The 81,597-nt window shown below is 71.6% G+C and carries 56 protein-coding genes, 1 pseudogene and 1 riboswitch; of the genes and pseudogenes, 27 read left to right on the top strand and 30 right to left on the bottom strand.

Annotated elements, in window-relative coordinates; all coding sequences use genetic code 11:
- Nucleotides 1-654 precede the first annotated feature (654 nt).
- From ACFVXE_RS22885 to ACFVXE_RS22905, 5 genes are all read right to left on the bottom strand, one after another.
- Complete coding sequence (locus ACFVXE_RS22885; protein ID WP_389673587.1) at nucleotides 655-1,902, bottom strand: ATP-grasp domain-containing protein; 1,248 nt, start codon at nucleotides 1,900-1,902, stop codon at nucleotides 655-657.
- A 37-nt stretch (nucleotides 1,903-1,939) separates the two neighbouring features.
- Nucleotides 1,940-3,268, bottom strand: coding sequence for an MFS transporter (locus ACFVXE_RS22890; RefSeq protein ID WP_389673588.1), 1,329 nt, complete (start codon nucleotides 3,266-3,268; stop codon nucleotides 1,940-1,942).
- Between the two features lie 72 nt (nucleotides 3,269-3,340).
- Complete coding sequence (locus ACFVXE_RS22895) at nucleotides 3,341-4,591, bottom strand: ATP-grasp domain-containing protein (protein ID WP_389673590.1); 1,251 nt, start codon at nucleotides 4,589-4,591, stop codon at nucleotides 3,341-3,343.
- A 50-nt stretch (nucleotides 4,592-4,641) separates the two neighbouring features.
- Entirely contained in the window at nucleotides 4,642-5,886 is a 1,245-nt protein-coding gene (locus ACFVXE_RS22900) for an acetyl-CoA carboxylase biotin carboxylase subunit family protein (RefSeq protein WP_389673592.1), read from the bottom strand.
- A 49-nt stretch (nucleotides 5,887-5,935) separates the two neighbouring features.
- Nucleotides 5,936-7,714, bottom strand: coding sequence for a hypothetical protein (locus tag ACFVXE_RS22905; protein ID WP_389673593.1), 1,779 nt, complete (start codon nucleotides 7,712-7,714; stop codon nucleotides 5,936-5,938).
- Nucleotides 7,715-8,179: 465 nt separating this feature from the next.
- Between ACFVXE_RS22905 and ACFVXE_RS22910 the strand changes: the two genes are divergently transcribed.
- Entirely contained in the window at nucleotides 8,180-10,291 is a 2,112-nt protein-coding gene (locus tag ACFVXE_RS22910; protein WP_389673595.1) for a SpoIIE family protein phosphatase, read from the top strand.
- Here the strand turns inward: ACFVXE_RS22910 and glyA are convergent.
- Nucleotides 10,261-11,535 (bottom strand): serine hydroxymethyltransferase, encoded by a 1,275-nt coding sequence (gene glyA, locus ACFVXE_RS22915; RefSeq protein ID WP_389673596.1) that lies wholly within the window; start codon nucleotides 11,533-11,535, stop codon nucleotides 10,261-10,263. The genes ACFVXE_RS22910 and glyA overlap by 31 nt on opposite strands.
- 38 nt (nucleotides 11,536-11,573) lie before the next feature.
- Nucleotides 11,574-11,699, bottom strand: a riboswitch (ZMP/ZTP riboswitch).
- A gap of 310 nt (nucleotides 11,700-12,009) precedes the next feature.
- Here glyA and ACFVXE_RS22920 point away from each other — a divergent pair.
- Nucleotides 12,010-13,959 carry a protease pro-enzyme activation domain-containing protein gene (locus ACFVXE_RS22920; RefSeq protein ID WP_389673597.1) on the top strand — a complete coding sequence of 650 codons (1,950 nt, stop codon included), beginning with the start codon at nucleotides 12,010-12,012 and terminating at the stop codon, nucleotides 13,957-13,959.
- A gap of 175 nt (nucleotides 13,960-14,134) precedes the next feature.
- On the top strand, nucleotides 14,135-14,950 hold the full coding sequence (locus tag ACFVXE_RS22925) for a hypothetical protein (RefSeq protein WP_389673599.1): 816 nt from the start codon (nucleotides 14,135-14,137) through the stop codon (nucleotides 14,948-14,950).
- Between the two features lie 92 nt (nucleotides 14,951-15,042).
- Here ACFVXE_RS22925 and ACFVXE_RS22930 read toward each other — a convergent pair whose 3' ends face one another.
- Together ACFVXE_RS22930 and ACFVXE_RS22935 are read right to left on the bottom strand one after the other, a co-directional pair.
- Nucleotides 15,043-17,757, bottom strand: a complete 2,715-nt coding sequence (locus ACFVXE_RS22930) for a SpoIIE family protein phosphatase (RefSeq protein WP_389673600.1) — start codon at nucleotides 17,755-17,757, stop codon at nucleotides 15,043-15,045.
- Nucleotides 17,758-18,078: 321 nt separating this feature from the next.
- Nucleotides 18,079-19,185, bottom strand: a complete 1,107-nt coding sequence (locus tag ACFVXE_RS22935; protein WP_389673602.1) for a Ku protein — start codon at nucleotides 19,183-19,185, stop codon at nucleotides 18,079-18,081.
- 66 nt (nucleotides 19,186-19,251) lie between these two features.
- Between ACFVXE_RS22935 and ligD the strand changes: the two genes are divergently transcribed.
- The 8 genes and pseudogenes from ligD to ACFVXE_RS22975 all read left to right on the top strand — a co-directional run bounded on the left by ligD (nucleotide 19,252) and on the right by ACFVXE_RS22975 (nucleotide 28,422).
- Nucleotides 19,252-20,139, top strand: a complete 888-nt coding sequence (gene ligD, locus ACFVXE_RS22940; protein WP_389673603.1) for a non-homologous end-joining DNA ligase — start codon at nucleotides 19,252-19,254, stop codon at nucleotides 20,137-20,139.
- Between the two features lie 136 nt (nucleotides 20,140-20,275).
- Entirely contained in the window at nucleotides 20,276-22,417 is a 2,142-nt protein-coding gene (locus ACFVXE_RS22945; RefSeq protein ID WP_389673668.1) for a HEAT repeat domain-containing protein, read from the top strand.
- Nucleotides 22,414-22,731, top strand: a complete 318-nt coding sequence (locus ACFVXE_RS22950) for a zinc-ribbon domain-containing protein (RefSeq protein WP_389673605.1) — start codon at nucleotides 22,414-22,416, stop codon at nucleotides 22,729-22,731. Before ACFVXE_RS22945 ends, ACFVXE_RS22950 begins: the two co-directional genes overlap by 4 nt.
- A gap of 112 nt (nucleotides 22,732-22,843) precedes the next feature.
- Nucleotides 22,844-23,605, top strand: coding sequence for a hypothetical protein (locus ACFVXE_RS22955; protein WP_389673606.1), 762 nt, complete (start codon nucleotides 22,844-22,846; stop codon nucleotides 23,603-23,605).
- Nucleotides 23,602-24,927, top strand: a complete 1,326-nt coding sequence (locus tag ACFVXE_RS22960) for an ATP-binding protein (RefSeq protein ID WP_389673607.1) — start codon at nucleotides 23,602-23,604, stop codon at nucleotides 24,925-24,927. The genes ACFVXE_RS22955 and ACFVXE_RS22960 overlap by 4 nt, the downstream gene beginning before the upstream one ends.
- Before the next feature lie 55 nt (nucleotides 24,928-24,982).
- Nucleotides 24,983-26,362, top strand: coding sequence for an FtsW/RodA/SpoVE family cell cycle protein (locus tag ACFVXE_RS22965; protein ID WP_389673609.1), 1,380 nt, complete (start codon nucleotides 24,983-24,985; stop codon nucleotides 26,360-26,362).
- A 34-nt stretch (nucleotides 26,363-26,396) separates the two neighbouring features.
- Nucleotides 26,397-27,851 (top strand): annotated as a pseudogene (locus tag ACFVXE_RS22970) (peptidoglycan D,D-transpeptidase FtsI family protein); the annotation flags it as partial.
- Between the two features lie 91 nt (nucleotides 27,852-27,942).
- Complete coding sequence (locus ACFVXE_RS22975; protein ID WP_389673610.1) at nucleotides 27,943-28,422, top strand: DUF3291 domain-containing protein; 480 nt, start codon at nucleotides 27,943-27,945, stop codon at nucleotides 28,420-28,422.
- Nucleotides 28,423-28,466: 44 nt separating this feature from the next.
- Here the strand turns inward: ACFVXE_RS22975 and ACFVXE_RS22980 are convergent, their stop codons facing one another.
- Nucleotides 28,467-29,585, bottom strand: coding sequence for a ferritin-like domain-containing protein (locus ACFVXE_RS22980; RefSeq protein ID WP_389673611.1), 1,119 nt, complete (start codon nucleotides 29,583-29,585; stop codon nucleotides 28,467-28,469).
- Between the two features lie 178 nt (nucleotides 29,586-29,763).
- Here ACFVXE_RS22980 and ACFVXE_RS22985 point away from each other — a divergent pair, with 178 nt between their 5' ends.
- The 5 genes from ACFVXE_RS22985 to ACFVXE_RS23005 all read left to right on the top strand — a co-directional run bounded on the left by ACFVXE_RS22985 (nucleotide 29,764) and on the right by ACFVXE_RS23005 (nucleotide 35,850).
- Nucleotides 29,764-30,699, top strand: coding sequence for a diiron oxygenase (locus tag ACFVXE_RS22985; protein WP_389673612.1), 936 nt, complete (start codon nucleotides 29,764-29,766; stop codon nucleotides 30,697-30,699).
- Nucleotides 30,700-30,740: 41 nt separating this feature from the next.
- Nucleotides 30,741-31,493: a TetR/AcrR family transcriptional regulator gene (locus ACFVXE_RS22990; protein WP_389673614.1), complete on the top strand. Its 753-nt coding sequence runs from the start codon at nucleotides 30,741-30,743 to the stop codon at nucleotides 31,491-31,493.
- A 33-nt stretch (nucleotides 31,494-31,526) separates the two neighbouring features.
- Nucleotides 31,527-31,793 (top strand): hypothetical protein, encoded by a 267-nt coding sequence (locus ACFVXE_RS22995; protein ID WP_389673616.1) that lies wholly within the window; start codon nucleotides 31,527-31,529, stop codon nucleotides 31,791-31,793.
- A 146-nt stretch (nucleotides 31,794-31,939) separates the two neighbouring features.
- Nucleotides 31,940-34,537, top strand: coding sequence for a PQQ-binding-like beta-propeller repeat protein (locus ACFVXE_RS23000; RefSeq protein ID WP_389673617.1), 2,598 nt, complete (start codon nucleotides 31,940-31,942; stop codon nucleotides 34,535-34,537).
- Nucleotides 34,538-34,683: 146 nt separating this feature from the next.
- Complete coding sequence (locus ACFVXE_RS23005; protein WP_389673619.1) at nucleotides 34,684-35,850, top strand: NlpC/P60 family protein; 1,167 nt, start codon at nucleotides 34,684-34,686, stop codon at nucleotides 35,848-35,850.
- 101 nt (nucleotides 35,851-35,951) lie between these two features.
- Here the strand turns inward: ACFVXE_RS23005 and ACFVXE_RS23010 are convergent, their stop codons facing one another.
- From ACFVXE_RS23010 to ACFVXE_RS23030, 5 genes are all read right to left on the bottom strand, one after another.
- The gene (locus tag ACFVXE_RS23010) at nucleotides 35,952-37,196 is read right to left on the bottom strand and encodes a styrene monooxygenase/indole monooxygenase family protein (protein WP_389673621.1); all 1,245 of its coding nucleotides are present in this window, start codon (nucleotides 37,194-37,196) and stop codon (nucleotides 35,952-35,954) included.
- A 181-nt stretch (nucleotides 37,197-37,377) separates the two neighbouring features.
- Nucleotides 37,378-38,028 carry an ATP/GTP-binding protein gene (locus ACFVXE_RS23015; RefSeq protein WP_389673623.1) on the bottom strand — a complete coding sequence of 217 codons (651 nt, stop codon included), beginning with the start codon at nucleotides 38,026-38,028 and terminating at the stop codon, nucleotides 37,378-37,380.
- Nucleotides 38,009-38,419: a DUF742 domain-containing protein gene (locus ACFVXE_RS23020; RefSeq protein ID WP_389673625.1), complete on the bottom strand. Its 411-nt coding sequence runs from the start codon at nucleotides 38,417-38,419 to the stop codon at nucleotides 38,009-38,011. The genes ACFVXE_RS23015 and ACFVXE_RS23020 overlap by 20 nt, the downstream gene beginning before the upstream one ends.
- On the bottom strand, nucleotides 38,419-38,898 hold the full coding sequence (locus ACFVXE_RS23025) for a roadblock/LC7 domain-containing protein (RefSeq protein WP_389673626.1): 480 nt from the start codon (nucleotides 38,896-38,898) through the stop codon (nucleotides 38,419-38,421). Before ACFVXE_RS23025 ends, ACFVXE_RS23020 begins: the two co-directional genes overlap by 1 nt.
- Nucleotides 38,895-41,798 carry a nitrate- and nitrite sensing domain-containing protein gene (locus ACFVXE_RS23030; RefSeq protein WP_389673628.1) on the bottom strand — a complete coding sequence of 968 codons (2,904 nt, stop codon included), beginning with the start codon at nucleotides 41,796-41,798 and terminating at the stop codon, nucleotides 38,895-38,897. The genes ACFVXE_RS23025 and ACFVXE_RS23030 overlap by 4 nt, the downstream gene beginning before the upstream one ends.
- A 364-nt stretch (nucleotides 41,799-42,162) precedes the next feature.
- On the opposite strand from ACFVXE_RS23030, the gene ACFVXE_RS23035 reads away from it, so the two are divergent.
- On the top strand, nucleotides 42,163-42,948 hold the full coding sequence (locus ACFVXE_RS23035) for a protein phosphatase 2C domain-containing protein (protein WP_389673630.1): 786 nt from the start codon (nucleotides 42,163-42,165) through the stop codon (nucleotides 42,946-42,948).
- 61 nt (nucleotides 42,949-43,009) lie between these two features.
- Here the strand turns inward: ACFVXE_RS23035 and ACFVXE_RS23040 are convergent, their stop codons facing one another.
- Nucleotides 43,010-43,492 (bottom strand): MarR family winged helix-turn-helix transcriptional regulator, encoded by a 483-nt coding sequence (locus tag ACFVXE_RS23040; protein ID WP_389673670.1) that lies wholly within the window; start codon nucleotides 43,490-43,492, stop codon nucleotides 43,010-43,012.
- Between the two features lie 241 nt (nucleotides 43,493-43,733).
- On the opposite strand from ACFVXE_RS23040, the gene ACFVXE_RS23045 reads away from it, so the two are divergent.
- Together ACFVXE_RS23045 and ACFVXE_RS23050 are read left to right on the top strand one after the other, a co-directional pair.
- On the top strand, nucleotides 43,734-44,579 hold the full coding sequence (locus ACFVXE_RS23045; protein ID WP_389673632.1) for a lysozyme: 846 nt from the start codon (nucleotides 43,734-43,736) through the stop codon (nucleotides 44,577-44,579).
- A gap of 193 nt (nucleotides 44,580-44,772) precedes the next feature.
- A complete protein-coding gene (locus ACFVXE_RS23050) occupies nucleotides 44,773-45,525 on the top strand; it encodes a polysaccharide deacetylase family protein (RefSeq protein WP_389673634.1) in 753 nt (250 codons plus the stop codon).
- 113 nt (nucleotides 45,526-45,638) lie between these two features.
- Here the strand turns inward: ACFVXE_RS23050 and lon are convergent, their stop codons facing one another.
- Entirely contained in the window at nucleotides 45,639-48,059 is a 2,421-nt protein-coding gene (gene lon, locus ACFVXE_RS23055) for an endopeptidase La (protein WP_389673635.1), read from the bottom strand.
- Between the two features lie 161 nt (nucleotides 48,060-48,220).
- On the opposite strand from lon, the gene ACFVXE_RS23060 reads away from it, so the two are divergent.
- From ACFVXE_RS23060 to ACFVXE_RS23080, 5 genes are all read left to right on the top strand, one after another.
- Nucleotides 48,221-49,042 (top strand): nucleotidyltransferase, encoded by an 822-nt coding sequence (locus tag ACFVXE_RS23060; RefSeq protein ID WP_389673637.1) that lies wholly within the window; start codon nucleotides 48,221-48,223, stop codon nucleotides 49,040-49,042.
- Between the two features lie 348 nt (nucleotides 49,043-49,390).
- Nucleotides 49,391-50,083, top strand: a complete 693-nt coding sequence (locus ACFVXE_RS23065; RefSeq protein ID WP_389673639.1) for a spermidine synthase — start codon at nucleotides 49,391-49,393, stop codon at nucleotides 50,081-50,083.
- A 236-nt stretch (nucleotides 50,084-50,319) separates the two neighbouring features.
- The gene (locus ACFVXE_RS23070; RefSeq protein ID WP_389673640.1) at nucleotides 50,320-51,057 is read left to right on the top strand and encodes a response regulator transcription factor; all 738 of its coding nucleotides are present in this window, start codon (nucleotides 50,320-50,322) and stop codon (nucleotides 51,055-51,057) included.
- Nucleotides 51,054-52,130 (top strand): ATP-binding protein, encoded by a 1,077-nt coding sequence (locus ACFVXE_RS23075; protein ID WP_389673642.1) that lies wholly within the window; start codon nucleotides 51,054-51,056, stop codon nucleotides 52,128-52,130. Before ACFVXE_RS23070 ends, ACFVXE_RS23075 begins: the two co-directional genes overlap by 4 nt.
- Before the next feature lie 259 nt (nucleotides 52,131-52,389).
- Nucleotides 52,390-56,208 carry a multifunctional oxoglutarate decarboxylase/oxoglutarate dehydrogenase thiamine pyrophosphate-binding subunit/dihydrolipoyllysine-residue succinyltransferase subunit gene (locus tag ACFVXE_RS23080; RefSeq protein ID WP_389673644.1) on the top strand — a complete coding sequence of 1,273 codons (3,819 nt, stop codon included), beginning with the start codon at nucleotides 52,390-52,392 and terminating at the stop codon, nucleotides 56,206-56,208.
- A gap of 93 nt (nucleotides 56,209-56,301) precedes the next feature.
- On the opposite strand, the gene fxsT (ACFVXE_RS23085) is transcribed toward ACFVXE_RS23080, so the two are convergent.
- From fxsT (ACFVXE_RS23085) to ACFVXE_RS23145, 13 genes are all read right to left on the bottom strand, one after another.
- Nucleotides 56,302-59,313: an FxSxx-COOH system tetratricopeptide repeat protein gene (gene fxsT, locus ACFVXE_RS23085; protein WP_389673671.1), complete on the bottom strand. Its 3,012-nt coding sequence runs from the start codon at nucleotides 59,311-59,313 to the stop codon at nucleotides 56,302-56,304.
- Nucleotides 59,314-59,977: 664 nt separating this feature from the next.
- Nucleotides 59,978-61,333 carry a CHAT domain-containing protein gene (locus ACFVXE_RS23090; RefSeq protein ID WP_389673645.1) on the bottom strand — a complete coding sequence of 452 codons (1,356 nt, stop codon included), beginning with the start codon at nucleotides 61,331-61,333 and terminating at the stop codon, nucleotides 59,978-59,980.
- Nucleotides 61,323-63,218 (bottom strand): hypothetical protein, encoded by a 1,896-nt coding sequence (locus ACFVXE_RS23095; protein ID WP_389673647.1) that lies wholly within the window; start codon nucleotides 63,216-63,218, stop codon nucleotides 61,323-61,325. The genes ACFVXE_RS23090 and ACFVXE_RS23095 overlap by 11 nt, the downstream gene beginning before the upstream one ends.
- A gap of 7 nt (nucleotides 63,219-63,225) precedes the next feature.
- A complete protein-coding gene (locus ACFVXE_RS23100) occupies nucleotides 63,226-64,167 on the bottom strand; it encodes an AAA family ATPase (RefSeq protein ID WP_389673648.1) in 942 nt (313 codons plus the stop codon).
- Nucleotides 64,164-64,574 carry a CU044_2847 family protein gene (locus tag ACFVXE_RS23105; protein ID WP_389673649.1) on the bottom strand — a complete coding sequence of 137 codons (411 nt, stop codon included), beginning with the start codon at nucleotides 64,572-64,574 and terminating at the stop codon, nucleotides 64,164-64,166. The genes ACFVXE_RS23100 and ACFVXE_RS23105 overlap by 4 nt, the downstream gene beginning before the upstream one ends.
- Before the next feature lie 84 nt (nucleotides 64,575-64,658).
- Nucleotides 64,659-67,652, bottom strand: coding sequence for an FxSxx-COOH system tetratricopeptide repeat protein (fxsT, locus tag ACFVXE_RS23110; protein ID WP_389673651.1), 2,994 nt, complete (start codon nucleotides 67,650-67,652; stop codon nucleotides 64,659-64,661).
- Between the two features lie 92 nt (nucleotides 67,653-67,744).
- Complete coding sequence (locus ACFVXE_RS23115) at nucleotides 67,745-69,142, bottom strand: aKG-HExxH-type peptide beta-hydroxylase (protein ID WP_389673653.1); 1,398 nt, start codon at nucleotides 69,140-69,142, stop codon at nucleotides 67,745-67,747.
- Nucleotides 69,139-70,296 (bottom strand): FxsB family cyclophane-forming radical SAM/SPASM peptide maturase, encoded by a 1,158-nt coding sequence (locus ACFVXE_RS23120; protein WP_389673655.1) that lies wholly within the window; start codon nucleotides 70,294-70,296, stop codon nucleotides 69,139-69,141. The genes ACFVXE_RS23115 and ACFVXE_RS23120 overlap by 4 nt, the downstream gene beginning before the upstream one ends.
- Before the next feature lie 256 nt (nucleotides 70,297-70,552).
- Nucleotides 70,553-70,765, bottom strand: coding sequence for an FxSxx-COOH cyclophane-containing RiPP peptide (gene fxsA, locus ACFVXE_RS23125; RefSeq protein WP_389673657.1), 213 nt, complete (start codon nucleotides 70,763-70,765; stop codon nucleotides 70,553-70,555).
- Between the two features lie 165 nt (nucleotides 70,766-70,930).
- Nucleotides 70,931-74,386 (bottom strand): SAV_2336 N-terminal domain-related protein, encoded by a 3,456-nt coding sequence (locus ACFVXE_RS23130; RefSeq protein ID WP_389673658.1) that lies wholly within the window; start codon nucleotides 74,384-74,386, stop codon nucleotides 70,931-70,933.
- A 7-nt stretch (nucleotides 74,387-74,393) separates the two neighbouring features.
- A complete protein-coding gene (locus ACFVXE_RS23135; protein ID WP_389673660.1) occupies nucleotides 74,394-75,443 on the bottom strand; it encodes an AAA family ATPase in 1,050 nt (349 codons plus the stop codon).
- 115 nt (nucleotides 75,444-75,558) lie between these two features.
- A complete protein-coding gene (locus ACFVXE_RS23140; protein WP_389673672.1) occupies nucleotides 75,559-77,586 on the bottom strand; it encodes a trypsin-like peptidase domain-containing protein in 2,028 nt (675 codons plus the stop codon).
- A gap of 56 nt (nucleotides 77,587-77,642) precedes the next feature.
- The gene (locus ACFVXE_RS23145; RefSeq protein WP_389673662.1) at nucleotides 77,643-78,239 is read right to left on the bottom strand and encodes a CU044_2847 family protein; all 597 of its coding nucleotides are present in this window, start codon (nucleotides 78,237-78,239) and stop codon (nucleotides 77,643-77,645) included.
- A 196-nt stretch (nucleotides 78,240-78,435) separates the two neighbouring features.
- Between ACFVXE_RS23145 and ACFVXE_RS23150 the strand changes: the two genes are divergently transcribed.
- Nucleotides 78,436-78,621, top strand: a complete 186-nt coding sequence (locus ACFVXE_RS23150; RefSeq protein ID WP_007266501.1) for a DUF6104 family protein — start codon at nucleotides 78,436-78,438, stop codon at nucleotides 78,619-78,621.
- 8 nt (nucleotides 78,622-78,629) lie between these two features.
- Here ACFVXE_RS23150 and ACFVXE_RS23155 read toward each other — a convergent pair whose 3' ends face one another.
- A complete protein-coding gene (locus ACFVXE_RS23155; protein WP_389673663.1) occupies nucleotides 78,630-79,511 on the bottom strand; it encodes a hypothetical protein in 882 nt (293 codons plus the stop codon).
- A 156-nt stretch (nucleotides 79,512-79,667) separates the two neighbouring features.
- Here ACFVXE_RS23155 and ACFVXE_RS23160 point away from each other — a divergent pair, with 156 nt between their 5' ends.
- Complete coding sequence (locus ACFVXE_RS23160) at nucleotides 79,668-80,525, top strand: DUF4097 domain-containing protein (protein ID WP_389673665.1); 858 nt, start codon at nucleotides 79,668-79,670, stop codon at nucleotides 80,523-80,525.
- 1 nt (nucleotide 80,526) lies between these two features.
- Nucleotides 80,527-81,537, top strand: coding sequence for a helix-turn-helix transcriptional regulator (locus ACFVXE_RS23165; protein ID WP_389673666.1), 1,011 nt, complete (start codon nucleotides 80,527-80,529; stop codon nucleotides 81,535-81,537).
- The last annotated feature ends 60 nt before the right edge of the window (nucleotides 81,538-81,597 follow it).

Here is an 81,597-nt window from a genome sequence, read left to right on the forward strand (position 1 = left end):
CCGCCGGGGGTCAATACAGACCGTACCCATTTATCACGCCGCTCACCCGGCTGTGTCCGGAGTACTTCGGGGCGCACCCAGTCTCACTGGGTCCGACCCTCTGTCGTTGTGTGTCACTGATCGCGAGTGAGTGGCGGGTGGCTCTTCAGGTCAGGTCGCGGATCACTCGCCGTTCTCCCCCCGCGCTCGGCGGCGAAGAGCCGGCTGCCCTCGGCCGTGCCGAACTCCTCGATGCGGGAGCGGACCGTGGCGACCGGGTTCTGTTGATCTTCTGTCTGGTCGCTGCGGTCGGCGGCAGTTGGGTCGCACTGGACGTTCGCGGTTCCGCGACAGCGATAACCCGGCGTCAGGAGCGGCAGGCCGCGCTGCGAGCGCCGGCGCAGGGCCAACTCGCCCAGATCGGTACCGTGCCCACCGCGTTCTTCCGCTGGATGGGGGCGCTCGTCGGGTTGTGCGGCGGCCTCGGTGCGGTGTGTGCGGTGGTGTTGCTGATCACCGTCGTCCGACTTCGCACGAACGACTGCGCCCGGGGCCCCGCCGCATCACTCACCTCGCGACGGGGCCGCTGCGTCTGCCGGCGAGCGGGACCGGGTGCGGCGCGCCCGCGGGGCTGCGACGGGGCGCGAGCCGGTGCCGCCGGGGCGCGCTCCCCGGCTATTCGACGCGGGGGCGGGCGAGCTCCGCGGCCAGGTCCAGAGCCTGCTGGACGTCGTCGAACTCCGGTGCGCGCACCAGCGCGCTGCCCAGTTCGCAGCTCCCCGCGTCCCCCGGCGGAAGGACGATCCTGTCGCCGATCCGGTGAGCGAACGCGAAGTGCTCGAGCCCGCCGATCTGCAGGACGTCGTTGAGGCCTTCGAAGCCCTGGAAGACGCCCTCGACGGGGCTGATGATGCTCCGGCTGCCGAAGTGGGCCCGGGAACGGTGCTCCAGGTCCGGCTTGTCGCCGGAGGTGAGCCGGACGAGGTTCTCGTGGAAGGGAACGCCGGTGCTGCCGGGCACCAGGTGCGAGGTGATGTAACCGCCACCGGGGCGGGCGGCGATCTCCAGCAGTTTCGCCGTGCCGTCCTCGAGCACCCGGCATTCGAGGTGGAAGCCGCACCAGTCGAGGCCGACGGCCCGGGTGACCTCGTGGGTCAGCGCGTGGACGGCTTCGACCGCGGGGCCGGGCAGCGCACTGGGGTGGATCTCCTGGTACTCGACGTAGTACGGGAAGGAAACCTGCTTGTCGGTGATTCCCGCGATGTACGTCGTGCCGTCATGGACGAATCCCTCGACGCTGTGCTCGGTACCGCCCAGCCTCTCCTCGTAGACGAACTCGCCCGGGTAGTCCGCGAAGATGGAGGCGACGCTGGGCAGGGTGAGCGCGGTGGCCTGCGCGAACAGCTCGGCGAGATCGGTTTCCGGCTCGACCTGGAGGATGGAGCGGCTACCGCTGCCCCCGGCAGGCTTGAGGACCGCCGGCGCACCGATCTCCTGACGCGCCTGCGTCAACTGCTCCAGCGTCGTCACGAGACGGAACCGGGGGATGAGGTCGGGGCGTGATGCCAGCGCCATGCGCATGGAGTGCTTGTTGCGCGCCTTGTGGGCGGCCTCGACAGGGACCCCGCGCCAACCGCACTTCTCGGAGAGCGCGGCGGCCAGCTCCACCCCGCCGTCGGTCCAGGCCAGCGCCCCGCCGGCCCCGGTGCGCTGAGCGAGACGCAGGCCGGCCTCCAGTGCCTCCTCCCGGTTCGAGAGACTGATCTTCTCGAAATCATGGATGAGGTCCTGCTGGATCCCCGGCGCACGGGAGCCGAGGAGCGCGACCCGGTATCCGGCGTTACGGGCTGCCATCAGGGCGCGGTTCGCCTCATGGGGCCCTCGCCGGGTACCGACGTAGATCACGGTGGGCTGTGATGCCATGGCGGAGTTTCTCTCCTTGTCAGGGGTTGGATCGGGTTCAGTCGGAAGCGGGGACGGCGGGCCGGGTCAGGGCGGGCACCGGCTTCCGCGTCGCGCGGGCAGCGCCCAGGCTCATGCCTCCCGCGCCCGCGGTGAAGAGTGCTCCCAGCAGGCCCCAGCCGGCGGCACCCAGGGGGAACAGGACGCCGAGGACCAGTGCGGGGCCGAGCAGACCGTGCGCGGTGACGCTCGTGGTGAAGGCGCCCAGGTAGCGTGCGTAGGCCTGGGGCGGAGCCATCGCGTCGGAGAGGTACCAGGACGCGGCGGCGTGCAGGTTCTCCCCCACGGTCAGCAGCACCACGGCGGCGCCGACCAGAAAGATGCCGGCGGGCGCCGCCGGCCCGCCGGCGAGGGCGAAGAGCAGGCAGGCCGCGCAGAGCGCCGCGGCCGCGGTCCAGAGCAGGCCCAGGGCCAGGGTCCGCCCGAGGTCCAGGGAGGAGATCCAGACCTGGGCGAGCACGGTGAGCGCCGTATTGGCGGCGAGCAGGGCGGGCACCGCCCCCAGCGGGATCTCAGGGTGGTGGACGACCCAGACGGGCAGGAGCACGACCAGGACCGTGTCGTGAAGGCACATCAGCGCGTTCCCCGCCGTCAGCGCCATGAAGGGCATGCTGCGGAACGGGGACGGTACGCGCGGCAAGGGGGAATCCGGTGTTCCCGGCCCGCCCTCCTTCTCGCTCCGCGTCTCCCGCGTATCCGTCCGCCCGTGGACGTCCCGGCCGGGCGCCCGCGCCATCGTCAGGGCCCGGTTGGAGCACCAGGCCGTGATCAGGAAGGTCAGGCCGTTGGCGAGGAACAGCAGCTGGATCAGTTCCCTGCTGTGGACGGCCACCACGGAGGCCGCGACGAGCGTGCCCGCCGTGTATCCGATGTTGCGCAGCGCCCGGATCGCCGCCATGGTCCTGTTGCGGTCCTTCACCCCGACGACCTGGCGTACCGCCGCCTGGGTGAGCGGGGAGCAGCCCCGGTCGAAGACCGTCGCCAGACAGGTGACCACGAGGTACCCGGTGAATCCGTCGACCACCGTGTAGAGCCCGTAGGAAACGCCGCGCAGGACCAGCAGGGACAGATAGACGGGGCGGACCCCGACGCGGTCGGCCAGCCTCCCGCCGGGCGCACTGCTCAGCAGTCCGAGGCAGCCCGCAACGGCCAGCGCGAGGGCCACCTGGGCGGGGGTGATACCGACGGTGCCGACGAAATAGAGCGTCGCCACAGCCAGGAACAGGCCGGAGCCGAACGCGTCGAGGAAGGATCCCGCAGCCAGCGTCCGGCCGGCGGCGCTGTGCGGCAGCAGCCGTTCCGAAAGCTTGCGGACAGTGGTGTTCATGGCGGCCGTTCTTCGGGCGGGATGTTCGCGGAGGTCCGGGAGGAGGCGTGGCACCGGGGGCAGTCCTGCCGATCAGGCAGGCTCGACCTCGACGGAGTCCCGGAACCAGACCGCGAGTGCGCGCAGCCGTCGGTCGACCTCGGCGGCGCTGTCCCCGGAGACCACGACGCGGCCTGCGCGCGCGTTGATGTCCCGGCCGGTGTCGGCCATCACATCGCCGGTTCCCACCTTCATCTCGACGATCTCCACGCCGGGCCGCTCCCGGATCTCCTCCACCGAAGGCATGCTGGTCACCCGTCCGGCCACGGCAGGAAGGTGCAGCCACCCGAAGGTGCGCTCGTCCCGCGTGGCCGCGGCCACCGCCGTGGGGATCGCGAGGACGGCCCGCGCCCACTCGTCGTACAGGTCCACGCCGTACTTCAGCCGCACGACCGTGTCGACCCGTGCACCGCCGACGCGGCCGGCGCACTCGCCGAAGACGAGTCCCTCCTCCTGCTCGAACACTTCCAGATGGAAGACGCCGTCGTGGTGGCCGAGGGCCCGGAGGGACCGGTCGGCGATGTCCGCCACCGCCGTGTGGAGTGCGGCGTGCGTGTCGCGGTCGAGCACGGTCGAGCCGACGAGCCCTCCGGTCCGGAAGTCCACCACGTTGTTGAGGTAGCGGGAGACGCTGATCATCTGCAGCTCCCCGTCACGGACGACTCCGTCGACATGGAGCTCACCTCCCGGGACGAACGACTCGACCAGCCACGGCCCCGGGTCCTCGGCCCCGCCCTGGAGCCGCGCGGCCTCCTCGGCCGTCCGTACGACCGTGGTGCGGCGGGAACCGGCCTCGTCGAAGGGCTTGACCACGTACGGCAGGGGGAAGGGGACCTGGGCCAGATCGGCCATCCGTTCCACGAAGTACGCCTGTGCCACGCGGATCCCGGCCCTGCGGACGAGCTGCTTCTGGACGAACTTGTCGCGCAGCGCCAGGGCCCGGGGCATCGGCCAGGACCGGCAGCCGAGCGCCTCGCCCACCGCGGAGGCGGTCACGACGGGGAACTCGTCCGCCGTGCAGACGACCGCGCCCGGTGCCAGGGACACCCCCTCTCGCGCCAGTGCCCCGACCACCTCTGCGGCATCGGTCACCGAAGCCGCCGTCACGATCCGGTCGGCCGTTCCGGCCTTCTCGGCAGCGGCCAGGTCCGCGGGCTCGCAGACGCAGATGACGCGCGCACCGTGTTCCACGAGGGCCGTCAGGACCTCGGTGGGCTTCCACCCGAGCACCACAACCGGGTCTTCGTGGTGCTGGTCGCCGCGGAACGGCTGGGTTGCTGTCATCGCTGTGGCTCCGTTGTCGGGCAGGCGGGATACGTTCGGGAGAGCGGCGCTCACGGGACGGGGCCGACCGTCGTCGCCTGCCCGAACCATTGCGCGAGGGAGTGCAGGTCCGCGGTCACGCTCGTGTCGTCGGCACCCCGGATCAGCACGCGCGCCGCCCTCAGGTGGGAACTGACCGTCAGGTCGCCCACGACGTCACCGACGTTGACGTCCAGTTCGGCGTGCAGGACACCGGGGCGGGCCGCCAGCTCCTCGTGGGTGGGCGCGGCGGTGACCCGGCCCGACGGGACCGTCAGATGGATGTAGCCCACGCTGTCACCCGTGTCGGGCTCCTTCTCTGCGACCGCGGTGGGGAGGCCGAGGACGGCGCGGGCCCACTCGTCGTAGATGTCCGTACCGAACCGGTGCCGGAGCATCTCGTCGGTGAGTCCGCCGCCGACCCGCCCGCCGCATTCGCTGAAGACGACGCGGTCCCGGTCGACGAAGACCTCCATGTGGAAGACCCCGTCCTCGAACCCGAGCGCCTCGAGCGCGCGGGCGGCCAGGCCGCCTATCCGGCCGTACAGCTCCGGGTGGGCTCCGGGAGCCAGTGCCGCCGCCCCGACCAGGGCGCCGTCGTGGATGTGGATGAGGTTGTGCAGGTAGCGCGCCACGGACATGAAGAGCAGCGTCCCGTCGCGGACCACCCCGTCGACCTGCATCTCGGTGCCGTCGATGAACTCCTCGACGAGCCAGGGCACCGCCGGCCCCTGCTCCGTCAGCTGCTTCGCCAGCCTGCTCGCCTCCGCGGGGGTGTCGACCCGGTAGGTGTCCGCGCTGCCCGCGCCGCTGAGCGGCTTCACGACGACCGGGCCGTCGGCGGCCACGTCAGCCAGGTCGCCGGTGTGGGCGCAGACGCTGCTGGACGCGACCGGGAGCCGCGCGGCGCGGACGGCCGCCTTCTGCACCGCCTTGTCGCGCAGCGCCAGAGCCGTCCGGTGCGGAATGGCCGAGTTTCCGGCGGGCGCGCCCAGGAGTGCCGCCGTGAGCACCGTCAGCTCCTGCGGACTGCACACCACATCGAAGTCTGCGGCGGATTCGTCGTGTCGCGCCAGTACGGCGGCGACGTCCTCCACCCGGGTGGGATCGGCCGCGACCAGGGTCCTGCCCAGGCCGAGGCTACGGCACTTGGCCGCCTCGCCGGGCGTGACCACACTCGTCACCACGGCTCCATGGCGCGCCAGCGCCCGGATCGCCTTGGCCTTCCAGCCGACCACCAGGACCCGTCGGCCTGCTTCTGCTTCAAGGGAGGGCATTTCCTCGGTACCAACTCTCAGCTGTTCTCTGTCCCGGACAGGCGGACGACTACACGGACGGGGCGGCCGCCCCGGCGGGGCCGGTCTCCGGCGTCACCTGGTAGCGGGCCTGGTACCAGCGATTGCCGAAGTCGGAGACGACGAGGCCGGCCGAGGACGTCTCGAGCTCGCGGGCGTGTGCCTGGTACAGGCTCTGCAGGACCCGGGCGACGGCGATCGCGGCCCGCAGGTCGGTGAGGTCGTACGGGTCACCGTCCGAGCGCATCAGCCGGAAATCGTGGATCCCGGCACGGGTCGCCCCGGCGAGGACCAGCGGCAGCGGCACCCGTATCGCGTGCCGTACGCCGTTCGCCACATGGCCCTGATGATGGTGGGAGGTCCACTCGGTGATGTCCGGCATGGACGGCGGGAAGAACCAGTCACGGTCCTCGAACAGTTCGCCCGGCCCCGCGACGGGTGGCATGAAGTGCCATCCGTTCCACCTCATCCTGGCGGCGATCGCCCGGACGACCTGGACCAGACTCTCCGGGTCGGCCGAGAAACGGTCGACGAATTCCGCCGACGGTACGACGCAGCAGTAGTAGTCGCTGGTCTTCCACTTACCGGGTGCCGGATCGCCCTGTGCCAGCAGGCGCCCGAGGAGGCCCACGTCCTTCGGCCCGCGGGACATCCCGACGTGGGAGCGCGTGGCGGACGTGGCGGCGGCGACGAGCTCGTGCAGCAGTTCCTCGAAACGGGTGGAGAATCCGCTGTCCGCGGGCTCGTGCAGGCCCGCGATGTGCGGAGCCCAGGCAGCGGCGAGAGCGGTGGGGTCCCCCACGCCGTCCAGTTGCGCGCCTGTCAGGTAGGGCCGGAGCAGCCGGGAGAAGGAGTCCGGGAGATCGGCTGCGCCCACCGGTGTGTCGAGAAGCCGCTCCTCCTTGTTGATCGTCATCCCCTGGATGACGCGGTAGACCGGCACACCGCTCGCCATGGCCGACTCCCGGGCACCGCACGAGATCGCGGCCAGGGACCAGAGCCGCTCGATCTCGGGCAGCCCTTCGACGCTCTCCGGGACCTCCTGGGAATATGCCTGAATTCTGCCGCGAATGAAGGATTCCAACCGCGCCGTCGACAATTGCGTTCCGCTGAACTCCTCGGTACGGGAAGGCGTGCCGGAAGCAATGAGAATGCTCATCAGGGTCAGGAACGTGCAGTCCTCGTCCGACCATTCCAGGAGCGGTGTGCCTTCCAGGACATTGAGAAGGCATTTTTCGGAATCGACTCCGACCGACTTCCCGACAAGATTGCTCGCCTTGCCGAGGTTCGTGTAGTGGCGGTCACCTACATGGACGACCATGGGGCCGACGTGGCGGAAGGTGTGGCGCAGCTTGCGAATCAGGTCGAGGGCGCGGTCGGCCCCCTCGGCCACGAGCCATTTCTTGACCGCTTCACGACTCGCCAGGCTGGTGTACCGCCGATGGGTGAACTCGTCGTCGAGGTCGGCGGGCCTGTTGCCGTGCCAGTCCACGTTGCCGACGAAGACCGCACCGTCGGGGGTCTGTTCGCCGGCGACGACGAGACGCAGCCGGCCGGTCGAGGTGATCAGCATGTGGTCACCGATCCCCCGCTGGGCCACCGTGCAGTGCACCGTCGCCCCCGCCGCCTCGGCCGACTCCAGAAGGAATCGCTCCTCGGCCGTGAGCGCGTCCATCCCCAGCCCCTCGGGAAAGCGCCCCCCGAGTGTGGCGACATGCCGGGCGGCTGCCGCGACGAGCGTGAGGGAATCGGCCTCTTCGGCGCAACGCGCGAGCAGGTCGGAAAAGCGTTCGGTACGCAAGATCGCCATTACTGAGCCCCCATGGCACAGACGCCATGCAATGGGCCGGCGCCGGTATGTCCGTCATCGGCACACAGCGCTGGATGCCAGTTACACCGGGGTTCGATCCGCGAAGAGATGAAATCTCTGGATGATCATGAACCTCCGGTGATCGGGAGGTTATCAGGAAGTTAACGACACAACAACGGTCACTTCAATTCATGACAATTGCAATAATGAGTCCGTACTGCCTATTTCTGCACAGTGGCCAATTATGGCTATTTGACACCCTTGCAGGGGTCGTTCCGCACCGATTCAGGAAACCGGACGGCGACCGGGGACGGCCCGTGGGCACCGGACACGGCAGCGGTGGAGTGCTGGGTCCCCACTTCGGAGGGACGATGGAGGGGCTGCGGTGGGACGAGAGGAGCGGTGCGCGGGGCCGACGCGGCCACGAAGCCGCTGTCGTGCGGGCAAGCGGAAGGGGTGCCGGGGATGAGTACGACCGACGCGTTCCGGGCCGGGCCGGGCCGGACGGGTGAGGCCCCCGCGCCGAGCGGACTGCTGGACGTGCTGAGCCTGGCCGCGGTGGTGCTCGACGACACCGGCCGGATCCTGTTCTGGAGCCCGCAGGCCGAGGAGCTGTTCGGTTACTCCCCCGAAGAGGCGCTGGGCCGGTTCGCGGCCCGTCTGCTCGTCGACGAAGAGCACCTGGAGACGGTGATCGAGCTGTTCGCCCATGTGATGGAGAGCGGGGAGCGCTGGGCGGGTACCTTCCCGATCCGGCACCGGGACGGCAGCACCCGGCTGGTGGAATTCCGCAACATGCGGCTGCAGGACGAAAGGGGCGGCCGCTACGCGCTGGGCATCGCCACGGACCAGGGGACGCTGCGGCGCGTGGAGCGGGATCTGGCGCTGTCCATGCGGCTGGTCTCCCAGTCCCCGATCGGCCTGGGGGTCATGAACACCGAGCTGCGGTACGTGCTGGCCAACCCGGTGCTGGCGGGCATAGGCGGTCCGCCCGCCGCCGAGCAGGTCGGGCGTGCCGTCAGCGAGGCGCCCCCCTTCCGGCACGAGGAGTCCATCGAGTCGGACATGCGCCAGGTGCTGGCCACCGGTGTGCCGCTGCTGGACCGCTTCGTCGTCGGCCGGATCCCGGGCGACAAGCAGGACCATGCCTGGTCGGTGTCGTTCTACCGGCTGGAGGATCCCGCCGGGCGGGTGCTCGGGCTGGCAACCTCGGTGGTGGACGTCACCGAGCAGCACCGGGCGGCCGCCGACGCCGCCCGGGCGCGGCGCCGGCTGGCCCTGGTGGCGGACGCCTCCGTACGGATCGGTACCACCCTCGACCTGGAACAGACCGCCCGAGAACTGGCCGAGATCTGTGTACCGGCGATGGCCGACGTGGTCACGGTCGATGTCCTCGACAGCGTTCTGCACGACCAGCGGAGCACCACGGCCGACACCGGCCCGGCACGGTTCCGGGCGCTGGCGGTGGTGTCGGCCTACCCCACCAAGGCGACCCAGGCCGTCGATCCCACCGGCAGCCTCGCCCAGTACGACGCCGACCGTCTGATCACCCAGTGCGTCAACTTCCGCCGGGCGGTCCTCAAGGCCGACGTGACCGGCCAGGACCTGCGCCGCGTCGCCCGGGACGACAACTGCGCGGGGCTGCTGGCCGCGGCCGGGGTCCACTCCTACCTCGCGGTCCCGCTGATCGCCCGTGGCGAGGTGATCGGCGCCGTGGGCCTGATGCGCGCCGACAATCCGAGGCCCTTCGACGACGACGACGTGGTCCTGGTCGGGGAGCTGGCTGCCCGCGCGGCGGTGTGCGTCGACAACGCGCGCCTGTTCCAGAGCCAGCGGCACGCCGCCCTGACGCTCCAGCGCAGCCTGCTGCCCCAGCGGCCGGCCGACCGGCTGGGCCTTGAGATCGCCCACCGCTACCAGCCCGCCGACGCCACCAGTGAGATCGGCGGCGACTGGTTCGACGTCATCCCGCTGGCCGACGACAAGACCGCCCTGGTCATCGGTGACGTCATGGGCAGCGGCATCGACGCCGCCGCCGCCATGGGCCAGCTGCGCACCGCCACCCGCACACTGACCCAGCTCGACCTCGATCCGGCCGACGTCCTGCACTATCTCGACCGGGGCACCGCCGGCATCGAACACACCTTCGCCACCTGCGCCTACGCCGTGTTCGATCCCCACACCGGCATGTGCGACATCTCGCTGGCCGGGCATCTGCCGCCGGTGCTCATGCGGCCGGACCGCACCCCGGAGCTGCTCGACCTGCCCACCGGCGCGCCGCTCGGCGTGGGCGGGGTGCCGTTCGGTACCACCCGCCTCGCCCTGGACCGTGGTGATCAGCTGGTCCTGTACACCGATGGCCTGGTCGAAACCCGCGACCAGGCCATCGACGATCGGCTGGATCTCCTGCTGTCCCTGCTCGCGGGTCCGCACCGCGACCTGGAGGAGACCTGCGACCTGCTCCTGCGGGCGCTGCGCCGGCCCGGCGACCACGATGACGTGGCGCTGCTCATCGCCCGGCTGCCCGCAGCGGGGCCCGACGGCGCTCAGCCCACCGGCAGCCCCGGCGCCGGGTAGCCGCTCATCAGGTCCTGCACGTCGGCGCGCACCTTGGTGACCGTCTCCTCGTCGCCGGTGCGCGCCGCCTCCACCACCCGGTCGATCCACTCCGCGACCGTGCCCATCGCGGATGCGGGGATGCCGCGCGAGGTCAGGGCCGGGGTGCCGATGCGGATGCCGGACGGGTCGAAGGGCTTACGGGGGTCGTACGGGACGGCGTTGTAATTGACGACGATCCCGGCCCGGTCCAGGGCCTTCGCCGCGATCTTGCCGGGCACGTCCTTGCCGGTGAGGTCGATCAGCAGGAGGTGGTTGTCCGTGCCGCCGGAGACCAGGTCGAAACCGCGGGACGCCAACTCCTCGCCCAGGACGCGGGCGTTGGTGACGACCTGATGGGCGTAGACCCCGAAATCGGCGGTCGCGGCCTCCTTGAGGGCCACCGCGATCGCTGCCGTCGTGTGGTTGTGCGGGCCGCCCTGGAGACCGGGGAAGACCGCGCGGTCGATGGCGCGGGCGTGCTCCGCACGGCTCAGCAGCATCGCGCCGCGCGGGCCGCGCAGGGTCTTGTGGGTGGTGGTCGAGACCACGTCGGCGTACGGGGCGGGTGAGGGGTGGGCGCCGCCCGCGACCAGGCCGGCGATGTGGGCGATGTCGGCGACCAGTACCGCGCCGACCTCGCGGGCGATGTCGGCGAAGCCGGCGAAGTCGATCGTCCGGGGCACCGCGGTGCCGCCGCAGAAGATCACCTTCGGACGCTCGGCAAGGGCCAGGTCGCGCACCTCGTCCAGGTCGATCCGGCCGGTGTCGCGCCGGACGCCGTACCGCACGCCGCGGAACCAGGTCCCGGTCGCGGACACCCCCCAGCCGTGTGTGAGGTGACCGCCCATCGGCAGCGACATGCCGAGCACGGTCTCGCCGGGCCGCAGGAACGCCAGGTAGACGGCGAGGTTGGCGGGTGAACCGGAGTACGGCTGCACATTGGCGTGTTCCATGCCGAACAGGGACATGGCCCGTTCGACGGCCACCGTCTCCACCTGGTCGATGATCTGCTGGCCCTCGTAGTACCGCTTGCCGGGGTAGCCCTCGGAGTACTTGTTCTGGAGCACCGTGCCGGAGGCCTCCAGCACGGCCGCGGAGACGTAGTTCTCACTGGGGATCAGGCGCAGGGTGTCGGCCTGGAGCTGCTCCTCGGCGGATACGAGGGCCGCGATCTCCGGATCGGTGACGGTGAGTGCGGGCCGGCGGTTCTCGGACGGCGTCATGGGATCCTCCCGGGTCTGGCGCATTGCTGCGGCGTGGACCCGGATGCCCAGGCGGACGGCTCTCCGGCGGTGACGCCTCCGGGCAGGCCCGGAGTGTGCCGCTTCCTCGTGGTCGGTTCCACGGAGCACCCCTGCCGGGATACGCGCCAGTCGCGGCACCGCGCAGTCTACGGACCGAGGTGGTCCGACACGCGCTCATCGGCTCCTCGGCGGGTCCGCCGTCGACGCCCGGTCCGGTCGGTCCGCGTCCGCGGGCCCCGCTCGATGACCGGATTCCGTGGCTCCGCCGACCGGTTCCGGTGCACGCATTCCAACCTATCTCGCCCCTAACTGCCCATCTCTCGCCACCTCTTGACAGTTTCTTGGTGAATGCATGCCCCTTACGTAAAGGGTTCCTCGCCAGAGTGGCGGCTTACATGTGCACATCATCCGGCACATGCTCCACACGCGAAGAACCACATCGCAGGGGGTTACATGAGAACCAGTCGCGCCAGGCGTCGCGCCGGGCTGAGCATGGCAGCGACACTGCCGCTGCTCGCCGGTGCACTCGCCCTCGGCATACCGTCGGCCAGCGCGGACTCCGCGCCCGGGGGCCGCGACGCGCTGCAGGGCACCAAGCCGGTCTGGGCCACCGCCAAGGCGGACCAGGGCGCCACCGCCGACAGCAGCAAGGTGAGTGTCCGCGTCCATCTCGCCGGCCGGGACGCCAAGGGGCTGGCCGCGTACGCCGCAGCCGTCTCGGACCCGGAGTCCTCCTCGTACGGGAAGTATCTGAGCGCCGGGGAGGCGCAGGCCCGGTTCGGGGCGACCCAACAGCAGATCGACCAGGTCAGCCAGTGGCTGAAGTCGAACGGGCTGACCGTCACCGGTGCCAACCAGCACTACGTCTCCGCCACCGGCGATGTCGCCGCGGCCGAGAAGACGTTCAGCACCCAGCTGCGCAACTACCGCAAGGGCAGCCGGACCTACCGCGCACCGTCCTCCACCGCCTCCGTCCCGGCCGGGCTGAGCGAGGCCGTCCTCGCCGTCTCCGGCCTGGACAACGCGCCGCGCAAGTCGAGCCACGACGAGACGCTGCCGCCGCCGGACGCGGTGTTCCGCAACTCCGGCCCCTTCTCCTCGTACTACGGTTCCAAGACCGCCTCGGCGCTGCCGAGCGCCTACGGGGCCAAGGTGCCGTACGCGGTCAAGGGCTACACCGGCAAGCAGCTGCGCGCCGCGTACGGTGCGGGCAGCTGGACCGGCAAGGGCGTGACCGTCGCCATCACCGACGCGTACGCCTCGCCGACCATCGCGAAGGACGCCTCCGAGTACGCCAAGCGCAACGGCGACGCCCCGTACGGGCGCGGGCAGCTCCGCCAGGTGCTGCCGGACGACTACACGCAGACCGAGGAGTGCGGGGCCTCCGGCTGGTACGGCGAGGAGACCCTCGACGTCGAGGCCGTGCACGCGGTGGCACCCGCCGCCGACATCGTGTACGTGGGTGGCGCCTCCTGCTTCGACGCCGACCTGCTGGACTCGCTCAACAAGGTCGTCGACCACCGGCTCGCCGACATCGTCTCCAACTCCTGGGGCGACGTCGAGGCCAATGAGACCCCGGACGTCGCAGCCGCGTACGACCAGGTCTTCAAGATGGGCGCGGTCGAGGGCATCGGCTTCTACTACTCGTCCGGCGACGCGGGTGACAACGTCGCGTCCACCGGCACGAAGCAGATCGACGTCCCGTCCAACTCCGCCTGGGTGACATCGGTCGGCGGCACCTCGCTGGCCGTCGGCAAGCACGACGCGTACCAGTGGGAGACCGGCTGGGGCACGCTGAAGGCGAACCTCGCCGACGACGGGAAGAGCTGGACCGGCTTCCCCGGCGCGTACACCTCCGGCGCCGGCGGCGGCACCAGCTCCACGGTGAAGCAGCCGTTCTACCAGCACGGTGTCGTCCCGGACTCGCTCGCACAGGCGAACGGCAGGACCCGGATGCGTACCGCCCCGGACATCGCGGCGGTCGCGGACCCGAACACCGGCTTCCTGGTCGGCCAGACCCAGACGCTGCCCGACGGTTCGCTGGGCTACGACGAGTACCGCATCGGTGGTACGTCACTGGCGGCGCCGGTCATCGCGGGCGTCCAGGCGCTCGCGCAGCAGGCGCAGCACGGCCGGCCGCTCGGCTTCGCCAACCCGGCGATCTACGCACGGTACGGCTCGAAGACGTACCACGACGTCACCGACCACCCGCTGGGTGTGGGCCGTGATCTCGCGGTCGCCCGGATCGACTTCGCCAACGGCTTCGACTCGGCGGACGGCGTACTGACGTCGGTGCGGAGCCTGGGCAAGGACGCCTCGCTCACGGCGGTGAAGGGGTACGACGACGTGACGGGTGTCGGGACTCCGGCGGCCGGTTACGTGGACTCGTACCGCGGGCGCTGACCCACGGGCCCGATGTGACGACTGCCCCGGGGCCGCGGCCCCGGGGCAGTCTCGCGTCCACGGGCGGCCACCCCGCCCGGGCGCGGCGATCATGCGCTGATACTCTTCCGCCCCCGCCTGACCGCGCCACGCGCCGTCGGGCGGTTCCGTATTCCACGTACGCGAAGAGGGATGCATGAACGCAGGCAGAAGAACCGGCACCGTGGCCGCGCTGGTGGGGGCCCTGGCCCTCTCGGCGCTCACCGTCTCCCCCGCGGAGGCCGCGGACACCGGTATCACCGTGTCGAAGGTGGTCGTCAACAAGGGCCGGCCCGTCGTGGTGGGCACCTCGGACGAGAAGACCCCGTCCGTCAGCTTCCGGATCACCCTGCCCTCCGGGTACAGCACCGCCGATCCGTTCGCGTACGACGCGAGCCCCTTCCTGTACCACGGCACCACCGCCGCCAAGGGGGCGGACGGCGGCGGCCTCTACATGGGGGGCTACACCTGCTTCGAGGACGGTGCCAGGGCGGCCGACTGCGTGGGCGAGCTCACCATCGACCCGCGGTACGACCTCGACTCGAACAGCGACGCCACCACCTGGAAGATCGGTGTGGCGGCCCGCCTGTTCAAGTCCGACGGCGGGCTCAAGGCCGAGGAGTACACGACGGCTTCCGGCAGCGTCCAGGTCAGGCGGTGGGGCAAGGTCACCGTGAACGCGTCACCGGAGCCGGTGACGAAGGGGAAGACGCTCACCGTGACCGGCAGTCTGACCCGCGCGGACTGGGTGAAGCACAAGTACACCGGCTTCGGCAGCCAGTCGGCCGAGCTCCAGTTCCGCAAGAAGGACAGCTCGGTCTACACCACCGTCAAGACGGTGAAGTCCGGATCTACGGGCGCCCTGAAGACCACGGTCACGGCGTCCGCCGACGGCTACTGGCGCTGGACCTTCGCCGGGACCTCCACCACCGGCTCCGCGACCGCCGCGGGCGACTTCGTCGACGTGCGCTGACCTCGGTGCGGGTGCCGTGCCGGCCGTTCGTCCGGGGCGGTACCCGCACGGCACCCGGCGGCGCAGCCCGGCCACGACCGGGGGCGTGTCGTTCAGGACGGCAGGCGCGGGTCCGCGCCCTCGGCGCCCGGGGCCGGTCCGGGCAGTGGCTGCTGCGCCCAGATGACCTTGCCCTCCGGGGTGTACCTGGTGCCCCAGTGCTCGGAGATCTGGGAGACGAGGAACAGCCCCCGGCCTCCCTCGTCCGTCGCGGCCGCGTAACTCAGATGGGGTGAGGTGCTGCTGCCGTCGGACACTTCGCAGATCAGGCTGCGGTCCCGCAGCAGACGCACCCGGACCGGCGGGGACGCGTACCGGATGGCGTTGGTGATCAGCTCGCTGAGAATCAGCTCGGTGGTGAACCCCAGCTCCGACAGGTCCCAGTCGTCGAGCTTCGCCACGACAGCGGCCCGGATCCCGGCCACGGCGACGGGGTCGAGCGGCACGTCCCATTCGGCGATCTGGTCGGCGGTGAGCGCGCGGGTGCGGGCGACGAGCAGCGCCACGTCGTCCGTGGCCTCGGCGGGGAGCAGCGCGTCGAGCACCGCCCGGCAGTGTTCCTCCGGCGACCGGCCCGGATGGGCCAGGGCCCGGCGCAGCAACTCCATCCCCACGTCGATGTCCCTGGTGCGGTCCTCGATCAGCCCGTCGGTGTAGAGGACCAGCTGGGATCCGACGGCCAGATCCAGTTCGGCGGTCTTGAACGGCATGCCGCCGAGCCCCAGCGGCGGTCCGGCAGGGAGCTCGGGGAAGTCCACGCTGCCGTCGGGGTGGACCAGCGCGGGCAGATGGTGCCCGGCGCGGGCCATGGTGCAGTGCCGGGAGACGGGGTCGTAGATCGCGTACAGGCAGGTGGCCCCCACGACCCCCACACCGCCCTCCGCGGTGCCTTCCTCGTTGTCGATGCGGTCGACCAGGTCGTCGAGGTGGCCGAGGAGCTCGTCGGGCGGAAGGTCGAGCGTGGAGAAGTTGTGCACCGCGGTGCGCAGTCGCCCCATGGTGGCCGCGGCGTGCAGACCGTGGCCGACGACATCACCGACGACCAGCGCGACGCGGTTTCCCGACAGCGGGATGACGTCGAACCAGTCGCCGCTGACTCCGGACTGTGCGGGCAGATAGCGGTGGGCGACGTCCAGCGCGTTCTGTTCGGGCAGGGCGCGCGGCAGCAGGCTGCGCTGCAACATCACGGCCAGGGCGTGCTCGCGGGTGTAGCGGCGTGCGTTGTCGATGCTGACCGCGGCACGGGCGACCAGCTCCTCGGCGAGCGACCTGTCGTCCTCGTCGAACGCCCCGGCCTCCCGCAGGCGCCAGAAGTTGGCGAGGCCCAGCACCACGCCCCGCGCCTGCAGCGGCGTCGTGAGGAGCGAGTGGATCCCGTACGCGACGACGTTGCCCGTCCGTTCGGGGTCCTGGGCGTGCCAGCCGGGCGCGGCGGACAGGTCGGGCACCACCACCGACCGGCCGGTGACGAATCCGCGGGCCTGGGGCGTGGAGGGAAGGAACGAGATGAGCCTGCCGCGCGGGTAGAGGGGGTGGTCGTCCCGGATGCCGCTGACAGCGGTGCGGCGCATGTCGGCAGCGGTGCCGGTCGGCTCCTCACCGAGCAGGACGGGGGTCGCGAGGTCGACCGTGACGAAGTCCGCGAAACGGGGGACGGCCATCTCGGCCAGCTCCTCGGCCGTGCGTGTCACGTCCAGGGTGGTGCCGATGCCCATCCCGGCGTCGTACAGCAGCCTGAGACGTTCGTTGACCGTTTCCATCTTCCCGGAGAGCGCCAGGAGCTGGGTGGAGTCGCGCATGGTCGCCACCGTTCCCAGGTGGCTTCCGTCGTTGTCCGTGCGCCGCTGGTTGACCACCAGCATCCGGTCCCCCGCCAGGTACACCTCGTCCGTGGCCTCACGGCCGGAGGTGAGCAGTTCGGCCGTGGCCGCGTCGAGGCCCACCAGTTCTCCGACGGGGCGGCCCAGGGCGTCGGGCGGCAGGTCGAGGAGCCGTTCCGCCTCGTCGTTGGCCAGCAGCAGCCGCCCGTCGTGCCCGACGATGAGCACCCCCTCGCGGACGGCGTGCAGCACCGCGTCGTGGTGTTCGTACATACGGGTCATCTGGGCGGGATCGAGCCCGTGGGTCTGCCTCCGCAGCCGCCTGGCCACCAGTGCGGCCCCGCCCGTGGCCAGGACGAGTGCGGCGGCGCCACTGACGAAGATGACCGTCAGCTGCCTCTCCACCCCGTTGGAGACGCTCTTGACCTTGAGCCCGGCTGCCACCAGGCCCACCACCGGGCCGCTGTGCTCGTTGACGGGGACCACCGCCTGGACTTCCTGGCCCAGGGGTCCGTGGACGCTCTCCACATGGACATGACCCGCCAGCGAGGGTTGGATGTTGCCGACGAACTTCTCTCCGATGCGGCTCGGAAGGGGGTGGGTGTAGCGAATGCCGTTGGTGTCCATCACCACGATGAAGTCGACGCCGGCCAGCCTGCGCGCCTCTTCGGTGAGCGGCTGCAGCACCTTTGTCGGATCGGGTGATTTGAGCGCCGCCACGATCCCCGGGGAGTGCGCGAACGCCTCCGCCGCCGCCACCGAGCGGCGCTCCGCCTCCCGCTCGCCGTCGTGCAGCGACTGGAGGACCAGCGCCAGGACCGCGCCCGCCACCAGCAGGACGATGACCACCGCCTGCAGGAGAAATACCTGCCCGGCTACGCTTCGCGGACCCCTGCCGCTCAGGGACCGAACCGATCTGTTCCGGGATCGGTCGGAATGGTCAGCCATGGCGACATTTCTAACGCTTTCTAGTGATGTATGCCCGTTGAGTCATTCCGCGTCCGATCACCGTCGTCCCGCCGTTTCCGGCCTCGGCTCCGCCCGGACGCATGCGGTCGGTCTCTACGGGGAGTAGGCGCCACTCCCGTAAGGCGGACGCCGAGATGTCCCTCGGGCCTCTTCCCTCAATCGTGCGCCACAAGGGGGGACAGCGCCCGTTGACGACGGGGAGGTCGCACACCGCGCGAGGACGGTCCTCCCGGCCCCCGCCATCGGGTGGTGGCCTCCGCCCGCCCGCGGTGCGGACCCCGGCTCGGCCGGCCGCCGCGGTCAGGCCGAGGCGCGCTTCCGAGGGGCCGCCTTCTTGGCAGCCGGCTTCGCGCCCGCCGACGACTTCGCCGCCTTCGACGCCCCCTTCGACGCCGTCTTCTTGGCGGCCGGCTTCGGGGTCGACCGCGCGGCGGTCTTCCTGGCGGGTGCCCTGCCCGGTGTGGTCTTCTTCGCGGCGGCCTTCCGGCCCGTCCCCTTTCCCGCGGCGACCGGGGCGGCCTTCTTCTTCGCTCCTGTCCCGCCGCTCTTCTTGCGCCCGGCGAGTGAGGTCACCTTGGCGACCGGGGCATCCGCCTTCTCCTTCGCGGCCGTCTCCGCCTCCTCCTCACCGCGGGCCTTCTTCGCCGCCCTGACACTGTTCTCCAGCGCCGCAAGCAGGTCGATCACCTTGCCGCCGCCGGCGTCCTGGGCCGTCGCCGGCTCCAGTACCTCGCCGGAGGCCTTGGACGCGATGAGCGCCTCGACCGCCTCCCGGTAGTCGTCGTGGAGCGTGTCCATGTCGACCTCGCCCAGCGTGGCCATCAGCGCGTCGGCAAGGTCGAGTTCGGCGTCGCGCACCGTGACGTCGGCCTCCGGGGCCACGCCGTCCGTGGCGCGGATCTCGTCGGGCCACAGCAGGCCGTGCATCGCGATCACGTCGTCGACCACGCGCAGCATGCCGAGCCTCTCGCGGCCCCGCAGCGCGTACTTGGCGACGGCGACCTTCCGGCTCCGTTTCAGGGCCTCGCGCAGCAGGGTGTACGGCTTGGCCGCGGGGACCCCGTTGGCGGAGAGGTAGTAGGCCGTGTCCATCTGGAGCGGATCGATCTCGTCGGCGGGCACGAAGGCGACGATCTCGATCGTCTTCGCGGTCGGGAGCGGGAGCGAGCCGAGGTCCTCGTCGGTGATGGGGATGATCGAGCCGTCCGCCTCCTCGTACCCCTTGCCGATCTCGGCGGCCGTCACCTCCTGCTCGTCGAGTTCACAGACCTTCCGGTAGCGGATCCGGCCGCCGTCGGCGAGGTGGATCTGACGGAAGGAGATCGAGTGGTTCTCGGTGGCGTTGACCAGCTTGATCGGGATGCTGACCAGCCCGAAGGAGATCGCACCGTTCCATATGGACCTCACCGTTCACCCCTGCCCGTAGATGGCGTCATATCCCGGTTGATCCAGGATTCATGTGATTCTTATCGTATGACGCCGATCACAGAGGTGGAGGGGCGGCGCCTGGCGCTCAGCAATCTCGACAAGGTGCTGTATCCGGCCACGGGAACCACCAAGGGGGAGGTCCTGCACTACTACGCGGCCACGGCTGCCGGGCCGTTGCTCACCCATCTGCGCAACCGGCCGGTGTCCTTCCTGCGCTATCCGGACGGGCCGGACGGGCAGCTGTTCTTCACCAAGAACCCACCGCCCGGCACCCCGTCCTGGGTCGAGATCGCCGAGGTGCCGCGGCACCCGGCGCAGCCGGCCGGACAGGTCCTCGTGCAGGATCTGGCCACGCTGATGTGGGCGGCGAACCTGGTGGTGGAGTTCCACACGCCGCAGTGGCAGGCCGCTGCGCCGGGGGTCGCCGACCGGATGGTGTTCGATCTCGATCCCGGGGCCCCGGCGACCGTCGTGGAGTGCTGCGCCGTGGCGTCCTGGCTGCGTGAGCGGCTGGCGGCGGACGGGCTGGCCGCCTGCGGGAAGACCTCGGGGTCGAAGGGTCTGCATGTCCTCGTTCCGCTGGAGCCGACCCCCTCCGATCGGGTGTCGGCGTACGCGAAACGGCTGGCGGTGGAGGCGGAGCACGATCTTCCGGGGCTGGTGGTGCACCGGATGACGCGGGCGCTGCGGCCGGGAAAGGTGTTCGTCGACTTCAGCCAGAACGCGGCGGCGAAGACGACGGCCGCGCCGTACACGCTGCGCGCCAGGAGCGAGCCGGCCGTGTCCGCGCCCGTCACCTGGACGGAGGTCGAGGAGTGCCGGACCCCTGCCGGGCTGCACTTCCTGGCCGGTGACATGGCGGGGAGGCTGGAGCGGTACGGAGATCTGCTCGGACCGCTGACCGACCCGGACCGGGCGCGGCCGCTGCCCTGATCCGCCGCACATGCGCATGCATTCGGCCGTTGTCATGCCTGCGAGCAAAAGGCGGCATGTGGGCGGGCGGATTGTCGGAGCGGTGGTGCACACTCGGCCCAGAACACAACGCGTGGATGCGTGGGGAGGCGATGACGTGTTCGCGGGGATCGACGAGGTCGACTGGGCCTCGATGGAGCATGCCTACGGGCCTGCCGATGATGTGCCGGGACTGCTGCGGGGGCTGGCGTCCGCCGACCCGGCGGAGCGCGAGAGCGCGCTGGACGGCATGTACGGAGCGGTCCACCACCAGGGCGATGTGTACGACTGCACGCTCGCCTGCATCCCGTTCCTCCTCGAACTGGTGGTGGATCCGGAGGTGCAGGACCGCGGCGGCCTGGTCGAGCTGCTCACCAGCATCGGCGGCTTCGACCTGGACGAGGAGGAGATCGACGAGGAGGACGTCGAGGGCGCCGCGAACTACGCGATGGCGGCCGCCGCCGTCACCGCCGGCGCCGGGGTGTTCTTCGAACTGGTCGCCGACGAGGACCCGGGGGTCCGGCTCGCCGTGCCGATGGCGCTGGCCACGCTGCACCGCCACCCGGTGCGGGTCCTCGCCCTGCTGCGGGAGCGGCTGCCGGTGGAGCCGGACGAGGAGGTGCGGCTCGCTCTGGTGGAGGCGGCGGGGCGGGTCGCGCTGCGGCACCGTCCGCTGGCCGGCCGGGCGGCCCAGTGGCTGAGCCGCCTCGCCGCGGACCCCCGCTCCCCGGGACTGCGGCTGGCCGCCCTCGCCCAGCTGGCCCGGTGCGCCCCGGACGCGCTGCCGGGCGATGTCGTACGGGTGGTGGCGGGGCTGCTCGGCGAGCTGCGCCCGGCACCGGACGTGGTGGCCGGCGGACCGGATCCGGTGGAGGCCGCGGATCCGGTGGAGGACCCCGGTGGTCCGGGCGAGCCCGCCGAGGAGCGGGGCGCGCCGGTGACCCTGGTGGGGCAGGTGCGGGCGCTGTCCGCGCCGGATTCCGCCGGGCGCACGGCTCCCTGGACGGCGGACCTGCTGCGGACGCTGCACGTCGGGCTCGACGACCGGGTGACCGATCGCACGGCACTGCTGACCGATCAGCTGCGCAGCCCGGACCGTCGGCAGCGCATCGACGCCGTGCGGATGAGCAGCGGACTGATACGGGCCTGGCGGGGCTCGTACGAGGAGCTGGTCCACCTCGTGGGTGTCCAGCTCGCCGACCCGGAACCGCGGCTGGCCGAGGCGGCCTCGCATGTGCTGGAGGAGCTGTTCGGACTGGCCGCACCGGCTGCGGACGCGCTGGCGGCGCGGGTGGCGGCGGATCCCGGGTCCTGGGTGAAGGAGTGGGCGAGCGGGCCGGCGGGGCTCGGCAGTGCGGTGAAGGCGCTGGCCAGGCTGGGTGACGCCAGGGCCCTTCCCGCGCTGGCCGCCGCGCTGGAACGGGCCGAGGTGCCGCACGACGTGGGTTTCGCCATCGGCCATCTGGGGGCGGCAGCGGCGCCGCTCGCCGGTGTGCTGCGCCGCGGCCTCGGCCGGCTCGATCTCGACGAGGGGGTGTACGACCGGGCGAACCCGCTGCTCGGCGGAGTGACGGCGCTGCGGGCGGGCGAGGCGGCGCCGGAGGTGCTTCGGGTGCTGCGAGGGGCGCCGGAGTACCGCGGGGAGTGGCTGCGGACGTCGGCGCTCCGGGCGCTCGGCTCGTTCGGACCCGCGGCGCGGTGCGCCGTCCCGGAGCTCCGGTCGCTGATGAGGAGCCGCCCCGGCACCCCGGCGGCGACGGAGGCGGCGCGGGCGCTGTGGGCGGTCGAGGGGGATGCCGAGGCCGTGCTGCCGGTGCTGATCGAGGGGATGCGGTCGGAGCACGTGCACGAACAGCGGCCGGCGGTCTGCGCGCTGGGCAGGCTGGGGGCGCGGGCGGCGGCGGTGGCGCCCGCGCTGCGGGCGCTGCTGCACCACGACGAGCTGTGGCTGCGGGTGGAGGCGGCGATCGCGCTGTGGGAGGTGTCCGGGCGGACCGAGGAGTCCGTACCGGTCATGCTGGCGGCGTGGGAGAAGAACCGTCATGTCAGGGTCCGGGTGGCGGAATGCCTGGCGCAGATGGGTGTTGCTGGTGCAGGGTCGGATGCGGCACGCGCACTGCGCGCCGAACTCGCCTCCGTCCGCCGTCACAACGCGATGGACGGCGGGTACGGCAGCCACGACACACACGAGGACGAAAAGCTGCTGGCGCTCTGCCGGCAGGCGCTCACGGGAACAACGGGGAAGGGGCCCACGACATGATCATTTTTGGTACGCGAGGCTATCTGTACCAACTGGCCGTTCTGACACTGGTCTGCGGCTGGTGCGGCAACCCGGCCGCGCACACACTGCGGAAGCGGGTCACGAAGTTCACGCTGTTCTTCGTGCCGCTGTTCCCCTTCTCCACGAAGTACGCGACCCAGTGCACGTTCTGCGGCGGCGAGCAGAAGATCCCGAAGGAGCAGGCCGACCAGCTGCTCGCGCAGCACGTGGCGTCGCAGGACGGAAACCCGTTCGGGCAGGCGCAGCAGCAGCCGGGCTTCGCCCAGGACGGTCAGAACCCGTACCAGCGCTGAGCAGTCACACGTTCACGCGGCAAAAGAGACATAGCGCGCTTCCTTCCGAATAGGGTCTACGGGTCACGGGTCGGCGGACCCGTGGGCCGGACGTCCGGGAAGGGAGGGAGCCGTGGGCCCGCATCGCCGGGTGACACGCCGCGCGACGGTGGCCCTGGCGGCCGGCGTCGGCGCCGCGCTGCTGGCCGGCTGCGGCACCGGCGGCGGACTTCGGAGCGCGGGGAGAGCCCCGTCCGCCGTCGGACCCGCCCGCCTGTGGCCGCAGCTGCCGCCCGCCTCCGCCGCTCCGTACGACTACGGCGAGGGCGCGACGGCGCGCATCCCCGGGATCGAGGTCCCGCACGACGATGTGCGCGAGGTCGATCCGGTCGCCGTGGTGCAGGCCGGCCTGAAGGCCACCACCAGCCGGTCCAGCGGCACGGACGAACTGCCCGCCGGCACGGTACGGAAGATCACCGCGTGCCGTACCGCGCCCGCCGGATGCCCCGTGCTGCGGCCGTACTTCCGTGATCTGACGGGTGACGGCAGGGATGACATGGTGCTCGGCATCCGGCGGAGCGACGGGCGGCTCTCCGTGCGGGTCTACATGGCGGACGGCGGCGCGCTGACCCGGATCATGGCCGTCTCGGACGCGGTGATCAGCGTGGAACTGGCCGGGCCGGACGTGATCATGCGGGTGCCGTCGGCCATCGCGGGATACGAGTACCGGACGGCCTGGTCCTGGGACGGCCGGCAGCGCGCGATGCTGCCGGCGCAGGACGAGATCCTACGGATGATCCCGCACCCGGAGCTGAGCGCCCGGCCCAGCGCGGACGCCACGGCGCGGCCGAGCACGGTGCCGTCGTCGGCCGCCGCCTCCGCGGGGCGGCGATGACGGAACGGCGGCGGCTGCGGCCGCCCTCGTGGACGGCGACGCTCACCTGGAAGTCGGCGGTGTTCATCACCGTGATGTGCTGTGCGCTCGCCGCACTGCTGGGCGCACTGGTGCACACCGCGGTGACCCGGCAGACCGTCGGCGAGGCCCGCGGCAAGGCGCTCTCCCGGCTCGCCGCAGCGACCGTGGCGTACGAGGCGGGCGAAGCGCTCCCGCCCGGTTCCGGTATCGATCCGCCCGGGCTGCCCGCGTCGCTGCGCGCCCTGGCCGTCGGCGGGCGGCGGGGCACGCTCCTCGCCGCCCGGGACGGGCGTCCGGCGATGTGGGCCGCGGCCCCGGCCGAGGGCCGCGCGCTGGCCACCTCGGTCGACTACAGCCAGAGCGCCCGCACGATCAACGGCCTCGACCGGGCGATCGTCGGCTCGTCCCTGCTGGCGATCGGCGCCACGCTGCTGGTCGGCGCGTTCGCCGTCACCCGGGTCACCCGGCGGCTCCACCAGACCGCCCGGGTGGCCCGCCGGATCAGTGCGGGCGATCTCGACGCCCGGGTCGACGACCCCCGTAGCGCCGACCCTTCGCGACCGCCGGACGAGGTGGCGACCGTCGCCGTGGCGCTGGACACGATGGCGTCCACCCTCCAGCGCAAGCTGCTGGCCGAGCAGCGTTTCACCGCCGATGTGGCGCACGAGCTGCGCACGCCGCTGACCGGCCTCTCGGCCGCCGCTGAACTGCTGCCGCCGGGACGCCCGGCCGAGCTGGTGCGGGACCGGGTCCGGGCGATGCGGGCGCTGACCGAGGATCTGCTGGAGATCTCCCGGCTCGACGCCCGTACGGAGCGGGTCGACCTCGCGGTGCACGAACTGGTGCCGCTGGCCGTGCGGGTGGTGCGTGCGTCGGGGACGCGGACCGCGATCCGCGTCGTGGGCTCGCAGGACGGCGGCGGGGCGGGCAGCGTACGGGTCGAGACCGACCGGCGGCGGCTGGAGCGGGTCCTGGGCAATCTGATCGCCAACGCGCACCGGCACGGCCGCCCGCCCGTGGTCCTGACGGTCGACGGGCCGGTGGTGACCGTGCGCGATCACGGGCCCGGCTTCCCGGAGTACCTGCTGGCCGGCGGCCCGCAGCGGTTCCGCACCGAGGCCGGCGGCAAGGGCCACGGGCTCGGACTGACCATCGCCGCCGGGCAGTCGGCGGCCATCGGCGCCGAGCTCGTCCTCGGCAACGCGGAGGACGGCGGGGCGGTTGCGCGCCTGACGCTCCCCGAGTACGTACAGCTCCGCGAGGACGAACCGCCCGGCGGCGACCACCCCGAAGTGACATAGCGGAAAAGAAGTGACGTAAGGGAAATAACGCCCGCCTCTTGCTACGTTGCGTGGCATGACCGCAACGAGGACGGACGCGCCCCCGCCGGAGCTACGCCTGCCCAGGCGGCGCGGAGTCGAGCTCGCCCTCCTCGTCGGGGCGGTCCTCATCTCCGTCTACGGCTACGCGGCCGTCGGCCTCGCCCGCAACGACGCGGTCCCGCCCGACGTCGCCGGTTACGGCGCGGGCCTCGGGCTGCTCGCCCTCCTCGCTCATCTGGCCGTCCGCTTCCGCGCCCCGTACGCCGATCCGCTGCTGCTCCCGATCGCCGTCCTGCTCAACGGTCTCGGCCTGGTCCTGATCTACCGGCTCGACCTGGAGACCCCGAAGGACCAGGCCGCACCCACCCAACTGATCTGGTCGACGCTCGGGGTCGCGTTCTTCGCCCTGGTCGTCGTCTTCCTCCGTGACCACCGGTTGCTCCAGCGGTACGCGTATCTCTCGGTCGCCGCCGCCCTCGTCCTGATGATCGTGCCGATCTTCTTCCCCGCGGTGAACGGCGCCAAGATCTGGATCCGGGTCGGCGGATTCTCCTTCCAGCCGGGCGAGTTCGCCAAGATCCTGCTCGCCGTGTTCTTCGCCGCCTACCTCGCTGCGAACCGCAACGCCCTGGCCTACACCGGCCGCAAGGTCTGGAGGCTCCAGCTCCCCACCGGCCGCGTCCTCGGGCCGATCGTGGCGATCTGGCTGATCAGCGTCGGTGTGCTGGTCCTGGAGCGCGATCTCGGCACCTCACTGCTCTTCTTCGGACTCTTCGTGATCATGCTGTACGTGGCCACCGGCCGGACCGGCTGGATCGCGGTGGGGCTGCTGCTCGCCGCGGTCGGCGCGTTCGTCGTCGGCTCCTTCGAACCGCATGTGCACAGCCGGGTGCAGGACTGGCTCGATCCGTTCGCCACCATCGACGCCGGCCAGGGGCCGAGCCAGCTCGCCCAGTCACTGTTCGCGTTCGCCGCCGGCGGCATGCTCGGCACCGGACTCGGCCTCGGACACTCGATCCTCATCGGCTTCGCCGCCAAGTCGGACTTCATCCTGGCCACGGCGGGCGAGGAGCTCGGGCTGTCCGGGCTGACCGCGGTCTTCCTGCTGTACGCGCTGCTGGTCGCCCGGGGCTACCGGGCCGGTCTCGCCCTGCGCGACCCCTTCGGGCGGCTGCTGTCGATCGGTCTCGCCTCGATCCTGGCCCTGCAGGTGTTCGTGATCGCGGGCGGCGTGATGGGGCTGATCCCGCTGACGGGCATGGCGATGCCGTTCCTCGCCCAGGGCGGGTCGTCCGTCGTCACCAACTGGATCATCGTGGCGTTGCTCATCCGGGTCAGCGACCTCGCCCGCAGACCCCACCCCGACCAGGTGGAGACCGGGGTCGTCGCACCGATCGTGGAGGACCGGCCGTGACCGTGTACACGCCGAACACCGCGGAGGGTGCGCGGTGATCCCTTACATCCGGCGGGCCGCCGCGTTCTGCCTGCTGCTGCTCATCGCACTGCTGCTGAACGCCGCCCGCATCCAGGTCTTCATGGCGGACGAGCTGAACGACAACCCCGCCAACCGCCGCAGCACCATCACCCGTTACGGACAGCCGCGCGGGAACATCCTGGTCGGCAGGGAGTCCGTCACCGGCTCCAGGAACACCGGCGGGCAGCTCACGTACGAACGCACGTACACCGATGGCCCGCTGTACGCTCCGGTCACCGGCTACGCCTCACAGACATACGGCACGACGCTGATCGAGAACGCCGAGGACGACATCCTCTCCGGCACCGATCCACTGCTCGCCCCGCTGCCGCTGTGGAACGAGATCACCCGCAGCCAGCAGCCCGGCGGCAATGTCGTCACGACCATCAAGGACTCGATGCAGCGGGCCGCGTACGACGGGCTCGGCGGGCGCCGTGGTGCGGTCGCCGCCGTCGAACCGTCCACCGGCAAGATCCTGGCGCTGGTCTCGACCCCCTCGTACGACCCCGAACGACTCTCCGGCACCGGCTCGTCGGTCACCGACGCCTGGCGGCAGCTCACCACGGCGAAGAGCCAGCCGATGCTCAACCGGGCCATCCGGCAGACCTACCCGCCCGGCTCGACCTTCAAGATCGTCACGGCGGCGGCGGCGCTCGACACGGGCGTGGTCGAGGATCCCGACGCCGGGACCGACACCCCGTCGCCGTACGTGCTCCCCGGAACCAGCACCACACTCCCCAACGAGGCGACCGGCTGCGAGCAGGCGTCGCTCGCCGAGGCGATCCGGGTCTCCTGCAACACCGTGATGGCCCATCTGGGGGTACAGGTGGGGCTGGACGGGATGGTGACGGCGGCGGAGAAGTTCGGCTTCGACGACACCGGCCTGAGAATTCCGTCCGGGGTGGCCAAGAGCAATTTTGACACCGACATGAGCAAGGACCAGCTGGCCCTTTCGTCCATCGGCCAGTTCAACACGACGGCGACCCCGCTGCAGATGGCCATGGTGGCATCGGCCGTGGCGAACGGCGGTGACCTCGAATACCCGTATCTGGTCGACCGCACGACCACCAGGGGCGGCGCCACCGTCCATCAGAACAGCACCCGCCTGTACCACCGGGCGATGAGCCCGCAAACGGCGATGCGACTGCAGCAGATGATGGTCGACGTCGTGGAGCGGGGCACCGGCTCCAACGCCGCGATCGACGGGGTGACGGTCGGCGGCAAGACCGGCACCGCCCAGCACGGGATCGACAACTCCGGCACGCCGTACGCCTGGTTCATCTGCTGGGCGCAGGTGCCGGGCTCCGGGCGGCCGGCCGTCGCGGTCGCCGTGGTCGTCGAGGACGCCGAGGCGCGCCGCGGGGACATCAGCGGTGGCGGCAGCGCCGCGCCGATCGCCCGGGCGGTGATGGAGGCGGCGCTGCGGGAGCGAGCACCCGGAGCCGGCAGTTCCGGATCCGGCGCGTCTCGCGGACCGGAAGGGCCCGTGCGGCACGGGACGCCCTGATTACTGTTCGGCCATGGCATCCATCACGCCGCGGCCCGGCCACGAGCTCGCACAGGTGAACATCGCACGGCTCAGATTCCCGCTCGATTCACCGGAGTTGAAGGAGTTCGTCGACGCGCTGGATCCGGTCAACGCGGTCGCGGACCGGGCTGCCGGTTTCGTCTGGCGACTGCAGAGCGAGAGCGGGAACGCCACCGACGTACCCATTCTCGGGGACTCCTGGCTGATCGTGAACATGTCGGTGTGGCGTGACACGGACGCGCTGACGGCCTTCATGTACCAGGGCCGGCACCGCGAGCTCCTCGCCCGGCGCCGCGAGTGGTTCGAGCGCGTCGAGGAGGCGATGACCGTGTTGTGGTGGGTGCCCGCCGGGCAGCGCCCGACAGTGCGTGACGCCGAGGAGCGCCTGCTCCACCTGCGCGAACACGGCTCCACGGAGCGGGCGTTCACCCTGCGCACCGGTTTCCCGGCGCCCGCCCCGGCCGTCGACTGAGCCATCGGTCGGCGGCGGCCCGGCACGGTCGCCGCCCGCGGCGGTCAGGCCGCGCCGTCCACCGCCGCACCGTCGGATATCGCGTCCTCGACCTCCGCGACACGGGCCTGCTCCTCCGCCGCGAACCGGTCCCGGTCCAGCTGCTCGGCGATCTCCTCGTCCTGGGCCATCAGGAGGTCCAGGCTGGAGTCGCCGAGCTCGAAGACGCCCATGTCGACATAGGCCTTCTGGAGCCGCTCGCCCCACAGTCCGATGTCCTTGACGCACGGCACGATCCGGCTGAACAGCAGCTTGCGGAAGAGCTGCAGGTACTCCGAGTGCTCGGAGAGCTCCTTGGCCTCCTGCTTGCCGATGCCGAAGTTCTCCAGCACCTCGACACCGCTGAGCCGGTCCCGCATGAGGTAGCAGCCCTCGATGACGAACTCCTCGCGTTCGCGCAGTTCGGCGTCGCTCAGCTGCTTGTAGTAGTCGCGCAGTGCCATCCGCCCGAAGGCGACGTGGCGGGCCTCGTCCTGCATGACGTAGGCGAGGATCTGCTTGGGCAGCGGCTTGGTCGTGGTGTCGCGGATCATGCCGAACGCGGCCAGCGCCAGTCCCTCGATCAGGACCTGCATGCCCAGGTAGGGCATGTCCCAGCGGGAGTCGCGCAGGGTGTCACCCAGCAGCCCCTGCAGGTTGTCGTTGATCGGGTAGAGCATCTGCACCTTCTCGTGCAGGAACCGGCCGTATATCTCCGCGTGCCGGGCCTCGTCCATGGTCTGGGTGGCGGAGTAGAACTTCGCGTCCAGGTCGGGGACGGACTCCACGATCCGGGCGGCGCAGACCATGGCGCCCTGCTCGCCGTGGAGGAATTGGCTGAACTGCCAGGAGGTGTAGTGCTTGCGCAGCTCCCCCCGGTTCTTCTCGGTCATCCTGGCCCAGTGCGGGGTGCCGTACAGCGTGAGCGCCTCGTCCGGGGTGCCCAGCGGGTCGGCGGGGTCGACCTCCAGTCCCCAGTCGATGCGCTTGTTGCCGTCCCACTGCTTGTCCTTGCCCTTCTGGTAGAGGGCGAGAAGGCGTTCGCGGCCGTCGTCGTAGTCCCAGCTGAAGCGGGCCGCGCCGGAGGCGGGCACCTGCCACAGGGGCGTGTCGGGGGCGGTGGTGTAGAGGTCGTGTGTCGACACGGACGGCTCCTTCGCCTCGCATGCTCGGACAAATTCCGCTGCGGTTGCGTCAGTTGGCAGGTTCACACGTTGGTAGACGCCGGGTCAACAAGTCACGCGTGAGGGATTGACGGCCTTGCTGACAAGGAGTCTCATAAGGAGTGACCGCCGGTAACTCATGTGTGAAGGGCGCCCAGTCATGACGACAGTGACCGAACGCGACGTGCAGGTGCTCCGCGACGCACTCGGCCCGCTCCGGGACCGTGAGCAGATCGCCGAGCGCCTTCTGGAGTCCTCGGCCAAGCACTCCTTCGATCCGGACACCGAGCTCGACTGGGACTCCGCGATCGAGGACGGCAAGTGGTTCTGGCCGCCCGAGCTCGTCTCCCTCTACGACACCCCGCTGTGGCGGAAGATGTCGCAGGAGCAGCAGATGGACCTGGCCCGGCACGAGGCGGCGTCGCTCGCCTCGCTCGGCATCTGGTTCGAGATCATCCTGATGCAGCTGCTGGTCCGGCACATCTACGACAAGCCGGTGACCAGCAACCACGTCCGCTACGCACTCACCGAGATAGCCGACGAATGCCGGCACTCGATGATGTTCGGCCGCATGATCCAGTGGGGGCAGGCGCCCAACTATCCCGTACCGCGCGTCTATCACAACCTGGCACGCGTGCTGAAGACCGTTTCCACCACGCCCGGTTCGTTCGCCGCGACCCTGCTCGGCGAGGAGATCCTGGACTGGATGCAGCGGCTGACCTTCCCGGACGAGCGCGTCCAGACCCTGGTGCGCGGAGTGACCCGGATCCACGTGGTCGAGGAGGCACGGCACGTCCGCTACGCCCGTGAGGAACTGCGTCGCCAGATGGTCACCTCGCCGCGCTGGGAGCGCGAGCTGACCCGGGTGAGCTGCGGGGAGGCGGCGCGTGTCTTCTCCGTCTGCTTCGTCAACCCCCAGGTGTACGAGAACGTCGGCCTGGACCGCCGCGAGGCCGTCGCCCAGGTCAGGGCGAGCGGTCACCGGACGGAGGTCATGCAGTCGGGCGCGAAACGGCTGACGGACTTCCTCGACGACATCGGTGTGCTGAACGGGGTGGGACGCAGGCTGTGGAAGAGCTCGGGCCTGCTGGCCTGAGCCCGCTCCCGCTGCGCGGCGGACGGCTTACGCTTCGTGACATGACCCCTGCCGCCGCAGCCCCGCCGACCCGCGCGTACCGAAGGCTCAGCGTCGAGGAGCGCCGCAGGCAGCTCCTCGCCGCGGCCCTCACCCTCTTCGCGCACCGGGCGCCCGACGAGGTCTCGCTCGACGAGGTCGCGGCGATCGCCGGCGTCTCCCGCCCGCTGGTCTACCGCTACTTCCCCGGCGGGCGGCAGCAGTTGTACGAAGCGGCTCTGCGGTCCGCCGCCGACGAGCTCAAGCTCTGCTTCGCCGAGCCGCCCGAGGGCCCGCCCACGGAACGGGTGACGCGGGTGGTCGGCCGCTATCTCGCCTTCGTCGACCAGCACGACACCGGGTTCAGCGCGCTGCTGCGCGGCGGCAGCGTCGCCGAGACGTCCCGGACGACTGCGATCGTCGACGAGGTGAGACGGGCGGCGGCCGATCAGATCCTGCTGCATCTGGGGCGGAGCGAGGCCTGTCCGCCCGGCCCCCGGCTGCGGATGATGGTGCGGACCTGGATCGCGGCCGTCGAGGCGGCTTCCCTGATCTGGCTGGACGAGGAGAAGCAGCCTTCCGTGGACGAGTTGCGCGGCTGGCTGGTCGACCAGCTGACAGCCCTGCTCGCGGCCACCGCGGCGACGGACGAGGAGACGGCGGCCGTGGTGGCGGAGCTGCTGCCGCTGGAGACCGCGGCCGGTCCGGCCGGAGCCCTCGCGGCGCGGCTGATCCCGGTGGTCGCCGGGGCGGTCCACCTGCTGCCGCCGGACTGAGCCCCCGGACACGCCCTGGGTCAGACTGGGGGTGTGAGAAGCGAGAACACCACCTTCAGGGGCGGCCCGCTGGACGGGCGGGTACTGCCCGTCCTGGTCGGCGCGACCGGCCACCCGCCCAAGTGGTACGAGGTCCCGGTACCGGCCGCGGACGGCGGACCGGCGACCGTGCACGCCTACCGGCGGGTCCCGGCCGGATACTCCAAGCGGCTGGGTGTGCAGCGCGGCTGGGCGTACGAGTACGCCCCCGAGGGCCGAGAGCGGCACACTCCCAAGTGGCCCTGGTCGAAACCGAGCTGACGGCGCAGCGGCCGGCCCGGCGGGTCGGCCGGATCAGGAGTTCCGGAAGATGCGCGCGCCCGGCGCTGCGACACCGCGCCCCGATTGCCGGACCCTCTAGGATCGTCGGATCCATGGTCACGAGAACGGTCACAAGGGGGTGCGCCATGGAGGCGCTGCGTCAGGACGATCCACGCCGCTTCGGTCCGTACACCGTGGTGGCGCGGTTCCGTGAGACGGCCAGCGCCGTGCAGTACCTCGCGCACGACGCAGCACTTGACGGCGCCCCGGACGGCGCAGTCGTGATCACCGCCGCCCGGCCCGGACTCGCCGCGCTGCCGGTCTTCCGCCGCCGCTTCGGGGCGGAGGTACGCACCGCGGACCGGCTGGCGGGAGGCTGGGTCCAGCCGCAGCTCGCCACCCGCACGGACGACGGGGAGCTGTGGACGGCCGCGGCGTACGTGCCGGCGCTGACGCTCGCCGAGGCGATCGACGCCACGGGGCCGCTCCCCGAACGTGCCGTCCGGATACTGGGCGCGGGCATCGCCGAGACCCTCTCCCGGGTGCACGCCACCGGCGCCGTACTGGAGGGGCTGGCACCGCGTACGGTGCTGCTGGCCGCGGACGGACCGCGGCTGGCCGCCTTCGGCCCGCTGGGCGCGGCGGCCGCCGCGGAGGCCGGACCGGGCGGACAGCTGTCCGTGCGGCTCGGCTATCTGACCCCGGAACAGGTCGAGGGCGAGACCGCGGGGCCGGCCTCCGACCTCTTCGTACTGGGCCTGCTGCTGGCGTACGCGGCGACCGGCACGACCCCGCTCGCCGACGGTCCGGCGGCGGAGGCGGCCGAACGGATCGCCCGTGCGGACCCCGAACTGGGCGCCGTTCCGGAAGGGCTGCGCGATCTCATCGCCCGCTGTCTGGCCAAGGACCCGGCCGGGCGGCCGAGCTCGGGGACGGTGGCGGCGGAGCTGGCTCTGGAAGGGGCGGCGGCGCTCGCGAAGGGCGGCTGGCTGCCCGAGCCGCTGACCAAGGCGCTCACGGAACAGGCCTCCCGGGTAAGGGAGTCGGTGTCCGGCGGGCCGGCCGCTCCCCCACCGGACGGCCCCGCCGACGCGGTCCCCCGCTCGGCCCTCGCCGGTCCTTCCGACGCGAAGCCGGCCATCCCCGCCCCCGGCATCCCCACCCCGGGCCACGGCCACGACACCGGCGACACCGGCGACACCGGCGAGGACACCCGGACCACCCGGATCGGGAGCGTCGGCAGCCCCCGCTCCCCGGAGCCCGACCGCCCGACCACCCAGCTGTCCATCCCGCGCGAGCGGACCGGTCCCCCCGACCGTCTGCCCGCCGTCCTGCCGCCGGTGGCGCCGCTCGTGCCGCGCCCGCTCCCTGCCCCCGCGGCAGCGGCCCCCGCCCCGCCGCCGCCCCCGGCGCCCCCCTCCCCCGTTCTCGACCGCCGCACCCTGCTGTTCGGCGCCGCCGCCGGGGTGGCCGGACTGGTCGTCGGCGGCGGCGGTGTGCTCGCCCTCGGCTCCGTCGGCTCCGACGCCTCGGACGACAGCAAGTCCCCCCCGGCCCCCAGCCGGCCCACCGTGGCCGGGCTGCCGCCGCGGCCACGCTGGGTGTACACGCACCCCGCCGCCGAGCCCGCGCCGCTCACCACCGCCCTCTGGAACGGCCGGCTGCTCGTCCTGACCAGTGCGACCGGGGCGTTCGGGGTCGATCTGCGGACCGGCCGCCGCCTCTGGGAGTGCCGGGACGCGGCCGGCGGGCAGGCGGCGATGGCGGCCGGCGACGCGTTCTGCTTCGTCGCCGGGCCGTCCGAGTTCCTCTGGCTGTCGCCGAAGGACGGGCAGGTCGCCCACCGGGTGGCGTACGAGGACCAGTTCGCGGACGCGCCGCGGCTGACGGTGTCCGACGTCATCGGCCGGTCCGGGGCCACCGTCTGGTTCACCGGCTCGCACAAGGTCACCGTGAAGGCGAAGAAGCCGAAGAAGGGCAAGAAGCGCGGGAAGGACACCGAGGCCGTCCTCTCGCACCTGTTCGCCTACGACATCGTGCGACGCAAGGAGCTGTGGCGGACCTCCGTACCCACCGGACGTGAATCGACAGCGCCCGCCTACCAGTTGATTGCCGTCCAGCCGGACACCCTGGTCGTGCGCCAGAAGAGCGCGACGCTCACCCCGGGCGACGTCAAGGCCGCGAAGGGCAGGGCGGTCTTCCGCGGCTTCGACCTCGGCAGCGGGAAGGCCTCGTGGACCAAGTCGTTCGGCGCCGTCGGCCCGGACGGGGCGGCCGTCGGTGACGGCCAGGGAGTCCTGTACGCGGCGGCGGGCGACACCCTCCAGTCGTTCGACCTGCCCGCGGGCAAGCCGAAGTGGACACTGAACGGCGCCCCGGGGGCCGCGTACGGAACACCGGTCCCGGCCGGTGCGCTGCTGCACACCAGCAACCGGAACCAGGAGGTGGGCGCGGTCGAGCGCGCATCGGGGAAGCTGCGCTGGCGGCGGTCGACGGAGGCGGTGCCCGGCGGATCGGCTCCCGCCGTCACGGTGAGTGCCACCGGTTCGACCCTGCTGGCGGCCGGAGCCGCGCAGGTCACCGCGTTCGCCGCGGCGGACGGACGACGGCTGTGGAAGTTCGTGGACATCGGGGTGCAGGACCCGAAGGGGGCCACGGTCACCGCCCCGTACCGGGTCCTGGCGTCCGGGAGGAGCGCCGTGGTCCAGCGCGACCGGATCTTCTACGCGTTCCCCGTGGAATGACCCGGGCCCGGCCCCGCCTTCCGGGCTAATCCGGCCGCCGAAACGCCGCGGGGTTCTTGCATCGCCCGCCCCCGAGTGACCGTATGGACGCGTCGCGCTCACTCATGGGGCAGTCGCACGATCGCCCCGCCACTGGAGGTGATCCCGTGCCGTCCACGGTTCTGCGCTCCGTATGCGCAGCGACGCTCGCCGCGGTCGTTGTCGCCTCACCCGCCGTCGCCGCCCCCGCGGCTCCGGCCGCTCCCGGCGCTTCGGGCACCGCCCGCGGGCCACGTGCCACGAAGACCGTCTCCGAGCTGTTGACCGAACTCAAGAAGCTGTACCAGCAGGCCGAGGAGGCCAGCGAGGCGTACAACGGGACGGCTTCGGAGCTGAAGAAGCGGAACACCGAGGCCAAGAAGCTCGCCGCGGCACTCGGCGGGGCCAGGGCCGCGCTGGCACGCAGCCGCGACGACGCGGGGCGGCTGGCCCGCGAGCAGTACCAGGGCCGGTCCGACTTCTCCTCGTACGTACAGCTGCTGCTGTCCAGCGATCCGGAGCACGCCCTGGACCAGGGGTACGTGATCCGGCGGGTGGCGGCCGGACGGGCCACGACCCTGAAGCGGCTCACCGGCGCCGAGAAGCGCGCCCACGAGCTGGCCACCGCGTCCCGCAAGGTGCTCGGGAAGCAGCGGGCGCTGACCGCGCGGAAGAAGAAGGACCGCGACAAGGTGCGCGCGCGGCTGAAGAAGGTGGAGACGCTGCTGGCCACCCTCACCGCCCAGCGGATCGCCGAGCTGGCCCGGCTGGAGCGGCAGCGCGCGGAGAAGGCCCAGGAAGTACTGGTCGCCTCGGGTGCCCTGGCCGGGTCCCGTCGCCCGTCGCAGGAGGGCGACGAGGCGGTCCGGTACGCGATCCGGCAGCTCGGCAAGCCGTATGTGTGGGGCGCCGAGGGGCCCGGTTCCTTCGACTGCTCCGGGCTCACCTCGCAGGCGTGGGCCAGCGCGGGCCGCACCATTCCGCGTACCTCGCAGGAACAGTGGCGGCAGCTGCCGAGGGTGTCCGTGAGCTCACTGCGCCCGGGCGATCTGGTGATCTACTTCCCGAAGGCCACCCATGTGGCCCTGTACATCGGCAACGGCCTGGTGGTGCAGGCGCCCCGCCCGGGCTCCCAGGTGAAGATCTCGCCGGTGGCGTCCAATCCGCTGCTGGGCGCCGTACGGCCGGATCCGGCGAACGCGCCGCTGCGTACGTACGACCCCCCGGAGCTGCCCAAGGGCGCGTCGGACGGCGCGGACACCGGGTACAGCTCCGTGTCCGCGCCGGGCGGCTAGCCGCACCCGACGCCCCCGTACACACGTCAGCCGGGCCGCGCCCCGTCGCTCTCCTGACGGAACCGGCCCGGCTGTCGTGTCCGTCCGGGCGTCGTGGAGGGTCAGGCCGCCGCGTTCGCCGAGACCTGCGCGAGGTACGCGTTCGTCTTCTCGGGGTCGAAGAAGAAGTTCTCGAAGTCCGCCGGGTTGTTGAACCCGTTGGCGAAGCGGTCGGCGACCGGCGGGAGCTGGCCGGCGGCACCGATCAGGTTGAGCACGTGCTCCGGCGGAACGCCGAGCATCGCGTTCGTCCACTTCACGACGTGCTGCGCGGTGTCCCAGTAACGGTCGAACGTGGACTGCATCCAGTCCGCGTCGAACTCGCGGTCACCGTGCTCGATGATCGACTGCAGGTACGCGTGGGCGCACTTGGAGGCCGAGTTGGAGCCCTGGCCGGTGATCGGGTCGTTGGCGACGACGACGTCCGCAACCCCGAGGACCAGGCCGCCGCCGGGCAGCCGGCCGATCGGCTTGCGGACGGTCGGGGCGTAACGGCCCGCCAGGGTGCCGTTGGCGTCGGTCAGTTCGACCTTGGTGGCACGCGCGTACTCCCACGGCGTGAACTGCTCCATGAGCTCCAGCGTCTTCGCGAGGTGCTCGGAGGGGTCCTTGATGCCCTGGAAGACGTCCAGCGGGCCGCCCGGGATGCCCTCCCAGAACAGGATGTCGGCACGGCCGGACGTGGTCAGGGTCGGCATCACGAAGAGTTCACCGACGCCCGGGACCAGGTTGCACCGGACCGCATCGAACTCGGGGTGCTCGGGGCGCGGGCCCATGCCGTGGACGTACGCGACGGCCAGGGCGCGCTGCGGGGCGTCGAACGGCGAACGGGACGCGTCCCGGCCGAACATGGAGACCAGCTCGCCCTTGCCCGCGGAGACCATCACCAGGTCGTAGGTGCGGGAGAAGTAGTCCAGGTCGGAGACGGCGGCGCCGTGGATGACGAGCTGCCCGCCGCGCTGGGCGAACGTCTCCATCCAGCCGGCCATCTTCACGCGCTGGTCGACGGACTGGGCGAAGCCGTCCAGCTTGCCGACCCAGTCGATGGGCCGCGAGGAGTCCGGGGCGGCCACCGAGACGCCGAGGCCCTCGATGCGCGGGGCCTGGGACTCCCAGAAGTTGAGCTGGAGGTCACGCTCGTGCTGCAGCGCGGTGTCGAACATGCACTGCGTCGACATGACCCGGCCGGACCGGATCTCGTCGGCGGTGCGGTTGGACATCAGGGTGACTTCGTACCCGTTGGACTGCAGTCCGAGGGCGAGCTGGAGACCGGACTGGCCGGCTCCGACTATGAGGATCTTCCGCATCGTGGTTCTCCGTTACGTCTACGTGGTACATGCGCGGGGGTGTGTCCGGGTGGTCCCGTCCGGCGCGGCGCACCGCAGGGCGGACGACCGTCCTCGTACGGGACGTACCCGGACGGCTCCGACAGTGCGGCGGGGTGCCGTTCCGGGTGTTCCGGGACCGCGGAGACCGCCAGGACAGGGCCTAGGCGGGGGTGGCGTCAAGTGCGTGACCCACAAGGGCCAGCAACGACTCGACGACCGTGATCCTGTTACGCGCGTCCATGATCACAACTGGTACGTGCGGGGGTACGGTCAGGGCCTCCCTGACGTCCTCCGCCTCGTAGCCGGGGGTTCCTTCGAAGTGGTTGACGGCCACGATGTACGGCAGTCCGCAGCTCTCGAAGTAGTCGAGCGCGGGGAAGCAGTCGGCGAGCCGCCGGGTGTCGGCGAGCACGACCGCTCCGATCGCACCGCGCACCAGGTCGTCCCACATGAACCAGAAGCGCTGCTGTCCGGGGGTGCCGAACACGTACAGCACGAGGTCGTCGTCGAGCGTGAGGCGGCCGAAGTCCATCGCGACGGTGGTGGTGACCTTGTCGGGCGTCGCGGTGAGGTCGTCGGTCTCCTCACTGGCCTGGGTCATCATCGCCTCGGTCTTCAGCGGGGTGATCTCGGAGACCGATCCCACGAAGGTCGTCTTGCCGACGCCGAACCCGCCCGCGACCACTATTTTCGTGGCGACGGGGGCTCTGGTGTGATCCAGCTGCCAGGCCTGCAGCGACTCTTCGGCCTGGTCCTCCGGTCCCGGCTGACGCGGGGCGGACAGGAGCGGATCAGAGACGACGGAGTCCATTCAGCACCCTTTCAAGCAGTGCGCGGTCGGGCTGGCCGGTGCCGTGACCGGTCCCGTACACACGGATCTTTCCCTGGTCGGCCAAGTCGCTGAGCAGCACTCGGACCACTCCGAGCGGCATCTTCAACAGGGCCGAGATCTCCGCGACCGTACGCATGCGGCGGCAGATTTCGACAATGGCCTGGAGCTCGGGCATCACGCGCGAGACGAGATTGCCGTTGGTGAGCTCGCGGCGCTCCTCGGGGGCTTCGAGCGCCGCCACGAACGTCTCGACCAGGAGTACATGGCCGAATCGGGTGCGGCCGCCGGTGAGCGAGTAGGGGCGGACTCGTGCGGGCCGTCGGTCGGAGCCGCGGACGGGGAGCCTGCGGGCGGGTTCAGCAGCGGGCATCACTGGGCGCTCTCCATCGATTTGCGCAGTTCACTGCGGAGTTCGGGGGTGAGTACGTGTCCGGCACGGCCGACGAAGAGGGCCATGTGGTAGGCGATGACACTCATGTCGCAGTCGGGGGTGGCATGCACGCCGAGCAGCGAGCCGTCACTGATCGACATGACGAAGACACTGCCTTCGTCCATGGCGACCATGGTCTGCTTCACGCCGCCGCCGTCCATCAGTTTCGCGGCGCCGATGGTGAGGCTTCCGATGCCGGAGACGATGGTCGCGAGGTCGGCACTGGAGCCCCTCGGCCCGTCCTGCCGTGCCGTCACCCCGGCTGCCTGACGGCCCGGGTCGGAGGAGAGCAGCATCAGTCCGTCGGACGACACGACGGTGACCGAGTGGACCCCTGGCACCTCCTCCACGAGATTGCTCAGCAACCAGTGAAGGTTCCGGGCCTCGGTGCTCAGCCCGAATGTGCTGGGCGCAGTCAACTGCGTGCCTCCTCGACTGTGTCCCCCGTCTCATCGGTGCGGCCGCCGGAACGGCCTGCCGGCTCGGTGGGCTCGGCCGGCGCGCTGTGCGCGCCGGGGGTGGTGCCCGTACCGACGGCACTGTCGGCGATCTCTGCCTCGACATCGCGCCGACCGTCCTTGGCGCCCTGGTGGAAGCCGCCGAGGCGGCGCCGCAGCGCGTCCTTGTCCAGGCTGCCCTTGCGCTCGGCGGCCGGGGCGGTGGCGGGCTTGACGACCTTGGGGGTCCGCTTGGGCAGGCCCTTGTCGGTGATGCGCCCGGGCTGCTCGGGACGGCGCGGGCCGGGGAGGGCGCTCTCCGCCGCGGATCCGGCGAAGGGCTCCGGGGCCCCGTCCGTGGTGCGCTCGTGCCGGTCGGGGCCGATGGCGTACGGGTCGGGCGCCGCCGGGGATCCGTGGGCCGGCGGGACCACCTGGGCCTCGGGGGCCCTGACCTCGGGCACCTGGGCGTCCGGGACCTGGACCTCGGGGGCCGCCCGGAACTGCGGGGCGTCCGGGAGCCGGACCTGCATCGTGGTCTCGGCCTCGCTCTCGAAGGCGGCCTGAGCGGGGGCGGGCGCCGGGACCGGTTCCGGCTCCCGCGGCGCCGCCTCACGGATCGTCTGCTCGGCAGCGGCGATCAGCGGGTCACCGGGCAGCGCGAGCGTCCGGCCCGGCAGGGCGTTGGAGTTGGCCTCGGCGACCGATCCCGGCAGGTTCAGCGCGGGCGCGTCCCCCGGCACCCGTACGGGCGGTGGGGTGGCGGTGGGCGGCGCCTTCGGCAGCAGCGACTGCGGCAGCACGACGACCGCCGTCACCCCGCTGCCCTTCTGCTCCCGCAGCTGGACCCGCACCCCGTGGCGCGCCGCCAGCAGCGACGTCACCTGGAGGCCGAGGCCCGCACCGTCCGCGTTCCGCTCGCCCGACTCGAACGAGGACGGGTCGGCCAGCCGGGCGTTGAGTTCGGTCATCCGCACGGACGACATGCCGATGCCCTCGTCCTGCACGGAGAGCATCACCTCGCCGGACTCCAGCAGCCAGCCGGAGAGCTGGACATGGGAGTCGGGCGGTGAGAAGGAAGTCGCGTTCTCCAGGAGTTCGGCCACCAGGTGACTGAGGTCGTCGGCGGCGAAACCGGCGATCTGCGCGTGCGGCGGCAGCGACTGGATGGTGACCCGCTCGTACCGCTCGATCTCGCTGACGGCGGCGCGCAACACGTCGACCAGCGGGATCGGCCCCGAGTGCCCGTGGCCGTGTTCGGCGCCCGCGAGCACCAGCATGTTCTCGCTGTGACGGCGCATGACCGTGGCCATGTGGTCGAGCTTGAAGAGGGTGGAGAGCCGCTCAGGGTCCTGCTCGCGCTCCTCCAGGCTCTCGATCACGCCGAGCTGGCGCTCGACCAGGCCGAGGGTGCGCAGCGAGAGGTTGACGAAGGTGTGGTGGACCGTGTTCTTCAGCTGCTCCAGCTGGTGGGTCAGATCGGCCGCCTGGACCTGGAGTTCGGCGCGCTGGAGGGTCAGGGCCTCTCGGCCGGCGATCAGCTCGCCGCGCTCGGTCTCCAGGCTCTCGAACCGGCCGTTGAACTCGTGGAGCAGTCCGTGGAGCTTGCCGTGCAGGGTGTTGAGGGACCGTACGACCTGGGCGAACTCGTCGTTACGGCCGGTGTAGCGGACCGGTTCGGCGGTGCCGGGGTCAGCGGCGAGGCGGGCGGCGCCGATCCGCAGGACGGCGAGCGGCTGGGTGAGCGTGCGGGCCACGGCGGTGGACACACCGACGGCGATCAGGAGGCAGCCGCCGAGGAGCGCGATACGCAGTTCGAGCGCGGTGACGTCGTCGTCGCGCAGCTGCTCCAGCCGCTGGACCTGGGCGGTGCCGAGGGCGGACTCGACGCTGCGCATCCGGTCGATCCGGGCGGAGAGCGCCGCCCCGACCTTCTTCCGGTCGGCCTGCTGGTCGGTGTCCGAGAGCTCGGGCCGGTCGGTGAGCGCGGCGAGGTACTTCTCGGCGCTGTTGACCTCCGGCCCGGTGACGGTGGAGGAGAGCTTGTCGCGAGCGGTGGTGCCGGCCGCCTGGTCGAAGTCGGCGAGCGAGGAGAGTTCACGGACCCGGGCCTGCTGGGCGGCGGCGCTCAGCTCGTCACGGTTGCGGTCCTCCTCGGTGGGGCCCTCGTCCTGGGTCCGGACGGGCAGACCGGTGAGCGGGTCGATCTGCGGGGCTGTGGTCTGCGGGCGGGGCACGCCGAGGGCGGCGATCAGCAGTCCGCGGGTGGCGGAGGCCTGCTCGGCCGCCCGGCCGAGGGCGAGGGGTGCCCGGGTGTCCTCGGCGGCGCGCGGCGGCGTCTTGTCGGCGAGCTCGTCGGCGAGGTCCTGGAGCTTGGCGATGACCTCGGAGTACGCCTGGTGCGCCGCGAGCGCCGAGCCCTTGCCGCTCAGAGCGGTGCGGCGCAGCGAGGGGATCGTGGAGAGGTCGCGGCGCAGGGCGGCGGGGGCCGAGACGCGGATCTCGTCGATCTGCTGGTCGACGCGGACGCTGCGGCTGCCGGGGCCGTCGCTCCCGGTGCCGGACTTCCCGTCACGGCCGCCCGCGATGTAGGAGGTGACCTCGTCCCGCTCGTCGGCGAGGGAGTGCGCGAGCGCCACCGCCTGCTGGTTCAGCTCGGCGAGTGTGACCAGTCGTTGGGACTCGGTCAGTTCGGAGGAGGCGTCGAGTACCGCGGGCGCGCCCGCGGCGATGACGGTGATGCCGACGACCGCGACGCCGGCGACCAGCCTGCTGCGTACGCGTACGGTGCGCCCGGCGGGCTCACCCCCGACCGGCGCCGGAGGTGTCTCCTCCGTACCGATCCGCTTGCCGCCCTTGCTCCGAGGCCGCTTCTTCTGCACCGGTGCTCGCAATCTTGACTCGTCCACCCTTGAAGCAGAGGTGACGCACGGTCACTTGGAGAGGCGCCCCGACCCCTGGTACGGCTTCCGACCATTCCAGTGCTTTTGGGAGGAAGGTGCGCATCAACCGCTCCGCCACCCGAACGAGTGAACATCACTCCGGAGTTGGCGAACAAGTCTCCCCCTGGGCCCCGCGGGCCACACCCGGGCCGTCGGCTGGAACTTCCGGGCAGCCTTTGGCAGGATGCCCGCCCGCACCCGGCGCGGATCCTTTCCTTCCGCCCGATCCGCCCCTCTGACCTGCTGGTACGGCTCAACGCCGGGCCCGTGCAGGGACCGTGAAGGTGTCGTGCAGACTGACCGCATGCGCATCGACCTCGCGACCGCCGCCGGCAGCCCCGCCCGCCCCAACGAGGACTGGGCGGCCACCGCGCTTCCCGCCTCCGGCCAGGGCGGGACCCTGGTCCTGCTCGACGGGGTCACTCCGCCGCAGGGGGACGACGGATGTGCGCACTCCGTCCCGTGGTTCACCGCACGGCTGGGCGGCTGCCTGGTCGAACTGTCGGTTTCGCGACGGGATCTGACACTCACGGAGATCCTCGCCGAGTCCATCCGGCGCACCGCCGAAGCACACCGCTCCCTGTGTGACCTTTCTCACGTACGTACGCCTCAGGCAACCGTCGTCCTGGTGCGCTGGGACCAGGACGAGATCGAACACCTGGTGCTCTCCGACTCGGTGCTGCTCCTGGAGTCGCCGGACGGCACCGTGCGCGCGCTGCTCGACGACCGCCTCGACCGGCTGCCGCCGGGCTCGCTGGCCACCGAAGCGATCGCCGACGCACAGGTGCGGAACAAGGAGGGCGGCTTCTTCACCGCCGCCGCCGACCCCGAGGTGGCGCAGCGCGCCGTGACCGGACGGACGCCGCGCGCCGAGGTGCGGGCGGTGGCCGCCCTGACGGACGGGGCGAGCCGCTGGACGGAGATGTTCCACGAGGGCGACTGGGCGGGCTGCCTCGGGGTGCTCCAGAAGGAGGGGGCGCAGGCGCTGATCGACCGGGTCAGGGCGCTGGAGGACGCGGACACCGGGCGGACGCACCTGCGGCGCAGCAAGACGCACGACGACGCCACGGCGGTCTACGCGGCGCTTTAGCCGGGATACCGGGCATCGGCCGGGTTTCGGGTGACACGGCCCGGCCGGGAGTACGGGGGCGTCAGCCCTCGGCGCGGGCGTTCAAGTGATGCAGCAGCCGGGCAAGTTCCGCCACCTCGGCCCGGTCCCAGTCGGCGAGCTTGCGCACGTACTGGTCGCGGCGCGCGTCGCGGACGCTGCGGAAGCGGGCCAGCCCCTCGTCCGTGAGGTGGACGAGGGAGGCCCGGCCGTCGGCCGGGTCGGGCTCGCGCGCCACCAGTCCGAGATTCTCCAGGGCGCGCAGTTGACGGCTCATGGTCGCCTTCCCGACACCGAAGTACGCGGCGAGATCGGTGGCCCGCTGCCGTCCCGCCGACTCCAGCCGCACGAAGAGCCCGTACGCGGCGGCTTCCAGCTCCGGGTGGACCTCGCGCGCCATCTCGCCGGAACTGGACCGGGCACGGCGCAGAAATACGGCCAACTCCCGCTCCAACGCCAGGAATTCGTGGTCCACACCATTCCCTCCGGTCGCGCCGGGTTCACTGCCGCTCTCGCTCCCGCGCACGTCAACACCCCTCATGAGCTTTCCTGCCGCTGAAAGTTTCCTTCGCCGCCGGTCATCGCCGCAGCTTGGCCAGTATTTCGCAGGCGTAGACCAACGGCGGCGCCCAGGCCCCCTTTCGCCGTACGGGTCTACGTGCGTAGCGTCAGCACTGACATGTCCACACCATGCCATGTCGCAGGGGTGCGCCGAGCCGCCCCCCTGGGTCTGCAGATCCCCCCACCAAGGCCTCGGAGGCACGCACATGCCCGTGCACAGATCCGGATCCGGAACGACCCGCCGCTCGCGCATCACGGCGGCGGGAACCCTCCTCGCAGCTTTCGCGCTTCTGCTCACCCTTCCCGGCGCAGCCGACGCGGCCGGTTCCCCCACCGCCACGACGCCCGCCCGCGGATCGGCCACGATGGGCATGGGTGTCGTCGCCCATGACGGCCAGGGCGGCCTGCCTCGTGACACGCGCGCCGCACAGACCGAAGGCGTGGACGTCAGCAGCCACCAGGGCAACGTGGACTGGGCGACCCTCTGGAGCAGCGGCGTCCAATGGGCCTACACCAAGGCCACCGAGGGCACGTACTACACCAACCCCTCCTTCGCCCAGCAGTACAACGGCTCGTACAACGTCGGCATGATCCGGGGCTCGTACCACTTCGCCACCCCGGACACCACGAGCGGCGCCGTCCAGGCCAACTACTTCGTGGACCACGGGGGCGGCTGGTCGAAGGACGGCAGGACGCTGCCCGGCGTGCTGGACATCGAGTGGAACCCGTACGGCGACCAGTGCTACGGGAAGACCGCGGCGGCCATGGTGTCCTGGATCCGCGACTTCGTGAACACGTACAAGGCCCGCACCGGACGTGACGCCGTCATCTACACCGCGACCAGCTGGTGGCAGAGCTGCACGGGCAACAACGCGGGCTTCGGTACCACCAACCCGCTCTGGGTGGCCCGGTACAACACCACGGTCGGAGAGCTCCCGGCCGGCTGGGACTACTACACGATCTGGCAGTACACCTCGTCCGGTCCGTACGTCGGCGACCACGACCATTTCAACGGCGCCCTCGACCGCGTACAGGCTCTCGCCAACGGCTGAACCGCCACCCCGCGGAGCCCCGGTGACGCACCCGTCACCGGGGCTCCGCCACGTCCGCACCCCCGGCGTCCGCCGCATCCGCACCCTCCGATCCCTCTATACACTCCATGTATACGTCGTGTGTATAGTCGCTGAGCAGCGCACGCCTTGTGCGCTGCTCAGCCGTGGGGAGTGATCCGTTCTGTCCAGGAAGATGAAGTCGATCGGCGCGGGGTTGGCCGCAACGCTTGTGACGGCAGTCACTCTCACGCTCGGCGGCTGCTCGATGCAGACCACCGCTCCGGGCTCGGCGCGGGCGGATGCCGCCTCCGACGCCAAGGGCTCCTTCGGCCCGGTGGACTGCCGCAAGGCGAAGTGCATAGCGCTGACCTTCGACGCGGGGCCGGGCGAGGACACCCCGCACCTGCTCGACGTCCTCAAGGAGAAGAAGGTGCACGCCACCTTCTTCCTGCTGGGCAGGAACCATGTGCTCAAGCACCCCGACACCGTGCGCCGCATCGCGGCGGAGGGCCACGAGCTCGGCAACCACACCTGGTCGCACGAGATCCTGACGGACCGGGAACCGTCCGAGATACGCGCCGAACTGCAGAAGACGCAGGACGCGATAGCGAGGATCACCGGGAAGAGACCGCGGCTGATGCGGCCGCCGCAGGGCCGTACCGACGACACCGTCTCCGGGATCAGCAAGGATCTGGGGCTCTCGCAGATCCTGTGGAGCGCCACCGCCAAGGACTACTCGACGACCGACTCCGCGCTGATCGAGAAGCGGATACTCGACCAGGCGAGCAGGGACGGCATCATCCTGCTGCACGACATCTACAAGGGGACGGTGCCCGCGGTGCCGGGCATCATCGACGCACTGAAGGCACGCGGCTACACCCTCGTGACGGTTCCCCAGCTGATGGCGCCCGCCGAGCCGGTGCCGGGGACCGTCTACCGGCCCTGAACCGGGCCGCCCGAGCGGGACCGGAACGCGGAACGGCCCGCACCGCCCCGGAGGGTGGTGCGGGCCGCCCGACCGGCCACGCACGTCATGCCACGCCCGTCACGCCGTGGCGCTCACGCCGCGGCCGGGATCCTCTCCCGCACTCCGGCCGAGGCCGGGGCGAGGGCGATCTCCAGCACCTGCCGCACATCCGTCACCGGGTGGACCTCCAGCGTGTCCAGGACCTCGGCCGGGACGTCGTCCAGGTCGGCCTCGTTCCGCTTGGGGATCACCACGGTGGTGATCCCGGCGCGGTGGGCGGCGAGCAGCTTCTGCTTCAGGCCGCCGATCGGCAGCACCCGTCCGGTCAGCGACACCTCGCCGGTCATCGCCACGTCCGTACGGACCAGCCGCCCGGAGAGCAGCGAGGCCAGCGCCGTCGTCATCGTGATGCCCGCGCTCGGTCCGTCCTTGGGGACCGCACCCGCCGGGAAGTGGATGTGCGCTCCCCGGTCCTTGAGGTCGGCGACAGGCAGTTCCAGTTCGGCTCCGTGCGAGCGCAGGAAGCTCAGCGCGATCTGCGCGGACTCCTTCATGACGTCGCCCAGCTGACCGGTGAGGGTCAGCCCGGAGGCGCCGGTCTCCGGATCGGCCAGCGACGCCTCCACGAAGAGCACGTCACCACCGGCGCCGGTCACCGCGAGACCGGTGGCCACGCCGGGCACCGCGGTACGGCGCTCGGCCGGGTCCTGGGCGGACTCGGGAACGTGGTGCGGCCGTCCGATCAGGCCCCGCAGATCCTCGTCGGTGACGGTGAACGGAAGTACGCGGTCGCCCAGTTCGTGCTGGGCCGCGACCTTGCGGAGCAGCCGGGCGACGGCCCGTTCGAGGTTGCGTACGCCCGCCTCACGGGTGTACTCGCCGGCCAGCTTGCGCAGGGCCGTCTCGTCGAGTGTCACCTCGTCCCGCTCCAGACCGGCCCGCTCCAGCTGGCGCGGGAGCAGGTGGTCACGGGCGATGACGACCTTCTCGTCCTCCGTGTAACCGTCGAGCCGGACCAGCTCCATCCGGTCGAGCAGCGCTTCCGGGATGGCTTCCAGCACGTTGGCGGTGGCCAGGAAGACGACATCGCTGAGGTCGAGCTCGACCTCCAGGTAGTGATCACGGAAGGTGTGGTTCTGTGCCGGGTCCAGGACCTCGAGGAGCGCCGCGGCCGGGTCGCCGCGGAAGTCGGAACCCACCTTGTCGATCTCGTCGAGCAGGACGACCGGGTTCATGGAGCCGGCCTCCTTGATGGCCCGGACGATGCGTCCGGGGAGCGCACCGACGTACGTACGCCGGTGGCCGCGGATCTCCGCCTCGTCCCGCACACCGCCGAGCGCGACCCGGACGAACGTGCGGCCCATGGCGTGCGCGACGCTCTCGCCGAGGGACGTCTTGCCGACACCGGGAGGCCCGACGAGGGCCAGCACCGCGCCTCCGCGACGCCCGCCCACGACCCCGAGGCCGCGTTCGGCACGGCGCTTGCGCACCGCGAGGTATTCGGTGATCCGCTCCTTCACGTCCTCCAGGCCCGCGTGCTCGGCGTCGAGGACCTCCTTGGCGGCGCGGATGTCGTAGGCGTCCTCGGTCCGTTCGGTCCACGGCAGTTCGAGGACGGTGTCCAGCCAGGTCCGGATCCAGGAGCCCTCGGGGCTCTGGTCGGAGGAGCGCTCCAGCTTGTCGACCTCCTTGAGCGCGGCCTCGCGGACGTGCTCGGGAAGGTCGGCGGCCTCGACGCGCGCCCGGTAGTCGTCGGACTCGCCCTCGGGGTCACCGTTGAGTTCGGACAGTTCCTTGCGCACGGCTTCGAGCTGCCGTCGCAGCAGGAACTCGCGCTGCTGCTTGTCGACGCCCTCCTGGACGTCCTTGGCGATGGATTCGGCGACGTCCTGCTCGGCGAGGTGTTCACCGAGCCACTGGATGGCGAGCTTCAGCCGGGCGACGGCGTCGGCGGTCTCCAGGAGCTGCACCTTCTGGGCGGTGGTGAGGAAGGGTGAGTAGCCGGAGTTGTCGGCGAGCGCGGAGATGTCGTCGATCTGCTGGACCCGGTCCACGACCTGCCAGGCGCCACGCTTCTTCAGCCAGCTGGTGGCCAGGGCCTTGTACTCCTTGACCAGCTCGGCCGCGGCGCCGGGAAGCGGCTCGGGCACGGAGACGTCCACGCGGGTCCCCTCCACCCACAGCGCGGCCCCTGGTCCGGTGGTCCCGGCGCCGATCCTCACCCGGCCGCGGCCGCGGATGAGCGCGCCCGGGTCGCCGTCGGAGAGCCGGCCGACCTGCTCGACGGTACCGAGCACACCGGTCCCGGTGTACGTCCCGTCGATCCGCGGCACCAGCAGCACCTCGGGCTTGCCACCACCCGGACGGGCGGCGGCCTGGGCGGCCTCCACGGCGGCCCGGACATCGGTGTCGGACAAGTCCAGAGGAACCACCATTCCGGGCAGCACGACCTCGTCGTCGAGCGGCAGCACAGGCAAGGTGAGCGGAGTGACCGCATTGGACTCAGTAGCCATGATCTCCCCTTCGGCAGTCAAGTTGAGCTATGCCGACTCAATGCTTCTCGCCCGCTCGGTGTTCCCGAAGCCGTGTTCGCTCTCAGCGATCTCTGTGCGCCCCGTCCCCCACCTGCGAAATCCGCTCGCCGTTCGCCCGTGTCACCGGGCAGAGTGCCCGTATGGGCGACACACGCGCGGACGACAGGGGCCTGGCCGAGGACGGCACGATCCGCCGGGAGGGCTCGCTGAGCCGGGTACCCGCGGCGTTCGCCCCGCTGGTCGAGGAGGCGCACTCCCTGATCACCGACGCGTTCGGCGCCGCCCGGCTGCACAGCGCCTACCTCTACGGCAGCATTCCGCGTGGCACGGCCATTCCCGGCGTCAGCGACCTGGACCTGCTGCTCGCCCTGCGCACCGAGCCCACCGAGGGCGACCGGGCCGCCGCCCGCGCCGTCGAAGCCGCCCTCGACGCCTCGTCCGGGCTGATCGACGGCGCCGGCATCCTCCTCTTCGGCACGGACACGCTGCTCAGCGATCTCGAACGCCACGACCTGGGCTTCTTCCTCGCCTGTCTCTGCACGCCGCTGCTGGGCACCGACCTGGCCGCCCGGCTGCCCCGCTACCGCCCCACTGCGCTGCTGGCCCGTGAGACCAACGGTGATCTGGGTCTGGCACTCCCCCGCTGGCATTGGCTCGCCGCCGAAGCCCGCACGGAAACGGAACGCAGGAAACTCAGCCGCGGCGCCGCCCGCCGCATCGTCCGCTCGGGCTTCACCCTGGTCATGCCCCGCTGGGGCGGGTGGACCAGCGATCTGGAGGAGTCCGCCGCGGTCTTCGGCCGGTACTACCCGGAGCGAGCCGGGCAGATGCGCACCGCCGCGGCCACCGCCCGCACCCCCTCGGCGGACCCGGCCGTGCTCACCATGCTCGTCGACGACCTGGCCCCGTGGCTGGCGGCCGAGTACGTCGCGGTGCACGGCGAGAAGACGCCTCGTCCCTGAACCGGTCCGGGGCCCGCGCCCACCGGGGGGCGGCAGACCGGGGAACCCCATCCCGCCGGCATCTTCGGCAGTAGCTGCGGGGGCCCCTCACTCCGTACCCGCTCCACCCCGTCCCGTCCGCCCCGTCTATCGCGTCCGCCGCACCCGAACCGGTGCGCCGGTGGCCGCCGGGGCGGCGCGCACGGGCAGGGGGCGCCTCTCGCGGTACGGCGGCGCACCGCCGGAGCCCGCGCGACCGGGCGCATCGCCTCCCCGCGCCCCGCGGGGATCCGATAAATGGCTGGTCCCGGCCGCGGCGCCCGGCGAGGATGACGAGGTCCCACCCGCACTGTGCCGGAGACCGAACACATGCCCACCGCCGACCGCCGCACCGCCCACAGCCCCGTCACGCTCGACCGCCGCGAGGGCCCGTACGGGGAAGTCGTCCTGCGGGAGCGGGGTGACGACTTCGAGATCATCGCCAACGGCTGTTTCCTGATGGACACCGCCGACGGACGCTCCGAGCGGCTGCTGATCGACGCGGCGCTGGCGGCGCTGGGCGACGACCTGCCGGACCCGGCGGTGCTCATCGGCGGCCTCGGGGTCGGCTTCTCGCTCGCGCACGCCGCCGCCGAACCGCGCTGGGGGCGGATCGCGGTCGTCGAGCGGGAACCGGCGATCATCGACTGGCATCAGGAGGGGCCGCTGGCCCGGATCTCCGGCGCGGCGCTCGCCGACCCGAGGACCGCGATCCTGGCGACGGACCTCGTCGCGTATCTGCGTTCGACTACGGACCGTTACGACGCGCTCTGCCTGGACATCGACAACGGACCGGACTGGACCGTCACCGAGGACAACGGGAGCCTGTACTCCGCCGCCGGTCTCGCCGACTGCCGGGAACGGCTCAATCCGGGCGGGGTGCTGGCGGTCTGGTCCGCGCAGCCCTCCACCACGTTCGAGCAGGCCCTGCGGAATGCCGGTTTCCATGGGGTACGTACGGAAGAGGTGCATGTTGCCCGAGGTGTGCCCGACGTGGTTCATCTCGCACTTCGGACAGCCTGAGGTTCCCCCACCGGGTATGCGCAGTCCCCGGACGCCCGGGGGCCAAGTGCCACAAGCCAGACACTCCGCCCTCCCCTCGCGGCCAAGCCGTTCCCGTGCCGTTACACCCTGCGTAGCCGGGAGCCGCCCGCTGCCTCTACGCTGCTGAGCGGCAAACGGGATCACCCACGAAATTCACAAGCGAAGACCGTGCGTCCGGGGGAATGACCCCCGCGAGAACGGGCAGGGGCGGGGCGATGGAACAGACACACACCACCCACAACGGTGTCGCGGCCACCCCGGGCGCACAGCGCCGGGTGCTGGTGGTCGAGGACGACGCGACGATCGTCGACGCCATCTCCGCCCGCCTGCGGGCCGAGGGCTTCCTGGTGCAGACCGCACTCGACGGCCCCGCGGCCGTCGACGCGGCCGAGGCCTGGCAGCCCGACCTGATGGTGCTCGACATCATGCTGCCGGGCTTCGACGGCCTGGAGGTGTGCCGCCGGGTGCAGGCCACCCGGCCGGTACCGGTGCTGATGCTGACCGCACGGGACGACGAGACGGACATGCTGGTCGGTCTCGGAGTCGGCGCGGACGACTACATGACCAAGCCGTTCTCCATGCGCGAGCTGGCCGCCCGGGTGCACGTCCTGCTGCGCAGGGTCGAGCGAGCCGCCCTGGCCGCGGTGACGCCGCGCAGCGGCATCCTGCGCCTGGGCGAACTGGAGATCGACCACGCGCAGCGCCGGGTGCGGGTGCGCGCGGAGGACGTCCATCTCACGCCGACCGAGTTCGATCTGCTGGTCTGCCTGGCCAGCACACCCCGTGCGGTGCTCTCCCGGGAGCAGTTGCTCGCGGAGGTCTGGGACTGGGCGGACGCCTCGGGCACCCGCACCGTCGACAGCCACATCAAGGCGCTGCGCCGGAAGATCGGCGCGGAGCGGATCCGTACCGTGCACGGTGTCGGTTACGCCCTGGAGACCCCGGCGCCATGACCCGGCCCGGCTCCGGCCTGCGTCCCTTCTCGGTCAAGGCGAAGCTGGGCACGCTCGTCGTGGTCTCGGTGTTCATCACGACCGGACTCCTGATGGTCGCGGTACGCACCCGGACCGAGCTGCGGTTCATCACCGTGTTCTCGGTGATAGCGACGCTGCTGCTCACCCAGTTCGTTGCGCACGGTCTGACGGCGCCGCTGGAGGAGATGACGAGAGTCGCCCGGTCGATCTCGCAGGGCGACTACACCAGACGGGTGAGGGGCGCCGACCGGCGTGACGAGCTCGGTGACCTGGCCCAGACGATCAATCTCATGGCGGACGATCTGGAGGCCGTGGACCGGCACCGCAAGGAGCTGGTGGCCAATGTCTCACATGAGCTGCGCACACCGATCGCGGCGCTGCGAGCGGTGCTGGAGAACGTCGTGGACGGGGTCTCGGCCGCCGATCCGGAGACGATGCGCACGGCGCTGAAACAGACGGAGCGGCTCGGCAGGCTGGTGGAGACACTGCTCGACCTGTCCCGGCTGGACCACGGGGTGGTCACGCTGAAGGCCCGCCGCTTCGAGGTGTGGCCGTATCTCTCCGGCGTGCTGAAGGAGGCCAATCTGGCCGCCTCGCACCGCCGGCTGTCCTCCGGCTCCGGGAACCACAGCCGCAAGGACGTCCATCTGCACCTGGACGTGTCACCGCCCGAACTGACCGCGCACGCGGACGCCGAGCGGCTCCACCAGGTGGTGGCCAATCTGATAGACAACGCCGTCAAGCACAGCCCGCCGCACGGCCGGGTGACGGTGCGGGCACGGCGCGGGGCGCTGCCTGAGTCGCTGGACCTGGAAGTGCTGGACGAGGGCCCGGGAATCCCGGAGTCCGAGCGGCACCGTGTCTTCGAGCGTTTCAACCGTGGCGAGGTGCCGTCCCCGCACGGTCCGGGCAGCGACGGCGGTACCGGGCTGGGGCTGGCGATCGCCCGCTGGGCGGTGGATCTTCACGGCGGTCACATCGGTGTGGCCGAATCAGTTCGCGGCTGCCGGATCCGAGTCACTCTTCCGGGGATTCCTCAACCACGCAGTTGACATAGGGTTCGAACCGGAAGGGCACGTTCTACAGCTCGTCCCACGAGGGGATACGGTCCAGTGGGCCGTACCCACGGCCTCGCGTACCCGGAGTGAAGCGGAACCAGGCATGTTTCCCGCCATTTCCTGCGCCGAAACCCGCTCTTTGATGTGACTTGCACGACGAAGACCGGCCCGGCCTGCATGGAACGGTCAGGGAGGCGTAGCCTTGATTTCCGCTGTCCATCACCTTGTGAAGCGGAAGAGGGCGGTTGCCGCCGTGTCGTCTCAGTCCCCCAGTAACTCGAGCATCTCGACCGACCAAGCCAGCCCGGGCTCAAACCCGGCCGCGGCTTTCGGCCCCAATGAGTGGCTCGTCGACGAGATCTATCAGCAGTACCTCCAGGATCCCAATTCGGTCGATCGTGCCTGGTGGGACTTCTTCGCCGACTACAAGCCGGGTACGTCCGGCACGGCGGACAAGCCCGTTCCCGGCGCCGCAGCCGCGGGGGCTGCGGTGACCGCGGTTCCCGTCGCCGCCGCACCGGCCCAGACCAACCACGCCGCTCCGGCCGCAGCCCCGGCGGCTCCGGCTCCGGCCGCGCCCGCCGCACCGGCGAAGCCCGCGGCTGCCGCTCCGGCCGCAGCCCCGGCGGCTCCGGCCACGCCCGCCGCTCCGGCGGCGCCCGCCGCGAAGGCTCCCGCCAAGGCGGCCCCGGCCACCGAGACCGCCGGCCCGGAGTACGTGACGCTGCGCGGTCCGTCCGCCGCCGTTGCGAAGAACATGAACGCCTCGCTGGAACTGCCGACGGCCACGTCCGTCCGCGCCGTTCCGGTGAAGCTGCTCTTCGACAACCGCATCGTCATCAACAACCACCTCAAGCGCGCCCGCGGCGGGAAGATCTCCTTCACGCACCTCATCGGGTACGCGATGGTGCAGGCCCTCAAGGCCATGCCGTCGATGAACTACTCCTTCGCGGAGAAGGACGGCAAGCCGACCCTGGTCAAGCCGGAGCACGTCAACCTCGGTCTGGCCATCGACCTGGTGAAGCCGAACGGCGACCGCCAACTGGTCGTCGCGGCCATCAAGAAGGCCGAGACGCTCAACTTCTTCGAGTTCTGGCAGGCGTACGAGGACATCGTCCGCCGCGCCCGCATCGGCAAGCTCGGCATGGACGACTTCACCGGAGTCACCGCCTCGCTGACCAACCCCGGCGGCATCGGCACCGTCCACTCGGTGCCCCGCCTGATGCCCGGTCAGGGCCTCATCATGGGTGTCGGCGCGATGGACTACCCGGCGGAGTTCCAGGGCACCTCCCAGGACACCCTGAACAAGCTGGGCATCTCGAAGGTCATGACGCTGACCTCGACGTACGACCACCGGGTCATCCAGGGCGCCGCCTCCGGCGAGTTCCTGCGGATCCTGGCCCAGCTGCTGCTCGGCGAGAACGAGTTCTACGACGAGATCTTCAAGGCGCTGCGCATTCCCTACGAGCCGGTCCGCTGGCTCAAGGACATCGACGCCTCGCACGACGACGACGTCACCAAGGCCGCGCGGGTCTTCGAGCTGATCCACTCCTACCGGGTCCGCGGCCACGTCATGGCCGACACCGACCCGCTGGAGTACCGCCAGCGCAAGCACCCCGACCTGGACATCACCGAGCACGGCCTCACCCTGTGGGACCTGGAGCGGGACTTCGCGGTCGGCGGTTTCGCCGGCAAGACGATGATGAAGCTCCGCGACATCCTCGGTGTGCTGCGTGAGTCGTACTGCCGCACCACCGGCATCGAGTTCATGCACATCCAGGACCCGAAGCAGCGCAAGTGGCTCCAGGACCGGGTGGAGCGTCCGCGCCCGAAGCCGGAGCGCGAGGAGCAGCTGCGGATCCTGCGCCGCCTCAACGCCGCCGAGGCGTTCGAGACGTTCCTGCAGACCAAGTACGTCGGCCAGAAGCGGTTCTCGCTGGAGGGCGGCGAGTCCGTCATCCCGCTGCTCGACGCCGTCATCGACTCCGCCGCCGAGGCCCGCCTCGACGAGGTCGTCATCGGCATGGCACACCGCGGCCGGCTGAACGTCCTGGCGAACATCGTCGGCAAGTCGTACGCGCAGATCTTCCGGGAGTTCGAGGGCAACCTCGACCCGCGGTCGATGCACGGCTCCGGCGACGTGAAGTACCACCTGGGCGCCGAGGGCACCTTCACCGGCCTGGACGGCGAGCAGATCAAGGTCTCGCTGGCCGCCAACCCCTCGCACCTGGAGGCGGTCGACCCGGTCCTGGAGGGCATCGCCCGCGCCAAGCAGGACATCATCAACAAGGGCGGTACGGACTTCACGGTCCTGCCCGTCGCGCTCCACGGCGACGCGGCCTTCGCGGGCCAGGGCGTCGTCGCCGAGACGCTCAACATGTCGCAGCTGCGCGGCTACCGCACCGGCGGCACCGTGCACGTGGTGATCAACAACCAGGTCGGCTTCACCGCCGCCCCGGAGTCCTCGCGCTCCTCCATGTACGCCACCGACGTGGCACGCATGATCGAGGCGCCGATCATCCACGTGAACGGTGACGACCCCGAGGCCGTCGTCCGCGTGGCCCGGCTGGCCTTCGAGTTCCGGCAGGCGTTCAACAAGGACGTCGTCATCGACCTCATCTGCTACCGCCGCCGCGGTCACAACGAGGGCGACAACCCGGAGTTCACCAACCCGCAGATGTACACCCTGATCGACAAGAAGCGCTCGGTGCGCAAGCTCTACACCGAGTCGCTCATCGGTCGCGGCGACATCACGCTGGAAGAGGCCGAGCAGGCGCTCCAGGACTTCCAGGGCCAGCTGGAGAAGGTCTTCGCGGAGGTCCGCGAGGCCACTTCGCACCCGACTCAGAGCCATGTCGCCGACGTGCAGCCCGAGTTCCCGGTCGCCGTCACCACCGCGGTCTCGCAGGAGGTCGTGAAGCGGATCGCCGAGTCCCAGGTCAACATCCCCGAGCACATCACGGTCCACCCGCGGCTGATGCCGCAGATGCAGCGCCGTGCCGCCTCGGTGGAGAACGGCACGATCGACTGGGGCATGGGCGAGACCCTGGCCATCGGTTCGCTGCTGATGGAGGGCACCCCCGTCCGGCTCGCCGGCCAGGACACCCGCCGCGGCACCTTCGGCCAGCGCCACGCGGTCCTCGTCGACCAGGTGACCGGCGAGGACTACACCCCGCTGCTCTACCTCACCGACGACCAGGCGCGTTACAACGTCTACGACTCGCTGCTCTCCGAGTACGCGGCGATGGGCTTCGAGTACGGCTACTCGCTGGCCCGCCCGGAGTCGCTGGTCATCTGGGAAGCCCAGTTCGGCGACTTCGTCAACGGCGCGCAGACCGTCGTCGACGAGTTCATCTCCTCCGCCGAGCAGAAGTGGGGCCAGACCTCCGGCGTCACGCTGCTCCTGCCGCACGGCTACGAGGGCCAGGGCCCGGACCACTCGTCCGCCCGCCCGGAGCGCTTCCTCCAGATGTGCGCGCAGGACAACATGACGGTCGCCATGCCGACGCTCCCGTCGAACTACTTCCACCTCCTGCGGTGGCAGGTGCACAACCCGCACCACAAGCCGCTGATCGTCTTCACCCCGAAGTCGATGCTCCGCCTCAAGGCGGCGGCGTCGAAGGCGGAGGAGTTCACCACCGGCGGCTTCCGCCCGGTGATCGGCGACGACTCGGTCGACCCGAACGCGGTCCGCAAGGTCGTCTTCTGCGCCGGCAAGGTCTACTACGACCTGGAGGCAGAGCGCGAGAAGCGCGGCGTCACGGACACCGCGATCATCCGTCTGGAGCGCCTGTACCCGCTGCCGGGTGCCGAGCTGCAGGCCGAGATCGCCAAGTACCCGAACGCCGAGAAGTACCTGTGGGCCCAGGAGGAGCCGGCCAACCAGGGTGCCTGGCCGTTCATCGCCCTGAACCTGATCGACCACCTGGACCTGGCCGTCGGCGCCGACGTCCCGCACGGTGAGCGCCTGCGCCGCATCTCGCGGCCGCACGGCTCCTCCCCGGCGGTCGGCTCGGCCAAGCGCCACCAGGCCGAGCAGGCTCAGCTGGTCGCCGAGGTCTTCGAGGCCTGACCGGCAGTCGAACGAACCGGAGGGCCCGGCGCCGCGAGTTGATCGCGGGGCCGGGCCCTCCGGCGTTCCGCCGCTCCCGGGGCGGCCGGAGGATCAGATGATCTGCGGTTCGAAGTCCCAGTAGGGGCGGTTGCGGGATCGCGCCGAGACGGTGTGGACGTGCTGGGGGCCGAGCGTGGCGGAGAGGTCGCTCAGGACTTGGTCCTCGATCCTGTCGGCTCGCTGCCGCTCCCGCAGGCCGCGCAGGTCAGCGGCGTACGCGGTCCGCGCGGAGAGGGTGAGCGGGTGGGTCCGGCCGAGGACCTCGGTGGCGCGGGTGACGGTTGCCTCCGTGAGGGCGGCAGCGCCTCTGGTATCACCCACCAGATTGCGCAGCGCCGAGGCGTTGATCGCGCAGCCGAGTGTCCAGGGATGGTTCTCGCCGACCGCGTGGGTCATGTCGACGAGCGCTTCCTCCAGGAGCAGATGGGCGTGGTCCCGTTCTCCCACGTTGCGCAGGATCAGCGCGTGGTTGGCCCGGGTTCCCGCCACGTACGGGTGGGATTCGCCGAGCATGTCGACATAGCCGTTCACGACCTTCTCGCTGATCTCCCTGGCCTGGTCGATGTCGGCGTGCTCACGGGCGAAGAAACTCTGACTGGCCGCGAACATCATGGTCAGCGGATCGCCCTCGCCCAGTACACGTTCGCAGCGTTCCAGCACACGGCTGAAGAGAGCCCGGGCCCTGGTGCGGTCCCCCGAACGGTAATGACACAGCGCGAGGTTGTGCTCGGCACGCAGGGTCTGCGGATTGTCGACCCCCATGACGATCCGGTGCACCCGGGCGCTCTGCGCCTGGAGCGACTCCGCCTCGCCGTAACGGCCCAGCAGCCGCAGATCGGTGGCGTAGTGGATCTCCGAGTACAGCGTCCAGCCGTGGCGCGGGCGCAGCAGCTGGCGCCTGGCCTCCAGAGTGCGCCGGTTCAGTTCGAGAGCCTCTTCGTAGCGGCCCAGCAGCCGAAGCGAGATGGCCAGGTTGTTCTGCGCGTTGAGCGTCCGCGAGTCCTGCTCGCCCAGGAGCTCCCGGTACGACGCGAGGATCCGACCGGAGATCTCCAGCGCCTCGCCGTACCGGCCGAGCCCCCGCAGGTCGGCGGCGAGACCACCGGCCGCGCGCAGGTGCTCCAGGTCCCGTTCGCCGCGCTCGGCGCGCAGATGGTCCACGGCGGCCCGCTCAATGGCCTCCGTGCCCGCGTAGTCACCGACGGCCCGCAACAGATTGGCATAGTTGTAACTGACGTCCCAGATCCGCTGGTGGGTGTCGCCGAGCAGGACACGCCAGGCAGGCATCGCATCTTCGGCGAACCGGATGCCCGCCCCGTACTCCCCCGAGAGGTACTGGTAGCGCAGGCAGTTGAGGACAAGCTCCTGCACCGCGTCATCGGTGCTGTCCAGCACCTCGGCCCACTTCAGGTGGGGAATGATTTCGGCGTAGGCGGGCCACAGGCGGGTGTCGGTAGGACGGCCGGGATCCGCGGCCGCGAGGGAGTCACGTGCGGCTCGGACGTAGAGGGCACGTTCGGGTCCCGGGATGTCCTCACGGACGAGTCCGTGGACCATGCGGTGCAGATACAGGGTGATGCCGCGCGCCGGGCGCCCTCGGGGGTCCTCTATCCCCTCGTCCCGCTCCAGCCGGATCACGGAGTACCGCCGCAGCTGGCCGATCGCCCGGTCGAGTGACGCCGGGTCGCCGATCACCGGGGCGAGCCGCCCGGGCAGTGCGCTCGGAGGCACCGCTGTGAGCAACCGGAGCGAGAGGGTGCCAGGGGCGAAGGAGGCGCACAGACGCAGAAGTTCGACGGCCTCCGGCGACGCCTCGCGCAGCTGATTGAGCAGAATCGCCCAGGCGGTCTGAAAGGCGAGAGGGAAGTCCGCGGAGATCCGGACGGCTTCGTCGCCGCTGTGCAGGAGTCCCAGGTACTCCTCGATGGACATGTCGGAGTCGTTGAGCCAGCCGGCTGTCTGGTCGAGCAGAAGGGGCAGGTCAGCAAGTCCCTCGGCGAGCTGGTCGGCCTCGGCGGGGGTCAGGCGCAGTGCGCGGCGGCGGATGAAAGCGACCGATTCCTCACGGCTGTAGACCGGTACTTCGACGAGGTTGCTGTTGTGCTCGCCCCACTCGGGGTTGCGGGAAGTGATCAGGACGTGTCCCGGGCCGGTCGGCACCAGGTCCCAGATCTGTTCGGGCTCGTCGGCTCCGTCGAAGACCAGCAGCCAGTGGGAGTAGGGGTCGCCGCGACGCAGCGAGTCACGGACCGCGCGCAGCCGTTCCCCGTACTCGGCGCCGGTGGACAGACCCAGCTCCGGGGCGAGTTCGGCGAGCTTCTGCCGACAGGCGGTACGGCTGTCGGCAGGGACCCACCACACCACGTCGTACTCGGACCCGAACCGGTAGACGTACTCCGCGGCCAGCTGCGTCTTGCCGACACCCGACATGCCGTGCAACGTCACGACGCCCGCACCGGAATCGGCCGCGTGGAGAAATTCGCGGACGCCCGAGAGCAGCGCCTCGCGGCCGGTGAAGCGGGTGTTGCGGCGCGGCACTCCGCCCCACACCTCGGGCATGTCGGCGGGATATCGCGGGCCGGGCCTGGCGTCCGCGGGCTGCGGCAGCGGTCCGGCCGGAAGGCCGAGGCGGGCGAGCAGCCGCCGCTCGGCCTCGTCGGCCCCGATGTTGGTCAGGTCCAACGCGTCGAGCACGGAGGCCCCCGGCAGTGCGGACGTGGTCACGGAGACGGCGACGAAGCGCTCCGGGCCTGAGGCGACGACCTCGCGCAGCGCCCGGTTCCACTCGCCGTGACTGCGCGCGCCGAGCTGGAAGTACCACTCGCTGAGGACGACCAGGACACGGCCGCGGGAGAGCGTCAGATCGCGCAGGCTCTCCTCGAGCGGGACCCCCGTCGGCGGATCCCAGCGCTGCTGGACGACCGTCACCCCGCGCCGCTCCAGACGGTCCCCGATCCAGGCCGCCCACGCCCGGTTGAAACCGGCGAAACTGATGGTGACGTCGGGTGCGGAGCCAGGGTTCTGCCCGGAGCCGGATGTCTGTCCTGATGTCTTTGCCGGCATCCGGTCCCCCGAGGACGTCGGGTCCGCCGCAAGGCCCGTTCCGGGCTCCGGACCTTCCCGCCGGAGCCGGTCCGTGATCACCTGCCAGAAGCCCGGGCGCCGGCTCGGCAGTTCCTCGGCGGTCCCGGTCTGGGCGGCCGACGGGATTTCGGAGGCGGCCGAAGCGGGGGGCTCCGGTTTCTGCGTGTCGTTCCGCGACCGCGGTGCCTCCGGCGCCGACCGTTCCTCCTGCCCGGGCGGTTCCTCCGTACCGACGTACCCGGCGATCCTCCGGCCGGCCCCTGCATCACCGCCCGGCTCGCGGATGGGGCAGATCAGTTCCGACTTGCGGACCAGCATGCCCCACTGGTTGGAGATTGTCAGCCAAAGCGACGCCGGCCCGGCAGCGGTGCCCGCCGTGACCACGAAACGGGCCGGGCCGTACGTACCGCCGTAGCGGTGAAGCACGAGTCCGGGGTCGTCCAGCACCTCGCAGACGAACTGCGGGGAACCGTCCAGAGCGGCCGTGAAGGGCAACTCCTCCTCCGGGAAGGGCCATGCGGTGCAGTCGTACTCGCCGGCGGTATCCAGGGGCCCGCACAGATCGACAGTGACGAGATAGGTGCTGCCCGCCTCGGCCTCGTGCGGCCGGCTGACGACCGGTTCGATCAGCAGGGGCCGGTCCTCACCGTTCATAGTGGTGTGCCTCCTCCCGGCGCTTCGTGCCCGCGGCGTCATCACGCAGCCCGGCGAGCCGGAGGGTGCTGAGCGGATGCCCGTAGTACTGGAACATCAGGCTGTAGAGCAGCCGCCGCACCCGGCGCTGTCCTTCCCTGTTGGGTCTGCCCTCCTGCTGGGTGCGCGGTATGTCGGCCAGTGAACCGAATTCCTGGAGGGCCCGGGCGCGGAAAAGCCGCAGGGAATCCGCGACCGGTCGCCACGGCTCCTCCGTCACGGTCCTGACGAGCTGCCCGATGAGTTCACGGGCTTCCCGGTCGCCGACCTTTCCCGCCGTGACGACGCAGCCGGCGGCCCCTTTGCGCAGGAAGAGTTCGGCGAAGCCGCGGAGGTCGGACTCCCCTCCGCCGGTGTTCCGTACGAACCGGCCGGAGTGACAGGCGTTCAGGCAGACCATGGCGTGGTCGCTGTCCAGCACCGCCATCTCGTGCTCGTCGAGCTCGGACCAGGTGACACCCGCGAGGGAGAGCGCGCTGACCTGTTCGTCGTAGGTGCCGTGGCAGGCCATGTAGACGAGTCCGGTCGGCAGGCCGGACGGTTCGTCGAGCGCGGCGAGGAACGGATCGATGTCGACATGGGGGCGGTGCACATACCCATGGAAGGCAGCCATGTCGGAACGCATGTCGTGGAGATGGGCGCGGGAGGGTTCCAGGAGCGGATCGAAGTCCCGGTCGTGGAAGAAGTAACCCAGGACCCCTCCTTCCACGGCAGTGTGATCCTTGGGCAGGACGATGTCGGGGCGGCGGATGGTGAGCCACCGGGTGAGCACGACCAGCGCTCCCAACAACCCTTCCGTCAGGCCGTGTCCGTGATCCGACGGAAGCCAGAGCGCCTCCCAGGGCAGTTCGTACCCGGTGTCGTCGTGGATGGTCAGTCTGAGCGCGTCGCCGTGCACTGCGCGGGCCCGGTTTATCCAGGCGGCGAGTACCCGTTGGTTGCGGGACCAGAGGCGAATGGCGCGCAGCAGTTCGGACGGCGCCTCGCCGCCCGCGCGGACGTTGCCGAGCGCGATCCCGTCTGGCCTCAGCTGGGTGGGCCCCGTGGTGTACGGAAGCCTCGCGACGCCCTCGCACCAGGCACTGATACCGAAGGCGGGCGGCCCGCCCCGGCGGTCGTGGTGCGGAACGACCCTGATCCGCGCGGTCGCGGGGGGAAGGCGTCTGTCCGCGTCGACCGCCCCGAAGCCGAGACGGTCGCGCAGCCCCGCTACGGTCCCATCGGGCGCCGCCGTGCGAGTGAGCCGTCGCCCCTTCACCACCCCGCTGTCGAGCAGTCTGCGCAGTCCGGACGGATCACCCTGCATGGTCGGCCGCCTCCTCCACCGGCCGCCCCTCGATCACTGTGCCGCAGAGCGCGTCGGACAGCAGGGTGGGCAGTTCGGCGTACGGCTGGCGCATCGGGTCAACGACCACGCAGTGGAGCCGGGTACGATCCATGCCGCTGATCCGGGTGGCGACGGCCAACGCGTCGTCGATTCCAGCGCGTCCCACGGCCCCGTCGCCGGGACGGCCGAGGTGGCTGACGGCTAGCGGAACGTTGCCCCGGCCGTCGGTGACGACGACCAGCAGTGCCTCGACCAGACCGGCCCGGTGGTGCTGGAAGGTCCGCCGCAGGGCATGCGCAGCCTGTTCCAGTCCATGCGCGAGAGGAGTGGCCCGGCCGGGTGCCCGGTTCAGCGCGGCAGCGAGACGGGGGTCGAGAACGCTGCGGGCGGCGAAGGACTCGGCGCGCAGTTCCTGTACCTCGGTCCGGCCTGCCGTCCCGGCGCCGCGGCCACCCACCTCGACCACGTGAACGGATGCCCGGCTGACGTAGGCCCATTGAAGAAAGGGATCGAGTGCGTCGCGCCACTCCCAGCCGTGCCTGCAGGTATGGTCGAGGACCAGGGCGAGCATCCGCTCCGGCTCGGGCGCCCGGACATAGCCGCGCAGATCGCCGGGGGCGATCGTCAGCCGCTCCGGCCGGCCTCGCAGCCCCTGGTACTTGGCGGCCTCCATCACCGTACGGACCGGGGCGAGGTCCCACAGGTCGCGGGCGCGCCGTACGCCGATGACGGCGCCCCGGGCCGCCCGTGGTCCCGCGGTGCGCCGGGCGGGAATCTGCAAGGAAGCGGATTCGGGCACCGGGCCCTTCACATCCTCGGGGTAGGGGGTGTCGGCAGTCCCTGCGCCAGGAGCCGGGGCAGAGCCGATGTGCTCGGCGGGGCCGGGTTCGAACACCGGTGTGCCGTGCAGCGGCCTGCGCCGGTCGTCGGGCCCTGGTTCAGGAGTGTGCAGGGGACGGCGGCCGCCGTGGCCCGGTGCGGCAACCGGCCCGCCGGCAGGGCTGGTTCCGCGCTCACGGCCGGTCTGCGGGCGCCTGGCCGAGGGCAGCCCGATCAGCCGCGCCGCCTCGTCGGCCCGGTCGGCGGTCACTTCGGCGTCCCCGTCGATGCGGGCCAGCGCGCGGGCGATCCGGGCCAGGGCAAGGGCCCGCCGGTGACCGGTGCCGTCCCCACCGCCGTCGCCGAGCAGCTCCAGGACGCGTGCGACGAGGCCGTCACCGACTCGGACGGGCGGGCGGTCCGCGGCCGGTTCCAGGGCGGCCGCCCAGGATGCGGGAAGCCGGCCGAAGGGATCTGGCCCCGGGGACCTGCGCAGTCCCGCGGAGGACAGTCTGACCGGGAAGCGGTCGAGAAGGTGTGGTGAGACGCGATCGACGTCCTCGGTGCGGCAGCCGGCGAGCCAGCGTGCCCGGGGCGCCCACCGACGCCGCAGCCCGGAATGCTCGACGGTGGCGACATCGGCACCCAGCAACTGCACGGCGGCGCGCATCCCGGGGATGCTGAGCCTTGCCAGGTCGGGCACGACGACCAGGGAGGGTACCCCATCGGCCTCGGTCAGTGGGCCGGGGGCGAGGGTGAGGCCGATGCCGCCGGGGCCGTTCCCGAGCCGGGGCCGTACCCACAGCTCCTCGTCCCGGGTGGCTGCCCCGAGGACGGTACGCGGCACAGCGGCTCCACCGGAGGACCGGGCGAGCAACGAGGCAAACACCCTTGTGACGGAAGTGACCCCGTCCCCGGGCAGGTCGAACAGGAGCACGCCGGACAGCCCCGGCTCGACCACGGAACAGACGAGGGCAGTCAGCAGCCGCCGGGGGAGACCGTCCGGCTCCCCGGCAGGCCCGGTCTGCGGCAGGTTCCCGGACATGGGCGGCTCAGCCGAAGAGCTCGGCGACGCGGGCGTCCTCGTCCGGCCCCCAGACGAAGACACCGCCGTGGGCGGATTCGGGACGCCGGTGCCGCAGGACGAGCGGCAGGACCCGTCGCACATGTTCGGGATCGACCCGTGCCGCACCGTCTCTGGCGGCCAGCGCGCGGGAGGCCCGAGCGACGAGGAGGCCGCCGCGCTGCCCCACCGAGCCCATCCGCCCCGCCGCCTCGGCGCACAGCCGACTCATGGTCTCATCGAGCCTGACCCGGGTGAGCCGCTTACGGGCAGCCAGCAGGGTCCGGCACAGCGTGGCGTTCTCCGCCTCGGCCGAATCCCGCCAGGAGGAGGCTTCGAGGGCGGACTCCTCCTCGAAGGCCAGCACGGTCGTGATCATCCGATGGCGGGCCTCGGTGTCCAGATCGGAGGCGATGACCATCAGTCCGAACCGGTCGAGGAGTTGGGGGCGCAGGCTGCCTTCCTCCGGATTCATGGTGCCGACGAGCCCGAAGGAAAGGTGCCTGGCGGCGTCGATCCCTTCTCGCTGGACGGACAGCACACCCGTGGAGACCACATCAAGGATGATGTTGACGAGATGGTCGTCGAGAAGATTGACCTCGTCGATGTACAACAAGCCCTTTTCGTGGGCTGCTTCGAGCAGTCCGGGCTGTTCCTTCGCCTCGCCGCGCATCAGCGCGTCGAGCTCCCAACCGCCCAGTACCCGGTCGTCGGTCGCGTTGATCGGCAGAGTGACGGGCAGTTCGCCGCCGGACATGAGTGCGAAGGAGCGCACGATCGTGGATTTGGCAGTGCCACGTTGCCCGGTGATCAGTACCCCACCGATGCGCGGGGCAATGAAGTTGAGCTCCAGTGCGAGCTTGAGCTCGTCCTGGCCGACGACCCGGCTGTACGGGAGGATCGGTATGGCGGGTAACGGCGTCCCGCTCATGCGCCGGTACCCGTACCGGTGACGGTGGTGGCGGGCGCGGCCGCGTCGCCCGGCTGCCAGCGGAAGGTGACCTGGATCTGGGCCTGCGCCCCGGCCCTCACCACGGCGGCCATGCCGGCCTCGAAGGTGATGCCCACCTGCAGTTCGATCTCGTCGGGCCGCAGACCGTCGCCGAGGTCACTGAGTCTGCGCATCGCCTGGGAAGCACAGCGCCTGGCGAGGTCGAGCCCCTCGCCGTAGACGTCTTGGCCAGCTCGTATGACACGCCGGGCGGTACCTTCCCTCGCCTCCTCGTCCTCGTAGAAGGCGTCGAAGTCACGGGCAGCGGGCCCGTACTCGTCGCCGTCGACGACGACCGGGATCGGACCGTCCTCTCCTGGTGCGGCAGGCCCCACGATGACCGTCATCCGTTCCCCCTCGAACGTCAACCAAGCCTGTACACAAGATTACTGACGATGATTCATCTGTCGGGGTCCTTTTACCGAAAGGCCTCAGATCATCTGCGGTTCGAAGTCCCAGTAGGGGCGGTTGCGGGACCGTGCCGAGACCGTGTGGACGTGCTGGGCGCCAAGGCTGCTCACGAGGTCGTCCAGGGCCTCGGTCTCGATCTTGTCGGCACGCTGCCGGTCCCGGACACCGCGCAGGTCGGCCGCGTGCGCGATCCGCGCGGAGAGGGTCAGCGGGTGGGTGCGGCCGAGGACTTCGGTGGCGCGGGTGACGATGGTCTCCGTGAGGGCGGCGGCGGATTCCGGGTCGCCGACCAGGTTGCGCAGTGCCGAGGCGTTGATGGCGCAGCCGAGTGTCCAGGGGTGGTTCTCCCCGACCGCACGGGTCATCTCCGCGAGCGCTTCCTCCAGGAGCAGATGGGCGTGGTCCCGTTCTCCCACGTTGCGCAGGATCAGCGCGTGGTTGGCCCGGGTTCCCGCCACGTACGGGTGGGATTCGCCGAGCATGTCGACATAGCCGTTCACGACCTTCTCGCTGATCTCCCTGGCTTGGTCGATGTCGGCGTGCTCACGGGCGAAGAAGCTCTGACTGGCCGCGAACATCATGGTCAGCGGATCGCCCTCGCCCAGTACGCGTTCGCAGCGTTCCAGCACACGGCTGAAGAGAGCCCGGGCCCTGGTGCGGTCCCCCGAACGGTAATGGCACAGCGCGAGGTTGTGCTCGGCGCGCAGGGTCTGCGGGTTGTCGGCCCCCATGACGATCCGGTGCACCCGGGCGCTCTGCGCCTGGAGCGACTCCGCCTCGCCGTAACGGCCCAGCAGCCGCAGATCGGTGGCGTAGTTGATCTCCGAGTACAGCGTCCAGCCGTGGCGCGGGCGCAGCAGCTGGCGCCTGGCCTCCAGAGTGCGCCGGTTCAGTTCGAGAGCCTCTTCGTAGCGGCCCAGCAGGCGCATCGACGTGCCCAGGTTGTTCTGCGCGTTGAGCGTCCGCGAGTCCTGCTCGCCCAGGAGCTCCCGGTACGACGTGAGGATCCAGCCGGAGATCTCCAGCGCCTCGTCGTACCGGCCGAGCCCCCGCAGGTCGGCGGCGAGACCACCGGCCGCACGCAGGTGCTCCAGATCCCCTTCGCCGCGCTCGGTACGCAGGTGATCCACTGCGGCCCGCTCAATGGCCTCCGTGCCCGCGTAGTCGCCGACGGCCCGCAGCAGATTGGCGTAGTTGTAGCTCACGTCCCAGACCCTGGGGTGGTTCTCGCCCAGGAGCTCGCGCCAGGCTTTCATCGCGCGGGCGCCGAGCTTGATCCCTGCCCGGTACTCACCCGAGAGGTACATGTACCGCAGGCAGTTGAGGACCAGACCGTGGACCGCCGGGTCGGTGCTCTGCAGGACGTCGGCCCACTTCAGGTGGGGGGTGATCTCGGCGTAAGCGGGCCACAGCCGGGTGTCGGTGGGGCGGCCGGGGTCTGCGGCCGCGAGGGCTCTGCGGACCACCCCGATGAATTCCTGCCGGTCCCGCTCCAGCATGTCCTTGCCGACGATCTGATGGACCATGCGGTGCAGGTACAGCGATTCGCCGGAGGAGGGTTCGTCGATGATCGACTCGTGGGACTCCAGGCGGACCACGGAGTACTGCCGGAGCTGACCGATCGCCCTGTTCCACAGCAGCGGGTCGTTCATCAGGCCGGACAGCTGCTCGGGCAGTTCACCGGAAGGCATTTCCTTCAGGAGCCGCACGGGGATCGAACCGGGGGCGAAGAAGGTGCACAGGCGCAGCAGATCGACGGATTCGGGGACGGTGTCCTTCAGTTTGTTCAGCAGTATCGACCAGGCGGTCTGGAAGGCGACCGGGAAGTCCGCCGAGACCTTGACGACGTCCTGATCGATGCCGCCGTCGAGAAGTTCGATGTACTCCTCGACGGACATGTCGGAGTCGTTGAGCCAGCCGGCCGTCTGGTCGAGCAGCAGCGGAAGGTCTTCGAGGGCATCGGCGAGCTGGTCGGCCTCGGCGGGGGTCAGGCGCGGTGCGCGGCGGCGGATGAAGGCGACCGATTCCTCGCGGCTGTAGACCGGTACTTCGACGAGGTTGCTGTTGTGCTCGCCCCACTCGGGGTTGCGGGAAGTGATCAGGACGTGTCCCGGGCCGGTCGGCACCAGGTCCCAGATCTGTTCGGGCTCGTCGGCTCCGTCGAGGACCAGCAGCCAGTGCGAGTGGGGGTCGCCGCGACGCAGCGAGTCACGGACCGCGCGCAGCCGTTCGCCGTACTCGGCTCCGGTGGACAGACCCAGCTCCGGGGCGAGTTCGGCGAGTTTCTGCCGGTAGAGGGCCCGGCGGTCGGCGGGGACCCACCACACCACGTCGTACTCGGACCCGAACCGGTAGACGTACTCCGCGGCCAGCTGCGTCTTGCCGACACCCGACATGCCGTGCAACGTCACGACGCCCGCACCGGAGCCGGCTTCCTGGAGGGCGCGGTAGGCGTGGTTGAGCAGCGCCTCGCGGCCGGTGAAGCGGATGTTTCGGCGCGGCACTCCGCCCCACACCTCGGGGACGTCGGCGGGATATCGCGGGCCGGGCCTGGCGTCCGCGGGCTGCGGCAGCGGTCCGGCCGGAAGGCCGAGGCGGGCGAGCAGCCGCCGCTCGGCCTCGTCGGCCCCGATGTTGGTCAGGTCCGCCGCGCCGAAGACGGAGGTTGCGCCCGGTAGGGCGGAGGTGGTGACGGAGACGGCGACGAACCGGTCCGGGTCGGGGGCGACGACCTCGCGCAGGGCCCGGTTCCACTCGTCATGACTGCGCGGGCCGAGCTGGAAGTACCAGTCGCTGAGAATCACCAGGACACGGCCGCGGGACAGCGCCAGGTCGCGCAGGCTCTCCTCGAGCGGGACCTCCACCGGCGGATCCCAGCGCTGCTGGACGACCGTCACCCCGCGCCGCTCCAGACGGTCCCCGATCCAGGCCGCCCACGCCCGGTTGAAACCGGCGAAACTGATGGTGACGGTCTGCGTCCCGGTTGCTCCAACTTGCTTGTGCGTTCCGGGCATTCAACCGTCTCCCTGCCTCGATTCGAGCCTTGTCAACATACACCGGCGAGCCTTTCGGATCAGGTCGCCGGGGGCGCCGGTCGTGCCCGCCGTCATGCCCGCCGCGAGCCGTTCCTCTGCTGCCATATCACGCGTGCCGTGCTCACGTACGCCGCCGCACGTGCCAGATGACCCGTGGGTGGCGGCCAATCGGCCAGACGGTGGTAGAGGGCGATCATCTCGTTGACGAGTACGCGTCCCTCGTGGGTCAGCGCACCCGAACCGGCGAGTACGGGCAGTACGGCCCCGACCTGTTCGCGGCAGCGCGCGTGTTCCGCCCAGGCCAGATCGCGGTGCGTGACCCGTTCCGCTCCGCGGGCGAACCGCTGCCAGTAGTCGGCCAGCGCGATGTGCGAGTACGCACCCTGCAGCAGTCCGTCGAACGGCCGGGGGTCGGATCGCCAGGGCGCGAAGTGCCTGGGGACGGCGTCCTCGTGATGCAGCCGTACGAGGGCGCTGAGCGCGGCCAGCTTGGTGTGCTGGAGTTCGTGGACGAGGGTCGACGCGAAGTACGCCGGGGTGGCGGGCTTGCTGCTGAGGACCGCGCCGAACGCCTCGCGCCTGGTTCCACTGCAGTGCGCCGCGCCCTGGCCGGTGGGCCCCGATCCGGGCGGAGGCCCGAGCGGCACCAGACAGCGCAGCAGGACCGCCGCTTCGGTCAGGCGGTGTTCGCCGCCGATCCGGAGCAGCGGCTCCACTCCCGACCAGGACCGGGTCCATGCCTTCCGTTCGGCGTCGTCGATGTTGGTGGCGCCGCTCAGGCCGTGGCGTTCGAGACCGCTGCCCGATGTGCGGTGCGGGTCCAGGTCGTCCAGCGGGACGGGCCGGGCCCCGGGCAGTACCGCGGCCAGGGAGAGTACGGGCAGCCACCGCGGGTCCGGCGAACTTGTCGTGCCGTCCGGCTGGGTGTGTACGGAGACGGTCGCAGCCGCCGGCCGGCCCGGCCGCAGTGTCAGTCGGTCTCCGTCGAACGCGATGTCGACCGGGCCGGGGTCCGTTTGCAGCGCCCCCAGTGTCGGAAGTGGCAGCAGACCGCCGCCCGGGGCCGTGAGCCGGACGGAGAAGGCGAGCCCGGCGCGGATCGCCGCTGCTGCCGCCAGCGCGCTCAAGTGGTCGAGATCGGAGGTGAGTCCGGCGGTCGCTCCGGGGGCGGTGAGGCCGCGCAGACAGCGTTGCGCCCACGGGCCCGCCAGCGGGTACAGCAGCACGGCGCGCGCGGCCGTACGGTCGGCGCGGTCTGCCGCTTCGAGCAGCGCCCAGTCCTGACGCAGCCGGCTCAGGCGCCGCGGCGGGAGGACGGTGGCGGGGGCTCCCCCCGCGGCGTCGAGCAGTGCCCGCAGCAGGACGAGGCGGCGGGTGTCCTGGTCGCGTACGAGCAGGCCGAGTGAGTCGGCATCGCCTTCGGTACGGCCGAGTTCGCGGAGCACGTGGTCCGGGAGGGCGGGGCTCATCGGGGGGCTCCCGCGGTCGCGGTGGCCAGCCGGCCCGCCACATGGCGGACGAACCGGTCGAGGTCGGCACAGTAGACCGAGGGGTTGGTGAAACCGGACCCTGCGCGGTAGCGGTGGGCGTAGTGGCCTCCGCCGCAGACGGTCAGCAGCGGGCAGGTGCGGCAGGCGGGCGCGAGAGCGCCGGTGCCTGCCTGACGGGCGACGACCCCCGGGTGGCGCAGGGCGTCGTCGAAGCTGTGGCGGAAGATGTCGAGTCCGGTGGCAGCGGCCGTGTCGTAAGCGGACTTGAGGGAGTCGACCTGTTCGATCGTGCCGTCCGTCTCGACGACGATCACGTCCACCGGGTCGAGTCCGAGCGATTCGGTGGCGGCGGGCAGGCCGAGCAGGAGGGCGAGACACTCCTCGAACAGCCGGACCCGAGTCTCTCGCCGGCCGGCCGGCCACCAGCGGTCGAAGACCGTGCTCAGCCAGTCGCCGTACGGGGTCGGGCGGGCTGGTCCGGGTCCGGTGCCCGGGGTGCCGGCGTCGGGTATGCCCGGTGGCGGGTTCGTCCAGTTGCCGTGCGGCAGCAGTAGGTCCAGCGCGGGCGGGCGCAGGCCGAGCAACGACTCGTACATCTCGACGGGGTCGGTCCGCGGGTCGACGACGGTGAGGATCCCGGCGTACGCGTCGGGATACCGGTCGGCCAGGAGGCGGGCGCCGCGGGAGGCGGCGGGCCAGGAGGGGCGCCCCGCGTGATCGGTCCGCAGGGTGTTGTGGCTGACCAGGCCGCCGTCGAGGCTGACGCCGACGCGGATGCCGTGCCGGGCTAGGGTGGCGACACGGGCGTCGGTGAGCAGGGTGGCGTTGGTCTGGACGGTGGTGTGGACGGTGCAGGCGTCGGGTACGCGTGCACGGACCCGGTCGCTGAGCGCGGCCAGCCGGTCGGCCCCGGCAAGCAGCGGTTCACCGCCGTGCAGAACCAGTGCCACGTTGCGCAGACCATGGGCTGCCGCGTGCTCGGCGATCCGGTCCGCGGTCCGGTCGAGCACGGCCGGCGCCGCGGCGGCGGGGCGCGCCCGCCACGTCCGGTCGGGGCCTTCGTAGAGGTAGCAGTAGCGGCAGGCCAGGTTGCAGCGGCCGTGCACCTTGACGATGAACTGGCCGAAGGGCACAGGTGGCCGGATGCCAGGATCCGGGCGCGGTGCCGTGGGCGGCGTCGCCTGTCGGGACACTCCGGCACCCCCGTGCTGTACGTCCTCCGTCGAGACGGCGCCCGTTGCCGGCCCTTGGCGAGTATCCCTGTCCTGCCGTGCGGGCAAACTCGCCCCTGGCCACGATGTCCTGTTCAACCGGGCCTCGGGCCGAAACAGGACGGGCTCGAACCGGGCCGGCCGGAAAGGTGCGGGCAGCCCCGCCCCGGGCGGCAGATCAGAACGCGTTGGTGAATCCCCACAGCATCTCCCGCGGCTGCTCGGACCTGTCCCGCAGGTCCGCCACCACCTGGGCGAGGACCGGGTGGTCCAGTGTCCGCAGCGTCTCCAGGTCGAGGCCGAGCAGGTCCGGCAGCGCGTCGCCCGGTCCGCCGTCCTCCCTCGCCCGGCCGGTGTCGGCCGGTCCACCCGAGCCGTTCAATTCGTCCATCGGATCTCCCCGTTGTCGCTGTACCGGCTCCGCGGCCGTGCGCTCTCCGTCGAGCGCCCGCCGCCGAACTCGCATCCCTGACCCGCGTGCGTGACCGCTCTCCCGACACCGACCGTCAGGTCCGTGCCGGGCCGCGGGGACCACCGCGCGCACTCCGTCGTGCGCTCAGCGCTCCAGCTCGGCCAGCCGCTCGGCGGTCGACTCGGCCGCCGCGCCGCCGCCGTCCGGCAGTCTGCGCCATGCGAGACCGGCCGCCCGGTACGCCTCGCGTGCGGCCCGGGGACGTCCCGCCTTCTCATACGTCATACCCCGCCAGTGGTTGGCCATAGCACCCAACTCGACCGCCTCTTGGCGCTGTTGTGGACTCTCCAGCTCCGCTTCGGCCGTGCGTGCCGACTCGGCCGCGTCCCGGAACGCCTCGGCCGCCTCGTCCAGCCTGGCCGGCCGCTGCAGCACGCGGGACGCATCGAGATGGGACCGGCCCAGCGCCAGCCAGCAGCGCGCCTCGGTCAGCGGATCGCGCGCCTCCTGCGCGGCGAGCCCGAAGAGATACTCGGCCTCCCGCAGGTCGACCCGGTCCTCGGTGAGCCGGTGCCGCAGCATCAGGGCGCGGCCGAGCATCAGCAGCCGTCCGGCCAGGCGGGCACTGCCGGAGGGCGTCTCCGTGCGGCAGTCCCGCAGCACCCGGACGGCCGAGCCGATGTGGCCGTGCCCGTCCGGGAGTTCGGCGCGGCGCAGCAGCGCCCCGCCCCATTCGGCGAGCAGATCCGAGTGGGGCCGGGAATCGCGCGGGACGCCGCGGGACGCGCGGTCGAACCACTCGGCGGCCGCCACGAGTTCGTCCGGCGCGCCCAGCTGCTCGTACCGGGCGACGCGGACCCGCCCCGCCCTGATCTGCAGCGCGGCGCGGCGGCGCTGTTCGCGTTCGGTCTCCAGAGCCCGGTCGACCAGCGCCGCCGCCTCGTCCGGTTCACCGCCGGAGGCCAGCAGGGCGTCCACGAGGTCCACGACGATCCGCGCCGCGGCGTCCGGCGTCCGTCCGTCGACCGCGACGAACGCGGTGCGCAGCGAGCGGGTCGCCTGGCCGGCGTAGACCCGGGCCTGCTCGGTGTCGACCGTCGCCTCGGCCAGCCGTAGCAGGGTCCGGCCGTGGGCGAGCGGCAGGGAGACCGGCCGGTTCTCCTGGTCGGGCCAGACGTCGGCGAACGCCTCCAGCATGCCGGCCGCGGCCTGCAGCAGGGCGCTGTCGCCGCCGAGCCGCCACTGCGCCTCCAGGGCCCGCACCCGCTCCAGGGTGAGCAGCAACGCCTCGTCGGGGTCCAGGCCCGGGGCCGCGCACGCGGCGGTGTACTCGCGGTCGGCGCGCCGGAGAAGTTCGAGGGCGCCGTTCCGGTCGCCGCGCCGGCGCCGGTCGTCGGCCGTGGCGTGCAGCACCTTGGCCAGTACGGCCCGCTCGCGCACCGCTCCGGGCTGCTCGGCGGCCAGTTCCGCGGCCCGCTCGGCCTCGCGCAGCAGGTCGCCGCCGCCCTGGAACCCCCACAGCCGCAGTACGCAGCGGGCGTACTCCGCCCACAGCTCCGGGTCGGCGCCCGGGTACGGCTCGCGCTCGGTGGCGCCGCGCAGCAGCTGCACCGCGTCGATCAGGTACTGCACCATGCTGTCCGATTCGAACTGGCGCAGGAGCGCGCGGGCGCTCTCCACCGCGGTGTGCGCGGTGCGGCCGGTGGCGTCGTGGACGCCCCGGTCGCCGTAGCGGGCGAACTGTTCGGGCAACGGCATGAAACGCTCCAGTACGCGGGCCGCGACCTCGGCGAAGGGGTGCGGGACGCGTGACCCGGCGCCGTCGCCCTCGCCGTTCTCGTCGCCCTCCCCGTTCTCCCCGCCCCCGCCGAATCCGCTGTCCGTCCGCGGCCCGGTGTCCGTGGCGTACGAGGTGCCGCGGCGCCCTTCGCCGAGCTGCGCGAAGGCCAGGGCGGGGAAGTTCGGCCCGCCCTTGCCGAACCGCTGCTCTATGTACTCCGAGCAGTGCTTGAGCACGAGGAGCGCCTCGTCCCGGCCCAGCGGACCGAGCAGGGCCTCCTGGACGCCGGGGGCGAATTCGTACCACTGCCCACCGCCCGCGGCGTCGGACCTGCCGCGCGTCAGCAGTCCGCTCAGCAGCACCTCCGCGAGTTCGGACGGACCCGAGTCGGGCAGCATCGTCCGCTGGACCAGTTGCATCACCGGCAGATGGAGCGGGGCCGCGGCGAGATAGACCGCCAGCTGTCCGGCGGCCGGGGATGCCGTCGAGCGGAAGCGGCTGACCAGCTGGAGCGAGGACAGCCGGTCCCCGGGGCGGGGCCCCGGTGCGGCGGGCTGGTCGGCCCTGACCCAGCCGACCGCTCCGGAGATCCGGCCGGCGCCGGTTCCGGAGAGCAGCCTGGCCCAGGCCGCGAGCGCGCCCGCCACCGGCGGGAGTACGGGGACGGCGAGGGCGCCGGGACGGGAGGCGGGCACACCGCCGGGCTCCTCGGTGACCTTGAGGACCGCGGCGCCGGAGAGTCCTTCGCCGCGGGAGAGCGCCCCGTAGGTGACCGGCAGCCTGGTGCGGTTCCACATGCGTTGCGGCAGCGGCTGCAGGATCGCGGCCGGGGCCTGCCGAGCCAGCTGATGAAGCAGCCGGTGTGCCCGCCCGCTGTGCCAGAGCGGTCCGGCGCAGTCGCTGACCAGGACGGTGACGCGACGGCCGGTCGGGTCGCTCAGCCGGTCCGCGGAGCTCAACGGCGCGGCGGCCGGGTCGGGGCTGCGGCTGACGGCGCAGGAGCCGTCGGGCCCGCGGTGCAGATAGCGCACCTGGACATCCCGGAAGGCACCCAACTGGCTGAAGATCTGCTGGAGTTCACCGAACATACGGTCCCATACGCGCATCGACGACGAGGCGTCCATGACGAACTGCAGAAGCGCGTCGGCCCGGGAGACGGCGCGGAACACCGGGATGATCAACCCGCCCGCCCGGGCACTCAGTTCGGCGGTGGCCGTCTCGTCCAGAGTGTGGCGCGAGGGGGGTGAAGCGGGACGGTAGCGTTGCAACGGGCGTAAGGCACGCTGGAGTTCCAGCGGCGCGGGAAGTGCGGGGGCGGCGGGCACACCGAGGGTGAGGGTGGCGGCGCCTCGCCGCCCGTGGTCACCGGGGCCGTCGTCCTCCCCCTCGCGCCGGTCGGCCCGGCCCCCCGGCCCCCGCGGCGGCACGGGGTACAGGGCGACGCGGCCGTCGGCGTCCGCGGAGCCCTCCTGTCCCGTGCGGCCGTCGTCCGGTACGCCGTCCGTGGCGGCGGCGACGGGCGCGGGCCCGGTGGACGGCGCGGCGGGCATCGCGTCGGGTGGCCGGGGTCGCGCGGGCGCGCCGCCCCGCTCCTCCTCCCCCTCCGGTGCGCCGGCGGGGGAGGTCCACCGGGCGAGCCAGAGGGCGTCGCAGAGCTGTTCGGCGTCGGGGTCGAGCCCGGCGGCGCGCAGCCGGGCGACGAGTACGGGCAGCAGCCCTCCGTCGTACGGCTCCGGTGCGTGCCCCGCGGTCTCCGGGCCGGGGCGGCCGCCCGGAGGCGGGCCGCCGTCCGGGCCGTGCCGTGCCGTGGCGTCGGGCATCAGCTCATCACCTCGGCCGGTCGAGTCGCTGGATGAGCAGGTCGGCGAGCCGGTCGCGGCCGGCCGGGGCGGCGGTGTCGGTGAGGTAGATGGCGTTCAACAGCTGGTCGGTGGCGAGGAGTTCGCTGCGCGAACGCTCCAGGAAGTGGGCGATGAGATCGTCCCCGGAGCGTGCCGCCTCGTCGCCGAGATGGGCCCGTACGAACGTGGCGAGCCGCTGGTGATCGGGGCGGCCGAGCTCCAGGTGGATGCAGCGGCGCATCAGCGGGGCCGGGAAGTCGCGCTCGCCGTTGCTGGTCAGCACGACGAAAGGGAAGGCCCCGCACTGCACCCGGCCGCCCCTGACCTTCACCTTCGTGCCGTCGTCGGTCAGCACCTCGGCCTCTCCGCCGGGCAGCCGGTCGGCGATCCGCTCCAGCTCGGGTATGCCGAACTCGCCCTCCTCCAGGACATTGAGAAGGTCGTTGGGCAGGTCGATGTCGCTCTTGTCGAGCTCGTCGATGAGCAGGACGCGGGGCCGGTCGGAGGGCAGCAGCGCGGTGCCGAGCGGGCCGAGCCGGATGTAGCTGCCGACGTCGTCCGCGGCGTCCGCGCCGGTCGTTCCGGCGGCGGAGCCGTGCGCGGCGATCTGGACGTCCTGCAGCCTGGCGATCGCGTCGTAGTGGTAGAGGCCGTCGAGGAGGGTGGAGCGGCTGACGATGGGCCAGCGCAGAACCCGGCCGAGCCGCAGTTCATGGGCGACGGAGTGGGCCAGCGTGCTCTTTCCGGCGCCGGGGCTTCCGGTGACCAGCAGCGGGCGGCGCAGATAGAGCGCGGCATTGATCATTTCGAGTTCTTCGGCGCCGGGCCGGTGGAGTTCGGCGATGTGCCGGTGCCCGCCGAGGCGGCGGGCGGCGGAGCCGTCCGTGCGCGCACCGGGGCCGTCGCCGCTCCCGTCCGGGTCCGGGGCGCCGCGGCCCGCGAAATCACGCCAGGGGGGCGGTGGCGGAAGCTGTCCGATGCCCTCGTGGGGTTCGCCGGCCCCCCGGTAGATGAGCCACTCGCTGGGTTCACTCATAGCGTGTTCCTCGTCGTCACTCGTTTGCCGGGACGGGTCCGCGGGGCAGCCACCGAACGTGCCTCACCGTAGCGATCGGGGCATGCCTCCGTAAGGGGCGCAGTGGTGCGGCCGTTCACGGCGCCTCCAGGAGCTGTCCGGCACCGGGCAGCGGGTGGTGCGGATCGTCGTAGTACAGGGCGACGCCGTCCGACCAGTACGTCTCCGTGCGCCCCGCGCGCACACCCTGTCTCAGCTCGTGGATCTTCTGCGGCAGCCGGTCGGCGCTGCGGGCCTCCGCGACGGCGTCGGCTGCGCGCCGGTGGAACTCGGTGCAGACCGCGCCGGTCTCCCCGGTCCGCCGCCACAGGGCCACTCCGAATCCGCCTTCGAGGATCCGCACCAGCCCGGCCGTGGCCTCGGGGGCGGGCCGGTCGCCGTATCTGCAGAGCACCGGGACGGTCTCGTGCGGCAGGGTGTGCAGCGTCGTCACCTCCGGTACGCGTACCCCCATTCCGTCCTCGCAGTCGACGACCTCGGCGCGCATGGGAGCGTTCCTGGTGCCGTTCCAGCGGGCCCTGCGCACCCTCTCCAGCTCTTCGCCGGGCGGCTGTTGCCCCGGATCCGAGCAGCGGACGGCCACCGGGCGTTGGGCCCCGAGCGGCGGCCCGTCGGGGGTCGTCCGCCAGTTGTCCACGTCCAGGCCGAGCAGCGCAGGTACGACCGCGACCTGGAGCATGGCGGGGCTGTCCGGTTCGTCGCACCTCCGGAACGCCTCGGCGAGCGGGGCGGCGAGCCGTTCGGCCAGGGCGCCGAGCCCCGTGCCCTGGCTGTCCTCGGCCACGGGCAGCACCTCCCCGGTGCGGCGGGCGACGCCGACACGCCAGTCGTAACGGTCCCGTTCCCAGCCCCTCGGTTCCAGCTCCAGCAGCACGAAGGCGCGTTCGCCGTACCGGACCGGCCCGTTCCTGGGCTCGGGGGGTCGCTGGTGTTCCTGGTCCCGGCGCTGCCGGACGGCATGCCAGTGCAGTACGAGCTCCTGCCGGAAATCCCGGGAGAGGTCCTCGTCGGCGATCCGTTTCACCCATTCCCACAGGGACTTCGTGGCGGCCCGGGTGGACGGCACGTCGTACGGCCGGTCGGCGGCGAGGACGCCCATGCAGTAGCGCAGGATCAGTTCGAGCGCGGCGTCGCGGTCGCGGACTCGGGTGTCGCACAGCGCGCCGAGCCCGTCGCGCCAGCCGCGCGGCGCGGGCCGCAGATCGCGCGCGTGGACGTTCGGCAGGCCGTCGAGGAGCCGCAGCAGATTACGGGTACTGACCGGTGGCGGGAACTCGGCGAGCCTGCCCAGGAGGTCGATCCGCCGCTTGGGGCTGAGCACCCGGCCGAGCGGTCCGGGAAGCTCGCTCTGCACATCGGCCCAGGTCCGCTCGGTGGAGGCGGGGCTGTTGTGCCGGTCGGCATGGTAGCGGTCGTGGGCGTGGAAGACGGCCTGGTACGTGTCGTCCGTCTCGGTCTCCACGGGTCCGCCCGGCACCGTCAGCGAGCGCAGCCGCTCGATCCCGACGGCGGTGCCGCCCTGGTGTCCGTCGAGCTGCGACTTGATCACGCCGACCACCTCGCCGCGGGTGACGTCCACCACCGGCCCACCGGACATTCCGAGCTCCAGCCAGTCCTCGGCGAGCCGGATCTGCTGGTCGGCGTCTGCCCAGCCGCCGTAGGTGCCCTTCACCTCGCAGTCACCGCTGAGCGTCGTCAGCCCGCCGCCCGGTGAGCGCGCCCAGCCCACGACGCGGACCTTGCGGCCGCGGAGCATGGCCTCCGCTCGTTCGGTGACGTACACACAGGGGTGTTCGACGGGCCGTCGCAGCTGGACGAGCGCGAGATCGGGCGCGGGCCACCCGTGGGATCCGGCCGGCCGGGTCCCGGGCAGCGCGGCGACCACCGCTCCGGGAACCTCGGTCAGTCCGGAGTCGTGGGGGTCGGCCCTGTACCACACGCTCACCTCGCGCCCCTCCCCCTGCATGGCCACATGCGCGCACGTGAGAACCCAGCCCGGGGCGACGAAGAAGCCGCTTCCCAGGAAGCTCGGGCCCGGTCCGTCAGTGGCATACCCGCCCCCCGGACGATGGATGCGTACGGTGGCGTCCCGCACGAGGTCCATGAGGGCGGCCTCGGCCGGTTCAGGACCCCCCACCGCGCCCCCGCCGGCCTCCACCGTCACGACCCGCCGCCATCGCCGGCCGCGCTGCCGTCGGGGTGCGCCGGTGCGCCGGGGGATGCCCCGGCGGGCGAACCGTCCGCGGATCCGGGGGCGTGCGACGGCGCGGGCACGGGGCCGGTCGGCGCGGTCCCCTGGGGCGCCGGGGCCGGCGGCATCGGGGGTCCCGGCGGGACCGGTGGTGGGACCGGGGCGGCCTGCACGGGCAGTTGCGGTGTGATCGGCGGGGCGACGGGCGGGCCGCCGCCGCTCCAGGTGAGCGTGACCTTGATGGCTCCCTTGGCCTCGCCGTCGGCGAGGAGTCCGACGACCCTGCCCGCCTTGGCGGTGAGCTCGATGCCGAATTCGACGCTGACCTCGTCCGGCCGTACGGCCCGCAGCGGCTCGGCGAGCGAACGCGCGACGCTGGTCACCACGGACTGCAGACTCTCGACCCGGGCCTGCACCTGGTCGGCGATGTCCGAGAATCCGGTGTCCGTGTAGGACAGGCCCCCGCCCGGCTGCCGCTGAAGTTCCTCGGCCCCGGAGATGCGCGCCCAGACCGGCGTACCGTCCGGCATCTCGATGCGCGTGACACGGGCCCCGCTGTCGCTCATGAAACCCCCCGTTCCCCGAACTCACCGCAGGTTAACGGCAGTACGCGGGCGGCGCGAGGCACATCGGCGAGGACGCGGCCGTGCGGAGGGTGGTTCCGCGGCCGTTCCCCGACCCGGTTCCACCGTCCCCGCGAGAGGCTCCCGGGCCCGCGGTCCCGGCCCTCCGACGGCCCTCACCAGGCCTTAAACTTGCGCCATGTACTTCACCGACCGTGGTATCGAGGAACTGGAGAAGCGGCGCGGCGAGGAGGAGGTCACCTTCGAGTGGCTCGCCGAGCAGCTGCGCACGTTCGTCGATCTCAATCCCGACTTCGAGGTGCCCGTCGAGCGCCTCGCCACCTGGCTGGCCCGGCTGGACGACGAGGACGAGGACGACGAGTAGGACGGGCCTCAGTTCGTTCCGCCCCAGGGGGCGGAGGCCCGGATCCGGTCGTACCCGAGGCCGAGTGCCCCGTGCACGATCAGCAGCGCCCCCGCGAACGCCCAGCCTCCGCTGCGGCGCCGGGCCCCCAGGGCGACGAGCGGGAGGCCCGCGGCGAGCTGGGCCAGGGCCAGGGCGCGCGCCCTGGGACCACGCACCCACGGTCCGAACCCGCTGCTCTCGACCGCGTCGAGTTCCCGCTTCACGGCCTCGCGCCACCCTGCCCAGACGATCCGCTCCGTGGTGGGTCCGCGCCCGGCCGCGACGCAGAGCCGCTCGGCGGGTTCGCCGGGGTCGAGACCGGACGGCAGCGCCAGTCCGAGGTGGGCGAGGACGGCGAGGAGACCCCGCAGCCGGGTGCGGGCGTCCGTCTCGGGGTCGGGGCGGGTCAGGGCTTCGAGCCGCTGGACGTCCAGCACGGGGTCCAGGCCGAGCCGTACGGCGAACGTGTGCATCGCCTCGTCCTCACCGGCCGGGGTGCCGTCCGCCAGCCAGACGTACCCGACGGGCCGCCGGAATCCGGACGCGAGCGTGTAGCCGGCCCGGTCGCCGTCCCACCACAGCGCGAGGACCGGCCAGGCCGAGCCGACCGCGAGCGCGGCGGCCCAGCCGCCGAGCACACGGTCGACCGGCTGCGGCTCACCCTCCTCCCCCGCCCTCTTCTCCGCCGCGCCTTGCCCCTGTCCCTGTCCCTGTCCCTGCCAGGGCCTTCCCTCCGGGACCAGGACGCTCCACCCGTCACCGGCGGGCGCGAGCAGCATCCGCTCGCGCAGCAGATGGGCCGCCGGCCGTACGGACTCGGGTTCGGCCCGGCAGAGCAGCAGCGCACCCGCGGATGATGTCGCGTTCATGCCCCACACCGTAGGGCAATTTGCCCATATTTGGTGCGATTTGATGGCCTCGCACCCTCTCGACCCTCCTCTTGACTTCCCCGATCCGCGATATATCGTGTTCAGCAAGAGACGCGATATGTTGCGTCGCGCCGACTCACCCGGGAGGTCAGATCCATGCCTGTGCCGACGTGGACCGTCGCCGAGCCGCAGAAACTGACTTTCGACGAGCCGGTGACGGCGCTCAGCGTGCGCATAGTCAACGGCACCGTCAACGTGGTCGGCACCGACGAGCCGACCGCGCGGCTGGAGGTCTCCGCCGTCGAGGGCCCGCCGCTGATCGTGACGCAGCAGGACGGTGTCCTCACGGTCGCGTACGAGGGCCTGCCCTGGAACGGCTTCCTCAAATGGTTCGATCCCAAGGGCTGGCACCGCAGCGCCGTCGTCTCGCTCGCCGTGCCGGCCGGGTCGGCGGTGGAGGTCGGCGTGGTCGGCGCCGGAGCCGTCGTCTCCGGAATCCGCGGACGTACGGACGTACGGGGCGTCTCCGGCGACTCCACGCTCGTCGGGCTCACCGGCCCGGTCCTGGCGGAGACGGTCTCCGGCGGCGTGGAGGCCCAGGCCGTCAACGGCGCACTCCGCTTCAAGTCGGTCTCCGGCGACCTGACGGTCATCGAGGGCGCAGGCGCCCTGGTACGCGCCGAATCGGTCAGCGGAAACATGGTGCTGGACCTGGACCCGACCGGGGAGCCCACGGACATCCGGCTGACCACGGTCTCCGGCGAGGTCGCCATCCGGCTTCCGCACCCGGCGGACGCGACGGTCGAGGCCAACACGGCGAGCGGCTCCGTCTCCAACGGCTTCGAGGACCTGCGGGTCAGCGGCCAGTGGGGGGCGAAGAAGATCACCGGCACGCTCGGAGCCGGAACCGGGAAGCTGCGGGCGACCACCATCTCCGGATCGATCGCCCTGCTGCGCCGCCCACCGGCCGAGGACGATCCGCACACCGCCGAGCCGACCGGAAAGGTGCTCTGACATGCCCCCCGTATTCGCCCACGGGCGCCTCCGCCTCTACCTGCTCAAGCTGCTGGACGAGGCACCCCGCCACGGCTACGAGGTGATCCGGATCCTGGAGGAACGCTTCCAGGGTCTGTACGCACCGTCGGCGGGCACCGTCTATCCGCGCCTGGCCAAGCTGGAGGCCGAGGGCCTCGTCACCCATGCCACCGAGGGCGGACGCAAGGTCTACTCGATCACCGACGCGGGCCGCGCCGAACTGGCCGGACGCGGTGGCGAACTGGCCGATCTGGAGCTGGAGATCCGTGAGTCGGTCTCCGAACTGGCAGCCGAGATCCGGGACGACGTGCGCGGCGCGGCGGGCAAGCTGCGCAGCGAGATGCGCGCGGCGGCCAGCGAGAGCCGGCACACCTCGGCCGCGGGGAGCGGCGCGAAGGGCGACCGGGGTTCCCCGTTCGGCGATTTCGGCGACTTCACGGACTTCGGTGACAAGGAGGCGTGGCGCAGCGCGAAGGAGGAGCTGCGCAAGGCCCGGCAGGAGTGGAAGGAGCAGGCCCGCCGCGCGAAGGACGAGTCCCGCCGGGCGCGCGAGGAGGCCCAGCAGGCCCGCCGCCAGGCCAAGGAGGCCCAGGACAGGGCGCGTGAGCAGATGCAGAACGCGGCCCGTCAGGTCCAGGAGCACTTCGCGCGCGGCGACTGGCCCACGGGAGTACGGGAGGGGCTCGCCGAGATCACGGGCCGCCTGGCCGGCTACACCGGGTCCGGGAGCTGGCCGCCGTACACCAAGCCGGAACCGGCCGCGGCGGACCCCGAGTGGGGCAACGACGCGGGCGTCACGGGCAATCCGGCCCGCGACCTGGACCGTCTGCTCGACCGCTTCCGCGACGACATCCGCGACGCGGCCCGGGACCGGGGGGTCACGGCGGACCAGCTGGCGGAGGCCCGGGGCCACCTGTCGACCGCGGCGGCCCGGATCGGCGCGCTGCTGCGGCAGGACGGCGAGGGCAGGGAGAACGACACCCGGAAGTGATTCCGCGAGGGGCGGGCGAGCCGTGACGGCGCGCCCCCCCCCCGCCGACCCCCACCCCGG

The organism is Streptomyces sp. NPDC058231 (assembly GCF_042882275.1).
In the GTDB taxonomy this organism is placed as follows: Bacteria; Actinomycetota; Actinomycetes; order Streptomycetales; family Streptomycetaceae; genus Streptomyces.

What these genes read in the sequence shown, in the direction of transcription:
- ACFVXE_RS22885 (WP_389673587.1), bottom strand. Translation starts at nt 1,902, where the DNA reads ATGGCATCACAGCCCACCGTGATCTACGTCGGTACCCGGCGAGGGCCC.
- ACFVXE_RS22890 (WP_389673588.1), bottom strand. Translation starts at nt 3,268, where the DNA reads ATGAACACCACTGTCCGCAAGCTTTCGGAACGGCTGCTGCCGCACAGC.
- ACFVXE_RS22895 (WP_389673590.1), bottom strand. Translation starts at nt 4,591, where the DNA reads ATGACAGCAACCCAGCCGTTCCGCGGCGACCAGCACCACGAAGACCCG.
- ACFVXE_RS22900 (WP_389673592.1), bottom strand. Translation starts at nt 5,886, where the DNA reads ATGCCCTCCCTTGAAGCAGAAGCAGGCCGACGGGTCCTGGTGGTCGGC.
- ACFVXE_RS22905 (WP_389673593.1), bottom strand. Translation starts at nt 7,714, where the DNA reads ATGGCGATCTTGCGTACCGAACGCTTTTCCGACCTGCTCGCGCGTTGC.
- ACFVXE_RS22910 (WP_389673595.1), top strand. Translation starts at nt 8,180, where the DNA reads ATGAGTACGACCGACGCGTTCCGGGCCGGGCCGGGCCGGACGGGTGAG.
- glyA (WP_389673596.1), bottom strand. Translation starts at nt 11,535, where the DNA reads ATGACGCCGTCCGAGAACCGCCGGCCCGCACTCACCGTCACCGATCCG.
- ACFVXE_RS22920 (WP_389673597.1), top strand. Translation starts at nt 12,010, where the DNA reads ATGAGAACCAGTCGCGCCAGGCGTCGCGCCGGGCTGAGCATGGCAGCG.
- ACFVXE_RS22925 (WP_389673599.1), top strand. Translation starts at nt 14,135, where the DNA reads ATGAACGCAGGCAGAAGAACCGGCACCGTGGCCGCGCTGGTGGGGGCC.
- ACFVXE_RS22930 (WP_389673600.1), bottom strand. Translation starts at nt 17,757, where the DNA reads ATGGCTGACCATTCCGACCGATCCCGGAACAGATCGGTTCGGTCCCTG.
- ligD (WP_389673603.1), top strand. Translation starts at nt 19,252, where the DNA reads ATGACGCCGATCACAGAGGTGGAGGGGCGGCGCCTGGCGCTCAGCAAT.
- ACFVXE_RS22950 (WP_389673605.1), top strand. Translation starts at nt 22,414, where the DNA reads ATGATCATTTTTGGTACGCGAGGCTATCTGTACCAACTGGCCGTTCTG.
- ACFVXE_RS22960 (WP_389673607.1), top strand. Translation starts at nt 23,602, where the DNA reads ATGACGGAACGGCGGCGGCTGCGGCCGCCCTCGTGGACGGCGACGCTC.
- ACFVXE_RS22965 (WP_389673609.1), top strand. Translation starts at nt 24,983, where the DNA reads ATGACCGCAACGAGGACGGACGCGCCCCCGCCGGAGCTACGCCTGCCC.
- ACFVXE_RS22975 (WP_389673610.1), top strand. Translation starts at nt 27,943, where the DNA reads ATGGCATCCATCACGCCGCGGCCCGGCCACGAGCTCGCACAGGTGAAC.
- ACFVXE_RS22985 (WP_389673612.1), top strand. Translation starts at nt 29,764, where the DNA reads ATGACGACAGTGACCGAACGCGACGTGCAGGTGCTCCGCGACGCACTC.
- ACFVXE_RS22990 (WP_389673614.1), top strand. Translation starts at nt 30,741, where the DNA reads ATGACCCCTGCCGCCGCAGCCCCGCCGACCCGCGCGTACCGAAGGCTC.
- ACFVXE_RS23000 (WP_389673617.1), top strand. Translation starts at nt 31,940, where the DNA reads ATGGAGGCGCTGCGTCAGGACGATCCACGCCGCTTCGGTCCGTACACC.
- ACFVXE_RS23010 (WP_389673621.1), bottom strand. Translation starts at nt 37,196, where the DNA reads ATGCGGAAGATCCTCATAGTCGGAGCCGGCCAGTCCGGTCTCCAGCTC.
- ACFVXE_RS23015 (WP_389673623.1), bottom strand. Translation starts at nt 38,028, where the DNA reads ATGGACTCCGTCGTCTCTGATCCGCTCCTGTCCGCCCCGCGTCAGCCG.
- ACFVXE_RS23020 (WP_389673625.1), bottom strand. Translation starts at nt 38,419, where the DNA reads ATGCCCGCTGCTGAACCCGCCCGCAGGCTCCCCGTCCGCGGCTCCGAC.
- ACFVXE_RS23035 (WP_389673630.1), top strand. Translation starts at nt 42,163, where the DNA reads ATGCGCATCGACCTCGCGACCGCCGCCGGCAGCCCCGCCCGCCCCAAC.
- ACFVXE_RS23045 (WP_389673632.1), top strand. Translation starts at nt 43,734, where the DNA reads ATGCCCGTGCACAGATCCGGATCCGGAACGACCCGCCGCTCGCGCATC.
- ACFVXE_RS23050 (WP_389673634.1), top strand. Translation starts at nt 44,773, where the DNA reads ATGAAGTCGATCGGCGCGGGGTTGGCCGCAACGCTTGTGACGGCAGTC.
- lon (WP_389673635.1), bottom strand. Translation starts at nt 48,059, where the DNA reads ATGGCTACTGAGTCCAATGCGGTCACTCCGCTCACCTTGCCTGTGCTG.
- ACFVXE_RS23060 (WP_389673637.1), top strand. Translation starts at nt 48,221, where the DNA reads ATGGGCGACACACGCGCGGACGACAGGGGCCTGGCCGAGGACGGCACG.
- ACFVXE_RS23065 (WP_389673639.1), top strand. Translation starts at nt 49,391, where the DNA reads ATGCCCACCGCCGACCGCCGCACCGCCCACAGCCCCGTCACGCTCGAC.
- ACFVXE_RS23070 (WP_389673640.1), top strand. Translation starts at nt 50,320, where the DNA reads ATGGAACAGACACACACCACCCACAACGGTGTCGCGGCCACCCCGGGC.
- ACFVXE_RS23075 (WP_389673642.1), top strand. Translation starts at nt 51,054, where the DNA reads ATGACCCGGCCCGGCTCCGGCCTGCGTCCCTTCTCGGTCAAGGCGAAG.
- fxsT (WP_389673671.1), bottom strand. Translation starts at nt 59,313, where the DNA reads ATGCCGGCAAAGACATCAGGACAGACATCCGGCTCCGGGCAGAACCCT.
- ACFVXE_RS23090 (WP_389673645.1), bottom strand. Translation starts at nt 61,333, where the DNA reads ATGCAGGGTGATCCGTCCGGACTGCGCAGACTGCTCGACAGCGGGGTG.
- ACFVXE_RS23095 (WP_389673647.1), bottom strand. Translation starts at nt 63,218, where the DNA reads ATGTCCGGGAACCTGCCGCAGACCGGGCCTGCCGGGGAGCCGGACGGT.
- ACFVXE_RS23100 (WP_389673648.1), bottom strand. Translation starts at nt 64,167, where the DNA reads ATGAGCGGGACGCCGTTACCCGCCATACCGATCCTCCCGTACAGCCGG.
- ACFVXE_RS23105 (WP_389673649.1), bottom strand. Translation starts at nt 64,574, where the DNA reads ATGACGGTCATCGTGGGGCCTGCCGCACCAGGAGAGGACGGTCCGATC.
- fxsT (WP_389673651.1), bottom strand. Translation starts at nt 67,652, where the DNA reads ATGCCCGGAACGCACAAGCAAGTTGGAGCAACCGGGACGCAGACCGTC.
- ACFVXE_RS23115 (WP_389673653.1), bottom strand. Translation starts at nt 69,142, where the DNA reads ATGAGCCCCGCCCTCCCGGACCACGTGCTCCGCGAACTCGGCCGTACC.
- fxsA (WP_389673657.1), bottom strand. Translation starts at nt 70,765, where the DNA reads ATGGACGAATTGAACGGCTCGGGTGGACCGGCCGACACCGGCCGGGCG.
- ACFVXE_RS23130 (WP_389673658.1), bottom strand. Translation starts at nt 74,386, where the DNA reads ATGCCCGACGCCACGGCACGGCACGGCCCGGACGGCGGCCCGCCTCCG.
- ACFVXE_RS23135 (WP_389673660.1), bottom strand. Translation starts at nt 75,443, where the DNA reads ATGAGTGAACCCAGCGAGTGGCTCATCTACCGGGGGGCCGGCGAACCC.
- ACFVXE_RS23140 (WP_389673672.1), bottom strand. Translation starts at nt 77,586, where the DNA reads ATGGACCTCGTGCGGGACGCCACCGTACGCATCCATCGTCCGGGGGGC.
- ACFVXE_RS23145 (WP_389673662.1), bottom strand. Translation starts at nt 78,239, where the DNA reads ATGAGCGACAGCGGGGCCCGTGTCACGCGCATCGAGATGCCGGACGGT.
- ACFVXE_RS23150 (WP_007266501.1), top strand. Translation starts at nt 78,436, where the DNA reads ATGTACTTCACCGACCGTGGTATCGAGGAACTGGAGAAGCGGCGCGGC.
- ACFVXE_RS23155 (WP_389673663.1), bottom strand. Translation starts at nt 79,511, where the DNA reads ATGAACGCGACATCATCCGCGGGTGCGCTGCTGCTCTGCCGGGCCGAA.
- ACFVXE_RS23160 (WP_389673665.1), top strand. Translation starts at nt 79,668, where the DNA reads ATGCCTGTGCCGACGTGGACCGTCGCCGAGCCGCAGAAACTGACTTTC.
- ACFVXE_RS23165 (WP_389673666.1), top strand. Translation starts at nt 80,527, where the DNA reads ATGCCCCCCGTATTCGCCCACGGGCGCCTCCGCCTCTACCTGCTCAAG.